The sequence below is a fragment of the Prevotella melaninogenica genome (genome assembly GCF_003609775.1).
GTDB lineage: Bacteria > Bacteroidota > Bacteroidia > Bacteroidales > Bacteroidaceae > Prevotella > Prevotella melaninogenica_A.
Genome location: NZ_AP018049.1, coordinates 1 through 115,343 on the forward strand (window position 1 = coordinate 1; position 115,343 = coordinate 115,343).

A 115,343-nucleotide genomic window follows, 5' to 3' on the forward strand; every position below is an offset into this window, starting at 1 on the left:
AATAAGAACTAATTTACTGTTATAAACGAGTTAGATTACCAAAAATAAATAAAACGTAGATGATGTCTTTCATGTTTATAGTTCGTATAGAGATAAAAAGAAATTCACAATTCAGAATTTAAATTACTATTTATTGGAATTATTATGCTTAGGATTTCCCTTTCATAACACCCAAAATAAGTAATCATAATTATGAATTGTGAATTTTGAATTATGAATTACCAAGGTAATTATAATTATGAATTAAGACTTACAAGTCATCAATCAATGCTGTACTCTTAGCGTATGCTGTACTCTTAGCTTCGAAGAAGTCGGTCTTTACCATGTTAGCATTTGAATACTGACCTACCCACTTCATGTTCTCAGGTTCCTTTTGGTTGTCATCATAGAGGAAACCAAAGCCGAGTCCAGACCAGCGGAGATTGCCCAAATAACGGATATAATCAGACACCATCTGAGCGTTAAGACCTTGTACATCGTTGCCGATAACATATTGTCCCCATGCTATCTCCTGACGTACACCCTCACGCATCATATCTTCATAAACCTTTATTTTCTCTGGAGTAAACATATCAGGCTCCTCTTTCTTCAGCTCAAGAATAATGCTACGGAAGAGCCAGAGGTGTGTATTCTCATCTCGGTTGATATAGCGAATCTCCTGTGCAGAACCCGACATCTTACCATTTCGGCTGAGATTATAGAAGAACATAAATCCGCTGTAGAAGTAGATACCTTCAAGGATAAAGTTAGCAATAAGCGTCTTCATCAAACTGAACTTATCTCTTTTCTCATGGAACTCATTGTAACAGTCGCCAATAAACTTATTACGGTTCAAGAGATGTTCATCGGTCTTCCACTGATAAAGAATATCGTTACGCTCTTCAGGACTACAAATAGTATCGAGCATGTAGCTATAACTCTGACTATGGATACACTCTTGGAACGCCTGAATATGCAGACAGAGGTTTACCTCGTTTGCAGTGATATATTCACTAAGCGTTGGGAGGTTGTTGCTTTGAAGCGAATCAAGGAAAACAAGGAAGCTCAGAATCTTGTCATAAGCTACACGTTCAGCCTTTTCAAGACGTGGATAATCCTTAAAGTCCTGTGAAAGATTGATTTCTTCTGGAATCCAGAAGTTGTTCATTGCCTGTCTGTACCAGTCACTTACCCATGAATACTTCATATTATTGAAGTCATTCAAATTAGTAGTATTACCACCAATCATTCGTCTCAAGCGCAAGTCAATATCACCTGAAGGATTGAATAAGGTATTACGTTTTAATTGATTGTCCATTATTTCTTATTTATTAAATCCATTAACTTGATTAATTCATAATTTATAATTCAGAATTCATAATTATGATTACTACTTTAATTCATAATTTATAATTCAGAATTCATAATTATGATTAGTGATGTAAACTATTATTTTGTTTGTCTACTTACTCAATGAATTTCTGCTATTCAGTAAATAGTAGTAATCATAATTATGAATTATGAATTTTGAATTTTGAATTTTGAATTTTGAATTATTATGATGAGCAACTCTCACACTCTTCTACCTCTAATGACTTACTACGCACATAATAGATAGTCTTAACACCCCTTTTCCAAGCAAGTAGGTAAAGGTCGAGTATCTGACGCATTGTGAAGTCATTGGTGATATATAAGTTCATACTCTGTGCCTGATCAATATGACGCTGACGTACACCAGAAGCAAGAACACTCCACTTTTGGTTGATAAGATAAGCACTCTTATACATCCAGTAGGTCTCATCTGAAAGCTCAGGAGCAACACGTGGGAGCATACTTCCCTTCTTCTCTTCCAAGAAGAAACGCTTCATAATTGGGTCTAAGCCAGCTGTTGTACCTGCAATAATACTTGTACTGCTGGTTGGTGCGACTGCAAGTAGATATGCATTACGCATACCCTGTAATGCAACTGTCTTACGAACATCCTGCCATTCAGCACTGTCATAACCACGCTTATCAAAGTAAACACCCGTCTGCCAGTCACTTCCCTCAAAGAATTGATAGCTTCCCTTCTCCTTGGCGAGGTTTGAGCTGGCAAGAATAGCTGCTCGGTTGATAGTCTCGAACACCTTATCCATAAACTCTAAATGCTCTTCACTCTCCCACTTGATGCGACGTTTAGCAAGAGCATGGTGATAACCACTAATACCCAAACCAATAGAACGATAACGCTGGTTGGTAAGTTGTGCGTAAGGAACAGGATAGAAGTTGAGGTTGATAACGTTGTCAAGTGCGCGAACAACAGTTGCAACCTTTTCTTTCATCTTCTCTTCGTCCTCCAATGGAAGTCTACCAAGTGAAAGACTTGCCAAATTACATACTACAAACTCACCCGGACGAGTTGTTGTTACAACAACAGTATCACCATCGTTTGTCTCTACTTCCTTAGAAACAGTTTCTATTGGAGCCATGTTCTGAGCAATCTCTGTACAGAGATTAGAGCAGTAAATCATACCCTTATGTCCGTTAGGATTAGCTCTGTTCACCGTGTCACGGTTGAATGTGAATGGTGTTCCGGTCTCAACAGCAGAACGAAGAACTAATCTAACAATATCCTTAATGCTAATAACACGACGTGAAAGGCGCTGATCATTAACACAATCAAGATACTTACGTTCCCATTCTTCGCCGTAACAATCCTCAAGGCAATAACCCTTGATACGCATAATCTCGTTAGGACAGAAGAGCGACCAATTCTGATTCATGTCTTCCTCAGCCATCTTCCAGAAAAGATCAGGATAGCAGATAGCTGGGAATATATCGTGAGCCTTCATACGATCGTCACCGTTGTTGGTACGAAGTTGCAGGAATTCAGGCAGGTCTTTGTGCCATACATCTAAGTAAACGGCTACAGCACCTTGGCGCATTCCTAACTGGTCAACAGCAACAGCAGTATCATTAACGAGTCGCATCCAGCGGATTACACCACCTGCTACACCCTTGAAACCACGGATATTACCACCGGTTGCACGTACTTTACCGAAGTACATACCCATACCACCGCCAAACTTACTCACTTGTGAGAAGTTATCCAAGCTACGATAGATACCATCCAAACTATCTGGTACGGTGTCAATGAAGCAACTTGAAAGCTGATGACTTGGCTTACGAGAATTAGAAAGGGTAGGTGTTGCCATCGTTACTTCTAACTTGCTAAGCAAGTCATAGATACGACGTACCCACATAAGACGACCTTCCTTCTCCTCTGGCATAGCAAGATGCAGCGCAATACCAAGGAACATTTCCTGTACTCGCTCAATCACTTTACCAGAGTAATTCTTTATAACATAACGCTTTAGAAGTAAATCAAGACCTGAATAGTTAAGGAGCTTATTGCGTTCAGGATCAATAAAGGTAGCAGCCTCATTGATTTCTTCTTCGCTATAATTCTGAAGAATATAATCACCATAAAGTCCTTCTTCGGTCATATATTTAACCTTACGATAGAAGGTTTTGAGTCCCAATTCTTCCTCCAAACGAGTGATTTTCTTTTCAGAGCGATAAGAAAGAATACGTGCAGAAATCATTTCCCATGCTGGAGCCTCAGGTGTTGTCAACTCCACAGCAGCCTTGATAAGAGCTTCAATAGAGTCCTTTTGTGACATACCAGGCTTAGTGAAGCTGGCGAACTTCTCCTGAAGTGTCACCATACTATAAGAACGCTCGCGGTATTCGCGTGCTACACTGTGCAACACATCAGCCAACTCACGATCGTCAGCAGTCCACACAATGTAATTAATAGCTTGTCGCTGCTCATTACGCTGATAGCGGAAGAGAATATAATTCTTCGCTTCATCGTAATGACCATGTGCCATAAGGCACTTCTCCACACGGTTCTGGATATCCTCTACAGTGCGCAGTTCAGGGTTCTCTTTGATGAACTGCTCTACTTCGCTAACCATTCCGGCTATCTCACTGTCTGAGACATCCTTTCCGGTGCTGATAAAACTCTTTTTAATGGCTATTGAAATCTTTTCGTTATTATAGACTTCTATTTCTCCATTACGTTTTGTTATATTCATTACTTGTTTTATATAGTTTTCTTTTTTATTCTACTATAACTCTCTATTGAGATTTACTTATTTGCATATAAGTAACACATTATTAGTAACTTATGCTGTTTAGTGTATTTTTGTATGGACAAAGTTAAGAAAAAAAAGTGATATGATAGTTATCCAAAACGGAATATTTTGAGAACAATCTTACTTTTAATTGTTTTCCAAAATAGAAAAGAATTAAGTGTTTTTTTTATTTAAAAATAAAATACTTTTAGCTGTTCAAAATCTCTATCTATAGCTTACAAAAAGCATTTATTTCGCTATCTAAAATTATAGTTTATGGTTTTATTAAATGAAATAAATGCCTATCACTATTCTCATAAAAATTGATTTTTATTTTTGTTATCTTTTCTTTATTTTCGATCGTCTATTGATTGCGAATTATTCTCATAAACATAATTTTGCTAAAGACAATGATTAGAAGAATAAAGATAAAAAAAATAAGGAGAAAAGTAAGCCAATTGAGGGCTTATTAATGCTGTTTTCTGTGTTAGAAAATAGTATTATTATACCGTTGATAAAGTTATTTCATTCTTCTATTCAGACTGCAATCCATCTTCAATGCGCTGAATAATCTCTTCAGGAAGAATATTATTCATACAAGCAAAGTCGCCACGATGGCAAGGTTTATTACCAAAGACAGAACAGGGACGGCAAGAGAGCGTATTGATTTGTACGGCATCTTCTTCCTTCTGTTGCCAACCCATAAATCCACAATAAGGATGGGTTGCGCCCCACACACTAACCACTCGTGTGCCAGTGAGGGAAGCAAGGTGCATATTAGCACTGTCCATTGAAACCATTGTGTCGAGATGACTCATGAGAATGAGTTCCTTTTCGAGTCCTTTAAGGACGTTAGCAACACAGAGACATTGCGGATATTGTGCTGCCCATTGGTTCAACACTTCTATTTCATGTTTGCCACCACCAAAGAGGAAGATACGCCAAGAAGGGTGTGTTTCAGTTAGTTTGCGAACCACTTGTTCCATCCTTTCTTGTGGATACATCTTCCCTGCATGGGCTGCAAAGGGTGCTATACCTATCCAGCGTTCCTCTGGTTGTTTTACACCTATTACATTAGGGAGATGCTGTAAGTCGCCTCCTTCGGCTGGGAAGATACTTGTAAATTCTGGTTTAATAGGATAACCCAATGCTTTAAGTACATCAGCATAGTTCTGAAAGGAAGTAGGCTGCTGTATGAATACCTTGTTTTCAGCTTGACATAAGCGTTTCTTTCCCTGTTTATGTTTGTCGATATGTGCCACAGAATATCCACCAAGGAGGAAACGAAGGCGGAGAAAACGTGTTCGAAGCACGTTATGGAAATCGGCAATAGCTGTAAATTGTTTTGCTACTAACCGACGGTAAAGTGTGTTAAGTCCTCTAAAACCTTTATATTCTTCTTTCAAGTCGGCAGCCATAAACTCAACATTCGGTGCTAAATGCTGGAAGAAAGGCTGTGCAAAAGGACGAGAAAGCACACTTATTCTCACATCTGGATACTGCTTAGCAAGCGAGTAAACGATGGGAACTGTCATAGCAATGTCGCCCATAGCAGAGAATCGAATAATAAGAATATGTGGGGTTTTCATAGGCTAACAGAAATAAATAAGCAGGATAAAGAATAGAGAAAGAGCTATTATTGGTAAGAATAAGCAATTAAGATATGCTTATTCAATAACTAATAATGTTCATTGGCGTTTACTCTAAACGAGTAATTACGCCCCTCCCCTATGCAGAGTGGGAGGGGCATCATATTATTTCTTGTTGTAAAGAATCGGATTGGTTGCAGGGTCGTTGTACATCTTCATCTGACGATAAACCTTCATGTACTTACGGCCTTGCTGAATGTCATCGAGCAACTGGTCGATGGCAAGACTGAGATCCTTCTGCTGTTCGAGGAGGATATTCAGCTTAGACTTACACTTCTCAACGTGCTCAGCTGAAGCATCCGTGCGCTCAGTCTGCTCCTTCATGTGATAAATCTTCAATGCAAGGATAGACAGACGGTCAACTGCCCATGCTGGACTCTCGGTATTGATAGTCGCTTCTGGGAGTGGAGTCACGTCAGAGTAGAGCTGACGAAAATACGAGTCAATCTGCTCAACGAGGTCAGTACGATCCTGGTTAGAGCGGTCAATACGATGCTTGAGACTCATTCCTTCGTCTGGGTTGATATGTGGGTCGCGGATAAGGTCCTCGAAGTGCCACTGTACTGTGTCAATCCAGCATTTCAGATAGAGACGGTTTTCGATGGAATCTCTGTCGTAAGGGTTATTAATCGGCGTATCTACGTTGTCCGTAATATGATAATCACGGATTGCCTGATTGAAAATCTCGTTACAATGTTTTGTAAATGACATTCGGTTTTTATTTTTCTGTTTATTCTGCAAATATAAAGTAAATTCCTTAAAGGACAAAATAAAAACTCTTGTTTTTAATAGTTAATCGTTTAAACCCAAATAGGTCATAAGAGGCTAAACCTATTTTGTTTTGTTATCGAGCATCTTGACTGTCTTTACAACGCAAGCGTAGCGGACTATGTCAAGTTACAGAGGCAGACAAGTTGCCGATAAGAAATATCCCTTCTAAGTAGATTTCATATTCTTATAAGCCCCTCTGAATATAACACATATCTATACAATAAGTTTATATTTTGTTTGCTGTCATTTTAACAGTTTGTTGTAACGATTTGTGAATTAATTGTTTATAAGCTTATAAATAGTGACAGGAGTGACAGGAAAATTATTTTGCTACACTGACTATATACAAATGAATTCCGTTTATTTTTTGTTTGTTCTAAATATGGAGTGATATAGTTTCCTCCATACTAATGATATTTCTTAGTTAATATATTCTTTTTCTCTATATTTTACGGATGGTGAACACCAATGGTGCGAACGCTTAGCACTAATGGTGCGGATGGTTGATATTCATGTAAAAAAACTATTACAATCAAAGTGGAAACTACTATTAACGTGTTACATTGTAGCGGATAGAATACGCATGATGAGTGACAACAAACAGCGTTATTGCATTTTAGTCCCCAATATAATAAGGTGTAGTAATTTATAGAATCAATTTAATTTCTATCAGTGGCATAAATAAAGTTTTGAATAATCTTATATAATTGTTTGATTTATCGTATAATTAAGTGAGAAAACGGTAAAAAAGCTGCACAAAGATATATGGTTTGTGCAATAGAGAGTGCTTTTTTAATAAAAAAACTTGCATACATGGAAAAAAAACAGTTCCTTTGCAACCGCATTTTGAATTTGGAAATCAATATTAAACATTTTAAAACTTACAATTATGTCAGAAATTGAATCAAAAGTAAAGGCTATTATCGTAGAGAAGCTCGGCGTTGAAGAGGCTGAGGTAAAACCAGAGGCAAGTTTCACAAACGACCTCGGTGCTGACTCTTTGGATACAGTAGAGCTCATCATGGAGTTCGAGAAGGAGTTCGGTATTTCTATTCCAGACGATAAGGCTGAGAAGATCTCTACAGTAGGCGACGCTATCTCTTACATCGAGGAGAACGCTAAGTAAGGTTTACTCAAGATAAAAGTACCAAGCAAAGCGTATGCCTTTGCTTGGCTTTTTTTTACTTTACTTTTTTAATTTATATTTCACGCATGGAATTAAAAAGAGTAGTTGTAACAGGTCTTGGCGCCGTTACTCCATTGGGTAACACTCCAGAGGAGACCTGGCAGAACATGCTGGCAGGTAAGAGTGGCGCTGCTCCTATTACACATTTCGATACAACCCAGTTCAAGACGAAGTTTGCTTGTGAGGTAAAAGACCTTAACATCAATGATTACATTGACCGTAAGGAGGCTCGTAAGCTCGATCGTTACACTCAGTTGGCTATGATTAGTGCTATTCAGGGTGTTAAGGATGCTGGTTTTGACTTGGAAAAGGTTAACAAGGAACGTGTAGGTGTAATCTATGGTGTAGGTATTGGTGGTATTAAGACTTTTGAGGATGAGGTGAGTTATTACGCTCAGCATCCTGAGAATGGTCCTAAGTTCAATCCTTTCTTCATTCCTAAGATGATTGCAGATATTGCATCTGGTCAGATTAGTATGCTGTATGGATTCCACGGTCCTAACTATACAACAACATCTGCTTGTGCTTCTTCAACCAATGCTTTGGCTGCAGCATTCAACCAGATTCGTCTGGGTAAGGCTGATATCATCGTTAGTGGTGGTGCTGAGGCAGCTATTTGCGCTTGTGGTGTAGGTGGTTTCAATGCTATGCATGCACTTTCTACACGCAATGATGACCCAGAACACGCTTCACGTCCATTCTCTGCAAGCCGCGATGGCTTCGTAATGGGTGAGGGTGCTGGTTGTCTTATCCTTGAGGAGTTGGAGCATGCAAAGGCTCGTGGTGCTAAGATTTACGCAGAGATGGTAGGTGAAGGCGAGTCAGCTGACGCTCATCATATCACTGCTTCTCACCCAGAGGGTCTTGGTGCTAAGCTCGTTATGAAGGCAGCACTTGAGGATGCAGGTTTGAAGCCAGAGGATATTGACTATATCAACGTACACGGTACATCAACTCCTGTAGGTGATATCTCAGAGGCAAAGGCTATCAAGGCTTTGTTTGGTGAGGCAGCTTACAAGTTGAATATCTCTTCAACAAAGAGTATGACAGGTCACCTCCTCGGTGCAGCTGGTGCTGTAGAGGCTTTGGCTTGTGTCATGTCTGTGAAGGAAGATATCGTTCCTCCAACCATCAACCATGAGGATGATGATCAGGATCCTGAATTGGATTACAACTTGAACTTTACGTTCAACAAGGCACAGAAGCGCGAGGTACGTGCTGCACTTAGCAACACCTTTGGTTTCGGTGGTCACAATGCTTGTGTTGTATTCAAGAAGTATGCTGAATAATATAATTGATAGAATAAAGCTCCCTTTCCGCAAGGAGAAGGAGCTTTATTTGTCTTTGTACCAAATTATCGGCATTATTCCCCACGATATCAGTTATTATAAGACTGCACTCTTGCACAAGAGCGTAGCGCGTCGTAACGCAAAGGGTAAGCCAGTAAACAATGAACGACTTGAGTTCCTTGGTGATGCTATTCTCGATGCCATTGTAGGTGACATTGTTTATGAGCATTTCCCAGGTAAGCGTGAAGGTTTTCTGACGAATACTCGTTCAAAGATAGTACAACGCGATACGCTAAACCGCCTGGCTAAAGAGATGGGAATCTGTCAGTTGATTCTCTCTAACGGGCATACGTCTTCGCATAACAGTTATCTCGGTGGTAATGCTTTTGAGGCACTCGTAGGCGCTCTCTATCTTGATCATGGCTATAATGCTTGCATGAAGTTTATGAAACAACAAGTCCTTGGACAGCTTATCAATATTGATAAAGTGGCTTACAAGGAGGTGAACTTCAAGTCAAAGCTTATTGAATGGAGCCAGAAGAACAAGGTCAATATGGAGTTCAAGCTGATTGAAAACCAAAAAGATAAGCAGGGTAGTCCTACCTTCCACTTCCAAGTGATTATGGAAGGTATCCCATGTGGTGAAGGACACGGCTATTCAAAGAAGGAAAGCCAGCAAGAGGCTTCCAAGCTTACGCTCCAGCGTTTGCGCCGTGAACCCCAGTTTATAGATGAGGTATTTGCCGCCAAAGCCAACCGTACAAAGATGGAAGAAGAGCCAGTACTTAATGTTCCGGAAACTTCACAGGACATGAACTTCATTGAAGGCTCTGAACCCAAGGTTGAAAAGCATGAGAATCCTTTCCTAACAGAAGTCTTTGACGAGAAGTCATCGGCTGCTGATGAAGTGAAAGAAGAGTTGGCTGATTCCCCAGTAGAGGAAGAAGAGAAGACAAACAATGAGTCTTTTGACCTCTCAGATATTTCTCATTCAAAGCCTATTGACCGCGAAGCTATTATCGCAGCTGCTGAGGCAGAAGCGTTTGAAAACAAATAAATAGCGGATTAGAAGAATAAAAGACAGGCGTTTACAGCCGATGGTAGGTGATAATATGTAATTACACTCACTATCTTCTGTAAACGCCTGTTTTCTTTTGGCTATTTTCTTACCATTTATTAAGGCTTATTTTCCCATAAACTCAGGTACTAAATACCATTCAGTTCAGGTCTACTTACCATGTTCTACGAATTATTTTCATGAAAAGAAATATTTCTTTTCATGAAAAAAAATATTTATTATCGTGAACAAAAATATTTCTTTTCATGAAAGTAATTTGTGCGTGATAGATTTTTAGGGAATAAAAGGATAGAGATAAACATATTATTGGGTATCATTTAGAGGTTAAAAGATGCTCTTTTCTTTCCTTATAATTCTTTTATTTATTTGTAATTCTTCTTGTAATATCTTCTAAATACTGATAAAAAATTGGAGCTGAAATATTGTTTATTTTCCCTTCTTTATATACGCTATTGCATATATACAATAAGTCATCAATGTTTCCATGTAATTCCATAATCCTTCTTGTAAGATTATTTGTAGCAAACATACGTTTCATGAAAATGGCAGAAAGCTGAGCTGGTAGTTTATATACCCATAATTCATTTCTGTAATATTTCATGTTAATACCACGTGAAGCTGCTATTTTTATTGTCTCACGAATAGTTTTAATCGTAGTTGCCAATAACTTTAGAGAGTTTATAAGTTTATGAACTGATGTTATGCTGTCATTGATGTCTCCATTTTTCCCTATGACTGAGATAACTGCAGCGTTGATAGCCATGTGTATCCATATCCATTCCAACATGTTATAAGGGTTCTCAAGTTTGATGTTAGAGGACTTGAATAGATTGCAGATAGCCTCATAATTTGATATTGTTGTCTTATTTTTAGACTCTATCATGAAATGATCGAATAAACAACAATCAAGTTCAGCCTTTGTGACAAGCCCTTCTCTTTTTATCTTTATGCAACCTCCAGCAACGGGAAAGGCTAAGATATAATCATATCCTTGCATAATTTTATCAAGATATTGCTTGTCATACCATAGATTACAGCATAAGAGTATTGTTCCTTTGAATGCTTCTTTTCGTAGCATCTCCATCACATTGGCAATCTTTCCTTGTGAAATACTTACGAAAATCATGTCATATTCTTTCTTTGAGTGTGGATTTACTGTATACTTGTTTTTGACTTGAATACCTTTTGATGATTCTCTTCCATCTAATAATGTAACTTCAATATTGGTTATGTCTTTTTTATCACTTCCTTCCCGAATGTAATGTTCAACATTGTGACCAGCCTCTTTAAACACAGAAGCATAAGTTGTTCCGATAACTCCTAATCCTATAATCAATATATCCATGTTTGTGTTTATTTTTGACAAAGGTAATTAATTATTTGGGCTTTCCTCCTTATTTTTGTAATTTTGTAAGTCTAAGGATAAAATAGAAATAGACTTAATAAGGAAGTAAAAGATATGGCAAAAGACGACAAGGGATTGACCCCGATGATGAAACAGTTCTTCTCAATGAAGGCGCAACATCCTGGTGCATTGATGCTCTTTAGGTGTGGTGACTTCTATGAGACGTATGGTGAAGATGCTGTGGAGTCGGCAAGAATACTTGGTATTACCCTTACTCGTCGTAATAATGGTGGCAATGGCGACTCGATAGAGATGGCTGGTTTCCCCCATCATGCCCTTGATACTTATCTTCCTAAGCTTATTCGTGCTGGAAAGCGTGTGGCTATCTGTGACCAATTAGAAGACCCGAAGAAGAAACGTGAGGCCATTAAAGGCAAGAAGGGTCTGTCGGCAATGGACAAGATGGTGAAGCGTGGTATCACAGAACTCGTCACTCCGGGTGTTGCTATGAGCGATAACGTGCTGAACTATAAGGAAAATAACTTCCTTGCAGCGGTACACTTCGGTAAAGGTGCTTGTGGAGTCAGTTTCTTAGACATATCTACTGGTGAGTTCCTAACCGGTGAAGGCACCTTTGATTACGTCGAAAAGCTGTTAGGTAACTTCCAACCAAAGGAGGTACTCTATGACCGTGCAAAGAAACAAGACTTTGAACGCTACTTCGGTACACGCCTTTGTACATTCGAGATGGACGATTGGGTGTTTACCGATCAGACGGCACGTCAGAAGCTACTAAAGCACTTCGGTACAAAGAACTTAAAGGGTTTTGGTGTCGATCATTTGAATAATGGTGTTATTGCAGCAGGTGTTATCCTTCAATATCTGGAGATAACACAGCATACACAAATCAATCATATCACTTCATTGGCACGTATTGAAGAAGATAAATACGTGCGAATGGACCGCTTCACGATTCGTTCTTTGGAGCTGATTGCACCAATGAACGAGGGTGGATCATCGCTTTTGAACGTTATTGACAATACCGTTACGCCAATGGGTGGACGTATGTTGCGCCGTTGGATGGTCTTCCCTTTGAAGGAAGTGAAACCTATCAATGAACGTTTAGACGTAGTAGATTATTTCTTCCGAGAGCCTGATTTCCGCGAATGTATCAATGAGCAGTTCCATCGTATTGGTGACTTGGAGCGTATTATCTCAAAGGTAGCAGTTGGTCGTGTGTCACCTCGTGAGGTAGTACAGCTGAAGAATGCTCTTATGGCTATCCAACCCGTTAAGACGGCTTGCCTTTATGCAAAGAGCGACACGCTCAAGAGGATTGGTGAACAGCTGAATCTCTGTGAGTCTTTGCGTGATAGAATAGAGAAAGAGATACAGCCTGATCCTCCACAGTTGGTCAATAAAGGTGACGTGATAGCCTTAGGTTATAACCAAGAACTTGATGATTTACGTTCTATTCGTGACAATGGAAAGCAGTATCTGTTGGAGATTCAAGAGAAGGAGATTGCTCAGACGGGTATTAGCTCACTGAAGATAGGATTTAATAACGTATTCGGCTATTACTTAGAAGTGCGCAATACGTTCAAAGATAAGGTGCCTGAGGATTGGATTCGTAAACAGACATTGGCGCAGGCAGAGCGTTATATCACACCAGAACTCAAGGAATACGAGGAGAAGATACTTGGAGCTGACGAGAAGATATTGGCTTTGGAAAATCAGCTTTATATGGAGTTAGTACAGGATATGCAGGAGTTTATTCCGCAGATACAGATTAATGCCAACCTTATTGCCCATCTTGACTGTCTGCTTTCGTTCATGAAGGTATCACAGTTGCAGCGTTATGTGCGTCCAGTAGTGGACGATTCGGAGGTTATAGACATAAAACAGGGTCGCCATCCAGTAATTGAAACACAGCTACCGATAGGCGAACAGTACGTTCCTAATGATGTATTGCTTGATACGGAACGCCAACAGATAATGATGATTACGGGTCCGAATATGGCGGGTAAGTCTGCCTTGCTGCGTCAAACGGCTCTTATCGTACTCTTAGCACAGATTGGTTGCTTTGTTCCTGCTGAACGAGCACGTATCGGAATGGTGGATAAAATCTTCACACGAGTGGGTGCTTCGGATAATATCTCATTAGGAGAATCAACCTTTATGGTCGAAATGACAGAGGCTTCAAACATCCTAAATAACGTTACTTCACGCTCTTTGGTGCTCTTTGATGAGTTAGGTCGTGGTACAAGTACCTATGATGGTATTAGCATTGCATGGGCAATTGTAGAGTATTTGCACGAACATTCACGTGCACAAGCTCGTACCCTCTTTGCTACACACTACCATGAATTGAACGAAATGGAGAAGAATTTCCCACGTATCAAGAACTTTAATGTCTCTGTGAAGGAAGTGGATGGAAAGATAATCTTCGTTCGTAAGTTGGAGAAAGGTGGTAGTGAGCACTCCTTCGGTATTCATGTTGCGGAGATAGCGGGTATGCCTCGTTCTATTGTTAAGCGTGCCAATGTTATTCTTAAGGAGCTTGAAGCGGATAATGCACAAGTGGGTAGTGTCGGAAAGGCTGCTGTTGAGCGTCTTGATCAGAGCAGAGAAGGTGTTCAACTCTCCTTCTTCCAACTCGATGATCCCGTCCTTACACAGATTCGTGACGAAATCCTCGGTCTTGATGTCAATAACCTAACACCTGTTGAAGCCCTCAATAAACTGAATGATATTAAGAAAATCGTAAAAGGTTAGACGTTATAAGCACTGATATTGTAGTTTATAGACAGGGTAAGGAAGACAAGGTAACAGAGTAAAGAAGACAAAGTAACAGGGTAAGTAAGACATAGTAACAAAGTAAGAAAGACAAAGTAACATATAAACAAAGTGCAGGGTAACATAAGAATAGCCAATAAGTTCTTATGTTACCCTGTCTTCTTTTCTTATCTTAATACCTTCTGTTCCCTTGTTACTTTGTCTTCTTTACTCTGTTACCCTGTCTTCCTTACCCTGTCTTTCTAAAGCATTGGACTGTCTTTAGTGTCTTTTGTCAGTTCATCTATCTGGCTGATAATATCCGAGTTAATGCGTTGCATACGAAGATATAACCATATACCGATGGCTACTCCGACGATTAAGCCTATTCCACCGCCAACCAGCATACCATCGAACATGGATGTATGGTCTCCTCCCTTCGCAGCACCTGACCCATAGTATGTCTCGATAAAGAACCAAGGAGTCCATATAATCATTATGATTGTGCCACATAAGAAGGACTTTTTGCGTAATTTCTTCATCCTTTGCATTTGTAAGGAAGCCGCTATGAGGTCGCCATTCAGGAACTCCTTCTTATTAACATGGTTGATATAAGCATCGAAACAAACACTGAAAGTCATAACGAGTACGGTAAATCCGTAGAACCACCACGACATGTTAAACATTATCCGAACTTCATTGTAAGCGTAATAAATAAATAGTAACACTAAGAATGACACCCATGTGTACTTCTTCATAAACGACATCTTATTGAGCATTGACTGTCTGATAAGCTTATCGTTGATAAGTGTTTGGTTATCAAGTTTATTCTTGAGGATGCCTAATTGCTGGCGCATTTCCTCAAACTCTGTATGCTTTGTTTCCATTGTAGTTTTCTTTTTAATGTGATTGTTAAGTTTTGTAGGGTATTGGGCTAATTGGGCCAATTGGCCTAATAGGGCTAATAAGACCAATAAAACTAATCCCATTCCTTAATGGTTACTCCCCTACTCCTTTGTTGTTTCACCTGTTTTCTTAAGTTTCTCCTTGATTCTAAACAGTCTTACGGAGACATTCTTCGTACTGATACCGACGATTTCGCCAATCTCTTCATAGCTCATATTTTCCAACCAAAGTAGGATTATAGCACGGTCAAAAGCCCCTAACTGGCTGATACGACGATTAAGTTGCTGTATCTGTCGGCTGTCTTCATCACTATCCGTGAAAGGATTGATATCCATTGAGAGTGGAATTGTTTTCCGTTTCCGCTTCTTTCGGTCACAAGAGATGCAGGTATTGAGGCTGATGCGATAGAGCCACGTGCGTACATCGCTTTCTCCTCGGAAGTTCTGCAGACCCTTCCAAAGGTTTATCAGCACCTCTTGAAAGAGGTCGTTCACCTCATCTTCATCCTTTGAGAACATATAGCACACAGTATAGATGGTGCTTTTATGTTCTCTCACGATGCGTGAGAAGTCTTGTTCATTCTGTAGGTTGTCCATCTTGTTTAAAGGTTTATTTTGCCCATTAGACGCACGTAGTAAATGAAAAACTACACGATAGAGATAAAATATTTTATTTATCGTGTACAAAAGTATTGTTTTATAAGGATAAATACAAGCCCTTTAAGGCTTTAATTAGTAGACAAGACAGACTTGTTTTCATCATTCAAAATATTAGATTACTTGATTCCTAATGATTTATAACCGTTTTACCAAGGCTCAACAAATATTTTAAAACTATAATTTAATAGTTGAAAAGTTTTGCTGTTTGAATTATAATATCTATCTTTGCCAAAGATAGGAACGTCTGAAAGAATTAGAAGTAGTTTCCGGCGTATTCGCTGGAGTTTGATACGAAGTATCGTTATTATCGTTAACGAAGGTTCACGATAAAAGTAATTCCCTTACAGCGTTCCTATTTTTTTGTTTAAAACAAACGCACTATGGCTACCAGAACAATAAACGGAAAGGAATATACAAAGGTTGATTTTGAGAATAAACTGCGCCATTTAAGAGATGCACAGGAACTTGCAGCGATGCTGAATGAGCTGAAGTTACCTTGGTATTATTCTGACTTTCGTGGTAAACAACTAAGTTTTTTAGCTGATACCAATAATGTCCAACGACGTTGTAAGACTTTCCGACTTCGTAAGAAGCACGGTGGCTATCGCGAGATAACGGCTCCGAAAGGAGCTCTGCGTGGTATCTTACAGGCATTGAATTTAGTGCTTCAAACCTATGATAAGCCTACTCCTTGGGCGTATGGCTTCGTTTGTGGTCGTTCTGTGGTTGATAATGCACGTCCACATGTGGGAAAACGTTATATTCTGAACCTTGATTTAAAGGATTTCTTCCCCACTATTACACGGCAGCAGGTGGCTGAATGTCTGATGGCAGAGCCTTTTGGTTTCTCGTCATTGGCTGCAAAACTCGTCTCAGGACTGGCTACTGTGCGCACAAAGAACAATGAAGAAGTTTTAGCACAGGGCTTTGCAACATCGCCAACACTATCGAACTTTATTTGTCGGGAGATGGATAAGGAGATTGCGAGCATAGCTACTGCACAAGGAATCACCTTTACCCGCTATGCTGATGACCTCACTTTCAGTTCTGATACAGATATTCTTCGTCCACAGGGAGAGCTTGTACAGCAGGTAAAGACTATCGTTGAGCGTTATGGTTTCCGACTGAACGAAGAGAAAACCCACTTGCAACGTCGTGGAAGACGGCAGGAGGTAACGGGCTTGATGGTAACGGAGAAAGTGAATGTAAGCCGCCGTTATGTGCGTGAAATCCGTTCCTTGCTGTATATCTGGGAGCGTTACGGCTATGAAGATGCCTGTCAGGCTGCGTGGAATAGCTACAGGCAGCAGCATGGAAAGACAAAGGGACATCAGCATTGTGTACCTCTTAATGCTGTTCTAAGGGGTAAACTGAACTACATGAAGATGGTGCGTGGAGCCGATGACCCACTCTATCAGCGTTTTGTTAGTCGTTATACTTCTTTGCAACAACGAAGTAAGGGAGATATAAAAGAGGTGGCATATAAGGCTTATATGGGTAAGTATCTTTCTAATTCAACAGAAGATAGGATGACAAGTGCTGACGTTTTGCCAAATGACAACACATCATCACGTCAGCTCGGAGTTACAAGCAGCGACCCTTATGACCCAAGAAAAAAGAGCAAACGCATTCTTAACTTTATAGTGATGGTGATTATATTGCTTGCTATTATACTCATCAAATTGTTTTTAAAATCACTCCTGTAAGCTGTAAAAAGTAAGTTAATAAGTAGCGTAATTCTCATCTTTCGTCATGTAGATGACTGCCTTTTGCGAATTATTTTCATGAAAAGAAATATTTATTTTCATGAAGAAAAATATTTATTTACGTGAAAAAAAAGAATTATTTTCATGAAAATAATTCGCTGTTTACTTAATCTTATCGACTGGTAGTATAACTTCTCCCAATGAAATCATAGCATTGAAGAGGCTTATATACTGATAATTAGGAATATCAGAGACCATGATTTCACACTCTTGAATTAGTCCACAGTTGAGCAGTCGTTGGCGCATCGTACCGCAAAGGAGTGGCGTAGAGGGTGTAAACCATTGTTCTCCATCATAGAGTGCAATGTTGGTATAGGAAGTATCTGTAAGGTGATTGTCACGAACAATAAGTATTTCGTCGCAGTCACCTTGCTGTTTTTTTAGTTCGTTAAGTTGAGAGCGGTCAGTACTCTTATAAGGATAGCTGATGTTATTGTCGTAGACAAGGCGCAAGGAGTTGATTTCCTTACGTATATAAGGTGTACAAGTGATGTCGTGGATGCCCCCTTTATCGTAGACAAAGCGTAACTTCGAGCATTCCATCGGTAAGCTAACAGACTGCAAAATGTCTGCTATACGCAGCGGTTCTGTCAGTCCTAACATCTCTTTGCGAGTGCGGTTCAATCGTTCTTCGTGGTATGCAAGGTTGCAGATACAGCCGTCTACCACTCTTATCGTTTCAATATATTGGCACATAAACCTTCTCAATCACCTCTTTATATTCATCATCGTTATTGCTTTGAGCCGTAATACCGCCTCCAGCCTTATAATGGAACTGTCCTTTATCATCCTGATCAATAAAGCGAATCATCACGGCACTGTCTACTTGTCCTTTGCTATAACAACCCATCACACCCGTATAAAAGTCCCTTTCGTAGCCCTCAGCCTCATCAATTATCTCTATTGTACGAGGCTTAGGGGCACCTGTAATGGAGCCAGCAGGGAGCAAACGGAAGAGAAGTGTACCGATATTCTCACGATAGTCTGTAGGGAGTTGTCCTGTAATCTCTGAACTTGTCTGTAGGATTTCACCTTTGTTTGTTGTCAGATGGTCGATATAACGATAGCGTTTCACCTGCACTTGCTCGGCAATCATACTCAAGTCATTGCGGATAAGGTCGACGATGGTGGCGTGTTCAGCCGCTTCTTTCTTATTCTCCATCAGTTCCTTTTCAGCGTCAGGGCGTGTTGCATCAATCGTTCCCTTCATTGGAAAGGAACTGATAAGTCCTTCTTTGTTAATGCGAACGAATATCTCTGGAGAGAAACAAACGAACTTCTCTTTCAGCCAACAGCGGTATAAGGCTTTTGAACGCATGAAGATATCGTGCAGGGAGAGGTTTGTACGAACAGGAATCTTGCACGTGAGGTTGGCTAAATAGCTATCTCCCTCACGCTCTCTTTGCTTAACAAGATTGATACGTGGCTCATAGTCTTCTCTTGTTGGTGGTTCGGTAAACCATTCCACAGCCTCGTTGCTGTAGCTTTCGCCCTCAGGGACATTAGAAAGACTTGGGAAGGAAAAAAGCAATTCGTGAGGGTCAATATTCGTAGACTCCTCTATGTATGCACCATCAGCTTTATAATTGATGATAAAGATAAAGTCTTTACCTTCCTTAGCCAACGTGTTCATCCGCTGAATGGCACGTTCACGGTCGTATAGTATCATATTCTTTTGTTACAAGCAGGTGAGGTGTTTTGTCTCTTTGTTTATCTTTCTCCAATCTTGAAAATATCCTTTGGCTCAAATACTCCTGACTTCTCTGTTTTTGCAAGTTCAACCATACAACGCGCAACGACTTCTGTCTTCATAGGTCGTTGGCTCTGTAAGAGTCCTATTTGATTGAAGAATTGCAGTATAGAAACAGACAGTTTCTCAGAACTTCTTGTAGTATTCTTGCGAATTAAAGCAGGCGGACGAAGGATGGAGATATGCTGAAAAGGAAGCTGTTTGATAGCTTCTTCTAATTCACCTTTCATCCTTGTATAGAAGAAATAAGCGTTTGGATTAGCCATAGCAGAGGATACCAGGACGAAAGATGGTACACCTTGCTCTGCTGCTATCTTAGCGAAGTTGTATTGATAGGTATAATCTATCTTGTATTGATTCTCCTTTGAGCCAGCTGCCTTACGTGTTGTTCCCATACAAGAGAATACGACATCGCCTTGAACGGAGAGTCTCCACTTATCCGACTGGTCGAAGTCTACGATATGTGTTGTTACCTTTTCGTTGTTTATGCCTGGGTCTCTTCTGACGAAGATAGCTATTTGTTCGATAGTATCATCATTGATAAGCTCTTGGACAAGGTCTTTACCTATTGCGCCAGTAGCTCCTAATATTATTGCTCTCATTGAGGGGATTGGGTGTTGGGTGTTAAATGTTGGGTGTTGATGATTTGTGGGGATGGGGTGATGGGTGTTAAATGTTGGGTGTTAATGTTATGTGATGTTGGGTTTTAGGGGGTGATGATAACTATTATATTACGGCTTAATAATAATCTTAAGGTGGTAAACCTCTGGTGTAATACGCTGTTCGATATGATACCTATCAGGGTAAATCAGCTCTAAACGGCGGTACATATTCTCCAATCCAATACCCTTTCCACTCTTGTCTGTGTCGGTCTTTGGATAGTTACTATTCTCACAGAGAAAGACTATCTTACCGTTATCTTCTATGATAGATATGTGAATAAACGATGGTTTATTGGCACTTATACCATGCTTAAAAGCATTCTCGACAGGCGTTAGGAATACCAATGGCGCAATAAGCAACTGTGAGTTGTGGATGATGAATTGGCTCTTTATCTCTACATTGCTGCCTGATCGTAGTGACATTAGGTTGATATAGTTCTTGATAAAGGCAATTTCTCCATTCAAACTCACCTCCTTAGGCTGTGTCTCATAGAGTGCATAGCGTAGGAGTTCAGACAGTTGACCGATTGCCTTTTGGGCATTATTTGGACTTGTCTGGGTGAGTGAGGCTATGTTGTTGAGCGTATTGAAGAGGAAGTGTGGGTTTAGCTGGTTCTTTAGCCACGCCAATTCGGCTTCCGTCATCTTCTGTTTCTCCTCTCTAAGCTGTCTTCTGAGCGTACTATGGCGGATATAGTAACGCACAAAGATAGCCGCAACGACCATTGCATAGTTGAGAATCATCCACATCACACCAAACTGATAGAAGCCTATTCGTATAGGTGCGTTGGGTAAATCGGCATTATAGATGCTGAAAATGTGGTGGTTCCAAAGGACGATAAACAGCAGATTGATTACCCAGAATGCCCAATGCTTTATCTTGCTTTTCGCCTCAAAGAGGTAAGGAACAAGCAGATAGAAGTTTGCCATGAAGACAATCAGCAGCAAGAAGAGTACGAAGGCATTGACACACATGGACTCCTTGGCGGCTTTGACATCATGCTCAAGTAGCATAATGACCAATGACCAGATAGATACAAGGAGCGCATAAATGCCCACCTGTGCGCCAAGAACGGACAGGTTATAGCGACTCAGGCAATACTTCTTTATTTCCTCCAATACCTTCATGTTGCAAAGATAGTCTTTAAAAAGGAAAGAAGCAAGCAGAATCTATACTACATTTTTACTTTTTCTTGTTTTAACACAGCAAGGTAATTATCGGTAAATCAGGGCTTTATAAGGGTAGATTGTTTCGCTTGTTAGGCAAATAAGCCTGATTGGTACATTCTTTCAAGCTGATTAATCGGCTTTTTATGCCTAATTATCTAAGCTCTATTTGCTATTTACCCCTAATCATTAAGCCCCAAATCTCTCCTCTCCTCTTATCAAAAGTATGGTTTATTGTAGAGGAGTTAGCCCTCCGCACCATTGGTGTTGACGGTCCGCACGTATGGTGCTAAGCATGAACACCATGCGTGCGGAGTATTAACACCACAGTAGGATACCACAAAAAAGAGGTATTCCTGCCGTTGGGATGATAACGAAAGACACCGATGTTGAGTTACATCTATTAAGTCCTAATCACTGATTTACGCCTTATTCTGATCTGCCTTAATCAAAGCAAGCAATCGCTCGACCGCTTCTTCTTCAGGTATATTATGCTCAACGCATACCTGTTTGCGGTAAAGACTCACCTTCTTTGGGCCTGCACCTACATATCCATAGTCGGCATCAGCCATCTCACCGGGTCCGTTTACAATACAGCCCATGATACCTACCTTCAGACCTTTCATGCCCTTGGTAGCTTCCTTGATACGAGCAATTGTCGTGCGGAGGTCATAGAGCGTACGACCACAGCCCGGACAAGAGATGTATTCTGTCTTCACCATACGCAAGCGACCTGCTTGAAGAATACCGAAGGCAGTTTGCTCAACATCCTCTTGTGAGAGGTTGCCATGGTTCATCAGCCAGATACCATCGGTGAGTCCGTCCATCATCAGTGCACCCATATCTGCTGCAGCCTCTAATTGGAACTTCTCTTTAGCCGTAGTTGTCTCTGCCTGTTGGCTGTTATTGCTTTCTTCCTTCTCATCAGTTGCAGAATGCTGATACATCTGTGCAAAGATAATAGGGTTCTTTACCCCTGCTATCATCAATTGATGCGCCAATGCACGCTGGTCGCCGAGGCGGTTCTGATGACTTGTCATACAAACCACTACCACCTCTGGATGTGCTTTCAGACAAGCAAGGAACTCCTCAGAAGGTGTACCATACTTCAAGACGAGGAACTTAACATCAGTGTTTATTGCACTGATGAAAGGCATTCCCGTCACAGGGAAGATAGGATAGACGTTCTCTAAGGACTGCTTACCACTGTTGGCAAGGTCCATATAGGCGTCATAATCAAGGATATACTTCTGTTTCTTACCTAATTTCTCAGGCAATTCACCCTGTACATAGATATAGTCGGGCTTTGGTAGCTCTGGTGATGACACCTCGGCAGTTGCTTGATCAGCCTTTCGAGTAGCAATAACAACAGGAACATTCTCGCCACCGATATTCCCTGCAGCCACTGTCTCACGTCGGTTAGGGTGGAGATAGTCAAAGCCTTCATACTGTTCTGCAGGGATGAGGAGATGTTTCTCGTGTCGACGGATATACCATGTAAGGTGTTTAGCCACTGGAATCTCGCACTCTGGTTCTTCACTCAGAGACACACGGATAGTGTCACCAAGGCCATCAGCAAGCAAAGCTCCAATACCTACGGCACTCTTAATACGTCCGTCTTCACCTTCACCCGCCTCAGTAACACCGAGGTGGAGTGGATACTGCATACCTTCCTTGTCCATCTCAGCCACAAGAAGGCGTACGGAACGAACCATCACAACCGTGTTTGAGGATTTGATAGAGATGACAATGTCATGGAAGTCGTACTTGCGGAAGATGCGGAGGAATTCCATACAGCTCTCTACAATACCTTCTGGTGTATCGCCATAACGGTTACGAATACGGTCAGAGAGGCTACCATGGTTGACACCAATACGTACAGCGGTGTGGTTCTCCTTACATATATTGATGAAAGGAATCAGTCTGTCCTCAATCTTCTGTAGCTCTTGCGCATATTCCTCATCGGTATACTCCAGTTTTTTGAACGTACGAGCAGGGTCGACATAGTTACCCGGATTGATACGAACTTTCTCTGCATAGAGTGCAGCCACGTCTGCAACGTTCGCATTAAAGTGAACGTCTGCACAGAGCGGAGCCATATAATTATCTGCACGAAGTTGTGCATTGATATTCTTTAAGTTCTCAGCTTCACGCTTACCTTGCGTTGTAAGGCGTACAAGCTCTCCTCCAGCATCAATGATACGCTTAGCTTGTGCAACACTTCCTTCGGTATCATCCGTTGAAGTAGTTGTCATTGACTGTACGCGTACAGGGTTCTCTCCACCGATGTTGAGTGCACCAACATGGGTGACAGAGGTTTTCCTTCTTTCAAAGTTGAATAAATCTATCATGTTCTATTTGGATAATGGGGTGTCTTTCAATGCCCTTTTGGGATGATGAAAAACCTCCTCCAAGCCCCTCCGAGAGAGGGGTTATAGTAGAGGTAATAAGTGGTAACGACCTTTATCCTAATGGCTTCCCTTCGTTACTCCTTCCTTTGAAGGAATTAGGGATGGTCTTAGCACTTAAACTTATAATCCTTTAGCTCAGCTAACTCCTTGTTAGCCTTCTCTATTTTCTGGCCTAATGAAGCCTTCCAGTTGTCAATCTTCTTTGCAATAGACTCATCACCGAGTGCTATCATCTCAGCTGCAAGGATGGCAGCATTCTGTGCTCCATTAACGCCAACAGTAGCAACTGGAATGCCAGGAGGCATCTGAACGATAGAAAGTAAGGCATCAAGGCCATCGAGCATACCCTTAATTGGCACGCCAATGACTGGAAGTGATGTTGAAGCGGCGATAACTCCAGGCAAAGCAGCAGCCATACCAGCTGCAGCAATGATAACTTTTACGCCACGACCTTTTGCTTCCTTGGCAAAAGTCTCTACTGCGTCAGGTGTACGATGAGCTGAGAGTGCATTCACTTCAAAGGGAATCTCTTGCTCTTCCAACCACTTACAAGCTTTTTCCATTACGGGTAAATCGCTTGTTGAACCCATGATAATACTAACTAATGGCTTCATATTCTTAATGTATTAAGTGTTTATTCTTTATTTATTTTGTAACTATATATTATGTAGACAGATATTACTTTCTGTCAGTTTGCTGTTTATTCTTTTCTAATCAGTTGTCTTACCGATTCTTAGTCATTCTACACAACGATAATCGTAATGAATGAACAGATGATACCTAAGAAGAAACCCGATGTCACCTGTTCTAATGAATGTTGTCTAAGAATCATTCTACTGCTACCTACAAAGCCTGAAACGATGAGTGTAATACAAAGCCACCACATCGGATTGAAGTTGAATAGCAGTGAAAAAGCTATTAAAGAGCCTGTCACACCACCGATAGCTGCCGTATGTGTTGATATCTTCCACCACACGTTAATGATAGCACAAAGAATCTGAATAATCAATGCTACCATGAGTATTGATGTCAGCATGTGAGGCAGGTGTAGGATGTTCATGATGTAGAAGCACGTGAAGTAGCAAAGAATAGAAATCACGTAAGGAACCATTCTTCGCTCTCGTTGCCCTAATTGAATCAGTGTCCAGCCGTGGTACTGACGATAAAGGTGGATGAGTAAGGTAGGGATAAGCACTGTAAAAGCGTAAACCAAAAAGACATACGACAGCTTCGCCTGCCACGGGAACATACTAAGATAGCTAAAAGTAAAGATAGCCAATATGCCCACAACGGGTAAATAGAATGGTGTGAGAACCATACTCACAACCCTTGCTGTTAATATAATATTCTTTTCGTTCATACTTTAACACCTAACATTCACCACCCATCATCCCTCAACATCACTCCTTCCTCAGTCTTGCCACAGGCAATCCGAGTTGTTCACGGTACTTGGCAACGGTGCGACGGGCTATTGGGAAGCCCTTTTCTTTCATCACCTTTGCAAGCGCATCATCACTGAGTGGCTTACGCTTGTCCTCTTTGTCGATTACTTCTTTGAGTGCCAACTTGATTTTACGAGTAGACATTTCCTCGCCATCTTCCGTTGTGTAGCTATCAGTAAAGAAGAAACGCAATGGGAATGTACCCCAACGTGTCTGTGCATACTTGATGTTGCTCACTCGTGATATGGTAGAGATATCTAAGCCTGTACGGTCGGCAATGTCTTTAAGAATCATTGGTTTGAGGTCTGCCTCATCTCCATCTTGGAAGAACTTCCGCTGAATATCAATGATAGCCTTCATCGTCATCTGTAATGTATGACGTCTTTGCTTTACCGCTTCAATAAATCCTTGCGCCTTTTCCACCTTTTCTTTGGCATAAAGCAACGCCTCTTTCTCCTGTCGGTTCATATTAGCTTTGTTGTTGCGGTAGGTCTCCATCATATCGTTGAAGGCCTGCGAAACGTGCAACTCTGGTAGATTGCCGTGGTTTAAGCTGAAAGTAACCGTACCATCATCCTCTGTGTCGATGATAAAGTCAGGTGTTATCTGTTGCAGGTTACGTCCTTGCGTCTCACCCATAGACGACCCCGGCTTTGGATTCAACTTACGAATCTCACGCTGAAGTGCCTCTACTTGAAGGTCAGACAGCGACAGTGCGCTTTGAATCTTATCCCAATGCTTCTTTTTGAAAGCGTCGAAATGATGTGAAAGGATGTTGTAGATGTATTTATACAGATGACTATCTTTCTCCCATTCACCATTCTCAACCTTACGATCTATCTGTAACAAGAGACATTCTTGCAAGTTTCTTGCACCGATACCAGCTGGGTCAAAGTCCTGCAGAATCTTCAGTACCTCTTCTAATTCCTTAGTAGACGCGTCTATCCCATAGTAGATAGCCAACTCATCGCTGATACTATCGAGGTCTTTTCGTAATAGTCCGTCATCATCAAGACTACCGATAAGATATTCCAAGATACTCTTCTGACGCTCGGTAAGCTCTCTTTCGCCCACCTGCTCATTGAGTTTATCGATGAAAGAAGTTGTGTCTCCATACACAATCTCCTCATATTCAGCATTATTTCGTTGCTGTCTTGAATCGTATGTAGGAAGATCATCATCCGAACGCATACGCTCTAATGCCGAGTCGAGCGCATCTTGTCGCTCTTCTCGTTCCTGAAGTGTGTCGAAATCATCGTCTTCTGAATGCTCTACAGTATCGTTGTTATCAATGCTATCAGTCTCTTCTCCGCCTGCTTCTAAGGCAGGATTATCGTCGAGTTCGGCATTGACACTTTCCTCTAATTCTGTCAGTGGCATCTCCAACAACTTTACTTGCAGCATCTGCTGTTGTGAGAGACGCTGCACCTGTTGTTGTTTCTGGGTCTGAATTTGTACTTGTTCCTGTGCCATTGTTTACCTGAATTGTGCTACAAAAGTACTAAAAAACAAGTATAATCAAGTGAAATATTCCTTTAATTGTGCTGCTAAGGCAGAAAGTTTCTCTGGGTTATCATTTCCATAGCGGTTCCATACCTCCTGACATGGCATTAATAAGGGCGATATCATGAGGTCATCACGGTTCAGATAGGGGTCGCAGAATTGGAACACATCCATCACCTCTACAACCATTTGCGGCTTTATCTTCATCAGCTTAGCAAGGTCTATCACCTCAGGTGTCTCCGCTACCATCGTAATAGGAGTGAGACGGAAATAGAGATCGAGAATCATGATGAGCATAAAAGGCTTCAACTCCGTAACGCCCTCCACTGGTAGGAAGTCATGTTCAAAGGTTTCGCGCACCTTCACACCATCATAGAACTCCCTTGGTTGCCCAAACCCCTTCATCGAACGCAGTTTCTTTACGTCTTTGTTGAGCTTTCTTGTGTTCTCTCCATACGTCTCCCAAATCAGATTAATGATGGGCATATCACGATGTCGCAACTTAAAAAGCTGTTCATAAAGGTTCTTTGGTGGTATGTGTAGTTCCAAACTGAGGTCTACCAATGCACGTGAATACATCGGTTTCATTCCCTCTGGCTTTTTTAGGTAAAGCTGTAGGAGTAGTAGCCAATAGTCATCAGACCATAAAGGATGTGTTGCCATAAGCGTAAAATATCCACTCTTGCTCCTCGTCTTTTAGTGGAGAAGAGGAGAAATACTTGTCTAAAGGGTATCTATATTTGTCTTTCGCAAAGATACTCCTTTTTTATTATAATGGCAAAAGAAAGTGACAGAAAGTTAACGAGTTAATGGGTAAACGAGTTGACAAGTTGTTTGTGGCAAATAAGTTATCCTAAGCCTATTTGTTTATAGGTATAAATACGATTTAAATTGGGCATAAAACAGGTATGTTAAGTTGCCGTTTTATTTCCTAATTTCCCCTTGTGAGCCTACCTATAGTTACTTGTTTTCAAATTATTTTCATGAAGAAAAATATTTTTCTTCACGTAAAAAAATATTTCTTTTCACGTAAATAAATATTTTTCTTCATGAAAATAATTCGCTTTTGATAAGTATCTTGATCCCTAAAAGAGGGTCTATCTAATGATTTTCTATGCTAAAATGGGTGATTAAAAACCATTATTGGGACTTAAATTAACGACATTCATCAAGCCAAATAACGTATGTTATACAGTCCTAACGACCTGTTTCTACTTCTTTTCTCCACCCACTAAGTCATCATTTTTAATGCTTCGTTCAGCATTCTTGACACTTGCTTTTAACTTACCAAAGCTCCACGAAAATCCGATGTTAAAGTATCGAGGGTACATAACGGAGCGTTCATAACCAGTATAATCGCCTCGAACGATACGATAAGTACTTGATCTTTCTTTGCTGAAAGGCGAATTGGCTGATAAAGATACTGTTAGCTTGTCTTTAAAAAAGCGACGTGTCAAGGTGAAATCATAGTAGAACCAATGCCCCTCAATGGCATACGGATCATAAACTCGGTTGCCATATTCACCTCCAATACTGGTTGTCAACGTTAATTCCCAAGGTATTTTCTGCTCCCAATTAAAGTAGATACCACCACCGCATCCGCTGTTCTTGATGTAAGGTGTGGGTAAGGTGATTCGGGCATAACGAATGTTAGCGTTGAGTGTAAACGATGTTCCGGTGAAAGGAGTCCATTCTGTGTAAGATGAAATACCGAACACTTTACTCTTCAGTACGTTCTGATAAGTAGAAACATCTTTACGATTCTGTTCATAAATGATGTTAGTGATACCATTGTTGGTAAATGAATAATAGGGACTTAACTGCAAAGTAAGTTTTGAAGTAACCAACATATACGCAAGTTGTAACGCTTGGTTGCGACTGCTTCCTAAGTTTGCATTACCGAAAGAGACTGCCGTTGGTGTGCTAATGATGGCTGGATTGAGATAGCCGATGCCGGGTCTGTTGATGCTGGTATTATAGCTAAATTTCAGTGTCTGTCCATCACTAATCTTGTATTGTAGGCTTGCTGATGGTACCCAGTCATTGAGATTAGCATGGTAATCAGGGTTACTACCATCGGGATAGGATGCTTTCATGCGAGTAAACTCGTATCTCAATCCTGCACGAGCAGCCCATTTGCCAGCGGTGAAGATATATGAGAGGTAGGCAGCAGCCACTTGTGCGTTATGCTTAAATTTGCTTTCCATGTCAGGGGTAGTCCCTTGATAGTCCATTAATGACGTACTGTTGTTGTTACGAAGGATATATTTTGTTCCGCTTTCTAACTTATGGTGCTTTCCAAAGGGGCGTACATAGTCAATCTGGAAAGTATGTTCTGTGAAGCGTTCACGGGTGTTCTGGTCGTAACTTGTATAGCTGACAGGGAAGTTAACCATGTTGTTATACATCTGACGGAAGATGGTGTGTTGGCGTGTAGCTGCCAACATATAAGAAAACGTCAGGATTTCTCCATCTAAATGAGTCTTATGTTGATAATCCAAACGTCCTCCAATATTAAGATGAGAGTAGCCCGGAGTAGTCATATTATTGTCGAATTTGTAAATCAACTGGCTGTTCTTGTCCCATCGTTCATTCGTGCTTTGTGTGTTGGCATCAACTTTATAGCCAAGAAAATTGGTCGATGCGGTCAGCAAGTTGAGTGAGTCAATCTCGTAACTGGCACTGATATTACCGAAATGTATTGTTGCTGCAGTGCTGTTAGTCCCATATTCACGTTTTTGTTCGCCTGTCTTTACGTAGTCGTAGACCTCCTCTCTATTGTTTTCTGTTCGTTTTCTGCTTTGGTTCATGTAGTTATAATTGACGGTTGTCGTGAGCTTTCCCACCTTTGTTGTTAGATAAGTACCAAGCCTTGTAGAGCCATGAGTATCTACATCAGAGTTCACATTGCCTGATACTCCTTGTAGTTTAGTATTGCTCATCATGACGATGTTAAGGATAGCCGTGGTGCCTTCAGCATCATACTTGGCACCGGGGTCGGTGATAACCTCAATCCTTTTGATGGTAGAAGCAGGTATTGCCTTGAGAATATCCTTAAGATTCTGCCCTGAAAGACTTGGGTCAGGATGTCCGTTCCTATACACCTTAAAACTTGTAGAGCCTTGAACTCTGATATTTTCCTGTCCGTCAACGGTGACAAGGGGTATTTTCTTGAGTATTTCTAAGGTCGTCTTCGTCTGGGCAGTCTTGTCATGCTGTACGTCATACGTTAGCTTGTCAATATCATTCTTGATAAGCTGGCGCCTTTGTGCTACGACGACTTCCTCCAACTTCTGTGTCTTGGCGGAGTCCGTTTTGGTTGTGTTCTGGGCTGGCAGGGCTGTTGTTGAGAGGCAGGCAGTGAGTAATAGTATCAATTTATTGTACATAGTCAAAGTGTTAAGTTTATAGTTGTCAATATGATACAAAGATATGTTTTTTCTTAATAAGTTCCAATTCGTTTCAAAAGTATTTTTACATTCTTGTCCTTATGTCCCGTAGTTTAATCCTTTTTAGTGCTTTTTCTCTATTAATATGCAAGAAGATTACAATGCAGAAAAGCACACAGTGTTCGGTAAAAAAGCAGATTGTCAAACGGAATGAACCCTCCTTTTAATAGGTTGATTAATAGTGGTTTGATAAGATTTTGTCTATACCTATTTATCAATAGAACCTTACCAATGGTTTAATGTAACATCAAATCCCCCTATTCCTACCCTTAACTACTGACGTGTTAAGGCTTAGCACAAGTGGTGTTAAGGCTCCGCACCAATGGTGCGAACGCTTCGCACGCATGGTGCGGAGGAGTGAAAGTTATGTAATATACTGTTAAGATAAGAGCAGTTTATTGTTATAAAGAGCTTATTCTACCCTAAGTAAACAAAGAATATTATATTTTTTCGTTCTATAATTCCCATCGAAACGAAGTGTTTTACGGAAACTTTTTGTAAATTTGCACATTAGTTATAATAGAAATAAGAATGGAATACAACTTCATAGACATTGAGAAGAAATGGCAACAGAAGTGGGTTGAGAATAAGACCTACAAAGTTGTTGAAGACGAGAACAAGCAGAAGTTCTATGTGCTTAATATGTTCCCTTATCCATCAGGAGCTGGATTGCACGTTGGACATCCATTGGGTTACATTGCAAGTGACATCTATGCACGCTATAAGCGACTAAAGGGTTTCAATGTGTTGAACCCTATGGGATATGATGCTTATGGACTTCCTGCTGAGCAGTATGCCATTCAGACGGGTCAGCATCCACAGCTGACAACCGACACGAACATAGCTCGTTATCGTGAGCAGTTGGATAAGATAGGTTTCAGTTTCGACTGGGATCGTGAGGTACGCACCTGTGACCCACGTTATTATCACTGGACACAGTGGGCTTTCGAGCGTATGTTCGAGTCTTATTATGACTATACAGAACAGAAGGCAATGCCTATCAAGGACCTTGTTCGCCACTTTGAGGAAGAAGGAACACTGAACCTTAATGTCGCACAGAGCGAGGAACTGATTTTCTCAGCACGTGACTGGTCGAGCATGGACGAGCAGGAACAGCAGGAGAAGTTGATGAACTATCGTATTGCTTACCTCGGTGAGACAATGGTAAACTGGTGTCCGGGACTCGGAACTGTGCTTGCCAATGACGAGGTTGTCAATGGTGTGAGCGAGCGTGGAGGCTATCCAGTCGTACAGAAGTTGATGAAGCAGTGGTGTCTTCGTGTGTCTGCCTATTCACAGCGATTGCTTGATGGATTGGAGACTGTCAACTGGTCTGACTCAATTAAGGAAACACAGAAGAACTGGATTGGCCGTTCTGAGGGTACAGAAGTTGAATTCAAATATCAGACTCCAGTAGCAGGTGGAGGTCAGAAAGAGGGTAAGTTCACTATCTTTACCACGCGTGCTGATACCATGTTCGGTGTTAGCTTCATGGTATTGGCACCAGAGTCAGAACTCGTTGCAGAACTCACTTCAGAGGCTCAGAAGGCTGAGGTAGAGGAGTATTTGGCGTATGTAAAGAAGCGCACAGAGTTAGAGCGTATGTCTGACCGTAAGGTGACAGGTGTCTTCTCAGGCTCATACGGTATCAATCCATTCACTGGCGAGCAGATTCCTATTTGGATTTCAGAGTACGTTTTAGCTGGATATGGAACAGGAGCAATTATGGCTGTGCCTGCTCACGACAGTCGTGACTATGCTTTTGCAAAGCATTTCAACCTCCCAATCATCCCATTGATTGAGGATGCTGACGTCTCTGAAGAGAGCTTTGATGCAAAGGAAGGAATCGTAACGAACTCTCCTGCTGCAGGAAAAGAAAGCATGGACGGTTTCTCTCTCAATGGTCTTACGGTTAAGGAGGCTATTGCGAAGACAAAGCAGTTTGTTACTGAGAAGGGTATCGGTCGTGTGAAGGTTAACTATCGTTTGCGTGATGCTATCTTCTCACGCCAGCGTTATTGGGGAGAACCATTCCCAGTCTATTACAAGCAGGGAATGCCTTACATGATACCAGAGGAGTGTTTGCCACTTGAATTGCCTGAAATCGACAAGTATGAACCAACAGAAAGCGGTGAACCACCATTGGGTCGTGCGAAGGTTTGGGCTTGGAACGAAGCTGAACGTAAGGTTGTTGAGAAGTCATTGGTTGATGATAAGACGGTATTCCCATTGGAGTTGAATACAATGCCGGGCTTTGCTGGTAGCTCAGCATACTATCTTCGTTACATGGATCCACACAATGACGAGGCACTTGTGGGCAAAAAGGCAGACGAGTATTGGCAGAATGTAGACCTTTATGTCGGTGGTACCGAGCATGCAACAGGTCACTTGATTTACAGTCGTTTCTGGAATAAGTTCCTCTTTGATATTGGTATTAGCTGTAAAGAGGAACCATACGAGAAGTTGGTGAACCAAGGAATGATTCAAGGACGCTCTAACTTCGTTTATCGTATCAACTCTGACGACCACTCAAAGGCACCAGTATTTGTCAGCTTGGGCCAGAAAGACAAGTATGAAACTACTCCTATCCACGTTGATGTGAACATTGTTCACGCTGATGTACTCGATGTTGAGGCTTTCAAAGCATGGCGTCCAGAATATAACAATGCTGAATTCATCTTCGAAGATGGTACATCATCATCAGAACTCATCAATACCCAACACCCAACATCCGCCATTTACAAGTGTGGTTGGGCGGTAGAGAAGATGTCAAAATCAATGTTCAACGTTGTCAATCCAGATGTGATAGTTGAGCAGTATGGCGCAGATACCCTCCGTCTTTACGAAATGTTCTTGGGTCCTGTAGAGGCAAGTAAGCCTTGGGATACGAACGGTATCGATGGTTGTTTCCGTTTCTTGAAGAAGTTCTGGAAGCTTTATCAGCAGGAACTCACTGATGATGAGCCTTCAAAGGATTCATTAAAGAGCGTTCACAAGCTTATCAAGAAGGTAACTGGCGACATTGAGCAGTTCTCTTATAACACAGCTGTTTCAGCGTTTATGATTTGCGTTAACGAGCTTGGACAGCAGAAGTGTGCTAATCGTGAACTGTTGAAGAAGATGGTAATTGTCATCGCTCCATTCGCACCTCACATGGCTGAAGAGTTGTGGGAGCAGTTGGGGGGTGAGACAAAGAGTGTCTTCGATGTTGAATGGCCTGAATGGGATGAGTCTTATCTCGTAGAGAATGAGGTTCAGCTGACAGTGTCTTTCAATGGTAAGGCACGTTTCCAGATGACCTTCCCAGCTGATGCAACGAAGGAAGACATCGAGAAGTGCGCATTAGAAGACGAACGAAGCCAACACTATATCGACGGTAAAACAATCGTAAAGATTATCGTTGTACCGAAGAAGATTATCAACATCGTTTGCAAATAACTATTCAATAAACCACAGAAGAGGCTGTATGGAAATAGGGTTGTAAGTCCGTTTCTTCAACAGCAGTAATCTCTAACGGAAATGAAGTCCGTATGCAAGTATCCGCTTCAGCCGTGTTTCGATACCGCCTCTTCATCTTAACCATTCTAAGAGCCTATGACCATTAATCAACAACTCATCCGATCCGAAGCCAAAGATTACTTTTTCTTGACCGTTGGCTTAATTCTTTATGCTGCTGCCTTCACTGTATTTCTAATGCCTTATGAGATTGTTACGGGTGGAGTGACGGGTATGTCTGCCGTAATCTACTATGCTACAGGTTTTAAGATTGAGAATACTTACATGATTATCAACATTTCGTTGTTGATAGTTGCTTTGAAGATATTGGGCTTTAAGTTCCTGATGAAGACCATCTATGCTATCTTTGCCCTTTATTTCCTATTGATTTTTGCGCAGGATCTGATGCCTAAGGATGCTGCAGGACACATGGTGAAGATGCTCGGTGAAGACCAAGCTTTTATGTCATTGATTATTGGTTGTAGCCTTACAGGTACGGGATTGGCTATCGTCTTCCTTAATAATGGAAGTACGGGTGGTACGGATATCATTGCTGCCTGTGTCAATAAGTATCATGATATCTCGTTAGGACAGGTCTTAATGGGTGTTGATATCTTGATTGTGGGTAGCTGTTTATTCTTCCCTCAGTTTGGTGATGTCATGGAACGCTTGCATAAGATGGTCTTTGGTTACTGTACGATGTTCATCGAGTGTTTTATGTTAGATCACGTGATGAATATGAGGCGCGAGTCAGTACAGTTCATGATCTTCTCTTGGAAACATGAGGAAATAGCCAATGCCATTGTTGAAGAGACCGAGCATGCACTAACTATCCTTGACGGACACGGCTGGTATACTGGTAATGATATGAAGGTTATCTGCTTGTTGGCAAAGCGTAACGAGAGTAAGACTATCTTCCGTATCATTAAGATGGTTGACCCAACAGCCTTTGTAAGCCAGAGTTCAGTGATTGGTGTCTATGGTGAAGGCTTCGATCAGATAAAGATTAAAGCTAAAAAGGAAATGAAAAAGCAGGAAAAGAAGTTGGCTGAAGCCATGAAAAAGCCTGCGAATGAACAGAAATAAAGATGCTGAAGAGCTGTGTTCCAGTCGCTAATTAGCAGGGACGCACGGCTCGTGTGCCCACTGGCGATAAGCTTTTAAGGACATACGAGGCGTGCGTTCTTGTTGTTAGAGTAAGACTTGGAACTTTCAATTATAGCTCTTTTAGCATTCAAAAAACGTTTTATAGAAATGAAAATAGTATTCGCTACAAATAATAAACATAAGCTCGAAGAGATTAAGGACATCCTTGGAAAGGACTTTGAAATCGTTTCTTTGGCTGAGATTGGTTGTCATGAGGATATCCCTGAAACTGGGGCAACATTGGAGGAGAATGCGCGTCAGAAGTCTACTTATGTCGTTGAACACTATGGTCAGAACTGTTTTGCTGACGATACAGGACTTGAGGTGGAGGCACTCGGTGGTGAACCCGGTGTGCGTTCAGCTCGTTATGCAGAAGGAACCGACCACGATAGCGAGGCGAATATGCGTAAGCTATTGGTAAACTTAGAAGGTAAGGACAATCGTAAGGCGTGTTTCCGCACAGTTATCTCTCTTATTATTGATGGTGTTGAACATCAGTTTGAGGGTAAGGTAGAGGGTAGAATCGCTACCGAGAAGCATGGTACTGAGGGCTTTGGATACGACCCTATCTTTATTCCAGAGGGTTATGACAAGAGCTTTGCAGAGTTGGGTGAGGAAATAAAGAACCAGATATCCCATCGTGCAAGGGCTGTGAAGAAGTTGGCGGAATACTTAGGAAGGCTGAAAGGATAAAAGATTAAAAAGGCTAAAGGAGCCTTTTAATAGAAAAAGAGGTAATAAAGTAAAACCGTTAAAGCCTCCTTTTAGACTTCGATAAATATCCTTTTCCGAATTATTTTCATGAAAAGAAATATTTCTTTTCATGAAGAAAAATATTTTTTTTCACGATAAAAAGAATTTCTTTTCATGAAAATAATTTGAGGAAGGCTGTTTCTTTATTCTGCTTATAGGCTGATATAACAGCTGAAAAGGGCGGCTTTTGTTAGCTCGACAAGCCCCGATTCGAGGCTAAGTAGCCTATATGTTGTTTATTTGACATTAGGAATATAACTATTTAATATCTGCTATGTTGTCTATTCTTCTTCCTGTTTACAACTGTAATTGTGTAGCTTTGGTGACAGAGTTACAGCGACAGTGCGTGGAATGTGGTACTGAATTTGAGATTATTGTAGCTGATGATGGCTCTTTGTCAAGTTCCGATAGTGTGTTATCACCCCCTGATAGCATAGCTGCCAGCCCTCTCCTCCCCTGCTCTTCCGCTGCTGTTAGGTCCCGTGCTACGAGGCACAGCCTTGTAGAAGAGAACCGAGCAATAGCGAAACTACCCCATGTCTACTATATTATCAGGGAAAAGAACGTAGGCCGCTCGGCTATTCGTAACTTCCTTGTATCGCAGGCTAAGGGTGATAGGCTGCTCTTTATTGATGGCGATTTGTCGTTGGATAACCCTTCCTTCATTCGCAACTATCTGCAGACAGAGGGAGATGTTGTAGTGGGCGGAATAGCCATTGGAGGTAATCCTGACCAATGGAAAGGCAACCTTAGATACCGTTATGAGCGGCAATGCGAGGCAATTAATACCATTGAGAGTCGTCAGCGACATCCTTATCAGCATTTAGCAACAAATCTATTCGTACGCCGTTCGGTCTTAGGTGAGCAGCCTTACGATGAGAAGATTAGCCATTATGGTTATGAAGATGTACTCTTAGGCAAACGGTTCCAGCAGCAACAAGTAGTAATAAAGCATATAGAAAATCCCGTACTCTTCTGTGATTTCGAGGATAACGCAAGCTATCTCGCTAAGACAGAAGAAGCTTTGCGCACGCTATTTACCTTCAGAAAGGAGCTGAAAGGCTACTCTCGTTTGCTTGACAAAGCCGAACAGATTGAGCGTTTACACCTCTCTCCACTTTTTGTAACAGCTTATAAGCTATTTAATGAGCCTATAAAGAATTGCCTCTTAGGCAATAAACCGAACGTTTTTTGGTTTAATATCTATAAACTGTTGTATTATTTACATTACACAAAGAACGCTATATGACAATAAAAAGATATTTCCTATCGCTTATTCTATTCTTTTCTCTTGTTGTAACTGCCCTTGCTGGCGGTGTAGGAACATGGAAAAACTATCTTTCTTACAATAATGTACAATGGGTTGAAGAAGGAGGTAACAAGTTGTATGTGCTTGCTTCCAATAGCCTTTATACCTATAATAAGAACGACCAGAGCATAAAGACCTACGACAATGTCAATGGTTTGAGCGATTCGGATATCCGTTTTATCGCATGGAATAAGACAGCTCGTCGGTTGGTTATCCTCTATTCGAATAATAATATCGACCTATTAGACGATAGAGGTAATGTTACAAATGTACCAGATTACTATTTAAAGACAACAATGGCAGACAAAACCGTCAACGGTATTGATATGTCTGGCGTCTATTGTTATCTCTCTACGGGTTTTGGACTTGTCAAACTCAATGTTGCTAAAGCAGAAATAAGTGATAGTTATAACCTTTCTTTCCCAGTTAATTACAGCTATATTGAGAGCGGTTATATCTATGCTGCCAGTCAAAGTAACGGGTTATATCGTGCTGCGTTGTCTGCTAATCTCCTTGATAGAAACAATTGGACGAGCGTTGGAACTTATGTAGAGCGTCCAAGAACAGCTGATGCAACTCTATTGGCACAGGCTAAAACACTCAATCCTGGTGGTCCAAAGCGCAACACTTTTGTATGGACTACCTTCCTTAATAACCGTCTTTATGGTACCGGAGGAAACTTCAATCCGATCGTTAATAACTGGGAGAATCCGGGCATTGTACAGGTGTTACAGGGTGATGATTGGAGCTTCTTCGAAGACGACTTCTCTACTCGTACGGGTTATTCTTATATAGGAACAAAGGCGGTAGCAATAGACCCTCGCAATAGTAATCATGTGTATGTTGGAGCGCGAACAGGACTATATGAGTTCATGTCTGGTAAGATGGTAGCCTTCTACAATAAGGATAATAGTATTCTACAAGGAGCTATGGACGATGGCAGAGAACTTGGAAATGATTATGTGCTTATCTATGGATTGGCTTACGATAGAGAAGGTAATCTATGGGTACTCAATAACCAAACGAAGAAAGAAAACCTTATCCGTGTGTCGAAAGATGGGCAGATGGCATCCTTCAGTAAGCCAGAACTGATGAAAGATGGTGTAGGACTCTCAGGCTTGTCACAGATGCGCTTGGATAGTCGTAACCTTCTTTGGTTCTGCAATGATCACTGGATTCAGCCGGGATTGTTCTCTTATGACCCTAAGAATGATAAACTTAACGCCTATACCCGCTTTGTTAATGAGGATGGATCGAACGTAGATATTACCGCTGTTCACTGCTGGGCAGAGGACTTAGACCACAATATTTGGGTGGGAACAACGGCTGGTCCGATGCTCCTTCAACGCTCTCAAATGAACGAACAGGAGAACTATCGCTTTGTACAAGTTAAGGTTCCGCGTAACGATGGGACTAATCTTGCAGACTATCTTCTCGCTGGTCTTGATATTACTGCTATAGCGATTGATGGCGGAGGACGCAAGTGGTTTGGTACAAAGGGCAATGGTGTCTACCTCATTAGTGCGGATAATATGACACAGTTGCAGCACTTTACCACTACTAACAGTCATTTGTTATCTAACAATATTCAGTCTATTTCTATCAATGATATGACTGGTGAGGTGTTCTTTGCTACTGACAATGGTCTCTGTTCATATATGAGTGATGCCACAAAGGCCGTAGATTCGCCAGATGATGAGACTACATACGCCTATCCAAACCCAGTAAAACCGGGTTATACTGGGCCTATTACAATTGTTGGTTTGTCTATGAATGTAGACGTGAAGATTGTAACAACGAATGGAGTTCTCGTTGCTGAAGGTACCAGTAATGGAGGTTCTTTCGTCTGGGATGGCAAGGATAAGAACGGAAAACGTGTTGCATCGGGTGTTTATATGGTGCAGACGGCTGACGAAAACGGTGATAATGGCACTGTTTGTAAGGTTGCAGTGGTTAATTAATAGAGGCTATGAAGGCAGAAGTAGGGCGTAATCCAATCTTTTGGATAGTGCTAACAGCTCCGTTGGCATTGCTGTTGCTCTGTCAACTTCAGCCTACCTTTGATGATTGGACGTACTATACCATACCGCAGACGGAGCCACTCACACTTCAAAGTCTGCTTCCTGATGGTAATTACTGGCGTCCTTTTGATGTACTCTTTGGGCATCTACTCGGACTTAATCACCGATTTTTCCCCTTTTTAAACCACCTTTTTATCCTATTAGGACATATCCTAAACACATTGTTAATCTATAAGATTCTGCAATGGTTTAGGGTTAGTACGTTATCACGTAACCTATCCGTCGTTTTCTTTTATTTGTCGTCAGGCACCTTGGGGACCATCCTGAATATTGATTCCTTGAACCAAGTCTATTCGCTTTTATGGGGACTTCTTGCCTTATATAGCTACATCAGCCTGTCTGGTTATCGAAAGCTTCTTCTATGGTTAGTCTGTGCTTTGCTATCGGTTTTTGCTAAAGAGTCAGGCTACGTTTGGTTTCTTTTTCCACCCTTCATTGTATGGAGCATAGGAAAAGAACGTTTCAACTATGTTATCAGACATCTTTTTTGTGCCTGCCTTGTGTTTGTTTTCTATCTTGTTAGCCGTTTCATGCTGACCGATAGCTTTTATTTAGAGAACAATGTGTACATGGAGTTTACTCTAACTCGACTGCTACGCAACCTCGCTTTATTATTGGGAATGATCTTCTACCCTATCGATTACGCCAGTCTTATCCATCCACAGCATCGTCATCTTGCTGTTGTCGTAATCACAGGAGCCCTCCCCCTACCCTTTCTTTGGCTTTTATTGCGTTCCTATAGATGGCAGAAGCCGCTCATAATACTGCTTTTATCCTTCTTTATTGGGGCTTTCGTCAATCTGATGACAGTCTTCTCTGTGATGCACTGTTATGCAGTCCTGCCCTTTGTTGCACTGATGATAGCCCTACTCTGCGAACGATTCAAGAATAAGAAGGTATTGATAGTTTCAGCATTGCTCTATCTTTTGACAGCTTCCTTCACCCTACTCCATCACGCTTACGCCTCTTTTCTATCGGGGAAAGTGGGCGAACAGATGGCAAAGAGTATCGTCAGTCAATGCGACCGACCTGTTAATAAAGTAATGTTGATACACTTAGATAAAGGCGAAACGAAGTATTCTTCCTTCTGGGTGATTCCCTTCGAGGCTTTCGGTTGGGGTTATTCCGTTCTTCAACAGACAGGTTATCAATGGCCAAAGACCATTATTAACGAAGAGATAACAAACAGAAAGCAGTTGAATTCTTTGCTTCAAAAGGCAGAGAAAGCTAACTGCGATGGTGTATGGTATGTTGAAGATGACCAAGTAAAACGTATAAAATGAAACAAAAGATAGCTGAATTCTCTTTTCTCCATGTCTTTGCTATCCTCTTGGTAGTCATAGGACACTCCTTCTTTCAGATGGAGAGTCCGATTGTTGATTGGATTTATCAGTTCCACGTACCCCTTTTCTTCTTCGTATCTGGCTATCTTTTCAATGTATCAGTAAAGGGAAAACAGATTAATCCTCATATCTTCCTACGTCATAAAGCAGTGCGGTTATTACTCCCTTACTTTGCTTTGAGTACGCTGCTCTTTGTTCCAAAGGTTCTTTTATCGCAGTATATGGTTCGTCCGATACAAGCTAATTGGAGCGAATATGTGTTGATGCTCATCTATCCTTACCGCAATGTCAATAGCTCTTATTGGTTTTTACCCACTTTGTTCTTGCTTTTTGTCTTTGCAGTGGTTGCCATTCTCTTTTTCCAGCGACTGAAACATAGAACTTCGCTTACTGTTACTACTCTTTTACTTACCCTACTTGCTCTGGCAAATATCTCCCTCCCTTTCTCCCACGATACACTTTTTAATGTCGTTGGAGTAATTCATTATGCTTTTTATTTTGCCTTAGGTTACTTCGTATCAAGCTTTGGTTTGATGCGTTTTCTTGATAAAAGGAAAACTTCTTTCTTAGTATTCCTATTTACGTTTGTAGTATCAATTTTCGCTTTATACGTAAATAAAAGCCCTCTCATGGATTTATTCTTAGCAATGAATGGTATTCTTATGTCAGTTGCTTTGGCGCGCTTATACGCAAAATATGAGTTTCACTTCCTCAATCACCTTTCTCCATCCTCTTATACTATCTATCTTTATCATGGAATCTTTCAAGCATTGAGTTTACAAATACTTATGCGCTTTACTCATTTTGATAATGTCGTTTATATTATCCTTGCTTTTCTGACAGGCGTTTATGGGTCTTTCTTGGTCTATAAGTTGCTTTATGGTTATCGTAACAGCCGTTTGGGACGAATCTTGGCATTGATTTCTGGTGTTTCTACATCTTAGCAGATAGTAAGCTGTATTGGCTGAAAAGCAATCTTAATAAGCCTTCATAAGATTCTTTTTTCCCATTTTCAACAGATGTTTTATTGCTCAGCACATGTCGTGTTGACGGTCCGCACCAATGGTGTTGATGGTCCGCACCAATGGTGCGGAGCGTTCTCTATGATGGAGTTGATATAACGAAAGCACCCTCATCAATCCTTAACTTTAAGACAGTTGAGGATAGATGAGGGTGTTGATTGTATTGATAGGTTTTATTAAACCAGTCTTTTATTTCCTTATGTTGCTACTTTCCCGAGTTGAGAAGTTCGGCAGGCAGTGAGATATCAAGACTGCGAGCGCGTTCGGCATTACGTCTCTTTATCTTGCGTTGCGCATCAGCTTTCTGTTTTGTTATGGCTGCAGGCTTCTGCTTGTAGAGTGGGAGTAAGCGTGGATTCCACGTTCCCTGCACATCACGTTTTGCCTTACACTCGATAACCTTCGGGTAATAATAAACCGCTTCGGGCTGTCGTTGGCTTGCATAATCACCTGTATCCCATTTGCCGTTGTCGTTATCATCGACGATAAGACGGAGATAGTAGTTGCCAGGCTTGATGTAATGGAAGGTTGCTTGGTTGTTTTTTGCATACACCTCTTTCATTGGTTTGTCGCTTTCATTGAGCAACTGCACCAGACAGTTCTTACCTTCCATGTTCTGTAAGGTCATTATCAGCGTACCATACTCGTCCATTGATGGAATACGAACACCCTGCTTATACTTTGCAGAAACCTTACCATAGATGTCGGTAAAGGCTGCCGAATCGACCTCAAGACTATATTCATGTCCCGGATCCCACGTACTTACCAACTTTAAAGAGCGCGGTTTTCCGGGTTCAGCACCGAACTTATATTTCGCTCGATACCATAGGGAGTCAATCTTTTCATAAAGATGAATCTTAGAGGTATCCGTTTTTGCTATTGGGGTAGGTAACTCAAACGTTGGGTTTTGGTCAGGGTCCATTTGCGAAGAAACATTATATCTAACCTCCAAAGGAGTGATAGGCATTGCTGTTTCAAACGCTTTTCCACGTTCTTTTGCCTTTTCCTGCTTCTTAAACCATTTGTCGTATTCCTCCTGCTGACGTTTTAAACGCTTCGCGTAAGGCACCTTTGAGAGTATTTCTAACGTATCTGTCTTAGGGACGAGATTACCCATACTATCCGTCATATTGTATATCATCTGCATACGCAGTGTGTCTTGGTTGACGAGGGCAGTATCACGAAGCCAATAGATGATTGTATCTTGGTTCAAACTTGGCTCTGTTATGAAGGCATCTTTAGCGTTAAAATTGAGTCCTGTTATCTGTGGAAGGTCGGCATCACCATAGCTGAAGAATAGCGTAAAGTGGTTAGGGTCCTTGCGTTCAGACTTGAGGAAGAAGCGGTCTGTTTGTGTAGCTGTAAAGGAGTTCAGCACCACATCATCTGGGAGGAAGTGGGTGTAAGGAACCTGCTTGATATCCTTAATGTGCAAGGAATCAATCCAAAGCGTGTCTTGTCGTATGTCTGGCTTCCATGACGGCATGATGACTTCGGGCGTGAAAGCCAACTTCTCGCTCTTCTGATTGTACATGTAGTTGCCGTCCATGTCCTGCAGTGCATAGATACGATAGTCTCCCTTGGCAACACCTCGTATGCTGAAACGTCCACGACTGTCAGTACGTGAGACACGCAACATAGGTTGTTTCTGGAAAGCTGTATCGTTTTGATTGCTGTAAAGACCTACGAGAATACCCTTTACAGGCTCTAAATTCTCTGCTTCTAACACATAACCAGCCACTTCAAGGGTATCGATATGGTCGCCAGTAGAGAAGCTGTAGGTGTAGTTTCCTAATGGGTTACCCTCGTTGTTATCCGTGATAGCGTCAGAGAAGTCGATGGTGTAGGTGGTATTTGGCTGTAATTTGTCTTGTAAACTTACAGTGATTCGCTTACCAGTAGCCTTAATTTCAGGAGCTTCAATCTGTGGGGGAGAGACAACAACCTTCTCTGATGCGTTCTCCAACTTGATGAACTCGTTGAAATATATATTGACCTTCTTACTGTTTACATCGGTTGCTCGTTCAGTAGGGGAGGCACCCAATACTCTTGGAGGAGTCTCATCGTACCATCCACCATCAGGTTGTCCCATTCTGGCACAAGAAGAAAGGACTAAAAGTATGAAGGTAAAAAAGTAGAATGGTAACGCTTTTATATGGTAAAACACCGAAAGGCAATGGCTGACCTTAGCTGAAAAGTCATCCTTTCCACCCATTACTCCTTGGCAATATCTTTGTTTTATCTTCTTCATATCGCTGTTTTACTTTTTTACCTTTTTACTTTTTTATCCCTTAAAGGTGTTTTGTTCTTTTACCGTCTTCCGTTTTTACTGGTTCATACTCAGCAATTCTTCTAAGTTGTTACGGCTGTTTGAAAGGCGTGGAATCTTGTGTTGACCACCGAGTTTACCCTTAATCTTGAGCCAGTCATTGAAGAGGTCTTTGCGTGCAACAATAATCTCAAGTGGCTGAAGAGTAATGTTATGGAAGCGTTTTGCCTCATAGTCAGAGTTAACTTCTTGTAGTTTATCATCGAGAACCTTGGCAAACTCTTCAAATGAAGATGGTTCCTTTGCAAACTCAATGAGCCACTGATGGCGGCACTTTGCCTTCGCATCCATATACATTGGGGCTGCAGTATAATCTGATATCTGTGCTCCAGTAGCCTTGCAGGCTGCTTCAAGTCCCTTCTCAGCATTGTCCATGATAAGTTCTTCACCAAAGGCATTGATGAAATACTTGGTTCTACCCGTGATAACAAACTTATAAGGATTAGTCGAAGTGAACTGCACTGTGTCTCCAATCTCATATCTCCAAAGGCCGCAAGCAGTACTGATAAGCATCGCATAGTTGCGACCAATCTCTACACCTGACAATGGAACAATATTCGGATGTTCGCTCTCAAACTCGTCCATAGGCAAGAATTCGTAGAAGACACCATAGTCGAGCATGAGTGACATACTGCTGTCTGTTGGGTCGTCTTGTATTCCGAAGAAGCCCTCAGAGGCGTTGTAAGTCTCCATATAGTTCATGTCCTGCTTGGTAATGAGCTGTTCATACTGCTCACGATAAGGCGTGAAAGCAATACCACCATGGAAGAATACCTCTAAATTTGGCCATACCTCCTCCAGATGTTTCTTACCACTTAGTTCCATTACACGCACCAATACGGATAGCATCCATGATGGAACGCCCGATATATTAGTGATATTCTGGTTCAGTGTTTCGTGTGCAATTCGATCGCGTTTTACCTCAAAGTCGCTCAGAAGAGCAGTCTGTTTCTTAGGTACACGACATAGATTTACGAGTGGATTGATATTCTCAATGAGGATAGCACTGAGGTCACCTACAAGCGAGTTATATAAATTATAATTCGGAGAATGGCTACCACCTAAGATGAGACCCTTACCATTGAAGAGTCTACTTTCAGGGTGATTGCTAAGGTAGTAAGCGATAACATCCTTACCACCTTGATAATGAATCGTCTGCAATCCCTCGTGAGAAACAGGAATAAACTTACTCTTATCGTTGGTTGTACCTGATGATTTTGCGTACCATCTAACCTGTCCCGGCCACAGAATATTACGTTCTCCGTGACGCATACGGTCGATGTCGCTCTTCAATTCTTCGTATGTATTGACTGGAATGTTCTGTACAAAATCCTCGTATGACTTAATCGTTGAGAACAGGTGTTTACGACCATATTCGGTGTCTTTTGCCCGCTCAACGAGGTATTGCATGACTTCCCGCTGGACAGCCTCTCCATCCGTGACGTAGCGTTCAAGCTCCCTGCGGCGCGGCTGGAAGTATAATTTGTTTACTATCTTAGTAAGACTCATTCAAATTTCTCTGGTTGATTAAATTGCAAAATTACGCCAAAAAAGCTAAATGGATAGCCTTTTTCTATATTTTAACACTGCTTCTAAGGTGTTGAAAAGCCCTTTTTCAGTATTCTCTGCATGATAGATGATGGAATGTTTCACCCTTTTTTGACTTCTACTTTTAGCCCCCTTTCTAAATTATTTTCATGAAAATAAATATTTCTTGTCGTGAAAATAAATATTTCTTTTCATGTAAATAATTCTTTTTCTTCATGTAAGAAATTCGCTCAGAAGGGTAGGGTAGTTGTTTGCTCATGCTTTTTAATAACTTTGCAGTTCATATCTTCGATTTCTATTTGCCGTTATTAGCCTCTTTATTTACGCTTTATAAGGTCGAAGTTTACCCTCATTTTCGCACTTGTTGTATAATTATAGTCTATTTAATATTAAAATATAGTCTATAAAACGAGTATCAATTAATTTCCTATATACCCTTATCCCTTTTTCTATCTGCACTCCCCTCCCTTCGGAGGGGTTGGGGGAGGCTTTGGGGTGGAAGCTATTTTGTTTTATATATTTAATGTGCTTCCAACCAGTTCTTGCCCCATCCGGCATCAGCTATCAATGGGACATTCAGTGGATAGGCATTCTGCATCTCCTCGATAACAATGCGTTCCACCTGTTCACGCTCCTCTGGGAAGACAGAGAAGTTAAGTTCATCATGCACTTGGAGAATCATCTTTGAGCGAATACCTTCTTTCTTGAAGCGTTCCCAAATGCGTACCATTGCTACTTTGATGATATCAGCCTCTGTTCCTTGTATTGGTGCGTTGATGGCATTACGCTCGGCAAAACCACGAACGGTGGCGTTACGACTATTGATATCAGCGAGATAGCGACGACGATGGAAGAGAGTTTCGGCATAACCCTTAGCTCTTGCTTCTTCTTTTGCATGTTCCATATAGGCTTGTACCTTTGGGAATGTTCGGAAATAGCCTTCTATCAACTCTTTAGCTTCACTATTTGGAATGTCCATGCGCTGAGCAAGTCCGTAGGTGGTAATACCATATATAATACCGAAGTTGGCTTGTTTAGCCTTCTTTCGCTGTGCATCAGTCACCTTATCTATATCTACATGCCATATCTTTGCAGCTGTTGCACGGTGGATATCATGCCCCTCACGGAAAGCCTCCATCATGTTCTCGTCTTCTGAGAGGTGTGCCATGATACGCAACTCTATCTGACTATAATCGGCTGAAAAGAACAGACAGCCTTCTTCTGGGATGAAACACTTGCGTATCTCCTTACCATCATCCGTGCGCACAGGGATATTCTGCAGGTTAGGATCACTCGATGAGAGTCGTCCAGTGGCTGTAAGTGCCTGATTAAACGATGTATGGATATGTCCTGTACGTGGATTAATCAGCTTTGGAAGAGCATCGATATAGGTGCTAAGAAGTTTCTTCATACCTCTGTAATTGAGGATGTTACGTACGATAGGACTCTTATTTTCAAGGCTCTGAAGCACCTCTTCGCTTGTAACATACTGTCCAGTCTTCGTCTTCTTAGGCTTATCCATAATTTGCATCTTACCAAAGAGGATGTCACCTACTTGTTTTGGGCTTGATATATTAAATTCTTCTCCAGCCTCCTTATATATTTCCTGCTCGTATTGTTTCATACGTTCAGTGAAGATTTTTGACGTATCTTGCAGTGCTTCAGTGTCTAAGCGCACGCCATTTAGCTCCATATCAGCTAATACACGCACCAAAGGCATCTCGATATTCCAGAAGAGTTCTTCTACGCCAAGCTCTTTCAAGCGTGGCTCAAGTACGTTTTTCAGGCGCAAGGTAATGTCGGCATCCTCTGCAGCATACTCATAGATATCAGTAGGGGAGAGGTCGCGCATATTCTTCTGCTTCTTTCCTTTCGGACCGAGTAGTTCTTCGATGTGAATGGTTTGATAGCCGAGTAGAGTCTCAGCCATGTAGTCCATATTATGATGTAGCTCTGGTTGGATGAGATAGTGGGCTATCATTGTATCGAACATCTTACCTTGTAGTGTCACGCCATATCTGCTCAACACTTCATAGTCATACTTGATGTTCTGTCCAATTTTCATTATTTTGTCGCTTTCATACAATGGTTTGAAAATTTGGACATATTTTGTCGCTTCCTCATAGTCGGCAGGGATAGGTACATAAAAAGCCTTCTTTTCTTCAACCGAGAAGCTCAAACCCACCAATTCAGCACTAATTGCATCCGTTGATGTGGTTTCTGTGTCTAAACTTACAGACTCTTTTGTAATAAAAAAGTCACATAGTTGATGTAATTCATCCTCATTATCAACGAGTTTGTATTCATGTTGGGTCGTTTTTATACTCTCAAATTTCGCATTTTTCGGCTCATCTGACTCGTTGGTCGTGTTTTCAGCAAATAAATCAAGCTGATTATTGTCTACTTTTGGCTTTGCTTCACTTTTGTTAAGAAACTTGTTAATAAGTGTCTTAAATTCTAATTCCTCAAATATCGCACGCAATTTGGTTTCGTCAGGTTGCTCAACCTTGAGTTCATCCAAGTCAAGTTGTATTGGAACGTCTGTTCGAATCGTGGCGAGGAATTTTGACATTTTAATATCTTCAACGGCATTCTCAACTTTCTCACGTAGTTTACCCTTAATCTCATCAGTGTGTTGAAGCATATTATCAATGGAGCCAAACTGATTGATTAGTTTGGCAGCAGTCTTCTCACCAACACCTGGACATCCCGGAAAGTTGTCTGCTGAGTCGCCCATCAAAGCCAGAAGATCGACGACTTGGGCTGGAGTAGGGATGCCATACTTTTCTCCCACCTCCTTTTCTCCTAATATCTCGTAACCGCCACCATGGCGAGGACGATACATAAAGATGTTTGGACCAATCAGCTGACCATAATCTTTGTCAGGTGTAAGCATAAAAGTATCGATTCCATCGGCACCAAAGCGCGTTGCTACAGTACCGATAATATCGTCTGCTTCGAAGCCATCTACTTGTAGAATAGGAATACGCATTGCCTCAAGCACTTTCTTAATAAGAGGTACAGAAAGTTTGATATCTTCTGGAGTTTCCTCACGCTGCGCTTTATATTCTGGGAAAGCGTCATGGCGGAAAGTCTTTCCATGATCGAAAGCTACGCCAATATGCGTTGGCTTTTCCTTTGTAAGCACCTCGTTCAGTGTGTTGCAAAAGCCCATAACAGCTGACGTATTTAATCCTTTAGAGTTGATACGTGGGTTTTTGATGAATGCGTAGTATGAACGATAGATGAGCGCGTAGGCGTCAATAAGAAAGAGTTTTGCCATAACTAATTATTCTATTTTTAGCTGTAAAATTACTAATTTTCTTCCATAATCTCCGATAAAATGAGTAAATTTGTATCAAATTTAAAGACAATAATGGATACTCTTTCACTCATAAAACAGCCAATTGAGACAGAATTAGGCGATTTCATCGACCTTTTTAATCATGCTCTCGACCACGAAGATGGCTTGTTGCGTACGGTTTTGAACCATATTAAGCAACGAGCAGGGAAGCGTATGCGCCCTATTCTCATCCTCCTGATGGCTAAGAACTTTGGTAAGGTCTCTGATGCAACACAGCATGCGGCTGTGGGATTAGAGCTTTTGCATACGGCTTCACTTGTTCATGACGATGTCGTTGACGAGGCAGATGCACGCAGAGGGCAGGCGAGTGTGAATGCTGACTATGATAATAAGGTGGCTGTGTTGGTGGGTGATTATGTGCTTTCAACAGCCTTGCTTCATGTTAGTTACACTCACTCAGAGATTATTGTACGTTACCTTGCAGAATTAGGTCGTACGCTGAGCGATGGAGAGATTCTTCAGTTGTGGAATATTCAGAATAAGGAAATCACTGAAGAGGTTTATTATAAGATTATTGAACGTAAGACTGCTGCTCTTTTCGAGTCGTGTGCTGCAATTGGTGCAGAGTCGGCTAATGCAAGTGCAGAGGAGGTTGAAGCGGCAAGACTCTTTGGTAAACATCTTGGAATTGTCTTCCAGATTCGTGATGATATCTTTGATTATTACGACTCAGAGGCTGAAATTGGAAAGCCTACGGGTAATGATATGGCTGAAGGAAAGCTCACTTTACCAATCATTTATGCGTTGAATTCGACGAAAAATGAGGAAATGCTTGCTTTGGCTTATAAGGTGAAGGCGCATGAGGTTACACGCGAAGAAATAGATAGATTGGTCGAATTTGCTAAGGTAAGTGGTGGTATTGAGTATGCTGAACGCCGTATGTGGGACTTCCATGCTGAAGCACAGACTTTTCTTGATACGTATGTTAAGGATGAAAGTATCCGATTTGCTCTTCAGACTTATCTTGATTATGTAATTAAAAGGAAGAAGTAATTGTATTAATACAGTGCTAAAATCTCCCTTTTCATCGTGAGATTGATTAATTTTTGTGATGATAACGACAGTTTCTCTTTATGATGATGGATTTTCCATCTCGTAAAGAGAAATTCTTTTTATGGCTTTTATTGACTTTTTGTAAGCTTAATATATTTACAGTTATCAGTTGATATTATATGTGTTAAGGCTTAGCACTAATGGTGCGGAGGCTTAGCACATGTGGTGCGGAGGCTTAATACGAATTGTGTTAATGCTGTTTTGTTTTGTTATAATGCTATTTGTAGAAAGTAATACGCACTAATAATCATGTTATCTATTTATAAGTAAAATTTGATAAAGACGCTAAGTGAATACTGTATGTTTTACTTTGTGCGTTTTTCTCTACGTTTGAGATAGTTTAGTTGATGCTCTTTTTATTTCTTTTCGATGATGTTTTTTATAATATAGTCTATATATTATACTATAATAGGTTATATTAGTTGATTTTGTTTAAACTTCTCTATCTTTGTAAGTAAGCCTTAGTGTATAATTTTTTCGTGAGCAGACACGATAAAGGGGCATGCTAAGTGTATGCCCCTTATTGGTTGTTCTTATCTCATTTTATCATCATCAGCATTTTATCTTCATGCTGATGATGATAGTAAAGTTTAGAAGAAGTTTGTTTCTGTTCCAATGATTTCACTTAACAAGAGGTTGGTAAGACGACTTGTACCCATGCGGAACCAGTAGTTCGTCAGCCATTTCTCGCCGAGAACTTCCTTAACAATGGTGTAGTAGATAACTGCATCCATTACTGTATTGATGCCGCCAGCAGGCTTTAAACCAATCTGAATACCAGTCTTCTCATAGTATTCTTTGATTGCCTGACACATAACATATACAGACTCAGGAGTTGCGCTAATCTTCTCTTTACCTGTACTCGTCTTTATATAGTCTGCGCCTGCGTACATAGAGAGGAGGGATGCGGTCTTGATAGCACTCGCATTGCCAAGATTGCCAGTCTCAAGAATCACCTTCATTGGAACGTCTCCACACACTTGTTTAAGTTCGTTGATGGTGTCACATACGCCTTCGTAATCGCCAGAAAGGAACTTTCCTACAGGCATAACGATGTCGATGTGGGTAGCACCATCCTTAATTGCGAGTGCTGTCTCGATGGTTTTCACCTCTAAGAAGGTCTGAGATGAAGGGAAATTGCCCGTTACATTTGTAATGTCAACGCCGTCTACTTCAAGACTGTCTACCATCAATTTTGTGAAGCAAGGATAGGCACAGAGAGCTGCAACATGTGGTAAATCAGGATACTCGGTATCGAATCGGTTTACTTTTTCTACCATCTCGAGTACCTTCTCTTCCGTGTCTGTTGTGCTAAGAGTTGTAAGCTCGACGCTACCCAAGAGAAATTTCTTTACTTCAAGGTTGTCGTTCTCTGATACTTTCTCTGCAATAATTTTTGTTACAGCAGCCTTTACTTCCTCGTCAGTGATGTTGAGGTTGTACTGTGATAAAGCCTGATTGTACTCGCTTTTTTCGACGATTCCACCGCTTTTCTGCGTCTGGACGTCTTTTGAAACAGTGTCTTTAATTGTTCCCATGATTTTGTTTATTTATATTATTTATTCTTGTTTGCTTATTGAGTAAGGGTAGGGGAGAAGTATGCTTTGAACTTTAAGCATTCTTCTTGTCCATTAATAAGTATGGAGCATAGTTTTTGTTGAAGCTTAATTCACCCTCTTCTTCCTTCAAAAATAGGCTTTGTTTTATAAATATAGTCTATTTTGTTGAACTAAATAGGCTTATTTTAATTTAGGATTGTTTTTATGTCTATCTTTGTCACGCTTGGTTTTCTTGTCAAAACTCCTTTGTAGTTCTTCAGTGAGATTGACGCCAGTTTGATTGGCAAGACAGAGTAACACCCATAGAATATCAGCCATTTCTTCTCCTAAATTGGGCTTTTCACCCTCTTTGAAGCTCTGATCTCCGTATGTACGGGCCATTACGCGAGCTAATTCTCCTACTTCTTCTGTGAGGCAAGCCATATTGGTTAGTTCGCTAAAGTAGCGTACACCATTTTCTTTTATCCACTTATCAACGGCTTGTTGTGCTTCTTGTATTGTCATAGTTTTTGTTTTACTTAATTTGTGTGATTGTAGAATATTATCGATTTAATCGTTATTTTTGCTGCATATCAGAGCTTTCTTTTCTCATTTTAATTCTATATTAGGAATAGGAAAAGGAGTTTGTAGATTCTATTCCTTATTCTTCGTGTCCATACAAATGGTGACAGGACCATCATTTAGCAGCTCTACTTTCATGTCAGCGCCAAACTCTCCCGTGTCTACAGGTTTACCCATTGCATTGCTTAGAGCGTTACAGAAACTATTATAGAGGGGAATTGAGAGCTCATGGGGTGCTGCGTGAATCCAGCTTGGACGATTTCCTTTCTTATAGCTTGCCATTAAAGTGAATTGAGAAACAACGAGAATTTCACCATTAACATCCATGATGCTACGGTTCATTACGCCCATTTCATCGTCGAAAATGCGCAAGGCTATAACCTTTTTTACCAGCCAGTTAATATCCTCCTCAGTATCGTCTTTACCAATACCCAGCAGGATAAGGAATCCAGCACCAATGGAAGACTTCACTTGTTTGTTGATAGTAACAGAAGCATGGCTTACTCGTTGTATTATAATTCTCATATCGCAAATGTACAATATTTATTTTAATTAGTTACTGATTAGCGTGGAAATAATTATAGACAATGGTTGCTTTGCTTGCTCCTATTAATTCTGTAAGTTCTTGTAAATCAGCTTCTTTTATGTGTTTTACAGTCTTCAGTTTCTTTAAAAGTGCATCCTTTGTCTTTGGTCCGATGCCTTTTATGTTATCTAACTCGCTGTGTAGTTGTGTTTTAGAGCGTTTATCTCGATGGAATGATATAGCAAAACGATGCACTTCGTCCTGTATTTGGGTTAGGACTTTGAAGAGTTCGCCTTTGACATCCAATGCTATTGTCTGCTGTGGGAAACCGAACAGGAGTTCGTTTGTGCGGTGGCGATCGTCCTTGGCGAGACCTGCAATTGGGATGTTTAGTTGTAGTTCATCTTCTACAACCTCTCTAACAACCTCCATTTGTCCCTTTCCACCATCGGTAATGATGAGGTCGGGTAGTGGAGTACCTTCTTCCTGCATTCGGCTGTAGCGTCGTCTTACAACCTCCTGCATGGATGCGTAGTCATCAGGACCTACTACTGTCTTGATGTTGTATTTACGATAATCCTTCTTAGAAGGCTTCATTCCTTTATAAACAATGCATCCAGCGACAGCATCGGAACCAGAGATGTTAGAGTTGTCGAAGCATTCTATATGATAAGGAAGCTTCGATAATTTCAGCTTATCTTGGAGTTCTCGCATTAAACGAGTCTGCTTTTGCTCTGGATTTAGCTTTTCAGTCTGTTTTAATCGATCGAACTTATATTGCTTAGCATTCATCTCAGAGAGTTCCAATAGGTGATGCTTATCACCACGTTGTGGGATAAAGAATTCTGCACCTTTTACCTTAAAATCAAGTTCAAAAGGTACGATAATCTCTTTAGCGGTACTATTAAAGCGTTCACGTATCTCTGGAATAGCTTCATTAAGTAATTCTTCATCGGATTCATCGAGCTTTCTTTTATATTCATAAGTAAAGCTTTGGTTGATTGCACCGTTGGTTACATGGATGTAATTAATAAACGCATTCTTTCTTGAATCATCACTTACAATAGTGAAAACATCAACATCTGTAATCGTATGGCTTACGATTTCGCTCTTTGCAGCGAAGTTATCGAGTGCTAAATAACGTTGTTTACAGAGTTCAGCTTCCTCAAATCGCAATTCTTCCGCGTATTTCTCCATTTCTTTTTTTAGGAGTTTTTGTACCTCACGTGTATTTCCTTTTAATACTTCTCGTGCTTGTTTTATCGCTTCTTGATAATCTTCATAACTCTGTTTATTGATACATGGTGCACCACAGTTGTGTAAATGATATTCTAAGCAAGGTTTATACTTACCCTGTTCTATACCTTCTTTTGTAATAGGGAAGCGACAAGTACGTGGTTTATATACCTTCTTTATAATATCAAGAATTGCATACATACTTCCAATATGGCTATAAGGACCATAAAAGGTACCAAAGCGTTTATTGATAGTACGTGTTTTGAATATACGTGGGAAATACTCATTCGTTACGCAAATACTTGGATATGTCTTACCATCTTTTAGCAATACGTTATATTTAGGCTTGTATTGCTTGATAAGTTGATTCTCTATTAGAAGTGCATCTTCTTCTGTTTTGACCACAGAATATGAAATGTCATGAATCTTAGAAACCAATACCTTCGTTTTAAAGCGGTCAACCTCTTTATGGAAATAGGACGACACACGTCTTTTAAGGTTCTTCGCCTTCCCAACATAGATGATTGTTTTCTCATTATCATAGAACTGATATGTGCCTGGTTTCTCAGGCATATTGAGTACAATGTTCTTAAGATATGCAGTTCGCTTCAAGTTATCTTCTTTATTCATTTTGCGTAACTCCTTTGTATAAAGGCTTTTTAAGGCGTTTTGTTTCACGTGGAACACGAGCGGTGTTTCACGTTGGCACATAAGGTGCTTCACATTGGCACGAACGGTGTTTCACGTTGGCACATAAGGTGCTAAGGCTTGGCACGATAGTTAGTGACCAAATCTTGGTATCATAGTGACGGTTTACAAGCCTCGATGATGTACTTTTAAAGACAAGAGGAGCGACCCTTTGTGTGGGTTACTCCTCTTCTTTTTATTTTCATTTCGTTTCCTCTTTTTCATATAAAAAAGGGTGGGGAGGAAAGATTTTTGTCACAGTCTTGCTGGTTAGAATTGGAGTAAAGAAGTAATTTCAATATCCTTATCAAACTGTTCTCGACTGTTAGGGAACTCTGAGTTGAGTTCGATAATGAAGTTACAATACACCTTCTTTGGGTTGAACTTCTTTACCAAGTCACATGCAGCCTTCATTGTTCCGCCAGTTGCAAGGAGGTCATCATGAAGTAGAATCACGTCATTCTCGTTGATAGCATCCTTGTGAATCTCAATCGTGTCTACGCCATATTCCTTCTGATAACTTTCCTGAATGGTTTCACAAGGAAGCTTACCAGGCTTACGGCAAAGTACGATACCCGCACCCAAACGGGTGGCAACGGCAGAAGACATGACGAAGCCACGGCTCTCAATACCCACAATTTTAGTTACACCCTTATCTTTGTAGAGATCAACCATCTCATCAGTAATTTCCTGAAGAGCTTCAGGTGACTTGAATAGGGTGGTAACGTCGCGGAAGTTCACACCCTTAATAGGCCAATCTGGGATACATCTCAGGTTGTCTAATAATAGTTTTTTATTCATTTTCAGTTTGTTATATAGTTTTGTTTTATACTATTGTTTCACGTGAAACAATGCGCTTTTAGCTCCTTTCAGGGTAGCTCTTTTGCTCACGTGTTAGGACTTTACAATCCTATGAAACTTATCTTCCCATGAGGACAAGCAGTACATTGATATCGCTTGGACTAACTCCAGGAATACGACTTGCCTGTGCGAGTGTCTCTGGTTGAATCTGTTCTAACTTCTGCCGGCACTCTGTTGAGAGGTCGTGTAGCTCACTATAATTGAAGTGTCCTTTGATTTTAATATCCTCAAGACGACGCATCTTTTCAGCGAATACACGCTCACGATCGATATAGCCTTTGTACTTTAGCTTGATTTCCGCTGCTTCGGCAATCTCCTCTTTACGGTTAGGTGAAGCCTCGATAGCCTCTTTAAGGCTTGGTATAACAGCTGAAAGGTTCTCGAAGTTAACCTGTGGGCGTGCAACAAGGTCTACTATCTTCGTTGCTCCCTTGATAGGAGAAGTGCCCAAATGCTCCAAGAATCCGTTTACAACATCAGGCTTAACAGAAGTGTTGTTACAGAAGTCAAGAATACGATTGATATTCTCCTTTTTCTGCATCCACCAGTCATAACGGTCCTGTTTAGCTATACCTATATTATAAGCACGCTCTGTCAGGCGAGCATCGGCATCATCTTGGCGCAAGAGAATACGGTATTCCGCACGCGAAGTAAACATACGGTAAGGTTCATCAACTCCCTTTGTTGTAAGGTCATCAATGAGAACTCCGATGTAACTCTCGTCTCTGTTCATTACGAACGGCTCTTTGCCAGCACAGAGTAGGGCAGCATTGATACCCGCTACTAAGCCTTGTCCGCCTGCTTCTTCGTATCCCGTCGTACCATTCACCTGTCCTGCAAAGAACAGACCCTCGATGACTTTCGACTCCAACGACTGCTTTAGCTGTGTTGGATCAAAGTAATCGTATTCGATAGCATAGCCAGGACGATAGATTTTAGCGTCACGTAGGGCTGGAATCTTGTGTATAGCCTCCAATTGAACCTCCCAAGGCATACTTGAAGAAAAGCCATTCAGATACATCTCATTCGTGTCAACGCCCTCTGGTTCGAGGAAGAGAGGATGGCTATTCTTGTCAGGGAAGGTGACGAGTTTCGTCTCAATCGAAGGGCAGTAGCGTGGACCTGTACTCTGAATCTGCCCATTGAATAGGGGAGAGTCAGCCACTCCACGTCGCAACACCTCATGTGCTTCCTCGTTCGTGTTACACGTCCAGCAAGGCAACTGCGGCAGATGACGATGCGGACCATAAAAAGAGAACTGGTGATAGTCCGTCTCTCCCGGTTGTGGTTCCATCTCGTCGAAGTGAACCGAACGGCGGTCTATACGCACAGGAGTACCCGTCTTCATGCGATCGGCACGAATACCATGGCGCGTAATACTCTCTGTAAAGTTGTGAACAGCAGGCTCTGCGCATCGTCCACCTTCTACCTTTCGTTTCCCGATATGCATCAGTCCGTTAAGGAAGGTACCTGCAGTGATAACTACTGTACGTGCGTAGATGTCAATACCCCATATTGTTCTGACACACAATACCTTACCATTCTCTACTAACAATTCGTCAGCTTGATCCTGAAAGATGTCAAGGTTATCCGTATGGTCGAGTATTGTGCGCCATTCCCAGATAAATTTACCACGGTCACACTGCGCTCGTGGACTCCAAACGGCAGGTCCCTTTGAGCGGTTCAGCATACGAAACTGTATCGCTGTTGCGTCGGTAACCAGTCCCATATAGCCCCCAAGAGCATCTATCTCTCTGACTATCTGACCTTTGGCGATACCTCCTACAGCAGGATTACAGCTCATCTGGCCGATTTTATTCATATCCATTGTTACCAAACAAGTGCTTGCACCCAAGTTGGCAGCTGCTGTAGCAGCTTCACAACCTGCGTGTCCACCGCCGATAACAAGTACATCATACTTGAATTTCATCGTCTTCTTTCAAAAGTATAGGGGCAGAATACCCCTAATTTATAACGTCACAAAATTAAGAAATAAAATCGAATTATACCTATATAATAGATAGAAAAGTGGTTCTTCCGTTAAATGCGTAGATTGTTAATAGGATGAGATTAATCTACATAAATGGTGTGTTTACTCTCAATAAGATGGTTTTATAAAGGGGAATAAATTACATAATAAATGTAATTAGGTGCGATGTCTATTTGTATTCTACAAACAACTTATTCCCTTATTAGTTGAGATTTGTAAACTAATTTTATGCAGTTCAAAACCAATACATGCTCTTTTGGCTTCTAAAAGACGCCTAATTGGCTTGCAAAAGATGCCCTTTAAGACGTTTACTAACGCCCTTTTGAAGTCCAATAAAGCACCTTTTGCCTTATTACTTTATAACTAATTGAATTCCATGTGGTTACAAGCCTACTCTTTGTCTGTGGTTTTGCCGTTATTTATAGATGTCTTATTTGAAAATATGTAATGATATTTCAAACCCTTGTGTGTATATTTTCGAAGCCTTAAAGTGTAAAGGTTTTCAATGAAAGAGGCTGATAATAGGATAGATAGTTGACTTTCTTAGCTATGTTTTTGCTTAATGAGTAACTTCGGTTCTTCCGTTAAAGCAGTACGAAAAGCATCCACGCATTTAACGGAAGAAGCCAGAAAAGTTCCCCTCTCAATATCCCTTTCCTTTTAGTTCAGTAGCCACGCAATGCCCAAACCAATGTTACTATATCGTGAGAATTCGTTGAAAGAAATGTCGTAGTAAGTGTTTAGGTGCAGTCGTGGTGAAACCTTATAATCCACTCCGACTTCACTCATAAAGTTGAAGTGGCTGGCATGTCCTGGTTTAGCCCAGTCATCCTGTCTCTTTGAGTTGTAACGATTATAGCTTTCTACGTAGAAACTCCACTTGTCAGTAGGCTGATAAGTGAGGTTAGCACCGAAGAAAAGGTCAGGATTCTCTGTATCTCCATCCCATTCACCTCCCAAGTCATAACCCAATGTAAACTTACTACTCAATTCGTTTTCGAATAAGAGGTGAGCTTGAATACCTACATGTTTGGGAAGGTAGTGTGCATTACTACCACCAGGAATGAGTATTGTACCCATAAAGGAAACCTTTGGAAGCACCTTTCCGCCCTCATAAACCTTGATTTTCGTACCAATAGCGGCATTAGCAATGCCTCCAAAATTCCCTTCAGGCGTACGAGTTATACATTCGTCTATCTGTAATCTTACCTCCGCTTGTGGGGTTAATCCAAGACGAAACATAGATGTGTTGATAGTGAAAGTACGTGCGTGTTCACCGTTTCTTCTGTCCCATTCAAGTACGATACCAGTTTCCCAATCAATCTTTCCTGGTTTCATGATACCGACACCAGTCGTGGCACCAGGCGCATCTGGCGAATAATCTTCAGTGTCTTGTGCCATTGAATGTACAGAGATGAAGGTAAGGAGAGATAGGCATAAAGTTCTCCTTAAACCACTTTTAAGATAGGCAATCATAGTCTTCTTTCTTATTGATAATGTTTTCGTTTGTTTTATTGAGGATTACAGTCCCTTATCCGTAATATCATCTTTTTACACTCATCTTCGAATAGGGGAATGTTATATCAGCTACAAAGATACGCATTAATCGTTTGAAAATGCGTATTGAATGGTAAAAGTCTTCCTTATCTGCGAAAACTAATGTCGTTTTGCTATCTTCTTTACGTCTAATAGCTATCTATTCCTCCCTTTTTTATTGTCGTGCTGATACTCCGCACGCGATGTGCTAACGCTCCGCACATATCGTGCTAACGCCTCGCACGTGTGGTGCGGGGGCTTCGCACCCTATAAGGAGAGGCTCATGTCGATGGATGAAATTCAATTTGTAAAAAGCAGTTGATGCTTCATCGTTATACAGGTTTGCATTCTTTGTTTATAAAGATAATATGTATCTTTGCATATTCGGATATAATAACAAACAAATGAAGCTAAATAATAAGATAGAAGCAGGAAACGAAGAACGTACAGCCTTAGGCATTCTGCTCACGATAAGTTTTTGTCATCTGTTAGATGACACGATGCATTCGATGCTTCCAGCAATTTATCCGATGTTGAAAGACGAGTTTGGATTATCCTTCTTTCAAGTCGGAATCATAACGTTGGTGCTACAGCTAACCTCTTCCATCATCCAACCCTTCGTAGGACTCTATGCTGATAAGCATCATGGTTGGTGGCAGTTGCCTGTGAGTATGGTGTTCACGCTCATCGGTATCTTTATGCTGTCGTATGCCGATAGTTTCCTTGTAATCTTATTATCTGTATCGTTATTCGGCTTAGGCTCTTCTATTTTCCATCCACAAGGTTCGCAAGTGGCACAACAAGCCTCTGGTGGTCGCAATGGCTTAGCACAGAGTATTTTCCAGGTAGGAGGCAATGGAGGCTTTGCAGCAGGACCATTGTTTGCAGCCCTGATAGTGATACCAGTTGGCTTGAGTGGTGTACGTTGGTTTGCATTTATTGCCCTTCTTTTAGCCGTTATACTGATTTATATAGGAAAATGGCATGTAAAACAATTAAAGGTCGTTCGTAAACGGAGTAGGGCAAGATGGACAACAGCAAAGGTATATACACGTAATCAGATTTATGGATTTGTATTTATTCTCTTCGTGTTGATGTTCTCCAAGAACTTTTATACAGAGAGTATGGTCAGCTATTTCACCTTCTTTCTGATAGAGAAGTTTGGGGTATCTATTCAAACATCCCAACTCTGCCTGTTTGTTTTCTTAGCAGCAGAAGTCGTCGGAACCCTTCTTGGAGGCTGGATAGGCGACCGCTATGGGCGTAAATACGTGATATGGTTCTCTATCTTTGGGGCAGCACCATTCACAATCATGCTCCCTTATGTGGGTAGTCTTGCTGGAACAATTATCTTGTCAGCTATCATCGGACTCATTATAGCATCAGCCTTCTCTGCAATATTGGTTTATGCAACCGACCTCATGCCCAATCATATCGGCACAATAGCCGGTATCTTCTATGGACTTTCATTTGGTCTTGGCGGTCTTGGAAGTACTTTCTTTGGATGGTTAGCCGACCAGACGAGTATTCTCTTCGTCTTTAAGGTAAGCACATTACTCCCATTGTTAGGTATTATAGCCGTCTATTTGCCAAAGATGAAGCGTGAGTAAGTCACATGGTTGATTATAGTCTTATCATTAGTAAAGTTATTTTATGCGTAATAGAGGGCTATGTTAGGCAATGAAAAAGGCAAAGAGCAGTTTGGAAAGACTATCGTTATAGATCCATACCTTAGCTAAAGAAATCCCTATTCTTTGCTTTTTGCTATCAGTTAATGGGTGAAATTCATTTTAATTCCTTATCTTTGCAAGTAGAATTCCTTTTCCTTAGAAAGGGAAACAATCATATTACTATTTTATAATCGACTTGTCTTGTGCGGAAGTATGTGGCAGGTCAGATACCAAATATTAAAAACCTACATGAAACAAAAGAAACTTTTAGTGACCTTCGTATTGGGTATGTGTGCCCTTACGGTAGCTCATGCACAGGATAATGACTTCGATTTAGGCAGTCAGCGTTCGGAAGTGCAGTTAGTTAATCCTGTTCCTGGTAAGAAGATTGACCATCAGGGACTCGTTATTAATCCTACACCACGTTACGTAAAGCTGACAGGTGAGGGAACAGTAGACATCAGTGGCGGTGTTAAACTTGACCAACCGCAGCCTGTTCGTAAGCAGAGTTGGGACTATTGGACTGATCTTAACTTCCTTTCTCGTGCTGATAAGGGCTTCCCAATGAAGATACAATTAGTGAAGATACCTGTGGTTTTGAAAGATGGAGAGCAGAGTGGGGCCGATGTAGACGGTGCTTACACACTAAGAATCACCAAGAAAGGAATCACACTTATGGCTGCTTATGACTTAGGAGTATTCTATGGTATACAGACTTTGCGCCAGATTATGGAGAACCCATCCGTAGAAGGCGGTAAGAAACTACCTTGTTTGGAAATCGGCGATGCACCAGTATTCGCTTATCGTGGTGTTGTTGAGGGTTTCTATGGTACTCCATGGTCACACGCAGTACGCCTGTCATTGATTGACTTCTACGGTAAGTACAAGATGAATACTTATATCTATGGACCAAAGGATGACCCTTATCATAGTTCTCCTAACTGGCGTCTGCCTTATCCAGAGAATGAGATGAAGGACATCAAAGAACTTGTTGCAGCCTGCAAGAAGAACCGTGTAGACTTCGTTTGGGCTATTCATCCGGGCAAGGATATCAAGTGGAATGAGGAAGATTATCAGAACCTTATGCACAAACTTGACCTCATGTATCAAGCTGGTGTGAAGTCATTTGCTATTTTCTTTGATGATATTTCAGGCGAGGGAACCAACCCTAACCGACAAGTAGAGTTATTGAATCGTTTGACAAAGGAGTTTGTAAAGGCGAAGGGCGACGTTGCTCCGCTGATTATTTGTCCTACAGACTATTCTAAGTTGTGGGCAAAGGCAGATGAGAATGGACCATTGAGCATCTATGGTAAGACCCTCGACCCATCTGTACGAGTGTTTTGGACGGGTGATGTTGTTTGTAGTGATGTGACAAAGAGTACACTCGATTGGGTGGATAGTCGCATCAAGCGTCCTGCTTTCTTCTGGTGGAACTATGCCGTAACAGACTATGTTCGCAACCTTGTATTGCAGGGTCCTGTTTATGGTTTAGATACATCACTCACCGATAAAGATATGTGTGGACTCGTCAGCAACCCTATGGAGCATGGAGAAGCTTCAAAACTCTCTCTCTACAGTGTAGCTGATTACACATGGAATCCATCTGATTATAACCCAATTGACAGTTGGGAGCGTGGCTTGGAAGTGATGATGCCACGTGCAAAGGAGGCTTACCGCACCTTCGCTATCCATTCTGCCGATACGGAGACAGGCTATCGTCGTGACGAATCTTGGGAAACAGAGACCTTCCGTTTGGCTGATTACACCAAGGAGAAGCGTGATAAACTCTATCAGGAGTTCGAACGTGTGGCTAAAGCACCTGCTGAGATTGAGGCTGGTTGCACTGATAATCTCTTGATAAAGGAGCTAAAGCCTTGGCTTACTGAGTTTGCTAAGTTAGGCGAACGTGGTAAGAACGCTATCGAATTGATGGATCTCTATCGTAGTGGTGACAACTTGAAGTTCTGGAGTAAGTATGTTAAGAGCCGTATGTCTGCGGAAGATAAGAAAGCTTACGAGGCTCATAAGTCGGGAACCATGAAGTTACAGCCATTCTATGACTTCGCTATGGACGACCTCGGTGATGCTTTCTATGAAAAGCTTTCAGGCGAAAAGGCATTCACACTACGTGGTATCGGTTCTTATAAGAATCTTAAGACGACTCAAGCTGGTTTGATGTTTGATGGCGATAGCATAACACATTACACCTCTGGTGAAGCACAGAAGGCTGGTGACTGGATGGGTGTGGCCCTCCCTGAACCAATGTCTGTACGTGAGGTGCATATCCTTCAGGGTCGTAACTCTACTGATGATTGCGACTTCTATGACCATGCGGCACTTGAATATTCTGTTGACGGCAAGACATGGAATACCATGTTGGGCGATATGAAGAACCAGTATGATATCCTTTGGCAGGGCGATCCGGTGCAAGCACGTTATATCCGTTTGCGTCGTCTTGACTCAGACCGTAAGAACTGGGCTGCTATTCGCTCGTTCGTAGTGGTACCTGCAGGTACTGCTTCACCTGAGTTTGGAGGTTCTAAGGCTGGAACAAGTGATGTTCTCCTTGCGTTCGACCGTCAGCCTGGTACATCTTTCAAGAATACTGGTGCTGTATCGTTTGAAGTACCAGCGGGTATGACTTCTTACACCTTCATGCTTTCATTGCCAGAGGGTGGCTCTGTTCGTGTTTGCCAGTACGACAAGCGTAACAAACTGAAGGCTGAGTTCACCTCAAATGAGCCACTCTTTACCGTTGATGTTGCTAAGAAAGTAACTCGTATGGAGTTGATTGGTAAGGCAGAAGTGTTCGAGATTATTCCTAAGAAGTAAGGTGTTGAGGAATTAGATTACTGTATGAAGTAATACAAGTATCAAAATAACGAGAGGGTATAAAAGTGGAATTACTTTTTATACCCTCTCGTTTTACGTTATGACTTTTGGTATTTAATTGGCGATATAATATTGATTACCGATATTGTTAATAGTGCGCCACCTTCTATAATCGTAGTAGTGTCTTTACTGTATAAACCTATTATTATGAAGAGTGCAGACATCACGATATCAAAGATGTTTTGCGTTCTATTACCAGTCAATGCTTTTAAAATGTTCTGTGTCTTACTTTTCGAACATCCCCAGATACAGAAAACAATCAATATAAGGGTAAAAGCAGATAGTATGTAAATAAAGCTGTCTTGTTGGATATGAGTTATTACCAAGCATAATATAATAACCATTCTCATAGCCCAAGGTAAGAAATAGATAGGTTTACTCATACTTTGAATCTTGTGTTTTATAATTAAAAAGTTATTTGTTCCTTGCAAAGATAGTTGTTTTCATTTAAAAAGAAAGTAAGTGTGGGTGATAAAAATAGAAAAAACGTTGTAAGATGATGATATAGTAATTCTTATAGCTTTTCAAGCATTCACCTCTCTACTTATTTCCAAGGCAAGAACGAAAAGGCATTGACAGACAAGATGAGTTTAAAAGTTGCTTGTTGAAAGACAACAATAAATAGAAATAGGGACAGACGATGGCGTCTGTCCCTATTGTTTTTAATATGATAGATAAAAGATGTTTCTACTAAGAAAGTAGGCTGTCATGCTTGTTTTATTTCTTTACATTGAAAGTTAGCACTGATCCTTTCTTCAAAGTACCTACACGTTTGAAGTTGTTGTTTAACAATGGAATATCTTTGGTGCAAGTTAGAACCAGAGTTTCACCCATTTGGGTCTTTGTGTATTGATGCTTCAAGTTTTTGATAAAAAAGTCACAAGCACCATCAATGGCATCGATTCCATAAGTTTTCTTGTTGATAGTCAGTTGTATTGCATCTGCATAAGCATAGGTGGTGTATTTCACATTGACACCCTTAAAATTAGCTTCATAAATCTTATAAGTCTTGTCATAAACCTCATCTTCGTCTGGCTTAACGAGGAATTTAGCTTTTAAAGCCTTCCCTTTGACAGACATTGCCTTGCCTGCAACGATATGGAGGTCGGCATAAGCGTCCATAGATAATTGCATCTTGTTTTCGCTGTTGTTGAACATAGAGTTTACAAAGGCTGGTGTGCCATTGTATTCGAAGTACTTTGATTGTGCATTGGCAGCTGTGCAGGATAGTGCAAGCAATAAGCTGAAAATAATCTTTTTCATTGTTTAATATTTTAATGGTGATAAATAAATTCGTTTGAAATCAGTGAATGTTAGGATTTAAGAAATGGTTTTTGTAGTTTTTGTTTGTGAAAGTTGTTATTTTGTTATAGTTTTTATTAAATAATATTTATATTGCTGCAAATGTAGATAATAGTTTTTAAATAAACAAGCATTCGATAGATTTTATGTAGGTTGTTTATGTTTTTGGTGCTTCCTAACAATAAGTTACCTCTATTTCGGTAATATGCTTTAAGCTGTTTTGCCCTCCGCACCATTGGTGCTAACGCTCCGCACCATTGGTGCTAACGCTCCGCACCATTGGTGCTTACCAATCGCACGACATGTGCTGGGCAACAACACATCGACTTAAGACGGGCAGAAAGGGGCTTAATGACAAATAGTAAAATGCTAATGGCTAACTAATATGAGAATGGTTTACCAAGCAGTATTCATCTTTTTTGCCACTTCACTGATGACTTAAAATTACTATACAACTCCGAAAGTTTTTGTTTAACTTTCAAGGTTTGCGCATCTTCTAAAACTATCCTCATTTGTTAGGATAGGCAAAGCCTCCTTATTTTAAGTCTAAATACTATACATTTTGTTTAAAATACTTTGATAAATCATTAAAATATAGTATTTTTGCATCGCATTATGCATGTATTCATACCAACATCTTGGTATCTAATTTAATGAACAATAATTACGATAGGGAGGCTTAAGCATAGTCTTCTCTCTATATTTATTTAGGAAAAATAATTCTAACAATTTAAATATTTAAAATTAAAACATTTATGTGGTTAATCAATTCATCTATTGGTAGAAAGGTGATTATGTCAGTGACTGGCATGGCCCTGATCCTATTCATGACGTTCCACTGCTGTATGAATCTTGTTGCGCTCTTCTCTGGAGAGGCTTATAACATGATTTGTGAGCTGTTGGGTGCCAACTGGTACGCAGTAGCAGCTACTGCTGGTCTTGGCGCATTGGCAGTTTGTCACATCGTTTATGCGTTCATCCTTACAGCGCAGAACCGCCGTGCACGTGGTGACAATCGTTATGCTGTTACAGAGAAGCCTGCAACGGTAGAGTGGGCAAGCCAAAACATGCTTGTTCTCGGTATTATCGTGCTGCTCGGTCTTGGACTTCACCTCTTCAACTTCTGGTACAACATGATGTTTGCAGAGCTTACTCATATCGATGTACCTTTCCATCCAGCTGATGGTTTTGCTTACATTAAGTACACATTCTCTAATCCTGTTTACGTAGTTCTTTACGTTATTTGGATTATTGCATTGTGGTTCCACCTCTCTCACGGTTTCTGGAGTGCTATGCAGACAGTTGGTATCAACGGTAAGGTATGGTTCAACCGTTGGAAGACTATCGGTAACATCTATGTTACATTGTTGATGCTTGGCTTCCTTTTTGTAGTTCTTGCATTTACATTCGGTTGTGCACCAAGCCTTTGCTGTGCTGCATAATTAAGTATCTAAGTTGAAAATTTAATTCAAAAACAATCATGACTAAGACATTAAATTCCAGAATACCAGAAGGACCAGTAGCTGAGAAATGGACCAACTATAAGGCTCATCAGCGTTTGGTTAACCCAAAGAATAAACTGAAACTGGATGTAATCGTTGTTGGTACAGGTCTGGCTGGTGCCAGTGCTGCCGCTTCTCTCGGTGAGATGGGCTTCAACGTATATAACTTCTGCATCCAAGATTCACCACGTCGTGCACACTCTATCGCTGCACAGGGTGGTATCAATGCTGCAAAGAACTATCAGAATGATGGTGACTCAGTTTACCGTCTGTTCTACGATACAGTAAAGGGTGGTGACTATCGTGCTCGTGAAGCAAACGTTTATCGTCTTGCTGAGGTGTCAAACGACATCATCGACCAGTGCGTTGCACAAGGAGTTCCATTCGCTCGTGAGTATGGTGGTATGCTTGCTAACCGTTCTTTCGGTGGTGCACAGGTAAGCCGTACTTTCTATGCAAAGGGTCAGACTGGTCAGCAGTTGTTGCTTGGTGCTTACTCTTCATTGAGTGCACAGGTTGCTACAGGTAAAGTGAAGCTCTATACTCGTTATGAGATGGAGGACGTAGTTATTGTTGATGGTCACGCTCGTGGTATCATTGCTAAGAACCTTGTGACTGGTAAGCTGGAGCGTTTCACAGCGAATGCTGTTGTTATCGCTACTGGTGGTTATGGTAACGCATACTTCCTTTCAACCAATGCTATGGGTTGTAACTGTACAGCAGCTATCCAGTGCTACCGTAAGGGTGCTTATATGGCTAACCCATCTTACGTTCAGATTCACCCAACTTGTATTCCAGTACACGGCGACAAGCAGTCTAAGTTGACCCTTATGTCAGAGTCTCTGCGTAATGATGGCCGTATCTGGGTTCCTAAGAAGCTTGAGGATGCTAAGGCATTGCAGGCAGGAACAAAGCAAGGATCTGATATTCCAGAGGAAGATCGTGACTATTACTTGGAGCGTCGATACCCAGCATTCGGTAACCTTGTACCTCGTGACGTGGCTTCACGTGCTGCTAAGGAGCGTTGCGACCACGGATTCGGTGTTAACAACACTGGTCTTGCTGTGTTCCTCGACTTCTCTGAGTCAATCAACCGCCTTGGTATCGATACCATTCTGCAGCGTTATGGCAACCTCTTCGATATGTATGAGGAGATTACAGACGTTAACCCAGGCGAGCTTGCTAATGAGATTAACGGCGTGAAGTACTACAACCCAATGATGATCTTCCCTGCTATCCACTACACAATGGGTGGTATCTGGGTTGACTACGAGCTGATGACAACCGTTCCAGGTCTGTTTGCAATTGGTGAGTGTAACTTCTCTGACCATGGTGCTAACCGTCTTGGTGCTTCTGCTTTGATGCAGGGTCTTGCTGATGGTTACTTCGTATTGCCATATACTATTCAGAACTATCTCGCTGATCAGGCACTCTGGGCAAAGGTTCCAACTGACCGTCCTGAGTTTGTTGAGGCTGAGAAGGCTGTTATGGCAGAGACAGATCGCTTGATGGGTATCCAGGGTAAGCGTTCTGTTGACTCTCTCCACAAAGAGCTTGGACACATCATGTGGGAGTATGTAGGTATGGGTCGTACCAAGGAAGGTCTTGAGGAAGGTCTCAAGCAGTTGAAGGCTCTCCGCGAGGAGTTCAACTCTAACCTCTTCATTCCTGGTAAGAAGGAAGGCTTGAACATCGAGCTTGATAAGGCTATCCACCTCCGTGACTTCATCCTTATGGGTGAACTCGTAGCTTATGATGCATTGCATCGTGAGGAGAGTTGTGGTGGTCACTTCCGTGAGGAGCACCAGACAGAGGAAGGTGAAGCTAAGCGTGACGACGAGAACTTCTTCTATGTTGGCTGTTGGGAGTATCAGGGTGATGACACCAAGACTCCAGAGCTTATCAAGGAACCTCTCGAGTATGAGGCAATCAAGGTACAAACACGTAATTATAAAAACTAGTTGACGAGTTGACGGGAGGACAAGTTGACAAGTTGTTAGCTTGTTCTGCCTTAAACATTTTCCATTAGTATAATACTGACAATATACAAGATGTAATACAAACAAGGTCGATGAATACTCACAAGGATTTGATCGTCTGGCAGAAAGCAATGGAACTTGTCTTAGAAGTATATAAGGCAACAAAGACATATCCACGGGAAGAACTATTTGGATTAGCTTCCCAAATGCGTAGAGCCGTTGTATCAATTCCCTCGAACATAGCAGAAGGCTATGGCAGAATCCATACTCGTGAAACTGAGAGATTCCTTAGTATAGCATTAGGTTCTGCGTGTGAGTTAGAAACTCAATTGATTCTATCGAAAGACTTAGGGTATATCTCGACAGAACTTGCACAGCAACTATGCGATAAGACCCAAGGCATAATTAGGATGCTAACGTCTTTGATTAAGACTCTGAACAAATAACTTGTTTACTTCACAACTTGTTTACTTGTCAACTAAAACATAACACAATGGCAAGAAATATATCATTCACAATTAAGTATTGGAAGCAGAACGGTCCACAGGATCAGGGTCATTTCGATACACATGAGATGAAGAACATCCCAGATGACACCTCATTCCTTGAGATGCTCGATATCCTCAACGAGGAACTTATCGAGGCTGGTGATGAGCCTTTCGTCTTCGACCACGACTGCCGCGAGGGTATTTGCGGTATGTGTTCACTCTATATCAATGGTACTCCACACGGTAAGACTGAACGCGGTGCAACAACCTGTCAGCTTTATATGCGCCGTTTCAACGATGGTGATGTTATCACTGTTGAGCCATGGCGTTCAGCTGGTTTCCCAGTTATCAAGGACTGTATGGTAGACCGTACAGCTTTCGATAAGATTATTCAGGCTGGTGGTTACACAACAATCCGTACTGGTCAGGCACAGGATGCTAATGCTATTCTTATCTCTAAGGACAATGCTGACGAGGCAATGGACTGCGCAACATGTATCGGTTGTGGTGCTTGTGTTGCTGCATGTAAGAATGGTTCTGCTATGCTTTTCGTTTCATCTAAGGTAAGCCAGTTGGCTCTCTTGCCACAGGGTAAGCCTGAGGCTGCTAAGCGTGCTAAGGCAATGGTTGCTAAGATGGACGAGGTTGGCTTCGGTAACTGTACTAACACACGTGCTTGCGAGGCTGTTTGTCCTAAGAACGAGAAGATTGCTAACATCGCTCGTTTGAACCGTGAGTTCATCAAGGCAAAGTTTGCTGATTAATCATAAGCAACTGGTAGTGGTCCGATAGATTACTACCAAGCTTATTCAGAATATGAAATCCCATAGCTCTGTATAGGAGTCATGGGATTTTTTTATTTATATTTTCGCTTGAGTTTGTATGAGTTATGGGTAATGTTTATCCCCCTTATTGTTTGTCTCAAACGAGAATATTGCTTATATTTGCAGTGTTATATTATCTATCTGATTGAAAGGAGGTTTATTTATGAGACGGAACTTAATTTTAGGAGTGTTTTCTATCGTTGTTTTATTTTGTACAACGGCTTGTTCAAATACTTCGTTTGTCGAGAGTAATGCCGTTGCATCTGATGTTTCATATAAGGTAAAACAAATCACAGAATTGTTTAAGAGCTATGGTTGGAAGTTAGATACGACAATCAATGAGGCAGAACGAAACCAGTTAATCGAGAATATGGACTATAATAAAGTAAAAGCATTATTAGAAGGAATGAAGAAGAGAAGTGATTCTGAGCCTTCTGACAGTGTAAAAATGAGGTATTGTAGGCGTTGTATTGATTAGCTTTTCAATGGTATATAACGTATCAAGACGATGAGAATATAGCTCTGAAGCACCATAGTTTATGCTCTAAAATACTTGAATATACCTATTTCTCAGTTTGCTTGAATGGCCTTATTACGAATTATTTTCATGAAGAAAAATATTTATTTTCATGAAAATAAATATTTCTACTCGTGAAAATAAATATTTTTCTTCATGAAAATAATTCGTAGAAGTACTTGTTTTATTGCAGGAAAGGTAATGTAAAGCATAGTAGTAGAGGGTTATTATTACCTATAAAGAGGATGACTTTAGTCGAAAAATAGTTTTTTTTAAGACATAGTAAGATTGGAATAAAGTTTGAAGAGTAACATGATTTATTTTGTTTTACCTTCATACCTTTTTATTCTTTACCTCTTAAAACTCTATTTTATCTCGTTTTTTTTTACTACTTTTGTACACAAAAGACGTGAAGTTAATTAAAACCTACGAATATCAATGAGTGAGAACAAACTTTCCACTAACGAACAGGCACCGACAGCTGATGCACCTGTAAAGGCCAGTTATACTGAATACAAGGTGATTCCATCGCAGGGACATTGTATGATTGTAAAGTGTCGCAAGGGCGACCAGACAGTCGTATTGAAGACTCTAAAGGAAGAATACCGTGAGCGTGTGTTGCTTCGTAATGCATTGAAGCGTGAGTTTAAGCAGTGTCAGCGACTCAACCATTTGGGTATTGTACGCTATCAAGGGCTGGTAGAAGTTGATGGTTACGGACTTTGTATTGAGGAAGAGTATGTTGAAGGACGCACTTTGCAGGCTTATCTCAAGGAAAATCATACTGACGATGAGAAGATTGCTATCATCAATCAGATTGCCGATGCATTGCGTTATGCTCATCAGCAGGGTACTACTCATCGAAATCTGAAGCCTTCCAACGTGCTTATTACAAAGCAGGGTGATTATGTAAAGCTCATTGATTTCAGTGTTCTTTCACCTGAAGATGTTAAGCCTACAGCTGATACAACTCGCTTTATGGCACCAGAGTTGAAAGACCAGACAATGGCAGCAGATGGTACAGCTGATATCTATTCGCTCGGTACTATTATGAAGGTGATGGGGCTGACATTAGCTTACAGTGAGGTTATCAAGCGTTGCTGTGCTTTCAAGCGTAGCGATCGTTATAGCAATATTGATGAGCTCTTTGCTGATTTGAACCATGAAGGCTCTTCGTTCAGTATGCCAAAGATTGGTAAAGGCACTGTTGTCTTAGGCTTGATAATTGCAGTTGTTATTGGAGTTGGTGCATTGCTTTATAACTATGGCGGTGCATTGGTTGACCAAGTAGGGAAGATAGATGTGTCATCTATGTTTAGCTCTGATGCTGAAACAGCTCCAGAAGACACTATAAAGGTTAATGTAGCAGAGCAGGCTGATAGTCTTTCTACTGAAGCAGAGGCTCCTGCTACTGGTAAGCTTGCCTTTATGAATAAGATGAAGCCAGCCCTTTATAAGGACCTTGATGATATTTTCGAGCAGAACTCTGCAGATAGAGCACAGTTGACGAAGGCTATCAAAACTTACTATCGTGGTCTGATTCATGCTAACGACACACTCGATAATGAGCAGCGTGCTGAGGTAGATCGCGTATTTGGCGATTATGTAAAGCAGAAGAAGGCAGCATTAAACTAATAAAATCCAGACACAACAGAGGTAAGGGTTAAGTCACGTTGATGTGATGTTTGCTCTATTCGGAAGATGTGTTTATAGAAGGCAGGGGCAGAGGCTGTGCTTTCTTTCAGAACCTTGAGAGGGCGTGAGAGGAAGACAGTGTCTGCCCTTGTTAGCTTTCGTATATAGGTATGTGCTCTATTGTCGACAAATGAATGATAATTACTGCAGCTATTATTTATGAATAGTTGTAGGATATATAATAAATAAAAGGAATGAAACAAATCTTTTATCTGCTATTGGCAGCTGTTCTGTTTGTTAGTAGTGTACAGGCACAGACACCAGCGATGAGTCGTCGGCAGGCTGCTGGGCGATCAATGGAACAGCAGGGATTGGTGAATATTAAGCATGTGGACCCTTCTATCAAGGTGGCTTTGATGTATGCTCGTACGGATAACTTCTGTAATCGGGTGCTTTATCATGACTTGCGTGATGCCTATGTGCTGCCCGCTTGTGCTGATGCATTGCGTAAGGCGCAGGCGGAATTGAAGCGTCGTCGTCCTGATTTGAGCCTTTGTATCTTCGATGCTACACGACCAATGAGCGTACAACAAACGATGTGGAATGCAGTGAAAGATACCCCAAAGTATTTCTATGTGTCTAATCCTGCGCACGGAGGAGGTATGCATAACTATGGAATGGCTGTAGATATCAGTATCTGTAAAGCCTCTTGGAGCGATGCAACATGGCGTGATGGTGCCACACGTTGTTTGATAGATACGATACCAATGGGTGTGAAGGTAGACCACATGGGGATAGCCAGTCATATTGATAAAGAGGCTGATCTCGTTGCGCGTCGTCTTATCTCTCGTGAGGCATTAGCCAAGCGCCGCCTTCTTCGTGAGGTGATGAGTGCTGCTGGTTTCATGCCCTTACGTACCGAGTGGTGGCACTTCAACCTTTGTACAAGGGCTTGGGCAAAGAAGAATTTGAGGGTGGTGAGATAAAAAAAGAAGCCTCACCCCCGCCCCTCTCCGAATGGAGAGGGGAGTGATTACCGACTTTGCTACAGTATTAGCATGGTAAGAATAATATCCTAAGAACTATTATGGCAACACAACAATAGGATTAGATGAAGCAAAAAAAGGATATAAGTCATTCAGAACTACCACTGCCAAGATATGTGCGGGACGTTCTAAGCAAACATAACATTTCACTCCCCTCTCCCCTCGGAGAGGGGACGGGGGTGAGGCTTCTTGCCCTCCAAGCCCACCGCTACCCTGATATTGATATGCCCTTCTTGCTCGACCAGTTGGCAGGATGGCAAATAGCACGCACGAAACTGCCGTCGTGGGCAGCAAATGAGGATATCATCTATCCACCGCATTTATCGATGGAACAGTGTTCAAGTGAGCAGACAGCGGAGTATAAGGCACGATTAGTAGCACGCCTTGTAGGAGTAGAGAACTTTGTAACGTCTGACCTTAATAACGATTGTAAAAGCCCTTTGGCAATTGAAGAAACTAAGCCTATGCCGCAACAAGCGTGTGCTCAGAAATTCAGGGAAGGTTCCTTCTGCGATCTAACAGGCGGCTTTGGAGTTGATTTCTCCTTTATAGCGCATAGCTTCAAACGTGCTATTTATGTTGAACAGCAGGAGAATTTATGTGAATTGGCACGTCATAACTTCCATGCCTTAGGCTTAACACAAGCAGAAGTGGTCAATGGTGACGGTACAGCTTACCTCCATCAGCTCGACCATGTGTCTGTGTTATTTCTCGATCCTGCCCGTCGCAATGAGCAAGGAGGTAAAACAGTGCTGATAAGTGATTGTACACCCGATGTCTTGGCATTGGAAGAAGAACTCTTAGAGAAGGCTGATACGGTTGTTATAAAGCTATCGCCAATGCTCGATTGGCATCGCGCAGTGGACGAACTCAATAGTTTGGGCAATGTTGTTCGTGAGGTTCATATTGTCTCTGTACGCAATGAATGTAAGGAGTTGCTGTTAGTATTGCAGAGAACGAAAGATGAAAAAGATGACAAGAGGGCTACGGAAAAAGCCCTACAAGTGTTCTGTGTGAATGATGAAAGTATCGTTTCTTATTCTCTTGATGAAGCTTTAAGTACATCACAGCGGCTTCTTTCGGCTGTTCCTAAAGCTGGTCAGTATCTCTATGAGCCCAATGCTTCATTGATGAAAGCAGGCTGTTATGCTTTGCTAACTGCCCGTTATCCACTTTTAGCACTCAGTCTTAATTCTCATCTTTTTGTTTCTGAGGAGGCTATTGATGATTTCCCAGGACGAAAGTTTGAGATAACAGCGGTTTCATCGTTCAATAAGAAGGAGCTACGACGCAGTTTATCGGGGATAGATAAAGCCAATATTGCCGTACGCAACTTCCCTATGAGTGTTGCAGATCTACGCAAACGATTAAAGATAAAAGAAGGAGGAAACGTCTACCTCTTTGCAACCACGGATGCAGAAAGCAATCACCTGCTTTTTGTTTGCAAGAAAACAGCGATACCAACTTGTGACTCTCAATAAATTTACCTAACTTTGTAGTCTTTTCGTTGCGTAACAGAAGCTATGTTTTTTGTCCGCTGAATATGGCTGGTCAGACACTGTTTGGTTAATAGCATAACGACTTGTAAATAGAAATATATGATAAATAATTACCGATAAAACCTATTAAAACAATGAACAGGTATTTCAAAATGGTCATCGCTGCAGCGTTGATTGGTGTAACAACATCGGCTAATGCGATTGATCGTAAGACATTAGCGCAGTACGCTTCTTCGTTACAAGGACTGAAGAAAGAGCAGTTAAAGGCAGCTTTACACAAGCTGATGGACAAGAAGAAAGTCTTACCATACGGTGGAGGTGGTAAAGGAACGTGGTGGGGATTCTGGTATTCAGACCGTGATCCGCAGACAAACGAGTGCTATAATCGTTATAGCGACAAGAAATTCTACTTTGAAAGCACGAATACTGGTAAGTCTATTGCTGGTATGAATATCGAACATTCTTTCCCTAAGAGCTGGTGGGGTGGTCATAAGAATGATGCTTGGTGCGATCTCTATAACCTCTATCCATCCGATTCTCAGGCTAATAGCTCAAAGAGTAACTTTGTTATGGGCGTTGTTGTCAACGTTAAAGAAGAAGCTGGTGTGGGTTATGACAAGGTCGGAACGGGTTATGCTGACGGCAGGCTTGTGAAGATGTGGGAGCCGGGCGACCGTTTCAAGGGCGAATTCTCACGTAGTTATATGTATATGGCTACTACCTATCAGAACTTAAGCTTTGTTTCAGAAGGTGCCAATCAATTGCAGACGGGAGCTTATCCAACGCTGAAAAAGTGGTCATCAGACCTCTTCCGCCAGTGGAGTAAGAATGACCGTGTTGACGAGATGGAAATCAAACGTAACGAAGCTGTCTATAAAATTCAGGGCAATCGTAACCTTTTCATCGACTATCCTAACCTTGCTGAGTACGTATGGGGTGATAGTATGGATGTGGAGTTTAATCCTAATTATGCTATAACAACCGCTTCAGACGATGCACGATACACAAGCGTGATAGTTCCTGAAGACCCAGTAACGCCAGACGATCCGCAGGTAACACCGCAGGGTGGAACTTTCGTAAAGACAACAACAGTCCCCGTGTCAGGCAAGCGTTATGTTCTTGTAGCTAAAACTGGTAGCAATTTCGTTATAGCATCTACTTTGAAGGGTAAGAATTTTGGCTATCTGCCAACAAAGGGCATCACTGATAATAATGAAAAGGTGAATGTTGCTGATGACCAGTCGGTTCTTACTTTGGAGCAGGGAACAACAGGTTTCTATATCAAGGATGCTAACGACAAGTATTTCGGACAGGAGGATAAGTACAAGACCGTTCAGTTTGTGACTAAAGATAAGGCGGTAGAGTGGACACTGGAGCCAAAGGCTGATGGTACATTTACTATCACCGCCTCTACGGGTCACGTACTTCAGTACGATACCAAATATAAGACATTTGGTGCCTACAAGCCTGCTTCAACTAATGGAATCTATCCAATGCTCTACGTAGAGGACACGACAGCAGGGATTGGAACCGTATGGACTGTAACAATCACTGATGATGCTGTTTATAACTTGCAGGGTGTTCGTATGCCAGCTGATGCACAACTCGCACCTGGTATCTATATCCGTGGTGGTAAGAAGTTTATTGTGAGATAAATAATCCAGAATAATAAGCGAAGTTATTGATAATAAATGGCTTCATAATTCCTTGTGAAAAGGGGGATTATGAAGCCTTTTTTAATGGTCGAATGATAATATCTTGTAGATTTGATAAGGCTGAACAACTTTTCTGTTGACGTCAGACACATATAGTGCGAATGGTTAGCACGAGTGGTGCGAATGGTTAGCACGAGTGGTGCGGATGCTTAGCACGTGTGGTGCGGATGCCTAACACGAGTCCTTATGACTGAGTAGTAGGGTAGTGATAGTCAATAAAAAGGAGCGTAAATTTGCCAATCTACCTTTTTTTTAGTACTTTTGCACGTTTAAGATTAGGAAAATAACGAAATTAAAAATACTAAATGTCATCAGTTCAGATAAAGAGAGTAGAAACGAAGAAAGACCTAAAGGATTTCATTGAGTTTCATTATGATCTCTACGAGGGCGATCCTTATGATGCCCCAAACCTCTATAGCGATGAGTTGAATACGCTGTCAAGAGACAAGAATGCTGCTTTTGACTTCTGCGAAGCTGAGTATTTCCTCGCCTTGAAAGAGGGGAAAGTGGTGGGGCGTGTAGCTGCCATCATCAATCATAAGGCAAACGAAAAATGGGAAAAGAAGGATGTTCGCTTCGGTTGGATAGACTTCATTGACGATATCGAAGTGTCAAATGCTCTGTTGAAGGCTGTTGAAGACTACGGCAAAGAGAAGGGCATGACCTCTATTGTAGGTCCACTTGGTTTCACAGATATGGACCCAGAGGGTATGTTGACATGGGGCTTTGATCAGCTCGGTACAATGGCAACCATTTACAACTACGATTATTATCCAAAGCACATGGAGAAACTTGGTGGCTGGGAGAAGGATAATGACTATGTAGAGTATCGTCTTGATGTTCCAGAAACAGCTCCAGAGAAATACACTAAGATTGCAGAGATGGTGGAGAAACGTTATAATCTCCATGCGCGTAAGCTGACCAAGAAGGAAATTTTCGAGGGTGGTTATGGCAAGAAACTCTTTGACTTAATCAATGTGACTTACTCTCATCTCTATGGCTTCTCAGAGTTAACAGATCGCCAGATAGACCAGTATGTAAAGATGTATTTCCCACTTGCCGACCTTGATCTCATCACTGTTATTGAGGATGGCAATAAGGATAACCAGTTAGTTGGTCTTGCTATTACGATTCCATCACTGACACGTGCTTTGCAGAAGTGTCGTCGTGGACGCCTATTCCCATTCGGATGGTGGCATTTGTTACGTGCAATAAAGTTCCATAAGACAGAAGTAGTAGACCTTCTTTTGATAGGTGTTCTGCCAGAATATCGTTCAAAGGGAGCGAATGCACTTGTCTTCGCTGACCTCATTCCACGTTATGTGAAGTACGGCTTCAAGTGGGGTGAAACGCACGTGGAGATGGAAACCAACGAAAGCGTACAGAGCCAGTGGGGACCATTAGACCCAATTATGCATAAGAAGCGTAGATGCTATAGGAAGTCGATTGGGTGATGGGTGTTGAATGTTGGGTGTTGATGAATAGTTTTATCATGTGTTCTTTCTATATTTTCACGTGTTTCTTCTATTTCAACACCTAATTACTCATTAATGAACACTCAATATCATTAAATAGTCAAGCCCTTATTACCTAATAATTAACCCTCAATAACCAATCATTCACAGTCAATAACCCAGCACATGGATAAATCAACAGCAACCAACCCTCAATCCTCAACACCCGTATCTTACACCGATGATAATATCCGACATCTATCGGATATGGAGCATGTACGTACTCGTCCAGGTATGTATATTGGTCGTTTGGGCGATGGAAAGTTGCCTGAAGATGGTATTTATGTACTCTTGAAGGAGGTCATTGATAACTCTATTGACGAGTTTAAGATGAATGCTGGCGACCGCATTGAGATTGATGTGGAGGATAACCTTCGTGTTAGTGTACGCGACTATGGTCGTGGTATTCCACAAGGAAAGCTTGTTGAGGCTGTGTCAGTACTGAATACGGGTGGTAAGTATGACTCTAAGGCATTTAAGAAGAGTGTCGGCTTGAATGGTGTCGGTATCAAAGCGGTTAACGCTCTTAGCTCTCGTTTTGAGGTGAAGAGCTTCCGTGATGGTAAAGTACGTGAGCTTTCGTTTGAGAAGGGTAATATTCAAAGCGACAAAACAAAGAAGTCTGCGGATGAAAATGGTACTTACATCTACTTTGAACCAGATGCTACTCTCTTTAAGAATTATAGCTTCCATGATGATATCGTGGAAGAGATGCTCCGTAACTATACCTATCTAAACACCGGATTGACCATTATGTACAATGGTCGTCGTATACTTAGTCGACATGGTTTGAAGGACCTTTTGACTGATAATATGACCGTTGATCCATTGTATCCTATTGTTCACATGAAGGGAGAGGATATTGAAATCGCTTTCACTCATACCAATCAATATGGCGAGGAGTATTACTCTTTCGTGAATGGTCAGCATACAACGCAGGGCGGTACACACCAGACAGCCTTCAAGGAGCATATTGCCAAGACAATAAAAGAGTTCTTCGGCAAGTATGAGTATGGTGACATTCGTAACGGATTAGTAGCTGCTATCGCTGTAAACGTTGAGGAACCAGTGTTTGAATCACAGACAAAGATTAAGTTAGGTTCTACACAGATGTCACCTGATGGTGAGTCTATCAATAAGTATGTGGGCGACTTTATCAAGACAAACGTTGATAACTACCTCCATATACATAAGGAAGACTTCACCGATATACTTGAGAATAAAATCAAGGAGACCGAACGAGAGCGTAAGGCAATGGCTGGTGTTACGAAGTTGGCACGCGAGAGAGCGAAGAAAGCCAACCTCCATAACCGTAAGTTGCGTGACTGTCGTGTACACTATTGTGACGTAAAGAACAATCGAAAGGAGGAGAGTTCAATCTTTATTACAGAGGGAGATTCAGCCAGCGGAAGTATCACTAAGAGTCGTGATGTCAACACACAAGCAGTCTTCTCATTGCGTGGTAAGCCGCTAAACTGCTTTGGTTTGACAAAGAAGGTGGTGTATGAGAATGAGGAGTTTAACCTCCTTCAGGCTGCACTTGATATTGAGGACGGACTCGATTCACTGCGTTATAACAAAGTGATAGTGGCAACGGATGCCGATGTTGACGGTATGCATATCCGCTTATTGATAATCACCTTCTTCCTTCAGTTCTTCCCAGAGTTGATTAAGAAGGGGCATGTATATGTCCTTCAAACACCACTCTTCCGTGTTCGTAACCGTCGAACAAAGATTAAGAACAAAGAAGTAATTGCTGAGGCTGACGCTCGTCGTGCGAAAGGTGAGAAGAAGAACGATTTTATTACACGCTATTGTTATTCAGAGGAGGAGCGTATCGCTGCTATCAGTGAGCTTGGACCAGATCCAGAAATCACTCGATTCAAGGGTCTTGGTGAGATTTCTCCTGACGAATTTGCCCATTTCATTGGTCCAGATATGCGTTTAGAGCAGGTTACCTTACATAAGAATGACCAGGTAGCTAAGCTCTTGGAGTATTATATGGGTAAGAACACGATGGAGCGTCAGAACTTCATTATTGACAACCTCGTTATCGAAGAGGATCTTCCTGACGTGGAAGAATAATAAAGAAAGTCGGTAAAAGGGATAGAATTTCCAAATGATGTCCGTACGATTGTTGGTACATCTGTGAATAATATAAATTAATTTGGCGAGCAAACGGAAGGCTCTAAAGAGGCTTTTTATTGCTTTATTCAATCGTATAACAAAGCTATTAAATTATAAAATTAGGATATGAGCAAGTATATTTATCTTTTACTGTTTAACTTTATTACGCTTTTACCTTTGTCGGCACAGCAGGGTAGCGATTCTCCTTTGCGGAAGTTGCAGTTGGCAGAGATGGCAATTAAGAACTTCTATGTGGACTCTGTGAACGAGCAGAAGTTGGCGGAGGATGCTATCAGGGGTATGCTCGAGAAGCTTGACCCACATTCTACTTACACCGATGCAAAGGAAACCAAAGCGATGAACGAACCATTGCAGGGCGACTTTGAGGGTATTGGTGTACAGTTTAATATGATTGAGGATACACTTGTCGTTATCCAACCTGTTGTCAACGGACCATCTCAGAAGGTGGGCATCCTTGCTGGCGACCGTATCGTCAGTGTGAACGACTCTACTATCGCTGGTGTGAAGATGGCACGTATCGATATCATGAAGATGCTTCGTGGTAAGAAGGGTACGAAAGTGAAGTTGGGTGTTGTACGTCGTGGTGTGAAAGGTGTGTTGACCTTTGTTGTTACACGTGCTAAGATACCTATTCATACCATCAATGCTTCTTATATGATTCGTCCTAATGTAGGTTATATCCGAATTGAAAGCTTCGGAATGAAGACCCATGACGAGTTTATGTCGGCTGTTGACTCACTGAAAAAGAAAGGAATGAAGACCCTACTTCTGGACCTACAAGACAACGGTGGAGGTTATCTTCAGTCTGCTGTTCAGATATCAAATGAGTTCCTCAAGGACAATGACATGATTGTTTACACCGAAGGACGTCGTGCTCGTCGCCAGAATTTCAAGGCAATTGGCAACGGACGTTTGCAGGATGTAAAGGTTTATGTAATGGTGAACGAGCTTTCGGCTTCGGCTGCTGAGATTGTCACTGGTGCTATTCAAGATAATGACCGTGGAACGGTTGTTGGTCGTAGAACCTTTGGTAAGGGACTTGTACAGCGTCCGTTCGACCTTCCTGATGATAGTATGATTCGTCTGACGATAGCCCATTACTATACGCCAAGCGGTCGTTGTATTCAGAAGCCTTATACAAAGGGCGACCTGAAGGATTATGAGATGGATATCGAGAAACGATTTAAGCATGGTGAGTTGACCAATCCAGACAGTATTCAATTCTCTGATTCTTTGAAGTATTACACCATCCGCAAGCATCGTGTTGTCTATGGTGGCGGTGGTATTATGCCTGATTACTTCGTTCCACTTGATACCGCAAAGTTCACACGTTATCATCGTATGTTGGCAACAAAGAGTATTATCATCAATGCATATTTGAAGTATGCTGATGCGAATCGTCAGACTTTGAAGGCGCAATACAGCTCGTTTGACGCGTTTAATAAGGGTTATGTGGTACCGCAGTCGTTACTCGATGAAATTGTGGCAGAGGGTAAGAAAGAAAAGGTAGAGCCTAAGGATGCTGCCGAATTAAAGGAAACACTTCCTCATATAGCTTTACAACTAAAGGCTCTTACTGCCCGTGATATCTGGGATATGAACGAGTATTTCCGTATATGGAATGAGCAGAGTGATATTGTCACCAAAGCTGTTGAACTTGCTACGGGTAAATAGAAAGGCTGCATCATACGCTCTTTTAAAGGGTTTAGTCTGTTTTGTAATATAGCCTTGTTTGGCTAATAATATAAGAAAAAGTGCTTAATTGGACTTCCAATTAAGCCCTTTTTTGTTTCTATCTAAACCCCAATTAGCCGTTAGAGTCTAAACAGATTTTATTTTATTATCGAACAGACTGGGGTAAATTATCCCTATAATTACTCTGCAACTTAGACTAACTCACACGTAAATTTATAAGTTATTCTCCATCACAATACATCTTTTTCACAGAGAGCTAAGCCTCCGCACAACATGTGCTAAGCCTCCACACCATACGTGCTAATGCTCCGCACATCACGTGCGGAGCATGAATAGATAGCTTATAAGTAATGCTAAGCACGGCAAGACGAGGTTTGTTAAGTCCTAATACTATTCCTTTCTCTTGTTTAGCCTAAATCAGTCATCATAGCATAAACATATTTTTGTTTTGCTGTCGTGCAGATTAAACTGTCTTTGCAACGCAGGCGTAGCGAACAACGTCAAGTTACAAAGATAGACAAGATGTCGAAAAGAAATTAAAGCTGTAGGAAACAATACTCAAAGTAAGAATTATGAATATTGTGGTCTAATGATTGATTTGGATTTAGATATGGCTTTTGACAAAGAAGAGCAGATAAACAATAAGGGCTGAAACCCAAAATTGGATTCCAGCCCTTTACTTTTTAATGTGGGAAACTTTACCTATAATATAATAAAAGCTTATTATTCGCCACTCATTTCCTTTAATAGAGCGAGAGCTTTATTTTCATTTTCTTCCATAATCTCACGTTCACCAGGACCCTTGTCGTCGATACCACAGAGGTGAAGGATACCATGAATGATAACTCGGTTAAGCTCGTCTTCGTATGACTTCTTGAAAAGTTCGGCATTAGTGCGGACCGTGTCAAGCGAGATAACGAGGTCGCCATTGAGTACGTCATCCTCATCATAGTCGAAAGTGATGATATCCGTGTAGTAATCATGTCCTAAATACTCGTTGTTTACTTCGAGAATCTTCTCGTCATCTACGAACATATAACCAATTTCTCCAACCTTTCGTCCATGGGTTGCAGCAACTGCTTTAATCCAACGAGTAATCTCTCGCTTCTTGATTTTAGGCATCTTAACGCCTTCAGCACTATATGTTATCATCGTGTTTTTTTTTATCAATGTGCCTTGTGAGCATCTTTCGAATCGTTAATATCCCTTTGGTAGGAACTCAGTGATGTCTCTTCCAAAGTTTTTCAGCTCTCTTACAACGCTTGAGCTGATACTTTCTAATTGTGGTTCAGCGTAGAATAAGATGGTTTCAATACGGCTCAAGCGTCGGTTGATGTCGGCTTGTTCACGCTCATATTCGAAGTCTTTTACGCTACGTACACCCTTAATGATATATTCGGCTCCCTCTCTTTGTGCAAAGTCTATGGTGAGGTCGCTGTATGCCTTTACTTCAATCTTTGGCTCGTTAGCATAGAGTCGTGCTATACGTTCGGTCCGTTCCTCCGTACTGAGCATATACTGCTTCCGCTCATTGACGCCAACACCAATCACCACCTTGTCAAAGAGGGGCAAGGAGCGGCGTACAATAGAGTCGTGCCCTATTGTAAATGGATCAAAGCTTCCAACAAATATACCTATTTTCATTTGTTTATTTTCTGCAAAAGTACTCTATTTCTATTATATAACCAAAAAAGCTGGTGGATTATTTTCCACCAGCTATTCCTTGAATATCCTGTAGTGAGATATTACCAAGTAGGTTGATAATTGTTATTTCGTTGCGTTCTATGGCAAGCAGGGCAAACTCGTTCTTTCCATTCGGGTAATGCCGCTCGTAGATAGTAGTATGTTCGCTCCCCTCATTGACTTGCATTACAATCGAATACTTTTGTTGATTGAAGATGCTTTGGGCAGACTTCTTGATAGAAGGAATCAGTGAAGGACGCTCGCAGGAGAGTATCTGCAGATAGTCGAGACGGCTGGCAATCTTACTAATATCCTTGTTACCTGCTTTCACATTTCCCATCATACGCATCATATTACGCGATATATAGACGGTAGAGACACCATCTGTTTCGCTGTATTTATCGAACAATGCCTTTTGAGCGAATGCCGTTATACAGGCTATCATAGTCATACAAAGCGTTAAAATAATTCTCTTCATAATCTAATCCCTTGTTTTATTAGTGATGTTCTCGGTAGCGTCAATACCCTTATTGAGCGTCTTTGAGAATTTCATCAGTGCTCGTGAGGTTTCTGCATAGGCATCTGTTGTGTTGGTGTAGGTATCCTGCTCTGTCTGTGGAGCTTTGCTCTCGTTTTGATAAACGATAGCTCCCGCGGCAAAGAGAAGCAACAAACTGGCTGCTATCCCTACTACCCAGCGGAGGTTAATATGCCTTATCGTGTGGCGAGTAGTGACTTCTAAAATGTTCCACTGGCTAATCTGGCGACTGAGTCGCTCTTCCATCCCTGCTGGTGTAGGGCATTCTGATGACTGAAGAGCCGTAAAGAAGATGCTTTCCTCCTTCAAATTAGCATCGATGTCTTTGCTATTGAAGTATGTACGCAGCGTGTTCTCCTCCTCTTCGGTGGTCATTCCATCGTAGTATCGGTCAAGCAAACGCTTTATATCTTCAGTCTTTATCATATCTCATTGCTTTTATCTGTTCTCTAATCTTCTTTCGGGCTCGGCTGAGAATACTTCTTACATTCACCTCCGTAAGCCCTGTTTCGATGCTGATTTCCTCAAAACTACGGTCTTCAACATCACGCATCAGCATGATTTTAGCTTGTGGTTCGGGCAGATGGGTAATTAACTGTCTTACTCGTTGATATTCGTCAGCCTGCTCTAATTGTATACTTATGTTCTGTGATGAGGTGATTTGTAGGCTTCCCACATCTTTGTCGACTTCTTGAAGGTGTCCTGCTCTTATTTTGTCATAGAAGATTCGGCGTAGTACTGTTATACTATAAGCCTCAGGATTGTCCACCATTCCCATCTTATCACGCTGTATCCAGAGCTTTAAGAAGGTCTCTTGCACCATATCCTCAGCAGCTTGCGCGTTGCTCATCAGCCTATATGCCACCGAAAAGAGTTTCCGATGGCAAGGAAGGAATAGCTGTTTGAATTCGCTTGCTTGCATAGGCAGATGTGCGCTTTAGACAATAATCGGCTATGATGTAAGGTTGTCCGCCCTATAACTTATAGCTTTTCAGATTCTTCTTGTTGGTACTTTCTTTCACAACAGAGTCGACATCGTTAGGACTTATCTTACCCTTAATCCGCACAATGGCGCCATCTTGTTTGTCAATAGCAAGAATGAGCACTTCACGAATGCACCCTTTCTTTTCTTTGAGGTAAACATAATTAGTCTCATCTGCCTGCTTATTGTAGATGATTGGCGTATATCCCTTAGGATGGAAGGTCTGAACCGTGTTTCTAAAACGACTTTTTACAATCGAATCACAGTCGTCAAAGACAAGTATACGAAAGGATGATACCGCTTTCAGAGCCTTGGAATCGTCCGAATGGCTTTTAGCAAGCACCTTCAAGAACGACATTAAGGCAGGTGTTATATGAAGGTGAATAACGTTTTTCTCGTGCCTATATTGCTCAATCAGCCCTTTTACGCTCTGCGCTGAGGCTGATAATGTACAGAGAGTAAGGATGCCTATGATGATAATCCGTTTCATAATGTGTCCTTGTTTACTTGGTTTGTGACTTTACGATATCATCAATGTTAGCTGGATTGATGTGTCCTACAATATTGATGAGTGAACATTCTTCTTTGTCCATAGCGAAGACAACAAGACTCTGCACTTCCTTCTCGTTGCCTTTAATGAATATTCTGACCTTTTCGCCGTCCTCATTTGCCTTTACCATAGGCTCATATCCCTTTGATTCCAACTTACTGATACGGTTGTATAAGCCGTCTTTTGTCTTTTGATCAGCCTTTTCGAAAGTTAAAATTTGGAGTCCGTCGATTTGCTCAGCGAGTGCATTAGCAGTCTTGTCGTTGGCAGCCTTCAGTCCAAGCTTTATGAGTGTCTTAGGCAAGTTGACGTAAGTAACGTTGTCTCCACTCTTAAACTCTTTGATAATAGACTCTACCTCATCATTCTTAGGCTGTGTGATGAGCGTCGTTGGGTTGGCTTTTACGGTGCAGCTTGAGCATAGAATGGCTACAGCGAATGCGATAGTAAAGATTGTTGTTTTCATTGTCTTGATGTTTAATTAGGTTGGTAAATCAGTAATTGTTCACATCTATAGAGACGGAAGATAGGGCAGATTTGTGGCAAAGAAATGTCCTTTTTTTCAGTATCAGCGTCTTTTATGGTATTAAGATACTATGCTAAAAGATGATAACAACCGCCAGCCATAGCCCTTATTACCCCTTTCATTTCCAGTGTAAAGAGGAGTCCTGTGAGCCTTGCGATAGGAATATTCGCTTGAATAGACAAGAGATTAATCTGCAAGTCATTGTTTTTAGCGAGCACGCGAACAATTGCTTCCTCTTCTGAAGACAAATTAGGGAAAAGCGTTCGTTCAATTCCTCGTTGTTGTGCCTGCCCCAATTTGATATCATCATCCCATCCCATTGCCTTCACAAAGTCTGTTGCTGATGTGATGAGAGCCGCACCATTGTCACGAATAAGGTTATTACAGCCCTCGCTATAATCCGAATGAACAGAGCCAGGGAAGGCAAATACTTCTCGTCCATAGCTACGAGCGATACTGCAGGTGATAAGTCCTCCACCCTTCGCAGCCGATTCTACGAGGATTGTTGCATCTGCACAACCTGCCACGATACGGTTACGCTGTACGAAGTTGCGGGCAACAGGCTGCGTATGCGTGGTATATTCCGACAGCAATCCACCTTGTTCAATCATTTTTAAGGCTGTCTCTCTGTGTCCACGTGGGTAAATGTCATCGAGTCCGTGGGCTAATACTCCGATGGTTTCAAAGCCATTCTCTAAGGCTGCTCGGTGTGCATGGATATCTACTCCGTAAGCCAGTCCACTGAGGATGAGTACGTCTGGGCAAAGAGCCTTCAGTTCTCTGACAAACGAACGGATGATATCTTGCCCGTAGGTGGTGCAGTGTCGTGTACCGATAATATTGATAACGTGTCGATTGTTGAGGTCTGCATTACCGAGATAATAGAGTAGGATAGGTGCATCTGGGCACTCTTTGAGTCGCTGTGGATAGCGTTCATCATTCATACAGATAGGCTCAATGTGATGCAGTTGGTCGTATTCCAACTCTTGTTCAGCCCATTCTCTCAAGCTGTCAACATCTTTCAAGGCTTTTATAAGATGAGTTGAGGCTTCAGGAAGAATCTCTCTGATGTCTCTTTTATGTTCTATGACGGCAGTAGCAGAGCCAGCTCGCTTGTAAAGTTCAGCCAGTTCGCTGAGATTAAAGCGAGTAAGTCGGGTTAGTAAGATTGAGTTTAAGGATTCCATGGTGTAGGTATTGATAGATAGTAGCTCCCTACCTCCCCCGAAAGAGGGGAAGGCTTAGAGAGTAGATAAACTTTTACAATACTCTTGCAAACGCTTCATCGTATTCCTTGCTACTGCCTAATTTACCATTGATGAGCGTCACAAGGTCTACATCTGCATGGAAGCAAAGGCGTTCGTCACTGGCACGGAAGAGGTCGTGAGAGAACACCCAGCGTAGTCCATTCTTCTTTAATGACATACGTGAGATAATCTCGTCATCACAAGTAAACGGTACTTTATATGTGAGTTGCATTCGTGCAACAACAGCATCAACGCCTTTTGCGTGCAGTTCAGAGAAACTAACACCCAATGATTTAAGGAATCTATGGCGTGTATGTTCGGTGTAATGCAGGTAGTTTGCATTGTTTACGATACCTTGGATGTCACATTCATAGTCGCGAACATCCAGTCTTGTCTCAAAAATGTATTTCTTCTTTTCCATAATCTATTTTGTTTTTAGGCTTTTATTGGGCATATTAGGCCTATTAGCCTTATATGCCCCATTAGGCTTATTAGCCCAATTTTCCTAACCCTTTAATGATGATTTTCCCTTCAAATATTCGTAACCAATCCTGCAACGCAGGCAATCTTTTCGGTCGCAATACTCCTTCTTTAGTTGTATAAGGGCTTGCGAATCGCCCGCTGTTTCAACCATTAACCCCACTTCTTTCCACATCCTAACGATGTGATTATCCTCTGCTTTTAACGCTTCGAGGAAGTCGAAGGCACGTTCACAGTACTTTTCAGCGTTCTTGTGTTTGCCGTAAGCGAAGAGGATAGGTGCAACGGTGTTGATAATCAGCAGATTCAATGATCCTGTTGATAGTTTCTTCTCACTCTTAGCACTCTCTTCTCCAAAGACATAATGCGTTTCCCAGTAGCGTGTTACCTGTGTTGCTAATAGTTCGCGCACCTGCTTTACGCTCTCACATTCCAACAATTGCGACAATCCTGCCCGCTGTTCATAGTAGAGTCGAGCGAGTTGTGCGATGCGGATATGCGGAAAGTTCTGTGGTCGTAAGCGAAGGAAACGCCATTGAGTAGCATCCATCGCTTGTAGACTGAACTTATGTGCTAAGTACTGATATTCGCTTTTCAGCTCTGTGAAATAGCGATCGTTCAGTGCCTGCTGTTGGTATCGTTCTGGGATAGCTGCTATATCTAACAATCCAGCCTGCCCCAAGAAGAAGGCTTCAATCTGCATAAGATTGTCCCGATGATGGGCTATGCTCTGCAGCGGAATCAGTTTTGCCCATGTCTCGAAGGCATCGCCATTGATACCGAAACCATAGTTGCGGGCAAGCGTTACGAAGTAGGCAGCTTCCCAAGAACCGTCACAGTCTTTCACTCGTTGGGCTATCGCCTCTGTCTTCTGTTCCAACCTTTCAGTCTGTAAGGCACTCATCCATGAATGGACCATTAGTTTTGACAGACTTGGAATGATACGATAACAAGCTGGATATTCATCCGTTGTGAGCAGTTCTTCGTAATGTTCTCGCACATCTGTTGGCACTTGCAGTCGCATCTGTGGCGGATAATCGCCCTCTCGTGTCTTAACATCAACGTCGATAGACTCAGCCACATGCAGGATAACATTGTTATAGTTTGGGTCGCGGTCGTGTCTGTGTAGAAACCAGTCGGACGCACGATCGTGTATTTCCACATTACCCACCCATAGCGTACCGCCAATCTTCACCTTTGCATTGAAGAAGTCTGGGCCAGCGTTATGATTATGTAGTCCAGCGTCAATGACTTCCACCTCCTGTCCGTCAGTAGTCTTAAGTTCTGTCAACGGAAACAGCTTGTGTTTCCATACGTAATGGATGAGTTGCTCCATAATAGATTCTTGGTTTGTATCAGTACGCAAATATACAAAGTTTTTAAGAAAAATAGAAGTCTTATCTACGTATTTTTCTTATTATTCTGCAGCATAGTTTCACTCATCTTCGCACTTCGCACTATTGGTGTTAAGCCCCAGCACGATGCGTGTTTACCATCAGCACTATACGTGCGGGGCGTCAACACGATGATTGAAAATGGCAAGTGAGGAAGAAACTTATCTGTTGTTTTATCAGTAAAAGGCAACTTCCGACTTGCCTATACCTTATTTAAAAATACGTAAACTTATTTTGTTTTATGCCGCAAATCAGCTACCTTTGCAATGTTTTAATTCAGATTAATTATGAAAATAGCATTGATAGGCTACGGCAAGATGGGGCGTATGATAGAACAGATAGCCCTTGAGCGTGGCCACGAAATCGTAAGTATTATTGATGTTGACAATATAGAGGACTTTGATTCTCCCGCATTTGCATCGGCTGATGTAGCCATAGAGTTTACGAATCCTACGGCTGCTTTTGCTAATTATCAGCGTGCCTTTGCACATAATGTGAAGGTTGTCAGCGGCTCTACAGGCTGGATGCAGGAGCATAAGGCTGAGGTTGAGCGTTTGTGTACAGAAGGTGGACAAACTTTGTTTTGGGCAAGTAACTTCTCAATTGGCGTTGCTATTTTCTCTGCTGTCAACCGTTACTTAGCAAAGATAATGAATGGTTTCCCACAGTATAGCGTTGAGATGGAGGAAGTTCACCATGTTCACAAGCTCGATGCACCATCGGGAACAGCCATAACCCTTGCAGAAGAGATCATCAATGACCTTGATCGCAAAGACAAGTGGGTAAAGGGTTTCCAGCATGCAGCTGATGGCACGGAGTCTGGTAGCAATGAGGTTGCTGCCAATGAGTTGCCTATCGCATCTATCCGTCGCGACGAAGTGCCTGGTATTCATAGTATCAGTTATGACTCTGAGGCCGATAAGATTACGATTACTCACGATGCTCACAGCCGTAAGGGCTTTGCTCTCGGTGCTGTCTTAGCAGCAGAATACACCAAAGATCACACTGGTTTGCTTACAACAAGCGATTTATTTAAGTTTTAAACTTGGGTGTTGGGTGTTGGGTCTTGATGATTACTGATAGTTTTCAAAACTAATAGTTATTTATCATGCACCATCATATAGCTCATTATCTAATATTTGAGCTTCCAACATTTCATCACCACCCATCACTCACCACCCATCACCTATCACCATCATGATTGATAAAGAAAAAGCAGCCCTTAATCCAAAGAAGCAATGGGCAAAGTTTATTTGTGTTCTCGTTCTCTACCTCCTTTTCCTGTTCTGGGTAAAGAGTTGGTGGGGGTTGTTAGTAGTTCCATTTATCTTTGATGTGTATATCACAAAGAAGATTCGTTGGCAGTGGTGGAAGGATTCTGAAGGTCCTATTCGCTTTGTTATGGGATGGGTTGATGCTCTACTCTTTGCATTGGTAGCAGTGTATTTCATCAATCTTTTCTTCTTCCAGAACTACGTTATTCCTTCTTCTTCCCTTGAGAAGTCGCTCCTCACGGGCGATTACCTCTTTGTGTCGAAGGTAAGCTATGGTCCTCGTATTCCAGAGACACCATTGACAATGCCGCTGACACAGCACACCTTGCCTATTATTAATACTAAGAGCTACATCTCTTGGCCACATTGGGACTACCGTCGTGTGAAGGGTTTGGGTAAGGTACAGCTCAATGATATCGTTGTATTCAACTTCCCTGCAGGTGATACTATCATGAGCGAACCAGCTTATCAGGGCAATGACTACTATTATGATGTCTATACAATGGGTACGAACTTCCTTGCACAACAGAACCCAAATATCAATCTGTCGGCGATGAATACACTTCAGCAGCGTGCTTTCTTTGATAAGGCATACGCTACGGGTAGAGCTTATATCGTCAGAAATGTAGGTACTTTTGGTTCATTAGATTGGCGCCCTACCGACCGTCGTGAGAACTATGTAAAGCGTTGTGTGGGTCTTCCTGGACAGACTTTGCAGATTAAGAATAAGATTGTTTATGTCGATGGAAAGGCAAATAAAGAGCCAGAGAAGGTGCTCTATACCTACTTTATAAAATTCAATAACGTCACTGCTTCCGACCTTCTTAGTGAGCGTTATGACGAACTTCGTAAGGATTTGGAGATTAGTGATGAGGATGTACAGAGCCTTAGCCGCCTACATGGATATGACTTGAGCCGAGGTTATGTGCTTAATAAGGATATTCTGTCTTATGATGGTTATATGCCATTGACCAAACGAGCCGTTGCAGAGCTGAAACGTCAGGGACTCATTAAGTCTATGCGTCCTGTAACTGATAAGGACCTCTACTCTGGTCTAACCTATCCTCTCAATGGTTTTACAGGATGGACACGCGATAACTATGGTCCAGTATGGATTCCTGCAAAGGGTAAGTCGGTTACATTGACATTAGAGAATCTCCCTATTTATGAGCGTTGTATCAAGGTTTACGAGGGCAACGACTTGCAGGTGAAGGGCGGAAAGATATATATTAATGGTAAGCCAGCAAATAGCTACACCTTTAAGTTGGACTACTATTGGATGATGGGTGATAACCGTCACAACTCTGCCGACAGCCGTTTTTGGGGCTTTGTACCAGAGGATCACGTTGTAGGTAAGCCAATCTTCATCTGGTGGTCAAGCGATCCAGACCGTAAGGGCTTCGGTGGTATCCGCTGGCACAGACTGTTTAACTGGGTGGATAATATAAAGTAGGTGTCTCAAAGGACCTCCCCCAAGCCCCTCCAAAGGAGGGGATGTGCAAGTTGCCAAAGATTGGTAAACGTTACACATCCCCTCCTTTTTTGTCATCGTTCAATTATATTATAAGCAAAACAGTTATGGTATCTTCTGATAACAATAATATTGTCAATTCAAATAAGACCGACATTGGTAACTTAACATCCCCTCCTTCGGAGGGGCTTGGGGAGGTCTTACTCTCCTCTGCTTACTTTGCTCCTATTCAATGGTACCAGAAGTTGAACCGCTATGACAGCTGCCTGATAGAGCAACATGATAACTTCGTTAAGCAGACTTACCGCAATCGTTGCGTAATCGCTTCTGCGAATGGTCCGCAGACCCTCTCCATCCCTGTCGAGAAGTTTGAGACTTTGAAGTGTCCGATGAAAGATGTGCGTATCAGCGACCATGATAATTGGCGTCACCAGCACTGGAATGCGCTGCTGTCGTCTTATGGTGAGAGTCCGTTCTTTGAATATTATGAAGACGATATACGCCCGTTCTTTGAGCGGAAATGGAAGTATCTCTATGATTTCAATTGGGAGATAACGCTGAAAATGTGCGAACTTATCGATATTATGCCCTGTATGCGTCGCACAGATACCTATCAAATGGATGTTCCCGATGGAACCGATGATTTCAGAGAGATAATTCGTCCGAAGCATCCGGGTGTCGATACCGACTTTGTTCCTCGTCGTTACTATCAAGTTTATCAACAGAAGTTTGGCTTCCTGCCCAACCTTAGTATTCTTGACTTGCTTTTTAACGAGGGTAATGAGAGTGTACTATACTTATAATAGGCCGTAAAGGCAGTGTTTTTAGGCTGTAATAATCCTCTTTTATCTCTCTTCTCAATTCTTTAAAAGGTATGTTTTGCGAATTATTACCATGAAAAAAAGAAATTATTTACGTGAAAAGAAATATTTATTTTCATGAAGAAAAATATTTATTTTCATGAAAATAATTCGAAAAAGGCGTAGAGTTGTTGTCTTATAACAGCTCTACGCCTTTTTTTATTTAGCCTTTTCAGCGTTTTACTTTGTCCCTTCTTAAAACAAAATAGAAGGGAGAGAGGATTACAATTGTCCAGCCTCAACCTGCAAGACAATACGCTCTACAAGTCTGTCTGCTCCATTTGGCTCGTAGCGTTTCTTCAAACTACTGCCGAAAGCCCAAGCAAAAGCCTGATAGAAACCTGCTCGCACAGGTCCGAGGAAGGCTTGTACAAGTTCGTAAGAAGTTGAATTACACTCACGGTCGATAAGCTTAATAAGCAGTTTACCTTGTGTGAAAGTCAGTTTCTTCATACGTGGCTTATAGGTGTTCCAGATTTCTTTCTCCACCTTCTTCATGTGTTCGTCACGCTCTTTCTTAGTAGGAATAGTCTCAAGATAAGCACCCGTTTCGAGAATAATCTGGTTACACTCCTTGGCTATTGGCAATACCTTTTTGATGTTATAAACCAATCGATAGTAAGCTGTTTCTTGTGCCTTATTCTTGAATTCGAGCGGTGGGAAGACGTAAACTTTGTTTGTTCTGACATATTGAATGCTGTCGGCTCCCACCTTTGCCTTCCCGATGTGAACCATAGGTACAAACGTAGGAGAGTCCATATCTACCACACGATCTTCGGGGTTGATATGGTCTTGCGCCGTTGCAGTTGTAGAAAGCAACAGAAGTGTTCCAAGTGTGAAAAGCAATCGTTTACTCATAACTGATTCATTACCCAGTTCTTTCGGTGGGTGCAGTTTACCTTTTGCAAAAGTAGCGATTATTTCTGAAGTGTGTTAAGAAATTCATAATAATTTGTCATTTCCCACTACTTATCGCCTTTATAACCAATGTTTTTACTGATAAAAGCAATCATTTTGAGACAACTTAGGGATATGTGAAAGAGTTGATAAAGTATATTTTTTGTCGTCTTTATACGGTCTTAGCTTATAGCTTTACTTGTCATAATGTCACCTTGGTTCCGTCTACATTTACGATAACTACCTCTTTGGCTTGCGATATGATACTAAAGAAAGTTAAACGCCTTATTTTTGTTTAGGGTATTTGTAAAACCTATCAATATTTTTTCTACTTTTGTGATACAAACCATTACGTAGAACACAACGCTCACGGAATAGGCTTATAGCCTTAGTTTTAGCAGGGTTACTTCGGTTTTTCCAGCTATATGAAGTTTGGTGAGTGTGACTGTGGGTTGAGTCAGCCCATTTTATTATTTGAGTTTATCCTTAAAAAAGAACGGAATAAAACATATATCAAGATGAAGAAGACGCTGTTGTGTACCTGTTTGCTTGCTCTTTCTCTTGGTGCAAACGCACAGGACAACCACGGTTATGGTATCGATGATAGTCGATTTAAGTCGCTTGCTGAAGAGGTAGCGCACCTAAAGAAAAGCAATGATATGTTTAATGTCTACATTAACTATGCTGCTAATGCGCAGGTAGTATCGGATGCAGACCACCAGTGGAGTACAGGTTTCACGAATAAGCATCTTCGTTTAGAAATCAAAGGTAATCTAACCGATAAGCTCTACTATCGCTTGTGCCATCGTCTGAACAATACAACAGAGGCGAGAAGTGAGGATAATCTTGCTAAGGCAACCGATATTATGATGATTGGTTATAAGTTCTCTGATAAGTTCCGCCTTGAGGCAGGAAAGGTATGTCAGAGTCTTGGCGGTTTTGAAGTGGATGAAAATCCTGTCTATATCTATCAGTTCTCGGACATGACGGGCTCTATGGACTGTTATATGGCAGGCGTTACAGCTGTATATAAGCCTATTCCGTCACAGGAGTTCGTACTTGGTATTACTAATTCTCACAACGAAAAGTTCAGTGAGGTATATGGTAATAATGCCGTATCCATCGAGGGTGACGGTACACATAGTAGACTGTTGGAGAAGCCACGTAACCCACTTGCTTACTGTCTGAACTGGAATGGAAGTTTTCTGAACGACAGATTGCATACACGTTGGTCATGGGGAATACAAGGAGAGGCGAAACATAAGTATAGTCGTATTCTCATCTTGGGACAGAAACTACAGTTAGACAGACTACAATGTTACTTTGATTACATGGCTCAAAACGATGGAATCGACCGTTTGGGCATAGCGACAAACGAATTGGGGAGTTCATTCTCTGGATATACTGGCAATGTATGGATGAGCGATATACATTATAATTCCTTTGTAACAAAGCTCAATTGGCAGTTTGTTCCACGCTGGAATCTGATGTTGAAAGGAATGTATGAGACGGCAAGTGTCACAAAGATTGACCGCTTCAAGGACTTCCGTAAGAGCTATGGCTATGTAGGTAGTGTGGAGTATTACCCTGTCAAGAGTCAAGACCTCCGTGTCTTCTTAGCCTATGTGGGCAAGAAAGTAACCTATAAGGACGGTGTAGGCTTGGATAAGTATAATACTAATCGCATAGAATTAGGCTTTATGTACAGAATCAAGGCCTATTAAAAAGAGGAAAGAAAAGAAATAGGAAAGATACTGAAAGGTATTTTTATCAATAAAAGAAACAATCCATTCTCTTCCCGTTAGTGAAAGAGAACAACGCTAACTTTATCAAAATCAAATCATGGAAGAAAAGAAATTTCGTGTAGAAAGCGACCTCTTAGGTGAGCTTCAAGTTCCAGAAGAGGCTTATTATGGTGTGCAGACTCAGCGTGCTATCAACAACTATCACATCTCGCGTAAGCGTATGTGTGATTATCCTGACTATGTTGTTGCGATTGCTTACGTCAAATTGGCTGCCGTAGAAACTAACCGTCAGCTCGGTGAAATCAGTGATGAGGTAGCCGATGCGATGGCTCAGGCATGCCGTGAGTTGATTGATGGCAAGATGCATGAGAACTTTGTGACCGATATGGTACAAGGAGGTGCGGGCACATCTGTCAACATGAATGCCAATGAAGTAATTGCTAACCGTGCTTGTGAGATTATGGGTCACAAGAAAGGTGAGTTCCAGTACTGTTCTCCTAACGACCATGCCAACTGCGGTCAGTCAACGAATGATGTCTATCCAACTACTATTCGTCTGACACTCATCCTTCTAAACAAGAAGCTTGTGGCATCTCTGAGCGAACTCATTGCTGCTTTCCGTAGAAAAGGTGAGGAGTTTAAGCACGTTATCAAGATGGGTCGTACACAGCTGCAGGATGCTGTTCCTATGACAAGCGGTCAGGAGTTCAATGCCTTTGCCAATACGTTGGAGGAGGAGATAGCCAACCTTAATCGTAATGCTGCTCTCTTGCACGAAATCAATATGGGTGGTACTGCTATTGGAACGGGTCTGAATGCTGCTCCTGGTTTCCCAAAGATTTGTGCAGAGAAACTCAGCGAATTGACAGGAATGGAGTTTGTTGCAGGTGCTGACCTTGTTGAGGCTACCCCTGATACAGGTGCTTACGTAAGCTATTCAAGTGCTTTGAAGCGTTTAGCTGTTAAGCTTTCTAAGATTTGTAATGACCTTCGTCTGTTGGCTTCTGGTCCTCGTTGCGGTCTGAATGAAATCAATCTCCCACCGATGGCACCGGGTTCAAGTATCATGCCGGGTAAGGTGAACCCTGTTATTCCAGAGGTAACCAACCAGACTTGTTTCAAGGTTATCGGTAATGATACAACTGTTATGATTGCTGCTGAGGCTGGACAGCTGCAGCTGAACGTAATGGAACCAATCATTACAGAGTGTCTTATTGAGGACCTTACTTGGTTGCCAAATGCTATGGACACGCTGCGTGAGAAGTGTATTGATGGTATCACGGTGAATAAGGACCGCTGCCTTGAGATGGTGAAGCACTCTATCGGTATCGTGACAGCACTGAATCCATACATCGGATATAAGAACAGTACTAAGATTGCTAAGGAAGCCCTCGAAACTGGTGGATCTGTTTATGACCTCGTACTTGAGCATAACCTCCTTTCAAAGGAGAAACTCGATGCTATCTTGTCACCAGAGCACATGCTTGCACCAGAGGAGAGAGTGAAGTAAAAAAAGTCTTTTTGTGGTCGTGTTGAGTAGCAGTAAAAAGCTGCTTTTCACATACTAACAATAATGAAGATGCTGTATCCACACGTTGGATACGGCATCTTTCGTTTTATGGTAGCTGTGGAAGTAGCCTAATACCCTCCACTGACAAGATGTTCTCTACAGCTTGAAATCACAGTGTTTGATAGTTCCTTTTCCTCTGATAGATATGCTTTGATGCCTTTTCATGCTGGAATAAAATGAAGTAGACGTGGAGAGTCCCTCTTTTCATAATCCTTTATTGTGAAGTTTAGTGTCGTTAGTTTTGTCCTAATTTTTCACATGTTGATTTTGTAAAGACCATCAAATGGCTTGCAAATAACGCTCAATTGGCTTGCAAAAGATGCTCTTTTGAGGTCTTACTAACGCCCTTTTGAAGCCTTATTAAGCACCTTTTGAAATCCCTCTTTGCAACTATTTGATAACAAGTGACTTACGAAGGTGTTAAAACAAGTCGTTTTTAAGCCATTTTTCTACCTCTTCTTAGAATATTTTGTCAATATATTTCTTTGTCTTTTTGTGTAAATTCCAAACGGAGTCAGAGATTACGTTGATTTTAATTCTACCATGATAGGAAAATCAAATATCATTTGGGCTCTTGTAACTCTTGATATACTTCCCTTTCTCAAAGTAATGAAAACTTGCGTAGTTCAGTTCTTTGTCTGTGTGTCCGGTCAAGGGAAAATAGAATTGTTTAAGGTATTTTGTCCTCCATTTTGTCGGGAACTGCTTTGTATCAATCATCAGCATAGGGAACGTAGTATGCTTTTGTTTGAAAATGTCATCATATATATATTCGAAACGACAAGGACGTTAATTCCCTTGTCTTTGCATTGAGATACTAAGGCTGCAGGCGACACACAATAGGTAGAATGACAGAAAGGAGTATAATCATATAGCAATACTTTATCGTGTGTTTCGATATATTGTTTTACCTGATTAAGGCTGACTTTGTATACTTTTGAGAAGTCATGAATGTTATCAATGTTTTCTTCAAATGTTATAACTCTCTTCTTTTGTGCATCCGATAGATGAGAATAGCCAGAAGTTAAGCCTGTAATCTGGCATGATGTCAGTCCCATAAGTATTAAGGCTGATAGAAATAAATGTTTCATAAGGTAGATTTAATTATTCAATAAAATGTGCTACAAAGATAAGAAAAATAGTTAGATATGTGGAAATATTACCTTGCAAGCTCTTTTAATACCACTTCTTGCTCTCTATAAAAGCTTTTTTCGTCACCTTCTGTTACGGGTTCTATTTCTTCCAGACTTGCTGCGAGGTTTTGCATTTCCCATGTAATGGAATAGCCTAACTGCTTTCGCATGGCAATACATTTATCTAATTCGTAGCGGGTGCGGGCTTTATCTTTTCTAAAGAGTAAGCCAGCAAGGGTGAAGCGCATACGTTGGCGGAACTTTTCCTCTCGTTGTGTGGAGATAGCTTTACAGAGAAGTGCGATCTTGTAGCGTTCGTCATCAATGAGTTCTGATAGTTCATGAAAGAGATAGGATTGTCGGTGTTTCTTGATAAGGTGGGTATAGATGTTGATAGCTTTATCTTTTTTGCCCATAATTCGATAGACCATCGCTTTGTAGCGTTGGTTGTGCATATTGTAAGGACTATGCTTCAGTGCTTCCGCCAATATTGGTGCAGCCTTTAAAGCCATGTCAACTGTTGGCTTACTTTCCACTTCCTTAAAGACTTTTCCCACGATACGCATTCCTATTGAGGGAATAGGATGACCGTTGCCTTGCTCCATTGTCCAGTCTTCATCTGTTAGTCGGGTGATACCCCATTGTGAGATGAAGTCGAGCATAGAGAATCCTGGATGATGGTCGAAGACCAATAAGGCAGCACGCATTAAGGCACTCTGCCCTTTTAAGTCCTTGTCGTCCATTGTAGGATAGAGCCTTAGCAAACTTCTGAATATCTTATAGGCTTCTTCTAACTGGCGTTGTTGATAGCGAAGCTTCATCATGTCTACACCTACCCAGAACATAGCTATTGTAGTATAGTGCCCCTTGTGTACAGCGTATATTGGCAGAATGGCAGCGTATGCCTCCTCCGTTCGTCCCTGCTTGCGAAGCTTAAAGATATCTCTTATCTCCATCTTTCCTAAATTAAAGAAAGCAGACGCCAAAGCCGAAACAATAGGTTCGTCTTTTAGCGTCTGCTTTTTATTTAACAACTTTCTTTTTCACTAACTATTATTACTGATTTGTAACCGTCAAACTACCAGAGGTATCAGGGTTTGGTTTACATGCCACATTGTTGTGGGTTTCGTATTCAAGGATGAAGAAGTTCATCCATGGGCATACATAACCTTCCTTTGAATTGATTCGGGCAGAGGCTTCATAGTTGGTGTTGTCCTTTCTACGAACTTGAAGAGCAAGACGCTTGTAGTCGAAGTAAGTGATTCCTTCGCCCCAGAACTCTATACGTTTCTGTACCATCAATTCTTTTATAAAGTCCTCCATTGTAGTGGCATTGGCTGCCTGATAGGAGTTGTCGGTGTAACGATAAGTATTCATAAAGTCCTTCAAAGCCGTAACACCTGCTGCAACACCATCAAGGTGAGCGGTTGCTTCAATGTCAATGAACATCATTTCCTCCATGCGCATCAATGGAAGACTGATGAATTGTCCTTCGTAAGAATCAAAGATATTACCCTTTGCAGGCCGGAACTTGATGTTAGCATAGGCTGGTAACTGTGTCCATGCCTCCTCGTCTAAGAGGGTAAGTCTTTCCTTTTTGGTACCAATTGTAATCGAATCGTATTTCTCGTAACCCTCATGTGTACCCGCAGCATCTGGATCAATCCATGAATAGCGACGCCAGTCACCCTCAGGCATCTTATTGTATAGCGCACTACCAATCATACGAGTAGCACCGTATGTGCCAGCAAGTCCCCAATTAGTCTCTGATGACATGGTGCTGGTGAAGGTATAGTAGATATAGCTGATTTGCTCACGTGTGGTATAGCCTAACTTCCACATCCATGCTTGGTTGTCCTTATTAAATCCGTCTTGTGTGCTATGCCACTGGGCTTCAGTAACAGGACTGTAACCACTGACAGCCTTACGAGCGTAGGTGCGTGCCTTTTCATAGCACTCACGAGCTGTGGTTATACCTAACTTATCATACTCAATGCTTGCGGAGTCTTCTGCTGCTATGGCTGCGTTAAGGTCGCTATTGCTCTGGTCGAAACGGCTTGCCATTTCCATCCAAAGGCGTGCCTTGAGTCCATAGACTACACTAAGGTTAGGCAAGTTCTTGTCGGGACGTGTATAATTAGACAGATACTCCTCGGCATGGTTGAGGTCAGTAAGGATGAAGCGATACATCTTATAGAACGGAGCACGTGGATTGTGGCGTTGCATTTCTTTCGTTGTCTTTTCGGTAACGATAGGAACTGTGAGCCCCCATATCCCATTTTTTGTCGCTTTATCATCCAAACTTGCAATGCCAGTCTTCTTGAATTCGAACTGACGAGCTATGTCAAGATAAGCCATTGCACGATAAGCCATTGCTATACCTAAGTAGTTTTTAGAAGTTGGTGAGGCTGTGGCAGGATCTACTACACTTGTTACGTTGTTACAAGTAGCAATGAAATCGTAGTAGAAACGATAGGTGTAATAAGCCTTGAAACGGGTGTTGACACCGCTTTCCACTGTTGTCCAATAGCTATAGTTACTACTATAAACAGGGAAATCACTTCCTAATACATCCCTATAGTGCATCTGACAAGGATAACCCCAGTCGTTGAGAGGATCACCAGAGCCCCAAGAGTCAAAGGTTATCATATAAGAAAGGATACCATTGATGAGTCCTTCTTGTGAAGAAGGAATCTTTCTTACTTGGTCAGAAGTTAATACCTCTGACGGTTCAATGCTATCGATACAAGAAGTAAAGCCAAAGGTAATAGCAACGATAGCCAACGTTATGATGTGATTTGATATTAAGCGTTTCATAATGACGTACTATTAATGTAAGAAGATGGTTAGAATGTTAGTTTAATACCACCAGAGATGGTTCTCGTTGGGCTATAGATGGATGTACTACTACCTCCTGAGAAGGAACCACGTGGGTCGAATCCCTTACGCTTACTCCAAAAGTATACGTTGTCAGCAGCCACATATATGCGTACATTCTCCAATCCAATCTTGCTTACCCATAGCTTAGGTAGGGTGTAGCCAAGGTTGATATTCTGTAAGCTTAGATAGCTACCGCTGATGAGGAAACGGTCGCATTGAGAACTAATGTTTGGGTCGTCGTATTGCCAACGTGGGATATTACTGTTTGGATTGTCTACTGACCATGCATTGAGAACATCTTTATGGATGGTTGCTCCTCCTAAGGTGCCACTTGGTGGACCCATATAACCTGCATAACCATAGTCGTATGAGAGTCCTCCTAACGAATAAGCGAGGGAGATAGAGAAGTCGAAACCATACGCATTCAGCGTTGTTCCAAAGCCACCATAGAGGTCTGGGTGTGGACTTCCGCATGAGTAATAACTCGCATTACCATATACATCTGTCGTTTTAAGGGTTCCGTCAGGGTCAGTGTAGTACCACATAGCCTTTCCTTCATTAGAGACACCTGCATAACGAGGCATATACCACTCGTATATAGGGAGTCCCTCGGCATAGAGCCTATCACCACTACTATAGCCAGGATGTCCATCTACAACGAGATCAGCTTTGAGGACGTCAGCGAGTTTGATGATTTCATTCTTGTAAGTAGTTGCATTCACGTTGACATCCCATGAGATATTTTTAGTTTTTAAGACGGTAGCAGAGAGATCAACCTCCACACCCTTGTTCGTCATATCACCGATATTGTCGTACGTTCCTTTGTAACCAGCCGAGTAAGGAGCAAAGACAAAGCAGAGCATATCAGTTGTTTTCTTATAGAAATACTCAATACTACCACGCAAACGGCTATTGAACAATTCAAAATCGAAGCCTGCATTGAAGTTGTTATTAGTCTCCCAAGTAATATTAGGGTTGCCCTTTTCAGACAGAACTAATCCAACCTTATTGTTCGTGTTTACGATACTATAAGTATCAAGATAGTGGAAATCACCAATATTATCATTACCTTGCTGACCGAAAGAAGCCTTTAGTTTCAACATATTCAACCATTTGAAAGGCTTCATGAAAGGCTCTTTCGTAATAGTCCAAGCACCACCAAAGGAGTAGAAGTTACCCCAACAATGATTAGGATCAAAGCGGCTGGAAGCATCACGACGGAAAGAAAGACTTCCAAAGTACTTCTGATCGTAGTCGTATTGCCCACGTAAGAAGAAGCCTTCAGACTCATATTCACTATTACCAGACTCTCCTGTGTTATCCATCTTTATTGCTCCAGCAAGAGTTTGGTTGGTAAAGTAGGATGCCATACCAAGTTTACTACCCCACAAACTTTCGTAGTTGTAGCGATAGAACTCATGACCAAGGAGCAATTCCATGTGATGATGACCAAAGTCATGGTTGTAATTCACGAGTTGTTGGAAGTTATAAGAGAAGGTTTGATCACTTGTTCTGGTCACAACACCCGTTGGATAAGCCGTATGACTGTATCCATAGAAAGGCTGTTTCGTCTCAGTTGCACGTGAGTTGTTGACGGTCACCGTACCATTAAGGGTAATCTTCAATCCTTCAAGAGGCATGATATTCGCATAGCCATAGAGCGAATACATATTAACTTTCGAACTATTCGTATTCAACGCATTCTCTTGTAATGGGTTGATGTTAGGTAATATAGGACGTCTTAGTCCAATAACTGCACCATTACCATAGTCATACATCTGTCCATTCTCATCTGTCATGATGTTCCCTTGCTCATCACGAATGAAGGCAGGATAGATAGGTGCGACATTATTCAACTGATAGAAAAGACCATTATCATCCGATGGTATCACATGGTATTTAGCCCGAGAGAAGTTCATGTTCGTACCCACCTTCAACCATTTGCGTGCTTCATAGTCTGCTTTGGCACGAACGGTAATACGTTCAAAGTCCGAATGATATGCCACACCTTCATTGTTTAAGTAACCCAAAGAAAGGTAGTATTGCATCTTATCGCTACCTCCAGTCAGGTTTACATCATACTCTTTGCGTAATCCGTTACGAAAGGCAAGGCTCTTCCAATCGTCTGGTAGGATAGTATACCGTTTACCATTATGCTCAATAACACGTCCTAATGTGGCATGTGGATTCATATGACCATCTTCCCCAATGAGCTGTTCTCCGTTTGGAACAGTAAATATTGGATATCCCAATCCACCCGCTGCACCAGGTGCAACGAGTTGTTTGTTAGCCTCAATAGTAGCTTGAGCAGGGGTCAATCCGAGTCCTTTCAGTTGATAATTATACAGTGCATTATAGTAAACCTCATAGTATTTAACAGGATCATCGATAGTCTCATAGTAGCGTTTAATACGACTATTCGTACCCCATCTCATATCAACAGAAATATGCGCATTACCAACTTGTGCATGTTTTGTTGTCACCATGATAACACCATTGGCTCCTCGTGCTCCATAGAGTGCGGTAGAAGACGCATCTTTCAATACGGTTACAGATGCCACATCAGCAGGGTTGAGGTTGTTCCAACCGCCATCGTATGGGGCACCATCCACGATAATCAACGGACTTTGACCTGCACTAATACTGCTAAATCCACGAACACGAATTGAAGGAGTGGCTCCAGGTTCACCGCTGTTGTCTACAATCTGAACACCAGCAGCCTCACCTTTCAAACTACTCATTACGTTATTGACTTGCTTATGTTCAATCTTTTTAGAGTCAACAATAGCAGCCGAGCCCGTAAATGCTGAACGCTTTTGTTCACCGAAGGCAGTTACAACCAGCTCGTCTAACGCAGAGTTGTCATTAATCATCGTAATTTTCATCGTCGGTTTAGCAGGACCAATGAAGGATTTCATACCGACATAAGAAACTTCCAACTTAGCACCAGATTTGACATTGTCAAGGGTAAACTTACCGTCAGTATCTGTTGCTGTTATTAGTTTGCTGTCACCGATTATCTGAACAGTTGCACCAATAATCGTTTCACCAGTTTCGTCGACAACAACACCCTTGGTTGTAAAAACCTGTTGGGCAAAGCTGACGAGCGCCGACAGCATAAATAAGGTAGAAAATAAGATTCTTTTCATATTCATAAGGCTGGTCATAATGTAACTTTCAATTAAGGTTATCTGTAATAGATGTTTATGTCGCAAATATAACTAAAAGTTTCAAACAATCAAATAAATTCGTGTGAATAATTGAAAAAATAACATTTAGTATTGAATTGTTGTGTAAGTGTTATTAATACAAGGAAGCTATTGAGTATCAATGTCATCTTTTTACATAATCTGTTGTGCGTTGTTACTATCCAAATATATTTCATTTTTACAGCCTGCCAAAGTGAGGAAAGAATCGGTCAAACAATCAAGAATTTGTTAGTAGGTATTAAATTAAAAGGATATATGAGAAAATAACATTACCTTTGCCATAGAAACAAACAATCAAAGTGATATGAAATATCTATTGGTATCAGATATCCACGGATGTCTGCCAGCACTGGAGAAGGTGCTACAATTCTATGATCGCGAGCATTGTGATATGCTTTGCGTACTTGGAGACATACTGAATTATGGTCCACGTAACTCTATCCCAGAAGGAATAGATGCCAAAGGGATTGTCGAAGCACTGAATAAACGTGCCAAAAATATTGTAGCTGTGCGTGGAAACTGTGATGCTGAGGTAGACCAGATGTTACTTGATTTCCCAATGATGTCCGACTATTTGATGCTGGTTGATGAGGGACGAAAGCTCTTTTTGACTCACGGACATATCTATAACAAATCCTCAATGCCAAAAGGGAATGTTGATGCGATTGTCTATGGGCATACGCATCTCTGGGAACTCACTCTGCAAGAGGGTACGCTTGTTTGCAATCTCGGTTCTATCACTTTCCCAAAAGGAGGGAATGTGGCAACCTTCATGACTTACGAGCATGGTGTCTTCACAGCTTATACACTTGACGGAACACCGCTAAAGCAGGAAATAATATAGGGAAAACTTATTAGCCTAATTAGCCTTATTGGGCTAATAAGGTTAATAGGGCCAATTAGTCTAATAAACAATAACTACCTAATCCCTTCCCTTCATATTAGCCCTTTCTTTCCAAAGAATAGCTTTGAGATGCCCGTAACATCCATCAACCATGTTATGGCAAACGAGCCTGCAATGGCAAATACCACACTGACTGCAAGGAAGAACATTCCCGTTGGCTCTACGCGAAGTAGTAATGGCTGATAGAATTTGGCAAGAATCGTGAAGATGGGGGAGAAGAGTAAGAGGGGCAAAGTGTTGCGCCCGATAAAGAGAAAGAGGTCGAGCAGTGGTTGAGGAATTCCTAATTGATAAATCCACAACAGCGAACCAATAACTAAGAAAACCAAACACGCACCTGCAAATGATGCCTTATCATAATGGATAGGGTCGATACACCATACTACTAAAAGTCCTATTGTCCACCAACGTGCAGGAAAAGCCACACGGAAATTGCCCACAACTTGGCGCACAATAGCACCTACAAGAAAGTAGGCTGCATTGGCTATTGAGAGTAGTCCACAGGTGTAAGAGAGCAACCAAAGGAACAGAGCAAGAAGGGTAAACCTACCTAATAGCACCTGATTTTCCCAACTTAACATCTTCGCTGGTAGTAGTGGTTTCTCTTGCTTCCATATCGATGAAAACCGTCCTTCTGGTTTCTTGAATGCGATATAATAACAGATACCGCAAATCATTAAGGTATGTAAATACCAATAAGGTCCCATCGGATGAAGGAAGATATGGTCAATCAGTACTCCTATCGTTAAGTGGTCAATGTGTTCACGGATAGGAAGTAGTGAAGCCATTACGGTGTAACCGCTTTCCATCACAGCGTATGGAATGAATATCCAAAGCATTGTTTCCCTAAAAGCAGCCCACGACTTATTCACATTAAACAGATAACCCGACACCAATAAGAAGCCTGGCATGTGAAAAGTATAGACCAGCTGTTTAGCAACAGGGTAGGTGTCGCCAATATAAGTAAGGTGGAAGGCAATCATCAACGTGATGAAGACGAACTTAAGAAAGTCCAGTTCTTCCATTCTTGGCTTTGGTTTATGCATTTGAATAATCATAGCGACAAAGTTAGGAAATTAGTAGGACACTTCAAAAAGATGTAGTTGTAAAAGAATAATTAGCCTCTTAAAAATCGCAGTTTGATATGTGTTAGTAATTTATAATCCTCCTTCACCACAGAAAACCATTTCATTTTAAAACCTTGAAAATCCATAGATAAGGCTTTGAAAAATCATTACATAAAATCGGGTAAAACATCAATAAACAAGGATAAAAACACGTGTAAAATGTGAGTTTGTAATCATCGGTAAATCAGTTAGTTATAAAGTAGTAAAGTAAAAGGTGCTTAATTGGACTTCAAAAGGGCGTTAGTTAGACCTCAAAAGGGCATCTTTTGGAAGCCAATTAGGCGTCTTTTAGAAGCTAAAAGAGCATGTATTGGTTTTGAATTGTGTAAAAATAGTTTACAAACATCAGTGAGTAAGGGGACGGTTAAAATAAAAACTCCATTGCATTGTTCATAGTGAACGTTTGCAATGGAGTATCTTTTAATCGAATAATCCCGGTTGTAGAGGATTGTCTTGGTATGAGTTTCGTCCGAGATGGTCGTAGGCAAGCTGTGTTGCCACACGTCCACGAGGGGTTCGTTTGATAAAACCTTCCATAATAAGGAATGGCTCATAAACCTCCTCCACCGTACCAGAATCTTCACCGATGGCCGTAGCGATGGTAGAAACACCTACTGGTCCACCACGGAACTTATCAATAATGGTGAGTAGAATCTTGTTATCTATCTCGTCCAAACCATATTTGTCAATGTTCAATGATTGCAGTGACATCGTTGCGATTTCGGGTGTGATAGTACCATTACCCTTCACCTGTGCGAAGTCGCGCACACGGCGGAGTAGGGCATTACAGATACGTGGCGTACCACGTGAACGGCGTGCTATTTCGTTTGCAGCTTCGTCGACGATAGGTACTTTCAACAATGCAGCCGAACGTTTGATAATGCGTTTCAAAGTCTCTGGGTCGTAATACTCTAAGTGTAGATTGATACCGAATCGGGCACGGAGTGGGGCAGTGAGGAGTCCGCTTCGTGTCGTAGCACCAACGAGAGTGAAAGGGTTGAGGTCAATCTGGATAGAACGTGCAGATGGTCCCTTATCAATCATAATATCAATACGATAGTCCTCCATTGCAGAGTAAAGATACTCCTCAACGACAGGAGAAAGGCGGTGTATCTCGTCAATAAATAAGACATCGTTAGGCTCTAAGGAGGTAAGAATACCTGCAAGGTCGCCCGGTTTGTCGAGTACAGGACCAGAGGTAATCTTGAAACCAACGCCCAATTCGTTGGCAATGATATTACTCAACGTCGTCTTACCCAATCCTGGAGGACCGTGCAAGAGGGTGTGGTCGAGCGGTTCGCTACGGAACTTAGCGGCTTCAACAAAGACGCTGAGGTTTTCGACAACCTTCTGCTGTCCGCTGAAATCATCAAATTTCAGTGGGCGCAGGGCATTTTCGAAATCCTTCTCAACGGAATTCAGCCTTTCTTCATGTATGTCAAAATCTTCTGGCATGTTGCTAATTTTCTGCAAAAAGATGCAAGTGGAAGAGTGTGTAGATAATGTCTTTGCACATGGTTAATATATCCGTCAAATGCATTCTTTTATGGATATATGTGTTGTGCTTCCCTATGAATTGCCGTATACGACCCTTCTTCTACACCCTCAAGGTATGTATTATTTTCTGCAAAGGTACTCTATTTTTTCTGTGCAAGTGCTTTGTTTCGGAAAATTTATCTAAATTTGTAGCGTCATTTCACTCATATCCTTAAATGTATGATTAACAAGATCAATAAGAAGGTCCTTTATCGGGAAATCTTAGACTATGTAATGATAGCCGTAGGTATGCTGTCCTACGCTATCGGCTGGATGGTTTTTCTACTACCTAATCACATCGGTAATGGTGGCGTAGCTGGTCTTGCTTCCATTTTGAATTGGGGTCAAGGAATCCCTGTTGCTAACACTTATTTTGTCCTAAACGCAATTCTATTAGCCATAGCACTGAAGGTTTTAGGCTTAAAGTTCTGTATCCGTACTATCTATGGCGTTGTGATGCTGACAGTTATCACAAAGGTTATGGGTTCAGTATTCCCACATCCAGGACTCTTACATGATGAGCCTTTTATGGCAGCAATCATCGGTGCATCGTTTTGTGGTGTTGGTTTAGCTTTTGGACTCTCCTATAATGGTAGCTCTGGTGGCTCGGATATCGTCGCAGCGATAGTCAATAAATATCGTGATATTTCTCTTGGGCGTGTTATCTTATTAGTGGATATGACCATCGTAACGGGAAGTTACCTTGTTCTACGTAGTTGGGAGCAGGTTATCTATGGTTATGTAAACTTGATTGTTACCTCTTTTGTACTTGATCAAGTTATTAACTCCAGTCGTCGTTCGGTGCAGTTCCTTATTATTTCTGAGCGTTATAAGGAGATTTGCGATATGATATCTCAGGGGCAGCCACACCGTAGTAGTACGATTATCGACGCGAAGGGTTATTATACTGGTAACAATATAAAGATTGTTATTGTTGTGACTCGCCAGCGTGAGGCATCATACGTTTATCGTATGATTGATGATATCGACCCAGATGCTTTCGTAACACAGAGCCAAGTAATGGGTGTGTTCGGTAAGGGATTTGATAAATTTAAAGTGAAGAAGAAATCACCTAATAAGAATAAGCCGAAGGCTACTAATCTGCCTAAGCAATAAAGATAACAAAGCCGGCTGACACGTGGTTGCGTGTTAGCCGGCTTTGCTTTGTGGGTATTGGGCTTATTAGCCTTATAAGGCCTATTAGCCCAATAAGGCTTATTGCTTTATTAGCCTTATAAGGTCTATTAGCCCAATAAGGCTTATTGCTTTATTAGCCTTATAAGGTCTATTAGCCCAATAGGGCTTATTGCTCTCTTAGCTTTTACTTCATCTTTAGTGCCGCCTTGATACCAGCTTCAACGTCTTTCATATCGGCTGTTGGCTCAAAGCGGTCGATGACGTGTCCCTGTCGGTCTATGAGGAACTTTGTGAAGTTCCATTTGATACTTGGATCCTTAGCATAATCAGGATTCTCCGCACGGAACTTCTCATCAAGGAACTTACCGATGTTATTATTCATGTCAAAGCCCTTGAATGGCTGTTGAGCCTTTAGGTAAGTGTAAAGTGGTGATTCGTTACGACCATTGACATTAACCTTTGCAAACTGTGGGAAAGTAGTTCCATAGTTAGCTGTGCAGAAGGAATGAATGTCGCGGAAAGAGCCCGGAGCTTGTGCGCCAAACTGATTGCAAGGGAAGTCAAGGATTACGAGTCCTTGATTCTTATAGGTCTCATAGAGTTTCTGTAAGGCTTCATACTGTGGTGTAAATCCACATTTTGTCGCCGTATTGACGATGAGTAGCACCTTACCCTTGTAGTCCTTCAACTTGACGGTATGTTCGTTTCCGTCCTTTACACTAAACTTGTAAACATTCTTCTGAGCCATGATAGGCAGTGCCATGAGGGCTAAGAAGAGGAGTGAAAATAGTTTCTTCATTTGTTTAATCATTGATATCCACATCCGTTTATTGCTCAAGGAGAATAAAGCAAATAAAGGTTTTGTGGCTTATGTGTTCTAAGTTTTTAATAAATGAGTATGTTTTATCGTACATGTATAGGCTGTATACGAATTGTTACAATAGTTTCAACAGTTCTTTCATACCTTCGCTTGCACCCTTCTTGATATGTGTTAATCGTCCAGAAGCATGTGCTGGCGTATCGTCTGGGTCAATCAGATAGATAGGAGTTGCTGGTTGGGTGTATTGCACAAGACCCGCAGCAGGGTAAACAACCAGCGATGTCCCGATGATAACAAGGATGTCAGCTTGTGCTACAACCTCAGCAGCTGGCTCAATCATTGGGACTGATTCGCCGAAAAAGACAATGAAAGGGCGCAATAGACTACCGTCTTCTGCAAGTGTTCCTGGCGCTACTTCGCAGTTATCTTCAGGCAGTTCCTGTATGTATCGGTTATCGTAAGGAGCCTTACTTGAGCACACCTTCGTCAGTTCTCCATGTAGGTGGATAACCTTTGAAGACCCAGCTTTCTCGTGAAGATTGTCAACATTCTGCGTAATCACTGTCACATCGTAATCTTTCTCAAGTTCCTTGATAAGGCGATGACCCTCATTAGGCTTGGCGGCATAGAGTTTTTTGCGTAGATTGTTGTAGAAGTTGTTGACGAGTGTGGGGTTAGCTACCCATCCCTCGTGTGTAGCTACCTGTTCAACAGGGTAATCCTCCCATAATCCATCGTTGCCGCGAAAGGTCTTGAAGCCACTCTCTACGGACATTCCTGCACCTGTTAAGAATACGATTTTCTTCATACGTCTGTCTTTTATGAGTTGAAGCTTGAAGGAGGTAGACAAGGTTATAGGCTTTAATTTCTAAACACTTACAAATAGAGTTTTGGACAAATGAAGTACTAATAATATACCTCTTGTTTTCTGCCGATACCTTTAACTTGCACAGTATTCCTCCGCTCTCTTTGACAAATTTAGTAATTTTAATCCGATTAATGCAAAACTATACCTTAAAAATAGTATCTTTGCACATTAATTATTAATAATATTAAGAACGATAATGGATAAATTAAGCTATGCACTGGGAATCGGTATCGGTTCACAGCTCGCAGGAATGGGCGCAAAGGAACTGAATATTGACGACTTCGCACAGGCTATCAAGGATGTAATTTCAGGTTCAGAACTGAAAGTTGACAATGCAGAGGCACAGACTCTCGTACAAAACTTCTTCCAAGAGCAGGAGGCTAAGCAGCAGGCTGCAGCCGCTGAGGCTGGTAAGGCAGCAAAGGCTGCTGGTGAGGCTTTCCTTGCTGAGAACGGTAAGAAGGATGGTGTTGTAACCTTACCATCAGGTTTGCAGTATCAGGTGTTGAAAGAGGGCAATGGTAAGAAGCCTTCAGCTACAGACCAAGTAGTATGTCATTATGAGGGAACACTGATTGATGGTACTGTTTTTGACAGTTCTTATCAGCGCAATCAGCCAGCTACTTTCGGCTTGAATCAGGTTATCCCAGGTTGGACAGAGGGTGTGCAGCTCATGCAGGAGGGTGCTAAGTATCGCTTCTTCATCCCTTATAACCTTGCATACGGTGAGCGTGGTGCTGGTGCACAGATACCTCCATTCGCAGCACTTGTCTTCGACGTAGAGTTGAAAGAGGTAAAGTAAAGAATTGTGTGTAGGCGATAATAGGTGGCAATATATGTCCATCATCGCCTACTCTAATAATATTGCTTAAGAAACTAAACAATTAAAATAATGAAGAAAATTTATTTATTAGCCGCTATGGCTATCGCAGCTGCAGGCTTCACAGCTTGTGGTAACTCAGCTCCAAAGGAGGATTTGAAGTCTGATGTTGACTCTTTGAGCTATGCTTTCGGTATTGATCAGGGTCAGAGTGTAAAGCAGTATCTCCAGCAGATGCAGATTGATACAGCTTACATCGATGAGTTTATCAAGGGTATGAACGACGGTGCGCAGAATGCTGATGATAAGAAGCGTGCTGCTTACAATGCTGGTATCGGCGTAGGTATGCAGATGAACATGATTATCAAGAATCAGATCAACCGTCAGATCTTTGGTGAAGACTCTACAAAGACTGTTTCTTTGGGCAACTTCCTCGCTGGTTTCGCTGCAAGTGCAAAGGGTCAGGGACAGAAGATGACTGTTGAGCAGGCTCGTGAAGTTGAGCAGAAGACTTCAAAGGCTATCCAGATGAAGGCTGCTGAGAAGACTTATGGCGCTAACAAGAAGAAGAGCGATGCTTACATGGCAGCTAATGCAAAGAAGGAAGGCGTGAAGACTATCGGTCAGGGTGTACAGGTTAAGGAACTCAAGGCTGGCTCTGGTGCTACCCCAAAGGCTTCTGATGTTGTTAAGATTAACTATGTAGGTAAGACTATCGATGGTAAGGTTTTCGACCAGCGTGATGGTGCTACAATGCCAGTAGGTGGTGTTATCCCAGGTTTCACAGAGGCTTTGACAAAGATGCCTGTTGGTGCAAAGTGGGAGATTACTATTCCTTATACAGCTGGTTACGGTGCTGAGCAGCCAAGTCCAGACCTCAAACCATTCTCAACACTTATCTTTACAGTTGAGTTACTTGGTATCGAGAAGGCTCCAGAGGGTCAGCCAGGTATGCCTCAGGGTATGTCAGGTATGCCACAGGGTAAGCCAGGTATGTAATCAACTAAGGCTTGATAAAGGTTCGATGAGTCTTCCTTTCTTGTATGGAAGAGCATCAGCTGTAATCCATTTTCACGGTGATGGCGAATTATTTTCATGAAAGAAAATATTTATTGTCGTGAAAATAAATATTTATTCTCATGAAAGTAATTCTTTATTTTCATGAGAATAATTCAGTAATGATACTCTTGTCTTATAGGAAAGGAAGACACACATATATATATTAAAGCTTAGTAATCATCGAATCTACATCCTTTTTAATATAGAAAAACCTTTTCTTTAAAAACGACAAAACAATGAAGAAATTTATAATGCTGGCTCTGCTCGTTGCAGCAGGTTCAGTCTTTAATACTGCAAGTGCACAGAGTAAGAAGAAAGGAAAGCAGAATACAAAGTGTCCAGTAGAATGTAAAGAAGGCGCAGTAGTACTGACTTCTGCTTCTGATACATTGAGCTATGCTGCAGGTATGTCTATGACACGTGGTTTGGACGAGTATCTTGCAAATCAGTTTGGTGTTACTCCTGCACAGATGCCAGACTTCCTGCGTGGCTTGCGTCAGGGTATTGCTAATCGCAAAGACTCTGCTTTTGCTGCATATATAGCAGGATTGCTCATCAGTTCACAGGTAGACAAGACCATGTTGCCTAATATTGCATCTAAGTTCGAAGGCACATCAGCTCCAATTAACCCTGATATGCTTTATAAGGGCTTTATTGCAGCTTTGGCAAAGGATTCTACTGTTCTCAAGCAGGCTACTGCTGAGGAAATCTTCGAGAAGAAGGAAGTAGAGTTGAAAGCACAGAAAGATGCTGAGATAAAGGCTAAGAATGAAGCTTACTTGGAAGAGAACAAGAAGAAGGAGGGTGTTGTAACAATGGCTGACGGTCTTCAGTATCGTATTATTAAGAAGGGTGACGGACCTATGCCAACAGCAGCTGACCGCGTTCAGGTTATCTATGAAGGTAAGACTATTGATGGAAAGGTATTCGATGCCACTTCACGTCATGGTGTAGAGTTCGATACTTTCAATGTTGGTGGACTTATTAAAGGTTGGACAGAGGCATTGCAGATGATGCCTGTAGGCTCAAAGTGGGAGATTGTTATCCCACAGCACCTCGCATACGGTGAGCGTGGCGCAGGTCGTGACATCGGTCCTTTCTCAACACTTATCTTCACCCTTGAGTTGAAAGGCATTGAGGCTGCAGCTGAAAAGGAGACACAGGTGATTGATGCTGCTAAGCTTGTACCTGCTAAAAAGATTCCTGCTCAGAAGGCAAAGAAGAATGTAAAAAAGTAAGATAAAAGCAGTGAAATACTGTTCTCTTGCTTAAAATAAAAACAAAATGCGCCCAAGTGGCGCATTTTTTATGTCATTTTGTTGTCTGTTCCATAATTATTCCCTACTTTTGCTCGTCATCAATTAAAGTTTTAGAAACGTAGAATTAATAAATAATATCAACTGCAGAACATGGAAAAAGTAGATCGTTTAGACAAGAAAATATTGGGTATCCTCTCACAGAATGCTCGTATGCCTTTCAAAGATGTTGCTGCCCAGTGTGGCGTATCACGCGCTGCTATTCATCAGCGTGTACAACATCTCATAGAAAATGGAGTTATAACAGGTAGTGGTTTCGACGTTAATCCTAAGAGTTTAGGCTATACAACTTGCACTTATGTAGGACTTAATCTCGAACGTGGCTCTATGTATAAGAAGGTTGTTGAACGTATCAGTGCTATTCCAGAGGTGGTTGAGTGCCATTTTACAACGGGTCCTTATACAATGCTTGTGAAGCTTTATGCTAAAGACAACGAGCAGTTGATGGACCTTCTTAACAATCAGCTGCAAGGTATCTCTGGTGTTGTGTCAACCGAAACACTTATTTCTCTTGAACAAAGTATTAAGCGTGAGATACCTATAGCAGAAGAATTGCTCTAAAGAAGTCAACGACAAACCAATCTTTTAAATAAGAATAAGAATGCAATACGATCTTCAGTCACATCTTGATAAGGTGTATGAAACCTTCCCTGAGGCTAAACGTAAGCCTATAATTGGTATCACTACCAATTATATAGATGGTGATGCAGCGATAAGAAATGTCTATTATAAGCAGGTGGTAGCAGCGGGCGGAGTCCCAATGCTTATTCCTCCAGTGGCTGATAAGGATGTACTTATTAACACCCTCGACCATCTTGATGGTCTTCTCCTTACGGGTGGGGCTGATATCAACCCATTGTGGACTGGTGAAGAACCTTCTACCAAACTCCATAATATCAATGCTGAGCGTGATTTACCTGAACTGATGCTTATCCGTTTGGCGTTTAATCGTCAGTTACCTATCCTTGGTATCTGTCGTGGAGCGCAAGCTCTTGCCGTCGCTTTGGGTGGAAAGATACAGCAAGATATCTATGATGAATATATAAGAGAGGATGAAACGGTTGAAAAGAAGCTCAGTAAAGACAAGACAATAACAACCTATCATGCTGCAAGATTAAAGCACTCGCAGGATGCTGAACGTAGTGAAGCAACTCATAGTGTGACGCTTACAAAGTCATCTGTCCTCTATGCACTCTATAAGGAAGAACGTCTTATGGTTAATAGCTTCCACCATCAGGCGGTAAAAGACCCTGGAAAGCGTTTCCGTGTGACGGCTCTTTCGCCTGATGGTGTTATCGAAGCCATTGAAAGCAATGAGTTTAAGCCTATCATGGGTGTGCAATGGCATCCCGAATGGATGGGTGAAGAGGGTGGAAAACTCTTCCAGTGGTTAGTCGGACAGTCTAACAACTTCTATCTTGCCAAGCAACTTCATCAACGTATCTTGACGCTTGATACACACTGTGATACACCGATGTTCTTCCCACAAGGCGTCAACTTCGATCAGCGTGACTCTCGTATTCTTTACGATCTCCATAAGATGACGGAGGGAAGACAGGATGCTGTGACCATGGCTGCTTATCTTCCACAGCCGAGGATTGGTGAGTCTTTCTCATCAAAGATTGATGTTGAAGGCTTGAAACGCTTTAATCCACATCTCATTGAGACGTTAGATCATCTTTCACCAGCGGTCTATGCCAACCTTATCTTCGACAAAATTGAGGAAATTGTTAAGCAGAATCAACGCTATATCAGCATTGCTCGTACTCCTTCTGACCTTTATGAAGACAAGCGCAAGGGACGTAAGAGCATCATGTTTGCTATTGAGAATGGTCTTGCTTTAGAGCATAAGCTTGAGAATGTTAAGCACTTTGCACAGCGTGGTGTGACCTATATAACCCTTTGTCACAATGGTGATAACGATATTTGTGACTCTGCACGAGGCTGCAATACCCACGGTGGAGTAAGTAAGTTTGGTGAAGAGGTTATCAAGGAGATGAACCGCAATGGTATTATGGTCGATTTAAGCCATGGCGGAGAGAAGAGTTTTTATGACGCGTTGGAGCTCAGTACGATGCCAATCGTATGTAGCCATTCTAATAGCAAAGCACTCTGTGACGTTCCTCGCAACCTTACCGACGACCAGATGCGGGCGTTGGCAAAGAAGGGTGGTGTGGCTCATATCACAATGTTCCAAGGCTTCTTGAAGAAGGGTAGTGAGGCTACTGTGATGGATGCGATTACTCATCTTGAGCATGCTATCAACATTATGAGCATCGACCATGTAGGTATTGGTACCGACTTCGATGGTGATGGAACCGTACGTGGTATGGCTGATGCGAGTGAAATGATAAACTTCACCCTCCATCTTTTGCGTCGTAAGTATAGCGAAAAAGATATCGAAAAGATATGGGGAGGCAACTGGCTGCGTGTAATGGCGCAGGTACAGAGCGTTAGAAAATAAGTAGTAAGAAGGTTTTCCACCATCTCTTTGGGATAGTGTGGGAGTGTAAAAGAAATCAATCAACAATGAAAGCGAATATAAAACTCATTTTCGGCTGCCTCTTGGCAGTGTCTCTTGCAA

The 115,343-nt window shown here is 41.6% G+C and carries 86 protein-coding genes (1 of these 86 running past the window's edge); 40 read left to right on the forward strand and 46 right to left on the reverse strand.

Annotated elements, in window-relative coordinates; all coding sequences use genetic code 11:
- Window positions 1-250 precede the first annotated feature (250 nt).
- From PMEL_RS00005 to PMEL_RS00020, 4 genes are all read right to left on the reverse strand, one after another.
- A complete protein-coding gene (locus tag PMEL_RS00005) occupies window positions 251-1,297 on the reverse strand; it encodes a ribonucleotide-diphosphate reductase subunit beta (RefSeq protein ID WP_120173420.1) in 1,047 nt (348 codons plus the stop codon).
- A gap of 238 nt (window positions 1,298-1,535) precedes the next feature.
- Entirely contained in the window at window positions 1,536-4,058 is a 2,523-nt protein-coding gene (locus tag PMEL_RS00010; protein ID WP_120173421.1) for a ribonucleoside-diphosphate reductase subunit alpha, read from the reverse strand.
- A 572-nt stretch (window positions 4,059-4,630) separates the two neighbouring features.
- Window positions 4,631-5,686: a glycosyltransferase family 9 protein gene (locus PMEL_RS00015; protein ID WP_120173422.1), complete on the reverse strand. Its 1,056-nt coding sequence runs from the start codon at window positions 5,684-5,686 to the stop codon at window positions 4,631-4,633.
- A 165-nt stretch (window positions 5,687-5,851) separates the two neighbouring features.
- The gene (locus PMEL_RS00020) at window positions 5,852-6,457 is read right to left on the reverse strand and encodes a DUF4254 domain-containing protein (RefSeq protein ID WP_120173423.1); all 606 of its coding nucleotides are present in this window, start codon (window positions 6,455-6,457) and stop codon (window positions 5,852-5,854) included.
- Window positions 6,458-7,406: 949 nt separating this feature from the next.
- On the opposite strand from PMEL_RS00020, the gene PMEL_RS00025 reads away from it, so the two are divergent.
- The 3 genes from PMEL_RS00025 to rnc all read left to right on the forward strand — a co-directional run bounded on the left by PMEL_RS00025 (window position 7,407) and on the right by rnc (window position 10,049).
- Window positions 7,407-7,643: an acyl carrier protein gene (locus PMEL_RS00025; protein WP_120173424.1), complete on the forward strand. Its 237-nt coding sequence runs from the start codon at window positions 7,407-7,409 to the stop codon at window positions 7,641-7,643.
- A gap of 86 nt (window positions 7,644-7,729) precedes the next feature.
- On the forward strand, window positions 7,730-8,992 hold the full coding sequence (gene fabF, locus PMEL_RS00030; RefSeq protein WP_120173425.1) for a beta-ketoacyl-ACP synthase II: 1,263 nt from the start codon (window positions 7,730-7,732) through the stop codon (window positions 8,990-8,992).
- Window positions 8,982-10,049: a ribonuclease III gene (gene rnc, locus PMEL_RS00035; RefSeq protein WP_120174579.1), complete on the forward strand. Its 1,068-nt coding sequence runs from the start codon at window positions 8,982-8,984 to the stop codon at window positions 10,047-10,049. Before fabF ends, rnc begins: the two co-directional genes overlap by 11 nt.
- A 379-nt stretch (window positions 10,050-10,428) precedes the next feature.
- Here rnc and PMEL_RS00040 read toward each other — a convergent pair whose 3' ends face one another.
- On the reverse strand, window positions 10,429-11,415 hold the full coding sequence (locus PMEL_RS00040; RefSeq protein WP_120173426.1) for a ketopantoate reductase family protein: 987 nt from the start codon (window positions 11,413-11,415) through the stop codon (window positions 10,429-10,431).
- Between the two features lie 114 nt (window positions 11,416-11,529).
- Here PMEL_RS00040 and mutS point away from each other — a divergent pair, with 114 nt between their 5' ends.
- Complete coding sequence (gene mutS, locus PMEL_RS00045) at window positions 11,530-14,190, forward strand: DNA mismatch repair protein MutS (RefSeq protein ID WP_120173427.1); 2,661 nt, start codon at window positions 11,530-11,532, stop codon at window positions 14,188-14,190.
- 263 nt (window positions 14,191-14,453) lie between these two features.
- Here mutS and PMEL_RS00050 read toward each other — a convergent pair whose 3' ends face one another.
- Both PMEL_RS00050 and PMEL_RS00055 read right to left on the reverse strand, forming a co-directional pair.
- Window positions 14,454-15,077: a hypothetical protein gene (locus PMEL_RS00050; RefSeq protein WP_120174580.1), complete on the reverse strand. Its 624-nt coding sequence runs from the start codon at window positions 15,075-15,077 to the stop codon at window positions 14,454-14,456.
- 120 nt (window positions 15,078-15,197) lie between these two features.
- Complete coding sequence (locus PMEL_RS00055; protein WP_120173428.1) at window positions 15,198-15,692, reverse strand: RNA polymerase sigma factor; 495 nt, start codon at window positions 15,690-15,692, stop codon at window positions 15,198-15,200.
- 443 nt (window positions 15,693-16,135) lie between these two features.
- On the opposite strand from PMEL_RS00055, the gene PMEL_RS00060 reads away from it, so the two are divergent.
- A complete protein-coding gene (locus tag PMEL_RS00060) occupies window positions 16,136-17,461 on the forward strand; it encodes a reverse transcriptase family protein (protein ID WP_120173429.1) in 1,326 nt (441 codons plus the stop codon).
- Between the two features lie 162 nt (window positions 17,462-17,623).
- On the opposite strand, the gene PMEL_RS00065 is transcribed toward PMEL_RS00060, so the two are convergent.
- The 10 genes from PMEL_RS00065 to PMEL_RS00110 all read right to left on the reverse strand — a co-directional run bounded on the left by PMEL_RS00065 (window position 17,624) and on the right by PMEL_RS00110 (window position 29,845).
- The gene (locus tag PMEL_RS00065) at window positions 17,624-18,217 is read right to left on the reverse strand and encodes an aminotransferase class IV (protein WP_120173430.1); all 594 of its coding nucleotides are present in this window, start codon (window positions 18,215-18,217) and stop codon (window positions 17,624-17,626) included.
- A complete protein-coding gene (locus PMEL_RS00070; protein WP_120173431.1) occupies window positions 18,201-19,190 on the reverse strand; it encodes an aminodeoxychorismate synthase component I in 990 nt (329 codons plus the stop codon). Before PMEL_RS00070 ends, PMEL_RS00065 begins: the two co-directional genes overlap by 17 nt.
- A 41-nt stretch (window positions 19,191-19,231) precedes the next feature.
- Entirely contained in the window at window positions 19,232-19,873 is a 642-nt protein-coding gene (locus PMEL_RS00075; protein ID WP_120173432.1) for an NAD(P)H-binding protein, read from the reverse strand.
- A 129-nt stretch (window positions 19,874-20,002) separates the two neighbouring features.
- Window positions 20,003-21,061 (reverse strand): sensor histidine kinase, encoded by a 1,059-nt coding sequence (locus PMEL_RS00080; RefSeq protein ID WP_120173433.1) that lies wholly within the window; start codon window positions 21,059-21,061, stop codon window positions 20,003-20,005.
- A 461-nt stretch (window positions 21,062-21,522) separates the two neighbouring features.
- Entirely contained in the window at window positions 21,523-23,451 is a 1,929-nt protein-coding gene (locus PMEL_RS00085; protein WP_120173434.1) for a 4-hydroxy-3-methylbut-2-en-1-yl diphosphate synthase, read from the reverse strand.
- A gap of 167 nt (window positions 23,452-23,618) precedes the next feature.
- Window positions 23,619-24,125: a 5-(carboxyamino)imidazole ribonucleotide mutase gene (gene purE / locus PMEL_RS00090; protein ID WP_120173435.1), complete on the reverse strand. Its 507-nt coding sequence runs from the start codon at window positions 24,123-24,125 to the stop codon at window positions 23,619-23,621.
- A 128-nt stretch (window positions 24,126-24,253) separates the two neighbouring features.
- Window positions 24,254-24,871: a phosphatase PAP2 family protein gene (locus PMEL_RS00095; protein ID WP_120173436.1), complete on the reverse strand. Its 618-nt coding sequence runs from the start codon at window positions 24,869-24,871 to the stop codon at window positions 24,254-24,256.
- 40 nt (window positions 24,872-24,911) lie between these two features.
- Complete coding sequence (gene rpoN / locus PMEL_RS00100; RefSeq protein ID WP_120173437.1) at window positions 24,912-26,426, reverse strand: RNA polymerase factor sigma-54; 1,515 nt, start codon at window positions 26,424-26,426, stop codon at window positions 24,912-24,914.
- Window positions 26,427-26,471: 45 nt separating this feature from the next.
- On the reverse strand, window positions 26,472-27,119 hold the full coding sequence (locus PMEL_RS00105; RefSeq protein WP_120173438.1) for a hypothetical protein: 648 nt from the start codon (window positions 27,117-27,119) through the stop codon (window positions 26,472-26,474).
- A 548-nt stretch (window positions 27,120-27,667) separates the two neighbouring features.
- Window positions 27,668-29,845: an outer membrane beta-barrel family protein gene (locus PMEL_RS00110; protein WP_231999378.1), complete on the reverse strand. Its 2,178-nt coding sequence runs from the start codon at window positions 29,843-29,845 to the stop codon at window positions 27,668-27,670.
- A gap of 591 nt (window positions 29,846-30,436) precedes the next feature.
- Between PMEL_RS00110 and PMEL_RS00115 the strand changes: the two genes are divergently transcribed.
- The 7 genes from PMEL_RS00115 to PMEL_RS00145 all read left to right on the forward strand — a co-directional run bounded on the left by PMEL_RS00115 (window position 30,437) and on the right by PMEL_RS00145 (window position 40,976).
- The gene (locus PMEL_RS00115; RefSeq protein ID WP_120173440.1) at window positions 30,437-33,343 is read left to right on the forward strand and encodes a leucine--tRNA ligase; all 2,907 of its coding nucleotides are present in this window, start codon (window positions 30,437-30,439) and stop codon (window positions 33,341-33,343) included.
- A gap of 156 nt (window positions 33,344-33,499) precedes the next feature.
- The gene (locus PMEL_RS00120; RefSeq protein WP_120173441.1) at window positions 33,500-34,486 is read left to right on the forward strand and encodes a YitT family protein; all 987 of its coding nucleotides are present in this window, start codon (window positions 33,500-33,502) and stop codon (window positions 34,484-34,486) included.
- A gap of 168 nt (window positions 34,487-34,654) precedes the next feature.
- Window positions 34,655-35,239 carry a non-canonical purine NTP diphosphatase gene (locus PMEL_RS00125; protein WP_120173442.1) on the forward strand — a complete coding sequence of 195 codons (585 nt, stop codon included), beginning with the start codon at window positions 34,655-34,657 and terminating at the stop codon, window positions 35,237-35,239.
- Window positions 35,240-35,573: 334 nt separating this feature from the next.
- Window positions 35,574-36,548 carry a glycosyltransferase family 2 protein gene (locus PMEL_RS00130; RefSeq protein ID WP_120173443.1) on the forward strand — a complete coding sequence of 325 codons (975 nt, stop codon included), beginning with the start codon at window positions 35,574-35,576 and terminating at the stop codon, window positions 36,546-36,548.
- Window positions 36,545-38,569 carry a Por secretion system protein gene (locus tag PMEL_RS00135; protein ID WP_120173444.1) on the forward strand — a complete coding sequence of 675 codons (2,025 nt, stop codon included), beginning with the start codon at window positions 36,545-36,547 and terminating at the stop codon, window positions 38,567-38,569. Before PMEL_RS00130 ends, PMEL_RS00135 begins: the two co-directional genes overlap by 4 nt.
- A gap of 8 nt (window positions 38,570-38,577) precedes the next feature.
- On the forward strand, window positions 38,578-39,972 hold the full coding sequence (locus tag PMEL_RS00140) for a hypothetical protein (protein WP_120173445.1): 1,395 nt from the start codon (window positions 38,578-38,580) through the stop codon (window positions 39,970-39,972).
- Complete coding sequence (locus tag PMEL_RS00145) at window positions 39,969-40,976, forward strand: acyltransferase family protein (protein WP_120173446.1); 1,008 nt, start codon at window positions 39,969-39,971, stop codon at window positions 40,974-40,976. The genes PMEL_RS00140 and PMEL_RS00145 overlap by 4 nt, the downstream gene beginning before the upstream one ends.
- 283 nt (window positions 40,977-41,259) lie before the next feature.
- On the opposite strand, the gene PMEL_RS00150 is transcribed toward PMEL_RS00145, so the two are convergent.
- The 3 genes from PMEL_RS00150 to polA all read right to left on the reverse strand — a co-directional run bounded on the left by PMEL_RS00150 (window position 41,260) and on the right by polA (window position 48,214).
- Complete coding sequence (locus PMEL_RS00150; RefSeq protein WP_120173447.1) at window positions 41,260-43,305, reverse strand: Ig-like domain-containing protein; 2,046 nt, start codon at window positions 43,303-43,305, stop codon at window positions 41,260-41,262.
- A gap of 75 nt (window positions 43,306-43,380) precedes the next feature.
- Window positions 43,381-44,892, reverse strand: a complete 1,512-nt coding sequence (locus tag PMEL_RS00155) for a GH3 auxin-responsive promoter family protein (RefSeq protein WP_120173448.1) — start codon at window positions 44,890-44,892, stop codon at window positions 43,381-43,383.
- Window positions 44,893-45,451: 559 nt separating this feature from the next.
- Window positions 45,452-48,214 carry a DNA polymerase I gene (gene polA / locus PMEL_RS00160; protein WP_120173449.1) on the reverse strand — a complete coding sequence of 921 codons (2,763 nt, stop codon included), beginning with the start codon at window positions 48,212-48,214 and terminating at the stop codon, window positions 45,452-45,454.
- A gap of 93 nt (window positions 48,215-48,307) precedes the next feature.
- On the opposite strand from polA, the gene PMEL_RS00165 reads away from it, so the two are divergent.
- Entirely contained in the window at window positions 48,308-49,288 is a 981-nt protein-coding gene (locus tag PMEL_RS00165) for a polyprenyl synthetase family protein (protein ID WP_120173450.1), read from the forward strand.
- 650 nt (window positions 49,289-49,938) lie between these two features.
- Here PMEL_RS00165 and deoC read toward each other — a convergent pair.
- From deoC to PMEL_RS00205, 7 genes are all read right to left on the reverse strand, one after another.
- On the reverse strand, window positions 49,939-50,886 hold the full coding sequence (gene deoC / locus PMEL_RS00170) for a deoxyribose-phosphate aldolase (protein WP_120173451.1): 948 nt from the start codon (window positions 50,884-50,886) through the stop codon (window positions 49,939-49,941).
- Between the two features lie 201 nt (window positions 50,887-51,087).
- Complete coding sequence (locus PMEL_RS00175; protein ID WP_120173452.1) at window positions 51,088-51,411, reverse strand: nucleotide pyrophosphohydrolase; 324 nt, start codon at window positions 51,409-51,411, stop codon at window positions 51,088-51,090.
- 129 nt (window positions 51,412-51,540) lie between these two features.
- Window positions 51,541-51,993 carry a D-aminoacyl-tRNA deacylase gene (gene dtd, locus PMEL_RS00180; protein ID WP_120173453.1) on the reverse strand — a complete coding sequence of 151 codons (453 nt, stop codon included), beginning with the start codon at window positions 51,991-51,993 and terminating at the stop codon, window positions 51,541-51,543.
- A gap of 31 nt (window positions 51,994-52,024) precedes the next feature.
- Window positions 52,025-53,860: an excinuclease ABC subunit UvrC gene (gene uvrC, locus PMEL_RS00185; RefSeq protein ID WP_120173454.1), complete on the reverse strand. Its 1,836-nt coding sequence runs from the start codon at window positions 53,858-53,860 to the stop codon at window positions 52,025-52,027.
- A 327-nt stretch (window positions 53,861-54,187) separates the two neighbouring features.
- Window positions 54,188-54,718 carry an adenine phosphoribosyltransferase gene (locus PMEL_RS00190; RefSeq protein WP_120173455.1) on the reverse strand — a complete coding sequence of 177 codons (531 nt, stop codon included), beginning with the start codon at window positions 54,716-54,718 and terminating at the stop codon, window positions 54,188-54,190.
- A gap of 118 nt (window positions 54,719-54,836) precedes the next feature.
- Window positions 54,837-56,708, reverse strand: coding sequence for a tRNA uridine-5-carboxymethylaminomethyl(34) synthesis enzyme MnmG (gene mnmG / locus PMEL_RS00195; protein WP_120173456.1), 1,872 nt, complete (start codon window positions 56,706-56,708; stop codon window positions 54,837-54,839).
- A gap of 720 nt (window positions 56,709-57,428) precedes the next feature.
- Window positions 57,429-58,244 (reverse strand): transporter, encoded by an 816-nt coding sequence (locus PMEL_RS00205; protein ID WP_120173458.1) that lies wholly within the window; start codon window positions 58,242-58,244, stop codon window positions 57,429-57,431.
- A 464-nt stretch (window positions 58,245-58,708) separates the two neighbouring features.
- Between PMEL_RS00205 and PMEL_RS00210 the strand changes: the two genes are divergently transcribed.
- On the forward strand, window positions 58,709-59,914 hold the full coding sequence (locus PMEL_RS00210) for an MFS transporter (RefSeq protein WP_120173459.1): 1,206 nt from the start codon (window positions 58,709-58,711) through the stop codon (window positions 59,912-59,914).
- Between the two features lie 309 nt (window positions 59,915-60,223).
- Entirely contained in the window at window positions 60,224-62,809 is a 2,586-nt protein-coding gene (locus PMEL_RS00215) for a beta-N-acetylglucosaminidase domain-containing protein (RefSeq protein ID WP_120173460.1), read from the forward strand.
- A 777-nt stretch (window positions 62,810-63,586) separates the two neighbouring features.
- On the opposite strand, the gene PMEL_RS00225 is transcribed toward PMEL_RS00215, so the two are convergent.
- A complete protein-coding gene (locus PMEL_RS00225) occupies window positions 63,587-64,132 on the reverse strand; it encodes a hypothetical protein (protein ID WP_231999379.1) in 546 nt (181 codons plus the stop codon).
- Between the two features lie 794 nt (window positions 64,133-64,926).
- Between PMEL_RS00225 and PMEL_RS00230 the strand changes: the two genes are divergently transcribed.
- The 12 genes from PMEL_RS00230 to PMEL_RS00285 all read left to right on the forward strand — a co-directional run bounded on the left by PMEL_RS00230 (window position 64,927) and on the right by PMEL_RS00285 (window position 80,712).
- A complete protein-coding gene (locus PMEL_RS00230) occupies window positions 64,927-65,613 on the forward strand; it encodes a succinate dehydrogenase/fumarate reductase cytochrome b subunit (protein ID WP_120173462.1) in 687 nt (228 codons plus the stop codon).
- 38 nt (window positions 65,614-65,651) lie between these two features.
- A complete protein-coding gene (locus PMEL_RS00235) occupies window positions 65,652-67,634 on the forward strand; it encodes a fumarate reductase/succinate dehydrogenase flavoprotein subunit (protein WP_120173463.1) in 1,983 nt (660 codons plus the stop codon).
- A gap of 110 nt (window positions 67,635-67,744) precedes the next feature.
- A complete protein-coding gene (locus PMEL_RS00240) occupies window positions 67,745-68,098 on the forward strand; it encodes a four helix bundle protein (protein WP_004358894.1) in 354 nt (117 codons plus the stop codon).
- 47 nt (window positions 68,099-68,145) lie between these two features.
- Complete coding sequence (locus PMEL_RS00245) at window positions 68,146-68,904, forward strand: succinate dehydrogenase/fumarate reductase iron-sulfur subunit (RefSeq protein WP_021672520.1); 759 nt, start codon at window positions 68,146-68,148, stop codon at window positions 68,902-68,904.
- Window positions 68,905-69,127: 223 nt separating this feature from the next.
- Entirely contained in the window at window positions 69,128-69,442 is a 315-nt protein-coding gene (locus PMEL_RS00250; RefSeq protein ID WP_145985338.1) for a hypothetical protein, read from the forward strand.
- 477 nt (window positions 69,443-69,919) lie between these two features.
- Window positions 69,920-71,116, forward strand: coding sequence for a serine/threonine protein kinase (locus PMEL_RS00255; RefSeq protein ID WP_120173465.1), 1,197 nt, complete (start codon window positions 69,920-69,922; stop codon window positions 71,114-71,116).
- Window positions 71,117-71,370: 254 nt separating this feature from the next.
- The gene (locus tag PMEL_RS00260; RefSeq protein WP_120173466.1) at window positions 71,371-72,102 is read left to right on the forward strand and encodes a M15 family metallopeptidase; all 732 of its coding nucleotides are present in this window, start codon (window positions 71,371-71,373) and stop codon (window positions 72,100-72,102) included.
- A gap of 125 nt (window positions 72,103-72,227) precedes the next feature.
- A complete protein-coding gene (locus PMEL_RS00265; protein WP_120173467.1) occupies window positions 72,228-73,643 on the forward strand; it encodes a class I SAM-dependent methyltransferase in 1,416 nt (471 codons plus the stop codon).
- Window positions 73,644-73,795: 152 nt separating this feature from the next.
- A complete protein-coding gene (locus PMEL_RS00270; protein ID WP_231999380.1) occupies window positions 73,796-75,316 on the forward strand; it encodes an endonuclease I family protein in 1,521 nt (506 codons plus the stop codon).
- 365 nt (window positions 75,317-75,681) lie between these two features.
- Entirely contained in the window at window positions 75,682-76,830 is a 1,149-nt protein-coding gene (locus PMEL_RS00275) for an N-acetyltransferase (RefSeq protein ID WP_120173469.1), read from the forward strand.
- A 186-nt stretch (window positions 76,831-77,016) separates the two neighbouring features.
- Window positions 77,017-78,975, forward strand: a complete 1,959-nt coding sequence (locus PMEL_RS00280; protein ID WP_120173470.1) for a DNA topoisomerase IV subunit B — start codon at window positions 77,017-77,019, stop codon at window positions 78,973-78,975.
- A gap of 168 nt (window positions 78,976-79,143) precedes the next feature.
- Window positions 79,144-80,712, forward strand: a complete 1,569-nt coding sequence (locus PMEL_RS00285; protein WP_120173471.1) for a S41 family peptidase — start codon at window positions 79,144-79,146, stop codon at window positions 80,710-80,712.
- 744 nt (window positions 80,713-81,456) lie between these two features.
- Here PMEL_RS00285 and ybeY read toward each other — a convergent pair.
- The 10 genes from ybeY to PMEL_RS00335 form a co-directional block, all read right to left on the reverse strand.
- On the reverse strand, window positions 81,457-81,885 hold the full coding sequence (ybeY, locus tag PMEL_RS00290) for an rRNA maturation RNase YbeY (RefSeq protein WP_120173472.1): 429 nt from the start codon (window positions 81,883-81,885) through the stop codon (window positions 81,457-81,459).
- 45 nt (window positions 81,886-81,930) lie between these two features.
- A complete protein-coding gene (gene coaD, locus PMEL_RS00295) occupies window positions 81,931-82,377 on the reverse strand; it encodes a pantetheine-phosphate adenylyltransferase (RefSeq protein ID WP_120173473.1) in 447 nt (148 codons plus the stop codon).
- Window positions 82,378-82,435: 58 nt separating this feature from the next.
- A complete protein-coding gene (locus PMEL_RS00300) occupies window positions 82,436-82,894 on the reverse strand; it encodes a DUF4252 domain-containing protein (protein ID WP_120173474.1) in 459 nt (152 codons plus the stop codon).
- Between the two features lie 3 nt (window positions 82,895-82,897).
- Complete coding sequence (locus PMEL_RS00305) at window positions 82,898-83,380, reverse strand: hypothetical protein (protein ID WP_120173475.1); 483 nt, start codon at window positions 83,378-83,380, stop codon at window positions 82,898-82,900.
- The gene (locus tag PMEL_RS00310) at window positions 83,367-83,876 is read right to left on the reverse strand and encodes an RNA polymerase sigma factor (protein ID WP_120173476.1); all 510 of its coding nucleotides are present in this window, start codon (window positions 83,874-83,876) and stop codon (window positions 83,367-83,369) included. The genes PMEL_RS00305 and PMEL_RS00310 overlap by 14 nt, the downstream gene beginning before the upstream one ends.
- Window positions 83,877-83,928: 52 nt before the next feature.
- Window positions 83,929-84,426, reverse strand: a complete 498-nt coding sequence (locus PMEL_RS00315) for a DUF4252 domain-containing protein (protein ID WP_120173477.1) — start codon at window positions 84,424-84,426, stop codon at window positions 83,929-83,931.
- A gap of 13 nt (window positions 84,427-84,439) precedes the next feature.
- Window positions 84,440-84,952: a DUF4252 domain-containing protein gene (locus tag PMEL_RS00320; protein ID WP_120173478.1), complete on the reverse strand. Its 513-nt coding sequence runs from the start codon at window positions 84,950-84,952 to the stop codon at window positions 84,440-84,442.
- 128 nt (window positions 84,953-85,080) lie between these two features.
- Window positions 85,081-86,199 carry a DNA-processing protein DprA gene (gene dprA / locus PMEL_RS00325; protein WP_120173479.1) on the reverse strand — a complete coding sequence of 373 codons (1,119 nt, stop codon included), beginning with the start codon at window positions 86,197-86,199 and terminating at the stop codon, window positions 85,081-85,083.
- A gap of 73 nt (window positions 86,200-86,272) precedes the next feature.
- Window positions 86,273-86,680: an acyl-CoA thioesterase gene (locus tag PMEL_RS00330; RefSeq protein WP_120173480.1), complete on the reverse strand. Its 408-nt coding sequence runs from the start codon at window positions 86,678-86,680 to the stop codon at window positions 86,273-86,275.
- Window positions 86,681-86,764: 84 nt separating this feature from the next.
- Window positions 86,765-88,075, reverse strand: coding sequence for a DUF2851 family protein (locus PMEL_RS00335; RefSeq protein ID WP_120173481.1), 1,311 nt, complete (start codon window positions 88,073-88,075; stop codon window positions 86,765-86,767).
- A gap of 345 nt (window positions 88,076-88,420) precedes the next feature.
- Between PMEL_RS00335 and dapB the strand changes: the two genes are divergently transcribed.
- The 3 genes from dapB (at window position 88,421) to PMEL_RS00350 (ending at window position 91,681) form a co-directional block, all read left to right on the forward strand.
- Window positions 88,421-89,176: a 4-hydroxy-tetrahydrodipicolinate reductase gene (gene dapB / locus PMEL_RS00340; protein WP_120173482.1), complete on the forward strand. Its 756-nt coding sequence runs from the start codon at window positions 88,421-88,423 to the stop codon at window positions 89,174-89,176.
- Window positions 89,177-89,330: 154 nt separating this feature from the next.
- Window positions 89,331-90,860, forward strand: coding sequence for a S26 family signal peptidase (locus PMEL_RS00345; RefSeq protein ID WP_120173483.1), 1,530 nt, complete (start codon window positions 89,331-89,333; stop codon window positions 90,858-90,860).
- Between the two features lie 125 nt (window positions 90,861-90,985).
- Entirely contained in the window at window positions 90,986-91,681 is a 696-nt protein-coding gene (locus PMEL_RS00350) for a WbqC family protein (RefSeq protein WP_231999381.1), read from the forward strand.
- A gap of 279 nt (window positions 91,682-91,960) precedes the next feature.
- Here PMEL_RS00350 and PMEL_RS00355 read toward each other — a convergent pair whose 3' ends face one another.
- Entirely contained in the window at window positions 91,961-92,596 is a 636-nt protein-coding gene (locus tag PMEL_RS00355; RefSeq protein ID WP_120173484.1) for a DUF4294 domain-containing protein, read from the reverse strand.
- Window positions 92,597-93,153: 557 nt separating this feature from the next.
- On the opposite strand from PMEL_RS00355, the gene PMEL_RS00360 reads away from it, so the two are divergent.
- Both PMEL_RS00360 and aspA read left to right on the forward strand, forming a co-directional pair.
- Window positions 93,154-94,359: a porin gene (locus tag PMEL_RS00360; RefSeq protein WP_120174583.1), complete on the forward strand. Its 1,206-nt coding sequence runs from the start codon at window positions 93,154-93,156 to the stop codon at window positions 94,357-94,359.
- A gap of 118 nt (window positions 94,360-94,477) precedes the next feature.
- Window positions 94,478-95,890: an aspartate ammonia-lyase gene (aspA, locus tag PMEL_RS00365; RefSeq protein WP_120173485.1), complete on the forward strand. Its 1,413-nt coding sequence runs from the start codon at window positions 94,478-94,480 to the stop codon at window positions 95,888-95,890.
- 1,219 nt (window positions 95,891-97,109) lie between these two features.
- Here aspA and PMEL_RS00375 read toward each other — a convergent pair.
- The 3 genes from PMEL_RS00375 to PMEL_RS00385 all read right to left on the reverse strand — a co-directional run bounded on the left by PMEL_RS00375 (window position 97,110) and on the right by PMEL_RS00385 (window position 103,118).
- Window positions 97,110-98,039, reverse strand: coding sequence for a tetratricopeptide repeat protein (locus PMEL_RS00375; protein ID WP_120173486.1), 930 nt, complete (start codon window positions 98,037-98,039; stop codon window positions 97,110-97,112).
- Between the two features lie 100 nt (window positions 98,040-98,139).
- On the reverse strand, window positions 98,140-99,900 hold the full coding sequence (locus PMEL_RS00380; RefSeq protein WP_120173487.1) for a RagB/SusD family nutrient uptake outer membrane protein: 1,761 nt from the start codon (window positions 99,898-99,900) through the stop codon (window positions 98,140-98,142).
- A gap of 29 nt (window positions 99,901-99,929) precedes the next feature.
- The gene (locus tag PMEL_RS00385) at window positions 99,930-103,118 is read right to left on the reverse strand and encodes a SusC/RagA family TonB-linked outer membrane protein (protein ID WP_120174584.1); all 3,189 of its coding nucleotides are present in this window, start codon (window positions 103,116-103,118) and stop codon (window positions 99,930-99,932) included.
- 358 nt (window positions 103,119-103,476) lie between these two features.
- Between PMEL_RS00385 and yfcE the strand changes: the two genes are divergently transcribed.
- On the forward strand, window positions 103,477-104,016 hold the full coding sequence (gene yfcE, locus PMEL_RS00390; protein WP_120173488.1) for a phosphodiesterase: 540 nt from the start codon (window positions 103,477-103,479) through the stop codon (window positions 104,014-104,016).
- A gap of 92 nt (window positions 104,017-104,108) precedes the next feature.
- Here the strand turns inward: yfcE and PMEL_RS00395 are convergent, their stop codons facing one another.
- Window positions 104,109-105,101 carry an acyltransferase family protein gene (locus PMEL_RS00395; RefSeq protein WP_231999382.1) on the reverse strand — a complete coding sequence of 331 codons (993 nt, stop codon included), beginning with the start codon at window positions 105,099-105,101 and terminating at the stop codon, window positions 104,109-104,111.
- A gap of 522 nt (window positions 105,102-105,623) precedes the next feature.
- On the reverse strand, window positions 105,624-106,658 hold the full coding sequence (gene ruvB / locus PMEL_RS00400; RefSeq protein ID WP_120173490.1) for a Holliday junction branch migration DNA helicase RuvB: 1,035 nt from the start codon (window positions 106,656-106,658) through the stop codon (window positions 105,624-105,626).
- A 261-nt stretch (window positions 106,659-106,919) separates the two neighbouring features.
- Between ruvB and PMEL_RS00405 the strand changes: the two genes are divergently transcribed.
- The gene (locus PMEL_RS00405) at window positions 106,920-107,855 is read left to right on the forward strand and encodes a YitT family protein (protein WP_120173491.1); all 936 of its coding nucleotides are present in this window, start codon (window positions 106,920-106,922) and stop codon (window positions 107,853-107,855) included.
- A gap of 205 nt (window positions 107,856-108,060) precedes the next feature.
- Here the strand turns inward: PMEL_RS00405 and PMEL_RS00410 are convergent, their stop codons facing one another.
- A complete protein-coding gene (locus PMEL_RS00410) occupies window positions 108,061-108,675 on the reverse strand; it encodes a glutathione peroxidase (protein ID WP_120174585.1) in 615 nt (204 codons plus the stop codon).
- Between the two features lie 136 nt (window positions 108,676-108,811).
- The gene (locus PMEL_RS00415) at window positions 108,812-109,504 is read right to left on the reverse strand and encodes an SIR2 family NAD-dependent protein deacylase (RefSeq protein WP_120174586.1); all 693 of its coding nucleotides are present in this window, start codon (window positions 109,502-109,504) and stop codon (window positions 108,812-108,814) included.
- 256 nt (window positions 109,505-109,760) lie between these two features.
- On the opposite strand from PMEL_RS00415, the gene PMEL_RS00420 reads away from it, so the two are divergent.
- The 6 genes from PMEL_RS00420 to PMEL_RS00445 all read left to right on the forward strand — a co-directional run.
- Window positions 109,761-110,366 (forward strand): FKBP-type peptidyl-prolyl cis-trans isomerase, encoded by a 606-nt coding sequence (locus PMEL_RS00420; RefSeq protein WP_120173492.1) that lies wholly within the window; start codon window positions 109,761-109,763, stop codon window positions 110,364-110,366.
- Between the two features lie 90 nt (window positions 110,367-110,456).
- Window positions 110,457-111,383, forward strand: a complete 927-nt coding sequence (locus PMEL_RS00425; RefSeq protein ID WP_120173493.1) for an FKBP-type peptidyl-prolyl cis-trans isomerase — start codon at window positions 110,457-110,459, stop codon at window positions 111,381-111,383.
- Window positions 111,384-111,679: 296 nt separating this feature from the next.
- Window positions 111,680-112,681, forward strand: coding sequence for an FKBP-type peptidyl-prolyl cis-trans isomerase (locus PMEL_RS00430; RefSeq protein ID WP_120173494.1), 1,002 nt, complete (start codon window positions 111,680-111,682; stop codon window positions 112,679-112,681).
- 171 nt (window positions 112,682-112,852) lie between these two features.
- Window positions 112,853-113,320: an Lrp/AsnC family transcriptional regulator gene (locus PMEL_RS00435; protein ID WP_013264439.1), complete on the forward strand. Its 468-nt coding sequence runs from the start codon at window positions 112,853-112,855 to the stop codon at window positions 113,318-113,320.
- A gap of 40 nt (window positions 113,321-113,360) precedes the next feature.
- The gene (locus PMEL_RS00440) at window positions 113,361-115,223 is read left to right on the forward strand and encodes a gamma-glutamyl-gamma-aminobutyrate hydrolase family protein (protein WP_120173495.1); all 1,863 of its coding nucleotides are present in this window, start codon (window positions 113,361-113,363) and stop codon (window positions 115,221-115,223) included.
- Between the two features lie 65 nt (window positions 115,224-115,288).
- Window positions 115,289-115,343, forward strand: partial view of a M28 family peptidase gene (locus tag PMEL_RS00445; RefSeq protein ID WP_120173496.1) — the beginning only. The gene runs 962 nt beyond the window's last position; only the first 55 of its 1,017 coding nucleotides appear in the window; its start codon is at window positions 115,289-115,291; its stop codon lies off the right edge, out of view.

Bases quoted from the DNA above. Each gene is read 5' to 3' on its own strand.
- PMEL_RS00225 (WP_231999379.1), bottom strand. From the start codon at position 64,132: ATGAAAAAGATTATTTTCAGCTTATTGCTTGCACTATCCTGCACAGCT.
- dapB (WP_120173482.1), top strand. From the start codon at position 88,421: ATGAAAATAGCATTGATAGGCTACGGCAAGATGGGGCGTATGATAGAA.
- PMEL_RS00360 (WP_120174583.1), top strand. From the start codon at position 93,154: ATGAAGAAGACGCTGTTGTGTACCTGTTTGCTTGCTCTTTCTCTTGGT.
- PMEL_RS00015 (WP_120173422.1), bottom strand. From the start codon at position 5,686: ATGAAAACCCCACATATTCTTATTATTCGATTCTCTGCTATGGGCGAC.
- PMEL_RS00425 (WP_120173493.1), top strand. From the start codon at position 110,457: ATGAAGAAAATTTATTTATTAGCCGCTATGGCTATCGCAGCTGCAGGC.
- PMEL_RS00190 (WP_120173455.1), bottom strand. From the start codon at position 54,718: ATGAATAAAAAACTATTATTAGACAACCTGAGATGTATCCCAGATTGG.
- PMEL_RS00405 (WP_120173491.1), top strand. From the start codon at position 106,920: ATGATTAACAAGATCAATAAGAAGGTCCTTTATCGGGAAATCTTAGAC.
- PMEL_RS00105 (WP_120173438.1), bottom strand. From the start codon at position 27,119: ATGGCAACACATCCTTTATGGTCTGATGACTATTGGCTACTACTCCTA.
- ybeY (WP_120173472.1), bottom strand. From the start codon at position 81,885: ATGATAACATATAGTGCTGAAGGCGTTAAGATGCCTAAAATCAAGAAG.
- rnc (WP_120174579.1), top strand. From the start codon at position 8,982: ATGCTGAATAATATAATTGATAGAATAAAGCTCCCTTTCCGCAAGGAG.
- PMEL_RS00240 (WP_004358894.1), top strand. From the start codon at position 67,745: ATGAATACTCACAAGGATTTGATCGTCTGGCAGAAAGCAATGGAACTT.
- PMEL_RS00120 (WP_120173441.1), top strand. From the start codon at position 33,500: ATGACCATTAATCAACAACTCATCCGATCCGAAGCCAAAGATTACTTT.
- PMEL_RS00320 (WP_120173478.1), bottom strand. From the start codon at position 84,952: ATGAAAACAACAATCTTTACTATCGCATTCGCTGTAGCCATTCTATGC.
- PMEL_RS00215 (WP_120173460.1), top strand. From the start codon at position 60,224: ATGAAACAAAAGAAACTTTTAGTGACCTTCGTATTGGGTATGTGTGCC.
- PMEL_RS00315 (WP_120173477.1), bottom strand. From the start codon at position 84,426: ATGAAACGGATTATCATCATAGGCATCCTTACTCTCTGTACATTATCA.
- PMEL_RS00065 (WP_120173430.1), bottom strand. From the start codon at position 18,217: ATGTGCCAATATATTGAAACGATAAGAGTGGTAGACGGCTGTATCTGC.
- PMEL_RS00210 (WP_120173459.1), top strand. From the start codon at position 58,709: ATGAAGCTAAATAATAAGATAGAAGCAGGAAACGAAGAACGTACAGCC.
- PMEL_RS00165 (WP_120173450.1), top strand. From the start codon at position 48,308: ATGGATACTCTTTCACTCATAAAACAGCCAATTGAGACAGAATTAGGC.
- PMEL_RS00385 (WP_120174584.1), bottom strand. From the start codon at position 103,118: ATGAATATGAAAAGAATCTTATTTTCTACCTTATTTATGCTGTCGGCG.
- PMEL_RS00350 (WP_231999381.1), top strand. From the start codon at position 90,986: ATGGTATCTTCTGATAACAATAATATTGTCAATTCAAATAAGACCGAC.
- mutS (WP_120173427.1), top strand. From the start codon at position 11,530: ATGGCAAAAGACGACAAGGGATTGACCCCGATGATGAAACAGTTCTTC.
- PMEL_RS00080 (WP_120173433.1), bottom strand. From the start codon at position 21,061: ATGAAGGTATTGGAGGAAATAAAGAAGTATTGCCTGAGTCGCTATAAC.
- PMEL_RS00150 (WP_120173447.1), bottom strand. From the start codon at position 43,305: ATGAAGAAGATAAAACAAAGATATTGCCAAGGAGTAATGGGTGGAAAG.
- PMEL_RS00375 (WP_120173486.1), bottom strand. From the start codon at position 98,039: ATGGAGATAAGAGATATCTTTAAGCTTCGCAAGCAGGGACGAACGGAG.
- PMEL_RS00345 (WP_120173483.1), top strand. From the start codon at position 89,331: ATGATTGATAAAGAAAAAGCAGCCCTTAATCCAAAGAAGCAATGGGCA.
- PMEL_RS00255 (WP_120173465.1), top strand. From the start codon at position 69,920: ATGAGTGAGAACAAACTTTCCACTAACGAACAGGCACCGACAGCTGAT.
- PMEL_RS00135 (WP_120173444.1), top strand. From the start codon at position 36,545: ATGACAATAAAAAGATATTTCCTATCGCTTATTCTATTCTTTTCTCTT.
- PMEL_RS00075 (WP_120173432.1), bottom strand. From the start codon at position 19,873: ATGAGAGCAATAATATTAGGAGCTACTGGCGCAATAGGTAAAGACCTT.
- PMEL_RS00025 (WP_120173424.1), top strand. From the start codon at position 7,407: ATGTCAGAAATTGAATCAAAAGTAAAGGCTATTATCGTAGAGAAGCTC.
- PMEL_RS00095 (WP_120173436.1), bottom strand. From the start codon at position 24,871: ATGAACGAAAAGAATATTATATTAACAGCAAGGGTTGTGAGTATGGTT.
- PMEL_RS00380 (WP_120173487.1), bottom strand. From the start codon at position 99,900: ATGAAACGCTTAATATCAAATCACATCATAACGTTGGCTATCGTTGCT.
- aspA (WP_120173485.1), top strand. From the start codon at position 94,478: ATGGAAGAAAAGAAATTTCGTGTAGAAAGCGACCTCTTAGGTGAGCTT.
- ruvB (WP_120173490.1), bottom strand. From the start codon at position 106,658: ATGCCAGAAGATTTTGACATACATGAAGAAAGGCTGAATTCCGTTGAG.
- purE (WP_120173435.1), bottom strand. From the start codon at position 24,125: ATGAAGCCATTAGTTAGTATTATCATGGGTTCAACAAGCGATTTACCC.
- PMEL_RS00205 (WP_120173458.1), bottom strand. From the start codon at position 58,244: ATGATTGCCTATCTTAAAAGTGGTTTAAGGAGAACTTTATGCCTATCT.
- deoC (WP_120173451.1), bottom strand. From the start codon at position 50,886: ATGGGAACAATTAAAGACACTGTTTCAAAAGACGTCCAGACGCAGAAA.
- uvrC (WP_120173454.1), bottom strand. From the start codon at position 53,860: ATGAATAAAGAAGATAACTTGAAGCGAACTGCATATCTTAAGAACATT.
- PMEL_RS00430 (WP_120173494.1), top strand. From the start codon at position 111,680: ATGAAGAAATTTATAATGCTGGCTCTGCTCGTTGCAGCAGGTTCAGTC.
- PMEL_RS00330 (WP_120173480.1), bottom strand. From the start codon at position 86,680: ATGGAAAAGAAGAAATACATTTTTGAGACAAGACTGGATGTTCGCGAC.
- PMEL_RS00145 (WP_120173446.1), top strand. From the start codon at position 39,969: ATGAAACAAAAGATAGCTGAATTCTCTTTTCTCCATGTCTTTGCTATC.
- PMEL_RS00410 (WP_120174585.1), bottom strand. From the start codon at position 108,675: ATGAAGAAACTATTTTCACTCCTCTTCTTAGCCCTCATGGCACTGCCT.
- dprA (WP_120173479.1), bottom strand. From the start codon at position 86,199: ATGGAATCCTTAAACTCAATCTTACTAACCCGACTTACTCGCTTTAAT.
- PMEL_RS00280 (WP_120173470.1), top strand. From the start codon at position 77,017: ATGGATAAATCAACAGCAACCAACCCTCAATCCTCAACACCCGTATCT.
- PMEL_RS00435 (WP_013264439.1), top strand. From the start codon at position 112,853: ATGGAAAAAGTAGATCGTTTAGACAAGAAAATATTGGGTATCCTCTCA.
- PMEL_RS00085 (WP_120173434.1), bottom strand. From the start codon at position 23,451: ATGATAGATTTATTCAACTTTGAAAGAAGGAAAACCTCTGTCACCCAT.
- PMEL_RS00010 (WP_120173421.1), bottom strand. From the start codon at position 4,058: ATGAATATAACAAAACGTAATGGAGAAATAGAAGTCTATAATAACGAA.
- PMEL_RS00175 (WP_120173452.1), bottom strand. From the start codon at position 51,411: ATGACAATACAAGAAGCACAACAAGCCGTTGATAAGTGGATAAAAGAA.
- PMEL_RS00140 (WP_120173445.1), top strand. From the start codon at position 38,578: ATGAAGGCAGAAGTAGGGCGTAATCCAATCTTTTGGATAGTGCTAACA.
- PMEL_RS00235 (WP_120173463.1), top strand. From the start codon at position 65,652: ATGACTAAGACATTAAATTCCAGAATACCAGAAGGACCAGTAGCTGAG.
- PMEL_RS00245 (WP_021672520.1), top strand. From the start codon at position 68,146: ATGGCAAGAAATATATCATTCACAATTAAGTATTGGAAGCAGAACGGT.
- PMEL_RS00415 (WP_120174586.1), bottom strand. From the start codon at position 109,504: ATGAAGAAAATCGTATTCTTAACAGGTGCAGGAATGTCCGTAGAGAGT.
- PMEL_RS00020 (WP_120173423.1), bottom strand. From the start codon at position 6,457: ATGTCATTTACAAAACATTGTAACGAGATTTTCAATCAGGCAATCCGT.
- PMEL_RS00155 (WP_120173448.1), bottom strand. From the start codon at position 44,892: ATGAGTCTTACTAAGATAGTAAACAAATTATACTTCCAGCCGCGCCGC.
- PMEL_RS00050 (WP_120174580.1), bottom strand. From the start codon at position 15,077: ATGGAAACAAAGCATACAGAGTTTGAGGAAATGCGCCAGCAATTAGGC.
- PMEL_RS00305 (WP_120173475.1), bottom strand. From the start codon at position 83,380: ATGATAAAGACTGAAGATATAAAGCGTTTGCTTGACCGATACTACGAT.
- PMEL_RS00335 (WP_120173481.1), bottom strand. From the start codon at position 88,075: ATGGAGCAACTCATCCATTACGTATGGAAACACAAGCTGTTTCCGTTG.
- PMEL_RS00355 (WP_120173484.1), bottom strand. From the start codon at position 92,596: ATGAGTAAACGATTGCTTTTCACACTTGGAACACTTCTGTTGCTTTCT.
- PMEL_RS00060 (WP_120173429.1), top strand. From the start codon at position 16,136: ATGGCTACCAGAACAATAAACGGAAAGGAATATACAAAGGTTGATTTT.
- PMEL_RS00040 (WP_120173426.1), bottom strand. From the start codon at position 11,415: ATGGATATATTGATTATAGGATTAGGAGTTATCGGAACAACTTATGCT.
- PMEL_RS00250 (WP_145985338.1), top strand. From the start codon at position 69,128: ATGAGACGGAACTTAATTTTAGGAGTGTTTTCTATCGTTGTTTTATTT.
- PMEL_RS00110 (WP_231999378.1), bottom strand. From the start codon at position 29,845: ATGTACAATAAATTGATACTATTACTCACTGCCTGCCTCTCAACAACA.
- PMEL_RS00285 (WP_120173471.1), top strand. From the start codon at position 79,144: ATGAGCAAGTATATTTATCTTTTACTGTTTAACTTTATTACGCTTTTA.
- PMEL_RS00300 (WP_120173474.1), bottom strand. From the start codon at position 82,894: ATGAAGAGAATTATTTTAACGCTTTGTATGACTATGATAGCCTGTATA.
- PMEL_RS00130 (WP_120173443.1), top strand. From the start codon at position 35,574: ATGTTGTCTATTCTTCTTCCTGTTTACAACTGTAATTGTGTAGCTTTG.
- PMEL_RS00265 (WP_120173467.1), top strand. From the start codon at position 72,228: ATGAAGCAAAAAAAGGATATAAGTCATTCAGAACTACCACTGCCAAGA.
- PMEL_RS00070 (WP_120173431.1), bottom strand. From the start codon at position 19,190: ATGATACTATACGACCGTGAACGTGCCATTCAGCGGATGAACACGTTG.
- PMEL_RS00310 (WP_120173476.1), bottom strand. From the start codon at position 83,876: ATGCAAGCAAGCGAATTCAAACAGCTATTCCTTCCTTGCCATCGGAAA.
- mnmG (WP_120173456.1), bottom strand. From the start codon at position 56,708: ATGAAATTCAAGTATGATGTACTTGTTATCGGCGGTGGACACGCAGGT.
- polA (WP_120173449.1), bottom strand. From the start codon at position 48,214: ATGGCAAAACTCTTTCTTATTGACGCCTACGCGCTCATCTATCGTTCA.
- coaD (WP_120173473.1), bottom strand. From the start codon at position 82,377: ATGAAAATAGGTATATTTGTTGGAAGCTTTGATCCATTTACAATAGGG.
- PMEL_RS00270 (WP_231999380.1), top strand. From the start codon at position 73,796: ATGAACAGGTATTTCAAAATGGTCATCGCTGCAGCGTTGATTGGTGTA.
- PMEL_RS00125 (WP_120173442.1), top strand. From the start codon at position 34,655: ATGAAAATAGTATTCGCTACAAATAATAAACATAAGCTCGAAGAGATT.
- fabF (WP_120173425.1), top strand. From the start codon at position 7,730: ATGGAATTAAAAAGAGTAGTTGTAACAGGTCTTGGCGCCGTTACTCCA.
- PMEL_RS00230 (WP_120173462.1), top strand. From the start codon at position 64,927: ATGTGGTTAATCAATTCATCTATTGGTAGAAAGGTGATTATGTCAGTG.
- yfcE (WP_120173488.1), top strand. From the start codon at position 103,477: ATGAAATATCTATTGGTATCAGATATCCACGGATGTCTGCCAGCACTG.
- PMEL_RS00115 (WP_120173440.1), top strand. From the start codon at position 30,437: ATGGAATACAACTTCATAGACATTGAGAAGAAATGGCAACAGAAGTGG.
- PMEL_RS00440 (WP_120173495.1), top strand. From the start codon at position 113,361: ATGCAATACGATCTTCAGTCACATCTTGATAAGGTGTATGAAACCTTC.
- PMEL_RS00055 (WP_120173428.1), bottom strand. From the start codon at position 15,692: ATGGACAACCTACAGAATGAACAAGACTTCTCACGCATCGTGAGAGAA.
- rpoN (WP_120173437.1), bottom strand. From the start codon at position 26,426: ATGGCACAGGAACAAGTACAAATTCAGACCCAGAAACAACAACAGGTG.
- PMEL_RS00275 (WP_120173469.1), top strand. From the start codon at position 75,682: ATGTCATCAGTTCAGATAAAGAGAGTAGAAACGAAGAAAGACCTAAAG.
- PMEL_RS00260 (WP_120173466.1), top strand. From the start codon at position 71,371: ATGAAACAAATCTTTTATCTGCTATTGGCAGCTGTTCTGTTTGTTAGT.
- PMEL_RS00005 (WP_120173420.1), bottom strand. From the start codon at position 1,297: ATGGACAATCAATTAAAACGTAATACCTTATTCAATCCTTCAGGTGAT.
- PMEL_RS00420 (WP_120173492.1), top strand. From the start codon at position 109,761: ATGGATAAATTAAGCTATGCACTGGGAATCGGTATCGGTTCACAGCTC.
- PMEL_RS00395 (WP_231999382.1), bottom strand. From the start codon at position 105,101: ATGGAAGAACTGGACTTTCTTAAGTTCGTCTTCATCACGTTGATGATT.
- dtd (WP_120173453.1), bottom strand. From the start codon at position 51,993: ATGAGAATTATAATACAACGAGTAAGCCATGCTTCTGTTACTATCAAC.